The sequence below is a fragment of the Sphingomonas colocasiae genome (assembly GCF_019880585.1).
Taxonomy (GTDB): domain Bacteria; phylum Pseudomonadota; class Alphaproteobacteria; order Sphingomonadales; family Sphingomonadaceae; genus Sphingobium_A; species Sphingobium_A colocasiae.
Window position 1 is genome coordinate 115,343 of sequence record NZ_JAINVV010000013.1, and the last position, 113,852, is coordinate 229,194.

General features: G+C 66.1%; 109 protein-coding genes, 1 tRNA gene, 1 pseudogene and 1 riboswitch (2 of these 112 running past the window's edge). Of the genes and pseudogenes, 49 read left to right on the forward strand and 62 right to left on the reverse strand.

Going from position 1 to position 113,852, the window contains the following annotated elements:
• Positions 1-531 carry the 3' portion of a S9 family peptidase gene (locus tag K7G82_RS25840; RefSeq protein WP_222992855.1) on the forward strand. Its footprint begins 1,290 nt before the window's first position, so only the last 531 of its 1,821 coding nucleotides appear in the window; the start codon falls outside the window, past its left edge; it ends in the stop codon at positions 529-531.
• Here the strand turns inward: K7G82_RS25840 and K7G82_RS25845 are convergent.
• The 5 genes from K7G82_RS25845 to K7G82_RS25865 all read right to left on the reverse strand — a co-directional run bounded on the left by K7G82_RS25845 (position 504) and on the right by K7G82_RS25865 (position 7,439).
• Positions 504-3,200, reverse strand: coding sequence for a LuxR C-terminal-related transcriptional regulator (locus tag K7G82_RS25845; protein WP_222992856.1), 2,697 nt, complete (start codon positions 3,198-3,200; stop codon positions 504-506). The genes K7G82_RS25840 and K7G82_RS25845 overlap by 28 nt on opposite strands.
• Positions 3,190-4,299, reverse strand: coding sequence for an S-methyl thiohydantoin desulfurase family protein (locus K7G82_RS25850; RefSeq protein WP_222992857.1), 1,110 nt, complete (start codon positions 4,297-4,299; stop codon positions 3,190-3,192). The genes K7G82_RS25845 and K7G82_RS25850 overlap by 11 nt, the downstream gene beginning before the upstream one ends.
• Positions 4,292-5,872, reverse strand: coding sequence for a hydantoinase/oxoprolinase N-terminal domain-containing protein (locus K7G82_RS25855; RefSeq protein WP_222992858.1), 1,581 nt, complete (start codon positions 5,870-5,872; stop codon positions 4,292-4,294). The genes K7G82_RS25850 and K7G82_RS25855 overlap by 8 nt, the downstream gene beginning before the upstream one ends.
• 45 nt (positions 5,873-5,917) lie before the next feature.
• The gene (locus tag K7G82_RS25860) at positions 5,918-6,634 is read right to left on the reverse strand and encodes an SDR family oxidoreductase (RefSeq protein WP_222992859.1); all 717 of its coding nucleotides are present in this window, start codon (positions 6,632-6,634) and stop codon (positions 5,918-5,920) included.
• Between the two features lie 82 nt (positions 6,635-6,716).
• A complete protein-coding gene (locus K7G82_RS25865) occupies positions 6,717-7,439 on the reverse strand; it encodes an aspartate/glutamate racemase family protein (protein WP_222992860.1) in 723 nt (240 codons plus the stop codon).
• A gap of 124 nt (positions 7,440-7,563) precedes the next feature.
• On the opposite strand from K7G82_RS25865, the gene K7G82_RS25870 reads away from it, so the two are divergent.
• Positions 7,564-8,484, forward strand: coding sequence for a LysR family transcriptional regulator (locus K7G82_RS25870; protein WP_222992861.1), 921 nt, complete (start codon positions 7,564-7,566; stop codon positions 8,482-8,484).
• Here the strand turns inward: K7G82_RS25870 and K7G82_RS25875 are convergent.
• The 7 genes from K7G82_RS25875 to K7G82_RS25905 form a co-directional block, all read right to left on the reverse strand.
• Complete coding sequence (locus tag K7G82_RS25875; protein WP_222992862.1) at positions 8,403-9,602, reverse strand: fumarylacetoacetate hydrolase family protein; 1,200 nt, start codon at positions 9,600-9,602, stop codon at positions 8,403-8,405. The genes K7G82_RS25870 and K7G82_RS25875 overlap by 82 nt on opposite strands.
• A complete protein-coding gene (locus K7G82_RS25880; protein WP_222992863.1) occupies positions 9,599-10,381 on the reverse strand; it encodes a cyclase family protein in 783 nt (260 codons plus the stop codon). Before K7G82_RS25880 ends, K7G82_RS25875 begins: the two co-directional genes overlap by 4 nt.
• Before the next feature lie 2 nt (positions 10,382-10,383).
• Complete coding sequence (locus K7G82_RS25885; RefSeq protein WP_222992864.1) at positions 10,384-11,475, reverse strand: nuclear transport factor 2 family protein; 1,092 nt, start codon at positions 11,473-11,475, stop codon at positions 10,384-10,386.
• Positions 11,472-12,329, reverse strand: coding sequence for a fumarylacetoacetate hydrolase family protein (locus K7G82_RS25890; RefSeq protein ID WP_222992865.1), 858 nt, complete (start codon positions 12,327-12,329; stop codon positions 11,472-11,474). Before K7G82_RS25890 ends, K7G82_RS25885 begins: the two co-directional genes overlap by 4 nt.
• Positions 12,326-12,859 (reverse strand): VOC family protein, encoded by a 534-nt coding sequence (locus K7G82_RS25895; protein WP_222992866.1) that lies wholly within the window; start codon positions 12,857-12,859, stop codon positions 12,326-12,328. Before K7G82_RS25895 ends, K7G82_RS25890 begins: the two co-directional genes overlap by 4 nt.
• Complete coding sequence (locus K7G82_RS25900) at positions 12,856-14,433, reverse strand: bifunctional 3-(3-hydroxy-phenyl)propionate/3-hydroxycinnamic acid hydroxylase (RefSeq protein ID WP_222992867.1); 1,578 nt, start codon at positions 14,431-14,433, stop codon at positions 12,856-12,858. The genes K7G82_RS25895 and K7G82_RS25900 overlap by 4 nt, the downstream gene beginning before the upstream one ends.
• A 115-nt stretch (positions 14,434-14,548) precedes the next feature.
• Positions 14,549-15,463 carry a LysR family transcriptional regulator gene (locus K7G82_RS25905; protein WP_222992868.1) on the reverse strand — a complete coding sequence of 305 codons (915 nt, stop codon included), beginning with the start codon at positions 15,461-15,463 and terminating at the stop codon, positions 14,549-14,551.
• A gap of 166 nt (positions 15,464-15,629) precedes the next feature.
• Here K7G82_RS25905 and K7G82_RS25910 point away from each other — a divergent pair, with 166 nt between their 5' ends.
• From K7G82_RS25910 to K7G82_RS25920, 3 genes are read left to right on the forward strand one after another with little or no spacing between them, the layout of a single operon-like run.
• Entirely contained in the window at positions 15,630-17,855 is a 2,226-nt protein-coding gene (locus K7G82_RS25910; RefSeq protein WP_222992869.1) for a TonB-dependent receptor, read from the forward strand.
• A 22-nt stretch (positions 17,856-17,877) separates the two neighbouring features.
• Positions 17,878-19,110: an MFS transporter gene (locus K7G82_RS25915; protein WP_222992870.1), complete on the forward strand. Its 1,233-nt coding sequence runs from the start codon at positions 17,878-17,880 to the stop codon at positions 19,108-19,110.
• A complete protein-coding gene (locus K7G82_RS25920; RefSeq protein WP_222992871.1) occupies positions 19,103-19,870 on the forward strand; it encodes an SDR family NAD(P)-dependent oxidoreductase in 768 nt (255 codons plus the stop codon). Before K7G82_RS25915 ends, K7G82_RS25920 begins: the two co-directional genes overlap by 8 nt.
• Here the strand turns inward: K7G82_RS25920 and K7G82_RS25925 are convergent.
• Both K7G82_RS25925 and K7G82_RS25930 read right to left on the reverse strand, forming a co-directional pair.
• Positions 19,858-21,015 (reverse strand): aminotransferase class I/II-fold pyridoxal phosphate-dependent enzyme, encoded by a 1,158-nt coding sequence (locus K7G82_RS25925; RefSeq protein ID WP_222992872.1) that lies wholly within the window; start codon positions 21,013-21,015, stop codon positions 19,858-19,860. The two genes, K7G82_RS25920 and K7G82_RS25925, sit on opposite strands and share 13 nt — an antisense overlap.
• 27 nt (positions 21,016-21,042) lie before the next feature.
• Positions 21,043-21,801, reverse strand: a complete 759-nt coding sequence (locus K7G82_RS25930; protein ID WP_222992873.1) for a competence/damage-inducible protein A — start codon at positions 21,799-21,801, stop codon at positions 21,043-21,045.
• A gap of 106 nt (positions 21,802-21,907) precedes the next feature.
• Here K7G82_RS25930 and map point away from each other — a divergent pair, with 106 nt between their 5' ends.
• Positions 21,908-22,732: a type I methionyl aminopeptidase gene (gene map / locus K7G82_RS25935; RefSeq protein ID WP_222992874.1), complete on the forward strand. Its 825-nt coding sequence runs from the start codon at positions 21,908-21,910 to the stop codon at positions 22,730-22,732.
• Here the strand turns inward: map and K7G82_RS25940 are convergent.
• Entirely contained in the window at positions 22,726-23,433 is a 708-nt protein-coding gene (locus K7G82_RS25940; RefSeq protein WP_343228650.1) for an endonuclease V, read from the reverse strand. The two genes, map and K7G82_RS25940, sit on opposite strands and share 7 nt — an antisense overlap.
• 176 nt (positions 23,434-23,609) lie before the next feature.
• Here K7G82_RS25940 and K7G82_RS25945 point away from each other — a divergent pair, with 176 nt between their 5' ends.
• The 3 genes from K7G82_RS25945 to K7G82_RS25955 all read left to right on the forward strand — a co-directional run bounded on the left by K7G82_RS25945 (position 23,610) and on the right by K7G82_RS25955 (position 27,035).
• A complete protein-coding gene (locus tag K7G82_RS25945; RefSeq protein WP_222992875.1) occupies positions 23,610-23,948 on the forward strand; it encodes a P-II family nitrogen regulator in 339 nt (112 codons plus the stop codon).
• A 73-nt stretch (positions 23,949-24,021) separates the two neighbouring features.
• On the forward strand, positions 24,022-25,434 hold the full coding sequence (gene glnA, locus K7G82_RS25950) for a type I glutamate--ammonia ligase (protein WP_222992876.1): 1,413 nt from the start codon (positions 24,022-24,024) through the stop codon (positions 25,432-25,434).
• A gap of 176 nt (positions 25,435-25,610) precedes the next feature.
• Positions 25,611-27,035, forward strand: a complete 1,425-nt coding sequence (locus K7G82_RS25955; RefSeq protein ID WP_222992877.1) for an aldehyde dehydrogenase family protein — start codon at positions 25,611-25,613, stop codon at positions 27,033-27,035.
• Positions 27,036-27,076: 41 nt separating this feature from the next.
• Here K7G82_RS25955 and K7G82_RS25960 read toward each other — a convergent pair whose 3' ends face one another.
• From K7G82_RS25960 to K7G82_RS26010, 11 genes are all read right to left on the reverse strand, one after another.
• Positions 27,077-30,016, reverse strand: coding sequence for a TonB-dependent receptor (locus tag K7G82_RS25960; protein WP_246623882.1), 2,940 nt, complete (start codon positions 30,014-30,016; stop codon positions 27,077-27,079).
• Between the two features lie 97 nt (positions 30,017-30,113).
• A complete protein-coding gene (locus K7G82_RS25965) occupies positions 30,114-31,046 on the reverse strand; it encodes a FecR family protein (RefSeq protein ID WP_222992878.1) in 933 nt (310 codons plus the stop codon).
• Positions 31,040-31,513 carry an RNA polymerase sigma factor gene (locus K7G82_RS25970; RefSeq protein ID WP_222992879.1) on the reverse strand — a complete coding sequence of 158 codons (474 nt, stop codon included), beginning with the start codon at positions 31,511-31,513 and terminating at the stop codon, positions 31,040-31,042. Before K7G82_RS25970 ends, K7G82_RS25965 begins: the two co-directional genes overlap by 7 nt.
• Positions 31,514-31,700: 187 nt before the next feature.
• Positions 31,701-32,687, reverse strand: a complete 987-nt coding sequence (locus K7G82_RS25975) for an amidohydrolase family protein (RefSeq protein ID WP_246623883.1) — start codon at positions 32,685-32,687, stop codon at positions 31,701-31,703.
• Positions 32,684-34,627 carry a S9 family peptidase gene (locus K7G82_RS25980; RefSeq protein ID WP_222992880.1) on the reverse strand — a complete coding sequence of 648 codons (1,944 nt, stop codon included), beginning with the start codon at positions 34,625-34,627 and terminating at the stop codon, positions 32,684-32,686. Before K7G82_RS25980 ends, K7G82_RS25975 begins: the two co-directional genes overlap by 4 nt.
• 93 nt (positions 34,628-34,720) lie before the next feature.
• Positions 34,721-37,381, reverse strand: coding sequence for a TonB-dependent receptor (locus K7G82_RS25985; protein ID WP_222992881.1), 2,661 nt, complete (start codon positions 37,379-37,381; stop codon positions 34,721-34,723).
• A 181-nt stretch (positions 37,382-37,562) separates the two neighbouring features.
• The gene (locus K7G82_RS25990; protein WP_222992882.1) at positions 37,563-37,907 is read right to left on the reverse strand and encodes a TFIIB-type zinc ribbon-containing protein; all 345 of its coding nucleotides are present in this window, start codon (positions 37,905-37,907) and stop codon (positions 37,563-37,565) included.
• Positions 37,908-38,017: 110 nt separating this feature from the next.
• Positions 38,018-38,932: an alpha/beta hydrolase gene (locus K7G82_RS25995; RefSeq protein WP_246623884.1), complete on the reverse strand. Its 915-nt coding sequence runs from the start codon at positions 38,930-38,932 to the stop codon at positions 38,018-38,020.
• A gap of 21 nt (positions 38,933-38,953) precedes the next feature.
• Complete coding sequence (locus K7G82_RS26000) at positions 38,954-43,087, reverse strand: translocation/assembly module TamB domain-containing protein (RefSeq protein WP_222992883.1); 4,134 nt, start codon at positions 43,085-43,087, stop codon at positions 38,954-38,956.
• A complete protein-coding gene (locus tag K7G82_RS26005) occupies positions 43,084-45,087 on the reverse strand; it encodes an autotransporter assembly complex protein TamA (protein ID WP_222992884.1) in 2,004 nt (667 codons plus the stop codon). Before K7G82_RS26005 ends, K7G82_RS26000 begins: the two co-directional genes overlap by 4 nt.
• A gap of 95 nt (positions 45,088-45,182) precedes the next feature.
• Positions 45,183-45,392 (reverse strand): hypothetical protein, encoded by a 210-nt coding sequence (locus K7G82_RS26010; protein WP_222993051.1) that lies wholly within the window; start codon positions 45,390-45,392, stop codon positions 45,183-45,185.
• A gap of 165 nt (positions 45,393-45,557) precedes the next feature.
• Between K7G82_RS26010 and K7G82_RS26015 the strand changes: the two genes are divergently transcribed.
• Positions 45,558-45,791: a hypothetical protein gene (locus tag K7G82_RS26015; RefSeq protein WP_222993077.1), complete on the forward strand. Its 234-nt coding sequence runs from the start codon at positions 45,558-45,560 to the stop codon at positions 45,789-45,791.
• Between the two features lie 3 nt (positions 45,792-45,794).
• Here the strand turns inward: K7G82_RS26015 and K7G82_RS26020 are convergent, their stop codons facing one another.
• A complete protein-coding gene (locus K7G82_RS26020) occupies positions 45,795-46,472 on the reverse strand; it encodes a S24 family peptidase (protein WP_222992885.1) in 678 nt (225 codons plus the stop codon).
• A 97-nt stretch (positions 46,473-46,569) separates the two neighbouring features.
• Between K7G82_RS26020 and K7G82_RS26025 the strand changes: the two genes are divergently transcribed.
• A complete protein-coding gene (locus K7G82_RS26025) occupies positions 46,570-46,755 on the forward strand; it encodes a hypothetical protein (protein WP_425517310.1) in 186 nt (61 codons plus the stop codon).
• A gap of 106 nt (positions 46,756-46,861) precedes the next feature.
• Here the strand turns inward: K7G82_RS26025 and K7G82_RS26030 are convergent, their stop codons facing one another.
• Positions 46,862-47,698 carry a hypothetical protein gene (locus K7G82_RS26030; protein ID WP_222992887.1) on the reverse strand — a complete coding sequence of 279 codons (837 nt, stop codon included), beginning with the start codon at positions 47,696-47,698 and terminating at the stop codon, positions 46,862-46,864.
• A gap of 11 nt (positions 47,699-47,709) precedes the next feature.
• Positions 47,710-48,912, reverse strand: coding sequence for a TIGR04063 family PEP-CTERM/XrtA system glycosyltransferase (locus K7G82_RS26035; RefSeq protein WP_222992888.1), 1,203 nt, complete (start codon positions 48,910-48,912; stop codon positions 47,710-47,712).
• A gap of 89 nt (positions 48,913-49,001) precedes the next feature.
• On the opposite strand from K7G82_RS26035, the gene K7G82_RS26040 reads away from it, so the two are divergent.
• From K7G82_RS26040 to K7G82_RS26050, 3 genes are read left to right on the forward strand one after another with little or no spacing between them, the layout of a single operon-like run.
• Positions 49,002-49,169 carry a hypothetical protein gene (locus K7G82_RS26040; protein WP_222992889.1) on the forward strand — a complete coding sequence of 56 codons (168 nt, stop codon included), beginning with the start codon at positions 49,002-49,004 and terminating at the stop codon, positions 49,167-49,169.
• The gene (locus tag K7G82_RS26045; protein ID WP_222992890.1) at positions 49,162-50,535 is read left to right on the forward strand and encodes a putative O-glycosylation ligase, exosortase A system-associated; all 1,374 of its coding nucleotides are present in this window, start codon (positions 49,162-49,164) and stop codon (positions 50,533-50,535) included. The genes K7G82_RS26040 and K7G82_RS26045 overlap by 8 nt, the downstream gene beginning before the upstream one ends.
• Positions 50,535-52,283: an asparagine synthetase B family protein gene (locus K7G82_RS26050; protein ID WP_222992891.1), complete on the forward strand. Its 1,749-nt coding sequence runs from the start codon at positions 50,535-50,537 to the stop codon at positions 52,281-52,283. The genes K7G82_RS26045 and K7G82_RS26050 overlap by 1 nt, the downstream gene beginning before the upstream one ends.
• Before the next feature lie 40 nt (positions 52,284-52,323).
• On the opposite strand, the gene K7G82_RS26055 is transcribed toward K7G82_RS26050, so the two are convergent.
• Together K7G82_RS26055 and K7G82_RS26060 are read right to left on the reverse strand one after the other, a co-directional pair.
• Positions 52,324-53,295, reverse strand: coding sequence for a right-handed parallel beta-helix repeat-containing protein (locus K7G82_RS26055; protein WP_343228651.1), 972 nt, complete (start codon positions 53,293-53,295; stop codon positions 52,324-52,326).
• Between the two features lie 512 nt (positions 53,296-53,807).
• Positions 53,808-54,347 (reverse strand): type 1 glutamine amidotransferase domain-containing protein, encoded by a 540-nt coding sequence (locus K7G82_RS26060; RefSeq protein ID WP_222992892.1) that lies wholly within the window; start codon positions 54,345-54,347, stop codon positions 53,808-53,810.
• 115 nt (positions 54,348-54,462) lie between these two features.
• Between K7G82_RS26060 and K7G82_RS26065 the strand changes: the two genes are divergently transcribed.
• Together K7G82_RS26065 and K7G82_RS26070 are read left to right on the forward strand one after the other, a co-directional pair.
• A complete protein-coding gene (locus K7G82_RS26065; protein WP_222992893.1) occupies positions 54,463-55,464 on the forward strand; it encodes a DNA topoisomerase IB in 1,002 nt (333 codons plus the stop codon).
• A 13-nt stretch (positions 55,465-55,477) separates the two neighbouring features.
• Positions 55,478-56,686 carry a mechanosensitive ion channel family protein gene (locus K7G82_RS26070; protein ID WP_222992894.1) on the forward strand — a complete coding sequence of 403 codons (1,209 nt, stop codon included), beginning with the start codon at positions 55,478-55,480 and terminating at the stop codon, positions 56,684-56,686.
• A gap of 35 nt (positions 56,687-56,721) precedes the next feature.
• Here the strand turns inward: K7G82_RS26070 and K7G82_RS26075 are convergent, their stop codons facing one another.
• A complete protein-coding gene (locus K7G82_RS26075) occupies positions 56,722-57,642 on the reverse strand; it encodes a DUF2167 domain-containing protein (protein ID WP_222992895.1) in 921 nt (306 codons plus the stop codon).
• A gap of 259 nt (positions 57,643-57,901) precedes the next feature.
• Between K7G82_RS26075 and K7G82_RS26080 the strand changes: the two genes are divergently transcribed.
• Positions 57,902-58,360 carry a MaoC family dehydratase gene (locus K7G82_RS26080; RefSeq protein WP_343228652.1) on the forward strand — a complete coding sequence of 153 codons (459 nt, stop codon included), beginning with the start codon at positions 57,902-57,904 and terminating at the stop codon, positions 58,358-58,360.
• A 90-nt stretch (positions 58,361-58,450) separates the two neighbouring features.
• A complete protein-coding gene (locus K7G82_RS26085) occupies positions 58,451-59,629 on the forward strand; it encodes an acetyl-CoA C-acyltransferase (protein WP_222992897.1) in 1,179 nt (392 codons plus the stop codon).
• Positions 59,630-59,703: 74 nt separating this feature from the next.
• Here K7G82_RS26085 and soxR read toward each other — a convergent pair whose 3' ends face one another.
• The gene (gene soxR / locus K7G82_RS26090) at positions 59,704-60,183 is read right to left on the reverse strand and encodes a redox-sensitive transcriptional activator SoxR (protein WP_222992898.1); all 480 of its coding nucleotides are present in this window, start codon (positions 60,181-60,183) and stop codon (positions 59,704-59,706) included.
• 105 nt (positions 60,184-60,288) lie between these two features.
• On the opposite strand from soxR, the gene K7G82_RS26095 reads away from it, so the two are divergent.
• Both K7G82_RS26095 and K7G82_RS26100 read left to right on the forward strand, forming a co-directional pair.
• The gene (locus K7G82_RS26095) at positions 60,289-60,669 is read left to right on the forward strand and encodes a VOC family protein (protein WP_222992899.1); all 381 of its coding nucleotides are present in this window, start codon (positions 60,289-60,291) and stop codon (positions 60,667-60,669) included.
• A 57-nt stretch (positions 60,670-60,726) separates the two neighbouring features.
• Positions 60,727-61,197, forward strand: coding sequence for a pyridoxamine 5'-phosphate oxidase family protein (locus K7G82_RS26100; protein ID WP_222992900.1), 471 nt, complete (start codon positions 60,727-60,729; stop codon positions 61,195-61,197).
• A gap of 64 nt (positions 61,198-61,261) precedes the next feature.
• On the opposite strand, the gene K7G82_RS26105 is transcribed toward K7G82_RS26100, so the two are convergent.
• Positions 61,262-62,479: a polyhydroxyalkanoate depolymerase gene (locus K7G82_RS26105; RefSeq protein WP_222992901.1), complete on the reverse strand. Its 1,218-nt coding sequence runs from the start codon at positions 62,477-62,479 to the stop codon at positions 61,262-61,264.
• A gap of 106 nt (positions 62,480-62,585) precedes the next feature.
• Here K7G82_RS26105 and K7G82_RS26110 point away from each other — a divergent pair, with 106 nt between their 5' ends.
• From K7G82_RS26110 to K7G82_RS26130, 5 genes are all read left to right on the forward strand, one after another.
• Positions 62,586-64,412 (forward strand): ABC transporter transmembrane domain-containing protein, encoded by a 1,827-nt coding sequence (locus K7G82_RS26110; RefSeq protein WP_222992902.1) that lies wholly within the window; start codon positions 62,586-62,588, stop codon positions 64,410-64,412.
• Positions 64,413-64,524: 112 nt separating this feature from the next.
• A riboswitch (SAM-I-IV-variant riboswitch) is annotated at positions 64,525-64,632 on the forward strand.
• Positions 64,633-64,673: 41 nt separating this feature from the next.
• On the forward strand, positions 64,674-65,576 hold the full coding sequence (locus K7G82_RS26115; RefSeq protein WP_222992903.1) for a homoserine O-succinyltransferase: 903 nt from the start codon (positions 64,674-64,676) through the stop codon (positions 65,574-65,576).
• A 162-nt stretch (positions 65,577-65,738) separates the two neighbouring features.
• Entirely contained in the window at positions 65,739-67,811 is a 2,073-nt protein-coding gene (locus K7G82_RS26120) for a TonB-dependent receptor domain-containing protein (RefSeq protein WP_222992904.1), read from the forward strand.
• Positions 67,812-67,880: 69 nt separating this feature from the next.
• Entirely contained in the window at positions 67,881-68,648 is a 768-nt protein-coding gene (locus K7G82_RS26125) for a hypothetical protein (protein WP_222992905.1), read from the forward strand.
• Positions 68,649-68,714: 66 nt separating this feature from the next.
• Positions 68,715-69,704, forward strand: coding sequence for a L,D-transpeptidase (locus tag K7G82_RS26130; RefSeq protein WP_222992906.1), 990 nt, complete (start codon positions 68,715-68,717; stop codon positions 69,702-69,704).
• Here the strand turns inward: K7G82_RS26130 and K7G82_RS26135 are convergent, their stop codons facing one another.
• Positions 69,705-70,478, reverse strand: a complete 774-nt coding sequence (locus K7G82_RS26135) for an SDR family oxidoreductase (protein WP_222992907.1) — start codon at positions 70,476-70,478, stop codon at positions 69,705-69,707. It abuts the gene before it with no gap.
• A 144-nt stretch (positions 70,479-70,622) separates the two neighbouring features.
• On the opposite strand from K7G82_RS26135, the gene K7G82_RS26140 reads away from it, so the two are divergent.
• Both K7G82_RS26140 and K7G82_RS26145 read left to right on the forward strand, forming a co-directional pair.
• Positions 70,623-71,489, forward strand: coding sequence for a helix-turn-helix domain-containing protein (locus K7G82_RS26140; RefSeq protein ID WP_222992908.1), 867 nt, complete (start codon positions 70,623-70,625; stop codon positions 71,487-71,489).
• A gap of 62 nt (positions 71,490-71,551) precedes the next feature.
• Positions 71,552-72,322 carry an MOSC domain-containing protein gene (locus tag K7G82_RS26145; protein WP_222992909.1) on the forward strand — a complete coding sequence of 257 codons (771 nt, stop codon included), beginning with the start codon at positions 71,552-71,554 and terminating at the stop codon, positions 72,320-72,322.
• 139 nt (positions 72,323-72,461) lie between these two features.
• On the opposite strand, the gene K7G82_RS26150 is transcribed toward K7G82_RS26145, so the two are convergent.
• The 3 genes from K7G82_RS26150 to fsa all read right to left on the reverse strand — a co-directional run bounded on the left by K7G82_RS26150 (position 72,462) and on the right by fsa (position 74,752).
• Complete coding sequence (locus K7G82_RS26150; RefSeq protein ID WP_222992910.1) at positions 72,462-73,151, reverse strand: phytanoyl-CoA dioxygenase family protein; 690 nt, start codon at positions 73,149-73,151, stop codon at positions 72,462-72,464.
• Positions 73,132-74,025, reverse strand: coding sequence for a tyrosine recombinase XerC (locus tag K7G82_RS26155; protein ID WP_222992911.1), 894 nt, complete (start codon positions 74,023-74,025; stop codon positions 73,132-73,134). Before K7G82_RS26155 ends, K7G82_RS26150 begins: the two co-directional genes overlap by 20 nt.
• 73 nt (positions 74,026-74,098) lie before the next feature.
• Entirely contained in the window at positions 74,099-74,752 is a 654-nt protein-coding gene (fsa, locus tag K7G82_RS26160) for a fructose-6-phosphate aldolase (protein WP_222992912.1), read from the reverse strand.
• Positions 74,753-75,145: 393 nt separating this feature from the next.
• Between fsa and K7G82_RS26165 the strand changes: the two genes are divergently transcribed.
• The 3 genes from K7G82_RS26165 to K7G82_RS26175 are packed head-to-tail and all read left to right on the forward strand — an operon-like array spanning position 75,146 to position 76,252.
• Positions 75,146-75,502, forward strand: coding sequence for a hypothetical protein (locus K7G82_RS26165; protein ID WP_222992913.1), 357 nt, complete (start codon positions 75,146-75,148; stop codon positions 75,500-75,502).
• Positions 75,499-75,684, forward strand: coding sequence for a hypothetical protein (locus K7G82_RS26170; protein ID WP_222992914.1), 186 nt, complete (start codon positions 75,499-75,501; stop codon positions 75,682-75,684). Before K7G82_RS26165 ends, K7G82_RS26170 begins: the two co-directional genes overlap by 4 nt.
• 40 nt (positions 75,685-75,724) lie before the next feature.
• Positions 75,725-76,252 carry a tetratricopeptide repeat protein gene (locus K7G82_RS26175; protein WP_222992915.1) on the forward strand — a complete coding sequence of 176 codons (528 nt, stop codon included), beginning with the start codon at positions 75,725-75,727 and terminating at the stop codon, positions 76,250-76,252.
• 50 nt (positions 76,253-76,302) lie between these two features.
• On the opposite strand, the gene grxD is transcribed toward K7G82_RS26175, so the two are convergent.
• The 16 genes from grxD to K7G82_RS26255 all read right to left on the reverse strand — a co-directional run bounded on the left by grxD (position 76,303) and on the right by K7G82_RS26255 (position 89,115).
• A complete protein-coding gene (gene grxD, locus K7G82_RS26180) occupies positions 76,303-76,635 on the reverse strand; it encodes a Grx4 family monothiol glutaredoxin (protein ID WP_222992916.1) in 333 nt (110 codons plus the stop codon).
• Between the two features lie 11 nt (positions 76,636-76,646).
• Entirely contained in the window at positions 76,647-76,880 is a 234-nt protein-coding gene (locus K7G82_RS26185; RefSeq protein ID WP_222992917.1) for a BolA family protein, read from the reverse strand.
• A gap of 2 nt (positions 76,881-76,882) precedes the next feature.
• Complete coding sequence (locus K7G82_RS26190; protein ID WP_222992918.1) at positions 76,883-77,206, reverse strand: DUF1476 domain-containing protein; 324 nt, start codon at positions 77,204-77,206, stop codon at positions 76,883-76,885.
• Between the two features lie 108 nt (positions 77,207-77,314).
• Complete coding sequence (locus tag K7G82_RS26195) at positions 77,315-78,316, reverse strand: NADPH:quinone oxidoreductase family protein (RefSeq protein ID WP_222993055.1); 1,002 nt, start codon at positions 78,314-78,316, stop codon at positions 77,315-77,317.
• Complete coding sequence (gene leuD / locus K7G82_RS26200) at positions 78,313-78,909, reverse strand: 3-isopropylmalate dehydratase small subunit (protein ID WP_222992919.1); 597 nt, start codon at positions 78,907-78,909, stop codon at positions 78,313-78,315. The genes K7G82_RS26195 and leuD overlap by 4 nt, the downstream gene beginning before the upstream one ends.
• A gap of 198 nt (positions 78,910-79,107) precedes the next feature.
• Positions 79,108-80,538, reverse strand: a complete 1,431-nt coding sequence (gene leuC / locus K7G82_RS26205; RefSeq protein WP_222992920.1) for a 3-isopropylmalate dehydratase large subunit — start codon at positions 80,536-80,538, stop codon at positions 79,108-79,110.
• A gap of 52 nt (positions 80,539-80,590) precedes the next feature.
• Entirely contained in the window at positions 80,591-81,901 is a 1,311-nt protein-coding gene (locus tag K7G82_RS26210) for a serine hydrolase domain-containing protein (RefSeq protein WP_246623885.1), read from the reverse strand.
• A 176-nt stretch (positions 81,902-82,077) separates the two neighbouring features.
• Positions 82,078-82,806 carry a hypothetical protein gene (locus K7G82_RS26215; protein WP_222992921.1) on the reverse strand — a complete coding sequence of 243 codons (729 nt, stop codon included), beginning with the start codon at positions 82,804-82,806 and terminating at the stop codon, positions 82,078-82,080.
• 102 nt (positions 82,807-82,908) lie between these two features.
• Complete coding sequence (locus tag K7G82_RS26220; RefSeq protein WP_222992922.1) at positions 82,909-83,148, reverse strand: DUF6665 family protein; 240 nt, start codon at positions 83,146-83,148, stop codon at positions 82,909-82,911.
• Positions 83,145-83,834, reverse strand: coding sequence for a glutathione S-transferase family protein (locus tag K7G82_RS26225; protein WP_222992923.1), 690 nt, complete (start codon positions 83,832-83,834; stop codon positions 83,145-83,147). Before K7G82_RS26225 ends, K7G82_RS26220 begins: the two co-directional genes overlap by 4 nt.
• Positions 83,835-83,908: 74 nt before the next feature.
• On the reverse strand, positions 83,909-84,904 hold the full coding sequence (locus K7G82_RS26230; RefSeq protein WP_222992924.1) for an NAD-dependent epimerase/dehydratase family protein: 996 nt from the start codon (positions 84,902-84,904) through the stop codon (positions 83,909-83,911).
• A gap of 81 nt (positions 84,905-84,985) precedes the next feature.
• Positions 84,986-85,621: a 3-oxoacid CoA-transferase subunit B gene (locus K7G82_RS26235; protein ID WP_222992925.1), complete on the reverse strand. Its 636-nt coding sequence runs from the start codon at positions 85,619-85,621 to the stop codon at positions 84,986-84,988.
• 2 nt (positions 85,622-85,623) lie between these two features.
• Positions 85,624-86,487 (reverse strand): 5'-nucleotidase, lipoprotein e(P4) family, encoded by an 864-nt coding sequence (locus tag K7G82_RS26240; protein WP_222993059.1) that lies wholly within the window; start codon positions 86,485-86,487, stop codon positions 85,624-85,626.
• Between the two features lie 20 nt (positions 86,488-86,507).
• The gene (locus tag K7G82_RS26245; protein ID WP_222992926.1) at positions 86,508-87,215 is read right to left on the reverse strand and encodes a CoA transferase subunit A; all 708 of its coding nucleotides are present in this window, start codon (positions 87,213-87,215) and stop codon (positions 86,508-86,510) included.
• Between the two features lie 242 nt (positions 87,216-87,457).
• Positions 87,458-88,198, reverse strand: a complete 741-nt coding sequence (locus K7G82_RS26250; RefSeq protein ID WP_222992927.1) for a glutathione S-transferase family protein — start codon at positions 88,196-88,198, stop codon at positions 87,458-87,460.
• A gap of 2 nt (positions 88,199-88,200) precedes the next feature.
• Positions 88,201-89,115 carry an SMP-30/gluconolactonase/LRE family protein gene (locus K7G82_RS26255; protein WP_222992928.1) on the reverse strand — a complete coding sequence of 305 codons (915 nt, stop codon included), beginning with the start codon at positions 89,113-89,115 and terminating at the stop codon, positions 88,201-88,203.
• A gap of 106 nt (positions 89,116-89,221) precedes the next feature.
• On the opposite strand from K7G82_RS26255, the gene K7G82_RS26260 reads away from it, so the two are divergent.
• Positions 89,222-90,895 carry a thiamine pyrophosphate-binding protein gene (locus K7G82_RS26260; RefSeq protein WP_222992929.1) on the forward strand — a complete coding sequence of 558 codons (1,674 nt, stop codon included), beginning with the start codon at positions 89,222-89,224 and terminating at the stop codon, positions 90,893-90,895.
• 136 nt (positions 90,896-91,031) lie between these two features.
• On the opposite strand, the gene K7G82_RS26265 is transcribed toward K7G82_RS26260, so the two are convergent.
• Positions 91,032-91,214: a CsbD family protein gene (locus K7G82_RS26265; protein ID WP_222993061.1), complete on the reverse strand. Its 183-nt coding sequence runs from the start codon at positions 91,212-91,214 to the stop codon at positions 91,032-91,034.
• Between the two features lie 194 nt (positions 91,215-91,408).
• On the opposite strand from K7G82_RS26265, the gene K7G82_RS26270 reads away from it, so the two are divergent.
• Positions 91,409-93,124 (forward strand): GGDEF domain-containing protein, encoded by a 1,716-nt coding sequence (locus K7G82_RS26270; protein ID WP_222992930.1) that lies wholly within the window; start codon positions 91,409-91,411, stop codon positions 93,122-93,124.
• Between the two features lie 90 nt (positions 93,125-93,214).
• Here the strand turns inward: K7G82_RS26270 and thiS are convergent, their stop codons facing one another.
• Complete coding sequence (thiS, locus tag K7G82_RS26275) at positions 93,215-94,216, reverse strand: sulfur carrier protein ThiS (RefSeq protein ID WP_222992931.1); 1,002 nt, start codon at positions 94,214-94,216, stop codon at positions 93,215-93,217.
• 57 nt (positions 94,217-94,273) lie between these two features.
• On the opposite strand from thiS, the gene K7G82_RS26280 reads away from it, so the two are divergent.
• From K7G82_RS26280 to aat, 7 genes are all read left to right on the forward strand, one after another.
• Entirely contained in the window at positions 94,274-95,221 is a 948-nt protein-coding gene (locus K7G82_RS26280; RefSeq protein ID WP_222992932.1) for a DUF481 domain-containing protein, read from the forward strand.
• Positions 95,222-95,235: 14 nt separating this feature from the next.
• Positions 95,236-95,676 carry a type II 3-dehydroquinate dehydratase gene (gene aroQ, locus K7G82_RS26285; protein ID WP_222992933.1) on the forward strand — a complete coding sequence of 147 codons (441 nt, stop codon included), beginning with the start codon at positions 95,236-95,238 and terminating at the stop codon, positions 95,674-95,676.
• Positions 95,677-95,714: 38 nt separating this feature from the next.
• Complete coding sequence (gene accB, locus K7G82_RS26290) at positions 95,715-96,185, forward strand: acetyl-CoA carboxylase biotin carboxyl carrier protein (protein ID WP_222992934.1); 471 nt, start codon at positions 95,715-95,717, stop codon at positions 96,183-96,185.
• A gap of 8 nt (positions 96,186-96,193) precedes the next feature.
• Positions 96,194-97,558 (forward strand): acetyl-CoA carboxylase biotin carboxylase subunit, encoded by a 1,365-nt coding sequence (accC, locus tag K7G82_RS26295; RefSeq protein WP_222992935.1) that lies wholly within the window; start codon positions 96,194-96,196, stop codon positions 97,556-97,558.
• A gap of 94 nt (positions 97,559-97,652) precedes the next feature.
• Positions 97,653-97,997: an arsenate reductase (glutaredoxin) gene (gene arsC / locus K7G82_RS26300; RefSeq protein WP_222992936.1), complete on the forward strand. Its 345-nt coding sequence runs from the start codon at positions 97,653-97,655 to the stop codon at positions 97,995-97,997.
• Positions 97,998-98,067: 70 nt separating this feature from the next.
• Positions 98,068-98,820, forward strand: a complete 753-nt coding sequence (locus K7G82_RS26305) for a ParA family protein (RefSeq protein WP_246623886.1) — start codon at positions 98,068-98,070, stop codon at positions 98,818-98,820.
• 56 nt (positions 98,821-98,876) lie between these two features.
• On the forward strand, positions 98,877-99,590 hold the full coding sequence (gene aat / locus K7G82_RS26310) for a leucyl/phenylalanyl-tRNA--protein transferase (RefSeq protein WP_222992937.1): 714 nt from the start codon (positions 98,877-98,879) through the stop codon (positions 99,588-99,590).
• A 35-nt stretch (positions 99,591-99,625) separates the two neighbouring features.
• Here the strand turns inward: aat and K7G82_RS30250 are convergent.
• The 5 genes and pseudogenes from K7G82_RS30250 to K7G82_RS26335 form a co-directional block, all read right to left on the reverse strand.
• A pseudogene (locus tag K7G82_RS30250) lies at positions 99,626-100,081 on the reverse strand (DUF2155 domain-containing protein); the annotation flags it as partial.
• A complete protein-coding gene (locus K7G82_RS26320) occupies positions 100,063-100,458 on the reverse strand; it encodes an NADH:ubiquinone oxidoreductase subunit NDUFA12 (protein ID WP_222992938.1) in 396 nt (131 codons plus the stop codon). The gene K7G82_RS26320 and the pseudogene K7G82_RS30250, both read right to left, overlap by 19 nt.
• Before the next feature lie 58 nt (positions 100,459-100,516).
• Positions 100,517-101,017 (reverse strand): DUF192 domain-containing protein, encoded by a 501-nt coding sequence (locus K7G82_RS26325; RefSeq protein WP_425517312.1) that lies wholly within the window; start codon positions 101,015-101,017, stop codon positions 100,517-100,519.
• Positions 101,018-101,019: 2 nt separating this feature from the next.
• Complete coding sequence (locus K7G82_RS26330) at positions 101,020-101,508, reverse strand: cold-shock protein (RefSeq protein ID WP_343228657.1); 489 nt, start codon at positions 101,506-101,508, stop codon at positions 101,020-101,022.
• Positions 101,509-101,706: 198 nt separating this feature from the next.
• Entirely contained in the window at positions 101,707-102,195 is a 489-nt protein-coding gene (locus K7G82_RS26335; RefSeq protein ID WP_246623888.1) for a regulatory protein RecX, read from the reverse strand.
• A gap of 228 nt (positions 102,196-102,423) precedes the next feature.
• On the opposite strand from K7G82_RS26335, the gene K7G82_RS26340 reads away from it, so the two are divergent.
• From K7G82_RS26340 to rplL, 9 genes are all read left to right on the forward strand, one after another.
• Complete coding sequence (locus tag K7G82_RS26340) at positions 102,424-104,148, forward strand: fatty acyl-AMP ligase (RefSeq protein ID WP_222992941.1); 1,725 nt, start codon at positions 102,424-102,426, stop codon at positions 104,146-104,148.
• An 86-nt stretch (positions 104,149-104,234) separates the two neighbouring features.
• The gene (locus K7G82_RS26345; protein WP_343228654.1) at positions 104,235-106,586 is read left to right on the forward strand and encodes a putative bifunctional diguanylate cyclase/phosphodiesterase; all 2,352 of its coding nucleotides are present in this window, start codon (positions 104,235-104,237) and stop codon (positions 106,584-106,586) included.
• A gap of 175 nt (positions 106,587-106,761) precedes the next feature.
• Positions 106,762-106,837, forward strand: a tRNA-Trp gene (locus K7G82_RS26350).
• 138 nt (positions 106,838-106,975) lie between these two features.
• Complete coding sequence (secE, locus tag K7G82_RS26355; RefSeq protein ID WP_222992942.1) at positions 106,976-107,173, forward strand: preprotein translocase subunit SecE; 198 nt, start codon at positions 106,976-106,978, stop codon at positions 107,171-107,173.
• 22 nt (positions 107,174-107,195) lie between these two features.
• Complete coding sequence (gene nusG, locus K7G82_RS26360; protein WP_222992943.1) at positions 107,196-107,732, forward strand: transcription termination/antitermination protein NusG; 537 nt, start codon at positions 107,196-107,198, stop codon at positions 107,730-107,732.
• A gap of 121 nt (positions 107,733-107,853) precedes the next feature.
• Positions 107,854-108,285 (forward strand): 50S ribosomal protein L11, encoded by a 432-nt coding sequence (gene rplK / locus K7G82_RS26365; RefSeq protein ID WP_222992944.1) that lies wholly within the window; start codon positions 107,854-107,856, stop codon positions 108,283-108,285.
• A gap of 4 nt (positions 108,286-108,289) precedes the next feature.
• On the forward strand, positions 108,290-108,988 hold the full coding sequence (gene rplA, locus K7G82_RS26370) for a 50S ribosomal protein L1 (protein ID WP_222992945.1): 699 nt from the start codon (positions 108,290-108,292) through the stop codon (positions 108,986-108,988).
• A gap of 445 nt (positions 108,989-109,433) precedes the next feature.
• Positions 109,434-109,949, forward strand: coding sequence for a 50S ribosomal protein L10 (gene rplJ / locus K7G82_RS26375; RefSeq protein WP_222992946.1), 516 nt, complete (start codon positions 109,434-109,436; stop codon positions 109,947-109,949).
• A 53-nt stretch (positions 109,950-110,002) separates the two neighbouring features.
• Positions 110,003-110,377, forward strand: a complete 375-nt coding sequence (gene rplL / locus K7G82_RS26380; RefSeq protein WP_222992947.1) for a 50S ribosomal protein L7/L12 — start codon at positions 110,003-110,005, stop codon at positions 110,375-110,377.
• A 130-nt stretch (positions 110,378-110,507) separates the two neighbouring features.
• Here rplL and K7G82_RS26385 read toward each other — a convergent pair whose 3' ends face one another.
• Positions 110,508-111,773, reverse strand: coding sequence for an LPXTG cell wall anchor domain-containing protein (locus K7G82_RS26385; RefSeq protein WP_222992948.1), 1,266 nt, complete (start codon positions 111,771-111,773; stop codon positions 110,508-110,510).
• A 352-nt stretch (positions 111,774-112,125) separates the two neighbouring features.
• On the opposite strand from K7G82_RS26385, the gene rpoB reads away from it, so the two are divergent.
• On the forward strand, positions 112,126-113,852 hold the start of the coding sequence (gene rpoB, locus K7G82_RS26390) for a DNA-directed RNA polymerase subunit beta (RefSeq protein WP_222992949.1). The gene runs 2,425 nt beyond the window's last position; only the first 1,727 of its 4,152 coding nucleotides appear in the window; its start codon is at positions 112,126-112,128; its stop codon lies beyond the right edge, outside the window.

Sequence of the window (113,852 nt, forward strand, 5' to 3'; positions counted from 1 at the left end):
CTGCGCGGCGGCTGGGGCGAGATCGACTGGCGCGATATGGTGCGCGCGGCGGATCATGCGGTCGCCATGGGCTGGGCCGATCCCGCCCGGCTGATCGTCCGTGGTGGCAGCGCGGGCGGCTTCACCACATTATGCGCATTGGCGCGATCGGACCGGTTCGCGGCGGGCGGCAGCCATTTCGGCATCTCCGATCCGGCGGCGCTGCTTCACGAGACGCACAAGTTCGAAAGCGGTTATCTCGAGACGCTGATCGGGCCATGGCCCGATGCCGAGGCACTTTATCGCGCGCGTGCGCCGATCGAACACGCCGACGCGATCAGCGCGCCGCTGATCCTGTTCCAGGGCCTGGAGGACCGCATCGTCCCGCCCGACCAGACCCGGCGGATGGCCGCCAGCCTGTCCGGACGCGGCATCGCCTGCGAAGCCCATTATTATCCCGGGCAAGGCCATGGCTTCGACGATCTGGACGTGAAGATCGCCGCGCTGGAAGCCGAGCGCGCCTTTTATTGCAGGGTGTTCTCGATCGGCTGAAACAGCGCCTGCGCCTGCACGATCGCCTGTGTGCGGCTGTTGACGCCCAGCTTGCCATAGATGTTCTTGAGATGGAATTTGACCGTATTCTCGGTGAGGTCCAGCGAACGCGCGATCCGCTTGGCGGAAAGCCCGTTCCGGAGCTGCGAGAGCACATCGCCTTCGCGCGGCGTCAGCAGCGGCGCGGCCTCCGGCGCCTCGGCCGGGGTCAGCAGCGACAGCAGATGCGCCGCCATGCCGCTGTCGGCGGCGCGGCCGATATGCGCACCGAGCAGCGCGGCAAGCGCGTCGCCCTCCTCCAGAAAGGCGCGGACATGCCCGCTCTGGCCAGCCAGGCTCATCGCCTCGAACAGATGATGGTCCGCCGCTGCCGCATCGCCCATGCGTTCGCGCGCGATCGCGCCAAGCAGATGGAGGTGGATGCGCGGACGCGACAATTTCATGCGCGCGAAATCGCGCAGCGGTTGCTCGATCAATCCGGCCACCCGATCGGGCTCGCCGCGCGCCAGCGCAAGCCCGGCAAAGGCGACAAGCACGGCTTCGCGCTCTCGCCACAGCATCTCGCCGGCATCGTCCTTCAGATACGCGGCGGGCGAAAGGTCCGTGACCTCCGCGATCTCCGCCGCCTCCTCGGCCCGACCGGCGCGCGCGAGGCAGGCCATGCGCTGCGCCGTCAGAAAGGGATGGAGCCCGGTCAGGCCGCGCGCATCGCAGATCCGTTCCGCCGCCGCCAGCCGATCGAGCGCGGCATCGACACCGCCCTCAGCCATGGCGATCGCGGCGCCGACGCCATGGACGATGGCGTGGACGGCGTGCCAGCCCTCCATCGCCGGCAGGCGGCGCAAGACGCCCTGAAGGCGCTTTTCGGCGAGCCCGAACCGCCCGGCATCGCAGGCGATCTCCGCCCGGCCGATCGCGACCAGCAACGGCTTGTCGCCGTCATCGGGAAAATGGCGGCGCGCCAACGCCTGGGCGCGATCGAACGACACATCGGCGGCCGCGCTGTTGCCCATGGCGAACTGGGCGGCGGCGCGGTGAAGTTCGACGAAGAAACTGCCATGCGGCAGCGCCGCCCGCGCATAATGGACCTGCGCGTCGCTGGCATGGCGGTCGGCGCGCTCGGGATGGCCGCGCTGCTGGCAGGACAGGCTCATCAGCGTCTTCACATTGCCCAGCACCATATCGTCGGCGTCGCCCACCTCCTCCATCCGGCGCGCATAGATCGACAGATATTCGTCGCCCGAAGGTTTGCACTGGTTGAACAACAGGGTGGATTCGACGAGCAGGAGATCGAACTGGACATCGGCGTCGGCGCATCCGGCAAGCCCGTCGTGCGCGGCACGGAACAGCCGTTCGGCCTCGCCCAGTTCGCCGCGCTTGATAAGGACGAGCGCGCGCAGCAGCTTCAGGCGCGGCGCGGTCTGGAGAAGCGCGTCGTCGAGCAATCCGTCGATCGCCTCCAGCCGCGCCTTGCCTTGCCGGATCCAGATCCGCGTCGCGCCGGCGGCGAAGATGTAGCGCGCGACGCGCTCCGCATCGCCGGCAAGGCGGGCGTGGCGCACCGAACGGATCAGATGGCCCGCACGGTCATGCCAGTCCGCCAGCCGCGCATGCGCCTGCCATTGTTCGGCGGGCGGGCGGGCGTCGAAACCGTCACGGAGAAGCTGGCGCAGGATCGGATGCAGTCGCCAGCCACCGGCCACGCCATCCCGGATCAGAAAAGCGTCGAAGCCGTCGAGCCGCATCAGCGCATGCCACAGCGCCGCCCCCGCCGGATGGACGAAAGCGGCGGCTTCTTCACCGATGATGTCGAGCGGTGAGAGCGCGATCAGCAGATCCCGGATCGCGGGCGGCACCGCGTCGAGGATCTGTTCGGAGAGATAATCGCCCGCCATGCCGCGCACCGCATCGAAGCTGGCGATCAGCGCGTCGCGATCGGCGACTTGCCGCCATACGCCGTGCAGCAATTGCACGATCGCCGGCCAGCCCAGGCTGTGCGCCAGGATCGCGGTTGCATCCTGGCGGGAAAGCCCCGTGCCGAAGATCTCGACGATATCGTGCAGGCCGAATTGCAGCTCGGCCGCGCCGATCTCGCCGACCAGCCCCTGAACGCGGAGCGCGGCGATCGGGATATCGGGGCGCAGGCGGCCGCCAAGCGCGAGCAGCAGATTGTCGGGCGCCCAGCGCAGCAGCGGCGCGAGCACGTCGCGCAGTTCGGCCTCGCCCAGCCGATCGGCATCGTCGATGATCAGCACCACCGGTTCGCCGTGGCGCGCGATCGCATTGAGCAACTGCCGCAACCGCTGGCGGGCGCCCGCGCCATCGGCATGATCAGCCTGGACGAAGCCTGGCCCCGCATCCAGCCCGGCGCGGGCGAAGGCGTGCGCGAGATAGGCGACCAGCCTGCCGGGCGAGAGATCCTCATCATCCGCCGACAGCCAGGCCGCGCGCCGCCCCCTGGCCGAACACTGTTCGTGCCACTGGGTCAGCAGCACCGTCTTGCCATAGCCCGCCGCCCCGGTGACGAGGACAACGCGGCAATGCGCCATCGCGTCGAGCCTTTGCAGCAGGTCTCCGCGTTGAAGCGTGCCGGCGCGGACGAGCGGCGGCCGCAGCCGCGTCAGCAGCAGCGCGCCGCCGTCATCCTCCAGGCCCGCTTCAGCATGCATCGGCCGCCTGATCCCCGAAGGCGCGATAATCCTCGGCGATCCCGAAGGCGCGCGGGCCGAACACCGCCAGCCCCTCCGGCCTGCGCATCAAGGGAGCCGCGGCATAGCCGATGACATGGACGCGCTGGCCGTAGCGAAGCTGCTCGGCGGTCAGCGGTTCGGCGCTCTCCTGATCGAGGACGACGATGATGTCGGGCACCGAGATCACGGTCTCGCCATTACGGCGCGCGACCACGAACTCGTTCTGGATGCCGATCGTCATGCGATCACCGGCGCCGCCCTCGCTGTCGATCACGGCGGTGCCCCAGTGCCAGCCGTCGCGCGTTTCATGCGTGATATCGACGATCTTGCCGCTGAACAGCCGCGCCGCTGCCCGGTCCGCCGCGGGATCGTCGAGAAAGGCGATCAGCCTGTCCGTCGGGTCGCCGTCGCCCGATCGCGCGCCACGGATGGTGCGGCCGATGTCGCGCGTCGCGGTCAGCGTGCCCGGAATGGCGGAGGCGCGGATCTCGGCCCCGCTCATCGGATAGACCACGCTGTGGACAAGGCCGCCCAGCGACGAGGCGAAGCCCCGCGCCACGCGTTCCGCCACGCGATCGTCGTCCAGCGTGATATCGGCTTCGTTGCCGCGATCGTCGCGCAGCGCCGCCGGCGTGCTCCGGTGCCCGGCCACGCTGAAGCTGGTCATTTCCAGATGAGGAAAGGCCCGGCCCATGCCGTCGGCATCGATCACCGGCAGGCCCAGCCGCGCGCCCAGCCCCAGTGGCACCATCGAATTGCAGCCGCCGATCTCGACGCAGAAGATCGCATCGATCGCCCGCCCGTAAAGCCGCTCGGCCTGCGCGATCAGCGCGACCAGCGCATTCTCGCTCACAAGCTGCTCGACCAGCACGGTCGGCGCACCGATGCCCGCGACGCCGACGACAAAGGCATCGTCCGCCAGCGCATCGAGCGCGATGACGCGCGGATAGCGGCCCTGCTCGATCTGGTTGCGCACGAACAATTCGCCGACATAGGGATCGCCGCCGCCGCCCGCGCCCAGGAAGACCGCACCGCGCGCCATATCCTGCACATCCTGCGTGGTCCGTACCTCAAGCATGTTCGACCTCCCTGAGTGCGCCGACGGCGCGCGCGCGGACGCGGACGAGCCGGCCCTGCATATGGCCCAATGGCAATTCGACGAGTTCGACCAGTTCGATGCTGTCGTCCTCCGCCCCGGCGGATCGCGCCGCATCGCCGGCGATGCGCGTCGCATCGGCCAGCGCGTCCTCGCGCGCCATCACATCGAGATCGTAGATCCGGTCCGATCGTCCGCTGACCGTGGCGATCGCCGCGCCGATCGCGTTGGCGACCTCGGCGAAGGCCGGGCGGAGCGTGCCCGCGCTCCCCGCGAAATCGCGGGGGAACAGGATCGCCCCGCCGCCGACCAGGATCGTCGGGATCGGATTGCCGTTGACGCGCACCAGATCGATCGCCGCCTCCGCCCGCGCATGGATCGCCTCGATCGCCGCCCGCACATCATCATCGGCGAGATCAGCGACCAGGGCGGCATCGCCGATCGACGCCAGCCCCGCGCGCACGGCCAGGTCGGTCGTGGTCAGGGTCTCGCCGCCGAACACCAGCGCGTCGCTCGCCAGGCGGTGGCCCACCGATTGCGGGCCGATCTCCACCGCGTCGCCGTCGATCGCGACGATGCTGCCGCCGCCCAGCGGGATCGAGAGGATATCGGGCATGCGCATGTTCGTCCGCACGCCGCCGATCGCATTGGGCAGCGCCGTCTCGCGCGGGAAGCCGCGCAGCACATAGCCGATATCGGTGGTGGTGCCGCCGACATCGACGACGACGGCATCGTCGACCCCCGCCAGGAACGCCGCGCCCCGGATGCTGTTGGTGGGCCCGGCCGAACAGGTGAACACCGGATAGTTGGCGGCCGTCTCGGTGGTGATCAGCGTGCCGTCATTCTGGGTCAGATAGATGGGCACCGTGATACCGAGCCGCGCGAACGCATCAACCAGCGCATCGATCACGCGCCGCGACAACAGCGCCATCGACGCGTTCATGATCGCGGCATTCTCGCGATCGATCAAACCCATGCCGCCGACGCGCGCGGAACAGGTGACGTGCAGCCCCGGCGCCCCGCGCCGGAGCACCGCCGCGACCTCGTCCTCCAGATCGGGGCGCAGCGGCGAGAAGGTGGCGGTGAGCGCCGCCGCCGGGATCTCGCGTTCGCGGATCGCCGCCGCGATCGCGAGCACGGCCTGCTCGTCGACCTGGCCATGGGCATTGCCGGCATAGTCCGCGCCGCCCTCCAGCCAGAAGACATGCCGGCCGATCCGGCCAAGCAGATCCTCGGGGAAGCCGACCAGCGGCGGCACCCCGTCTCCGCAGGGCGCGCCGATGCGGATGGCGGCGACCGGGTTCAGGTCCTTGCGCTCGACAAAGGCGTTCACGAACTGGGTGGTTCCGATCATGACCCGGCCGATCTCGTCCGCGCCGCGCTTCGCGCTTTCCAGCAGGCGCGTCACCGACTGGATGACGCCCGATCCGATATCGCGCGTGGTGAAGCTCTTGTTCGACGCGACGACCTCTCGCCCGCGCATCAGCACGGCATCGGTGTTGGTTCCGCCGACATCGATCCCCAGCCGCAGCGTTCCCCGCGCCGGTCCGGTCATGATCATCTTCCCTCCCTTTCTTGTCCGTATTCAGCTCATCTCAGGCTAGCGCAGCGCGAAACCTCCATCCGAGAACAGCGTCGATCCGGTCATGAAGCCATTGCCGAGCAGGAACATCACGGTATCCGCGACCTCATCGACGCTGCCGACGCGGCCGAGCAGCGACAGATCGGCATAGGATGCGAAGGCGGCCTCGCGCAGCGGCGCGGGACGGCCGCGCCAGAGATCGCTGTCGATCGTGCCGGGCGAAACGACGTTCACGCGCACCGGCGCGAGTTCGACCGCGAGCGCGCGGCCGAGCGTCTCGATCGCGCCATTGCACGCGGCATAGGCGGCGGCCGCAGCCGGCGGGCGGGCGCTCGCGGCGCCCGACATCAGCACCACCGACGCATCGGCCGAGAATTTGGGCAAGGCCGCGCGGACCGCGCGATACTGGCCCCAGAATTTCGCCTCGAACGGGCTCCGCGCGGTCTCGTCATCGGCATCGCGGAACGAGGCCACGCGGTAGCTCGCGCCCGGCGTGAAAAGATGGTCGACCCGCTCCACGCCATCGAAGAAACGCGCGATCGATGCGGGATCGGCGGTATCGATCGGGGCGGCATCGGCGGCGGGGCCGAGCCGGGCGCACGCCGCATCAAGCCTGTCCTGCGATCGCCCGCCGATCAGCACGGTGGCGCCCGCCGCGACCGCACGCTCGGCGACGCGGAACCCGATGCCCGAACCGCCGCCGATCACGACCAGATGTCTGCCTGAGAATGTCATACCCGAAGCCTATGCGGCGCGGCCTTCATGACCTAACGCCAATATTTCATTTTTTTGATGACTTTCATTCATCAATATTGCGTCAGTACCCCACGACGCGCTTTTCGCGCGGGCTGCGATAGCTGTGGCGACTATGGGTGAGGCGCGCCTTGACCAGCGCCTCCGCCACGCACGCGGCGGCGGGGATCGGATCGATCACCGGCACGATCAGGCCACGCTCGGCCAGCGCCGCGGCGATGGCATCGGCGCAGCCGAAAAAGCCCGTGCAGCCCAACACGATCACCCCGGCATGATTGTCCTCCACGCAGCGCACGGCATTCTCGGTGAGCCGTTCGATCACCTCGGCCCGCCGCTCGGTCAGTTCGAGCACCGGCATGTCGACGACGCGGATCGCGGCGAGCTTGTCGGCGACGCCATAGACCCTGGCGAGATTGCCCAGCATCGGCCGCACGGCTTCCAGGATGGTAACGATCGCGAAGCGGTGCGCCAGCATCGCGGCCAGATGCATCGATGCCTCGCCCGGCCCCACCACCGGGATCGAGACGCGCTCGCGCGCCGCCTGCAATCCGGGATCGCCCATGCAATCGATCACGATGGCGTCGACGCCATCGGCCTCCGCCTCGACCGCGCGGCGCACCACATCGGGCGCGGCGATCACATGGTCATATTCACCCTCGATCGACGAAGGCCCGCGCTCGAGCGCGACATGGCTGAAGGTCAGGCCCGGACCGCCCAATCCGGCGATATCGTCGAGCGAGCGCAGCCCCTCGACGACCGAAGGGGTGATGATGCGGATATGGGTCATGGTCTCTCCTCGCCTGCCGGGAACACGGCCTTGCCGATCGCCGGAAGCTAGAACCGCGCCCGTCAGTTGACCAAACGCCAATATTTCATTTTATTGATGATCCTTATTCACGAGTGATGCACATATGTATTCGGTGGAACGGTTCAGCGGGGTCCGCGCCTTTGTCGCGGTGGCCGAATGCGGCAGCTTCAACGGCGCTGCCGAACTGCTGGGGCTGACCCCTTCGGCGATCAGCAAGGCGGTCTCGCGGCTGGAGGGAAGCCTGCGCGTCCGCCTGTTCCAGCGGACAACGCGGCGGCTGAAGCTGACCGCCGATGGCGACCTGTTCTACCGCCGATCGGCGCAGGCGCTGGCCGGGCTCGCCGACGCGGAGGCGGAACTGGCGCACGGCAAGGACGTGCCCGCCGGCACGTTGCGCGTGGACCTGCCGATCCTGTTCGGCCGCACCTGGATCACGCCCGTGCTGCTGTCGCTCGGCCGGCGCTATCCCGAGCTGGAGCTCGATATCAGCTTCAATCTGCAGGGCGTCGACCTGTTCGCGGAGGGCATCGATCTCGCGGTCAGGATCGGCGCGCTCCAGGACAGCAGCGGGCTGGCGGCGCGTTCGCTCGGCCAGCAACATCGGGTGCTGTGCGCCACCCCCGCCTATCTCGACATGCATGGCCGCCCGGCGAGCGTCGCCGATCTCGCCAATCATGAATGCATCGCGGAAACGCGGCGTGGCCGCCCGCAACCCTGGCCCTATGTCGACGAGGCGGGCGCCGCGCAGCTTTTCGCGATGAAGGGCCGTTTCCGCATCGGCAGCGCCGAAGTGCTCGCCGACGCGGCGCGCAGCAGCCAGGGCATCGCGATGCTGCCACGCTGGTTCGTCGCGAGCGAATTGCGCTCCGGCCAGCTCGAACCCGTGTTGCCGCAGCTCTTCAACACATCACTGCCGATCAATGTGCTGTGGGCGCGCAACCGCTATCTGAGCCCGAAGATCAGAGTGGTGATCGACGAGCTGTTCCGGCTGTACGGCACCAACCCACCCTGGGAAGCGCTGTAGGGCCGGCCCACCTTGGCGAGCGCAAAGCCAACCCCAATCGTCATGCCAGCGCAGGCTGGCATCTCCCACAGGATCAAGCGCAATCTGGTTGGCAGATGCCAGCCTGCGCTGGCATGACGGGTGAGGGGGTGGATCGGAGACCGGCAGCCCCCCGAGACGATCCGCACTCTCTGATCGATCAGCCCCGCGATACCGGCACCCGCCTCGCCCAGCGCCAGCCGCACCCGTTCGCCATCGCGCAGGAACGGCGTCGCCGCACGGCCCGCGAGCGTGTCGAGCGCGCGGCGTTCGGCGATGCAGGCGGAACCGACGCGGTCGGCATCATAATTCGAGACGGTACCCGATCCGATCACGGTGCCGGCGCACAGATCGCGTGTCGCGGCGGCATGGGCGATGAGATCGCCAAAGCCGAAATGCATCGCGCCGCCCAGCGGTTCGCCGAACAGTGCGTCTCCGCGCCACAGGCGCAGCGGCAGGTGCACGCGCCCGTCGCGCCAGGCATCGCCGAGTTCGTCGGGCGTGACGGCGAAGGCCGAAAGCGTGCTCGGCGGCTTGGCATGGATGAAGCCGAACCCACCCTTCATTTCCCCCGGGCCGAAGGCGCGCAAGCTCCAGTCGTTGATGATCACGATCAGCCGGACATGGCCGAGCGCCGCCTCCGGCGTGATGCCCATCGGCACCGCATCGGTGATCACACCGATCTCGGCCTCGAAATCGACGTCATGGCGTATGTCTGGAAAAACGACGTCTTCGTGCGGCGCCAGATAGCGATGCGAGATGCCCTGATACATCAGCGGCGGTTCATGCTCGCCGCGCTTCTCGAACCCCCAGGCATCGGCGAGGATATGATTGTGCGCCAGGAAGGCGGAAGCGTCGAGGAATTGATAGCCGCGCGGCAGGACCGCATCGAGCGCCGCCATATCGACGGCGATCGCGTCGCCCGCGCCATCGGTGTCGAGCCGCGCCGCCTGGGCGCGCAGGTCCGGCTCGACCGTCGCCCAGTTGTCCAGCGCCGCCTGCAAAGTCGGCGCGGCGACCGCGAATTCGGCATAAGCGAGATCGCGCGAAACGATCAGCAGGCGTCCATCGCCACCGGTTCGAAGCGTCGCGAGTTTCATGATTCATCCTCGAAAATGGCGACGGCGCGCGTCCAGCCGGCGGAAGCCGCGCGGATCTTCACCGGGAAGCAGGAAATGGTGAAGCCATTGGCCGGCAGGGCTTCGAGATTGTGCAGCTTTTCCAGATGGCAATAACCGATGTCGCGCCCGGCCTTGTGCCCTTCCCAGATCAGCCCGGCATCGCCGCTTTCGGCGTAGCGCGCCGCGGTGTGGCTGAACGGCGCGTCCCAGCTCCAGGCGTCCGTGCCGGTCACGCGCACCCCGCGTTCGAGCAGGTACAGGGTCGCTTCGCGGCCCATGCCGGCGCCGGCCGAGAGATAATCGTCCGCGCCATAGCGGCTGCCCGCGCGCGTGTTGACCAGCACGATATCGAGCGGCTGGAGGTCGTGGCCGATCCGCGCCAGCTCCGCCGCCACCTCCGCCGCAGTCACGACATGGCCATCGGGAAAGCCCCGGAAATCGAGCTTCACGCCCGGCCGGAAACACCAGTCGAGCGGCACTTCGTCGATCGTGATCGCCCGTTCGCCGCCATTCATCGTCGAGGCGAAATGATAGGGCGCGTCGAGATGGGTGCCATTGTGCGTGATCAGCTCGATCTTCTCATACGACCAGGCTTCCTGATCGGGCAGATCCTCCGCCGTCAGCCCCGGAAAGAAGTGCGCCAGCTCACCCACCTGATCCTTATGGCTGAAATAGTCGATCTTCGGGCGATAGGGCGCCGGATCGGAGGCGACGTCATTCTCCAGCGGCACCGAAATGTCGACGAAGCGGCGGCCCATGATCAGGCCGCCCGTTCGACATAGGCATAGAGCGGATCATCCGCGCCGCGCTTGCCGAACAGGAAGGGCTTGGCGGGATGGCGCTCCCAGAATTTCGCGGTCTCCGGCTCCATGCGGCTCCAGTCGAAGATCACGTCGCGGTGCGTGATCGCCCAGCGCCCGTCGCGCCGTTCGAACCGGTCGAGATAACGGCCGCCGATCTCGGCATCGGTGCCGTCGGTCATCTGGCACCAGGCGACATGATAGCTTTCGACGAAGGCATGGTCGGCATCGCCGAACTCGCAGAGGATGTTCGTGATCATGTGCATCATGCCCTTGATCGGCGATCCGGGCCGGGGCCGGGTGAACGAGACCACATCGATGAACTCGGTCGCCAGGCCCTCGAACTCGCCATGCCGTTCGGTCGCGCCGGGATGATAGCAGCCATGCGCCAGTTCCGCATCCGAACGATCACCCGCCCGCGCGCGGCGATAAAGCACCTCGGCGATGGCCTGCTTGTCGAGAAGCTGCTGGATGACTGCGTCCATGTCGATCGGTTCCTTGATGCTGATGGAGGGAAGAAGCGCGCCACGGGTCGCGCCGCCCGCCGCGTAGAGCGGATCCTGGGCAGTGCGTGTGCCCATCAGATGCGCGGGCTGGGTTTCGGGATTCCAGAAAGGCGCGGTGCCCGGCATCACCCGCGACCAATCATAGACGATGTCGCGGTGCTGGATCAGCCAGCGCCCGTCCACATGCCTGAAGGTGTCGAGATAACGCCCGCCGATATGGAAGAAGACGGTGGCGTCTCCCTCCACGAACGTCTCGTGCGCGACATGATAGCTTTCGACGAACACGTCGCCGTCGTCGCGGAAATCGAACAGCGCATTGCCGATGATATGGAGCTTGGAGAGACATTCCGGCCCCTTCAGCCGCGCGGCTTCCAGGCTGTCGATGAAACCGTGCATCAGCCCCTGATAGGTGCCGTGATTGTCGGTGCCGTCGACGGGATGGCACGCCTTCATCAGCGCGGGATCGTAACGGTCGGCGCCGCGCGCGCGCGAATTGAGCAGGTCCAGTATCTCCTGCTTGATCTTGTATCGCTCGACCGCACTCACTCGACCCGCTCCTTCTCCACATCGGCCTCGATCGCGCCGATCCCGTCTATCTCGCACCGCACCCGATCGCCGGGTTTCAGGAAGCGCGGCGGCTTCATCGATCCGCCCGTGCCCTTGGGCGTGCCCGTCGCCAGCACGTCGCCCGGCTCCAGCGTGCAGACCGTCGACAGATAGGCGATCTGTTCCCAGCAACTGTTGAGCATCTCGCTCGTCGATCCGTCCTGCACCACCTCGCCATTGACCAGGCAGCGCAGGCGCAGCGCATGCGGATCGCCCAGTTCGTCGGGCGTCACGATCCATGGCCCAAGCGGACCATGGCTGTCGAACGACTTGCCCAGCATGATCGTCGGGCTGCGTCGCTGCCAGTCGCGCACGCTGACATCGTTGCAGATCGTATAGCCCGCGACCATTTCGTGCGCGCGATCGGCGGAAACGCGCCGGCATCGCCGGCCGATGACGATCGCCAGCTCCACTTCCCAATCGAGTTCGCTGCCCTCGGGCGGCAGCAGGATCGGATCGTAAGGGCCGTTGATCGATGTCGGCAGCTTCACGAACCAGCGCTGGTGGACGGGCGGGACGTAATCGGGATTGGCGGCCTTCACCTCGTCGATATGGCTCTGATAATTGGCGGCGATGCCCAGGAACTTGCGCGGGCGCAGCACCGGCGCCAGCAGCCGGACATCGGCCAGCGCCTCGCCCGATCCGGTTTCGGCGGCGCGGGCGGCGCGCGCCATGCCCGCCTCTCCTTCGGCCAGCAGATCCTCCATCGACGATGCGTCGATGGCGAAGACGCGATCGTTCCGCACAACGCCGACACGCCGCACCGATCCGCCGAGATACGTGACCAGCCTCATTGTCCCAGCCGTTCCACCAGCGTTTCGCGGAAATCGCCGGCGGGCATGTAGCTGGGATTGGCCTTCACCGCCTGCTCGGTCGCCGCGAAGATCTCCTCGTCGGACAGCGAGAAATCGATCGGCGTCCCATAGGGCTGGCTGATGTGCCAGGGCGTGTGGACATAGGTCTCGATGATATTGTCCTCGGGATCGCGGAAATAGACGGTCCAGCTATTGCCATGGTCGAGCGTCCAGATCCTGGTGATCCGGGGATCGGCCTGCGCCCGATCGTGCACCGCGCGCAACTGCGCGAAATCGTCGAGCAGAAAGGATATCTGCGCGACGGTCGACGGGCTGTCCGGCGCGCGGCCCGATGCCAGCAGCAACTGGTGATGCTCGTCGGGCGACATCGTCATGAAGCGGATCGGGTTCACATCGGTCCGCTCGTCGGTGACGATGAAGCCGAAGAAGCTGGTGTAAAAATCGGTCATCCGATCGATATCGATCACATAGATGCCGACATGGTTGAGCGAGAAATTGATGCGCGTCATGGCTGGGCGGTCTCCGTGGCGGCCGGCGGCGCCACGGCGGCGTCCGGCTGGATGTGCAATTGATCGAACAGCGCCGCGACCATGGCGTCGAGCGCCGCCTGCCCGCGTCCGATCGCGAAAACATAGCGGTCGGGCCGGACCAGCGCCCAGTCCGCCGCGCGGTCGCCGAGCCAGTTCGCGAGCGCCGGATTGGACGTGGCGCAGATCCGCCCGTCGATCGCGGGCCAGCGCGGATCGCCGATCGCCAGCCCCGCTTCTTGCGCTGTCACCAGCGCGAAGCGTCCGCCCAGCAGCCGATCGAGGTGGCGGCGGCCATCGGACGTATCGACGACGAATTCGGGCAGGCGCATGCCGCCGCTCGCCGCATCGACCAGGCCTGCGCGGATCGGCGGCACGATATCGGCCATCGCGACGGTGCCGCTGCGGCCGCGCTCCGCCGCGCGAAATGCCTCGTCGCGCCGCGCGGCCTCGTCGGGATCGGTCATGCAGACGGCGGCGCCGGCCGCGACCGAAGCGGAAATGATCGCGCGGACATGGGGCTCGCGTTCGGGCTGATAGCCGTCGAGCAGTGCGTCGTCCGCTTGCCCGCGCAGCACCAGCGCCAGCCGCCACATCAGTTGCGCCGCGTCGCGAATGCCGTGGCACATGCCCTGGCCGTAGAATGGCGGGGTCTGGTGCGCGGCATCACCCAGCAGGAACACATTGCCGGCGCGCCAGCGCGCGGCGAGCAGCGCCCGGAAACGATAGACGGCGGCGCGCACGATCTCGACATCGTCGGGATCGATCCAGTCGCCGATCAGGCCGCGCAGCCATCCGTCCGCCAGCACGCGATCGTCGCTCTCCCCGGCCAGCAGCATATATTCCCAGCGGCGATGGCGCCCCGCCCCCGGGATCAGCGTGGCCGGGCGCGCCGGATCGCAGACCATCAGCGAATAGCGGCCGTCGCGCACCTCGGGCGGGATGCCGTGGCTTTCGGGCCAGCGCATCGGCCCGTCGACCAAAGTGTCGATCACCAGCCAGCGTTCCTCGAACCCGATATCGTCGAGCGGGATGCCAAGGCTCTTGCGCACCGTGCTGCTCGCGCCGTCGCACGCCAGGATGAAGCGGGCATGCGCGATCGCTTCGTCGCCATCGGATCCGCGCATCCGGATGGCGCCATCCTCGATCGCCAGAACATCATGCCCGGTGCGGACATCGACATGCGCGAAGCGCTGGAGCCCCGCGCGCAGCAGCGCTTCCAGTTGCGGCTGGTAGAAGAGATTGCTCGAATGCCACGCGAGCGGATCGGCCGGAAGCGGCGCGCGAAAACTGCGGATCGGCTGAAGATCTGCCCCGAGATAGATCGAGCCGCCAAGCGGCTTCGTCACTTCGGCAATGCGTTCCGCCAGCCCCACCGACGCGAAGATCCGCATGATCTCCGCGTCGAAGACGATCGCGCGCGGCTGCCGATAGGGCATGTCGCCGCGTTCGAGCACCAGCGTGCGCAATCCCGCCGTTCCCGCGAGATTGGCGGCAGCCGCCCCCACCGGCCCCATGCCGATGATCGCGATATCGTACGCGTCGGAACCCGTCATGCCCGTCGACCAACCCCTGCCGCGTCGCCCCGATCGGCGATGCTGTTCGGCGGAGGGCTATCGGCGCTCGACTTGAGTGACAAAGACCGTTGAAGCCGATTTCGATAACCAGGGATTATCGCTTTGCCGAAACAGCCCCCGGAAGCGCCGCGCAGGCGTCGCGGATCAGCTGCATCACCGCGCGGGCGCCGGGCAGCAGCGAACTGTGCTGGCGATAGGCGAGCCCCACCTGTTCGGGCGGAAAGGCGAAATCGACCTCCAGCGCGGTCAGGTTCGTCGGGCGCGTGCTGAGCAGCGTGGACGGCACCACCGTGATGAGATCGCTGTCCTGCACCACCGAATCGAACAGGATCACGGTACTGACGTCGATCGCGCTTTGCGGCGGCGGCACCCCGGCATCGAGGAATGCGCGATTGATGATCTCGCGATGCGACGGCGGATAATCGGGAATGAGCCAGGGAAAGGCGGCGAGATCGGCGAGCGACAGGTCCTTGCGGCCGACGAGCGGATGGCCGGGCCGCGTCGCCACGCGCGGCCCGGTCTGAACCAGGGGTTCGAAGGCCAGGCCGAGCGGATCGCTGTTCGCCGGAAGCAGCAGCAGCGCGGTATCCAGCTCGCCATCGAGCAATGCCGCGGTCAGTTCGGCGGAGAAGGCGATCTTCAGCTTCAGCCGGAGGCCGGGCAGTGTCGCCATCACGGTGCGGGCGACATCGGCCATCACGCTGCTCATCGTCGGGATCACGCCGATCACGATCGTACCGCGCGTCAACCCGCGCATCGCGTCGATCTCCGCCACGGCGCGCCGCACCTCGCTGTCGATCAGCTTGGCATAGCGGAACAGCGTCTCGCCGAAGCGCGTGGGCTCCACGCCGCGCGGTCGCCGGTCGAGCAAGGGCACGCCCAGTTGCGCCTCCAGGCTGTGGATCGCCTTGCTGAGCGCGGGCTGCGAGACATGCACCGCTTCGGCGGCAGCATGCATGGTCTTGTTCTCGACGCACGCCATGAAATAGCGCAACAATCTCAGGTCCATCCTATCCTCCCGCCGCTCGTTTCAGCCATGCGAATAATGAGAGGAAGTGGCGGCTTCGGCAACCGGCGATAACCTCAGATTATTGCTCCGCGCACAAGTTTCACTTTTGTCCACCCCCGCCCCTGTCCAAAAGCACGATCAAATAAAGCGACGCATGGAGGGGAAGATGGCACTTCAAGTCACGACGACGCGCAGCCGGATGATCGGCGCCGCGTCGGCACTGGCGATCGGATTCGCAGCCGCGCCGGCGCTGGCGCAGGACCGGCCCGCCGACGAAAGCGCACCGCGCGAGGCCGAGATCGTCGTGACCGCGCAGAAGCGCTCCGAACGCCTTCAGGACGTTCCGATCTCGATCACCGTCGTCAATCCCGAGCTGCTCGAAAGCACCAACGCCCGCAATTTCGCCGAGCTTCAGGGCGTGGTGCCCGGCGTCTTCTTCCACGGCAATTCGGGCGGCGGCCGCACCTATATCACGTTGCGCGGCGCCACCGGCCTGGCGCTCAACACCGGTGACGAGCCGGTCGCCGTCTATGTCGACGACATCTATATCGCGCGCGGCGTTACCGTCGGCATGTCCGACCTGCTCGATCTTGGCGGCATCGAGATCGTGCGCGGGCCGCAGGGCACCTTGCAGGGCCGCAACGCGACCGCCGGCGCCATCCTGATCCGCAGCGCCGATCCGACCGACGCGTTCAGCGGCCATATCAACGCCAGCATCGCCGACCCGCTCGAATTCCGCGCGCAGGCGGCGGTATCGGGATCGCTTGGCGGCGGCCTCGCCGCGCGTGTCGCGGCCGGCTATGTCAACGATCGCGGCTGGGCCTATAATCCCGTCACCGACAAGCATATCGGCGGCGCCGAAAGCTTCCAGTCGCGCCTGGTCCTCACCTATGAATCGGGCGATTTCGACGCGCGCATCGTCGGCGACTATAGCTGGACCAACAACCAGCCCGCGATCTTCCGCTACGCCAACACCAATTTCAGCACCTCGCCCACGGGCGCGCTGGTGCCGGCAGGCACCGCGACGCCCAACGCCCCCCTGCTCCCCGCCGATCGCAAGGCGATCTTCAAGGACGACATCATCGCGCTCGACCCCGGCACCGACACGACGGTGCGCACCGGCGGTTTCGCGGCGAAGCTGCAATATTCGTTCGGCGGCGTCGATCTCGTCTCCGTCACCGGCTGGCGGCGCGCGCTGGTCGAGGGCACCAACGATTCCGACGGGCTCGCCACCGCACGCATGGGCTATAACCACAATGACGCCCGCAGCCGCCAGTTTAGCCAGGAGCTCCGCCTGCAATCGTCGGGCAACCGGCGCTTCTCGTGGATCCTGGGCGCCTATTTCTTCGATGAGCATCAATTCTACGACGACGACATCTATAATCTGCGCTTCTCGCTGCCGACCAACACCGTCACCAAATATCGCGGCGATCTCGACACCACATCCTATGCCGCCTTCGCCGACGCGACCTTCCGCGTGACCGAGCAGTTCCACATCATCGGCGGCATCCGCTACACGCATGACAAGAAGACGCTCGATGCGATCATCCAGCCGACCAACCTTGATACCAAGGTGACGACCACCACCATCTATGCTCCGCCGAGCGAGACCTGGACCGACACATCCTATCGCGCGAAACTCGTCTACCAGCCCTCGCGCGACCTGATGTTCTTCGCGGGCTATGGCCGGGGCTTCCGCGCCGGCGGCTATAACCCCTTCGCGGTGCAGCCCTCCTATGAACCGGAGGTCAACAAGAGCTGGGAAGTCGGCGCCAAGGGCAGCCTGCTCGGCCGGGCGCTCAATTTCTCGTTCGCGGCCTTCCTGTCCGACTATTCGAACCTTCAGCTGCGCGCGGGCGTGCCGACCGGCGGCGCGATCATCACCAATGCGGCGGAAGCGCGGATCAAGGGCATCGAGCTGGAACTGGTCGCCCGCCCCGGCCCGATGACGCGCCTGACCGGCAACCTTGCCTATACCGATGCGAAATTCACGAGCTTCCCCACCGCGCGCGACACGCTCGACCGCCCCGTCGACGCGACGGGCAACAAGTTGCCGCGCACGCCCGAATGGCAAGTCTTCGTCCAGGCGGAACAGGATTTCGAACTGGGTGGAGAGCTGATGCTGACGGCGGAAGCCAATTATCGCTGGCGCGACCGCATCTATTTCTTCTTCACCGATCAGACCGCGCAGCCCTGGCAGGATCCCGCCAATGGCGAGATCGGGGCGCGACTGACGCTGAAGCCGAACGACGAGCGCTGGTCATTCTCGATCTTCGGGACCAATCTGGCCAACGCCCGGATCATCAACACGGCGGCGGTCACCTTCAGCTATCCGCAGGTCGGGCTGAACAAGCCGCGCGTGATCGGCGCATCGGCCGCGTTCAAATTCTGACGCGCGCGAAAGGGAGAAGCACATGGCGGTGTCGCAGGAATTCCGGCAGCATTGGCGCACGCTGGCGGGATGCACCATCGCCGCTTCGATCGGCACGATCGGCCTGCACGCCTATACCAGCGGCGCGTTCGTCCATGCGCTGACCACCGATGCCGGCTTCACGCGCGACCAGATGTCGCTGGCGACGCTGATCCTCTCGGCCAGCGTCGCGATCTGCGCGCCCTTCGCGGGCGTGCTGATGGATCGCTATGGCGCGCTGCGCATCGTCTCGATCGCGGTGATCGGCGAGGCCCTGGCCTTTGCGCTGCTCGGGCTGATCCCGGCCGATTTCAGCTTTTATGCCGCCGGCATCCTGCTGCTCGCGATCCTGGGCGTCGGCACGACCCCGCCGGGTTTCGCCCGCATGGTGACGACCCGGTTCGACCGGTCGCGCGGCCTGGCGCTGGGGCTGATGATCAGCGGCCTCGGCATCATGGCGATCACCGGGCCGATCTGGGCGACCTGGGTGATCGATCAGCTTGGCTGGCGCGGCGGCTATCTGGTGATGGCCGGGCTGGTGCTCCTGCTCGGCGGGGCCGGCGTGCTGTTGATCCGCAGCGAAGGAAGCGCGCATGGGGAAAGCGCGGCGCCGTCGCTCAAGACCGGCGATTTCTCCGCGCTCCGCCGTCCGCTCTTCTGGATGATGCTGCTCGGCTTCCTCGCCCCCGCCTTTTTCAGCGGCGGCTATCTCCTCCACATGATCAGCCTGTTGCGCGAACGCGGCTTCTCGCCCGAGGGGGCGGCGCAGATCCAGTCGCTGATCGGCGTCGCCGTGCTGGCCGGCCGCATGGGATCGGGCTGGGCGCTCGATCATTTCCCGCCGCAATGGGTGGCGGCGATCGCCTTCATCATCTCCGGCCTCAGCTGCGCCCTGCTGCTCCAGTCCGATCCGGTCCTGGTCGGCATCGCCGCGCTCGGCATCGGGCTCACCATCGGCGCCGAACTCGACATCATGGCCTATTTCATCTCGCGCTATTTCGGCCTGGAAAGCTTCGGCCGGCTCTATGCGCTCGCTTATGCCTGCCTGATCACCTCGGCGGGCGCCAGCCCGGTGCTGATCAGCAAGGTCGCGGGGCTTGGCGGCGGCTATTCGGTCGCGCTGATCGTCTCGACGATCGGCACGGTCGCGGGCGCGGTGATCCTGATGACGCTGCCCAATCCCTCACGCATCACGCGCGACGCGGCAGCGCCGGACGGCGTGGCCGCGCGTGCCTGAGCCCCGGGGATTGCTGGCGGGGCAAGTCGCGCTCGTCACCGGCGCGGCATCCGGCATCGGCGCCGCCACCGCCGCGCTGTTCGCGGCGGAAGGCGCGGTCGTCCGGCGCGCCGATCTGCCGGGCGCCGGGGAAATCGCGCTCGACGTCACCGATGCGGCGGCATGGGACGCCGCTTTCGACAGGATCGGCCGGGAGGATGGCGGGCTCGACATCCTCGTCAACGCGGCCGGCATCGCATCGGCGGGGGCCGGCGACGCGGCAGCGATCGAGACGGTGTCTCTGGACAACTGGCGCCGCGTCTTCGCCGTCAATGTCGAGGGCACCTTGCTCGGCTGCCAGGCCATGCTGCGCCATATGGCGCACGCGCGGCCGGGTGCGATCGTGAACATCGCGTCGAGCGCGGCGGCGGCACCGAGCCCGGCGCTGGGCGCCTATGGCGCATCCAAGGCGGCGGTGGCGCAACTGACGAAAAGCGTCGCGGCGGCGGCGGCCCTTTCCGGCCTCCCGCTGCGCTGCAATTGCGTGATGCCCGGCATGGCGGAAACGCCGATGACCGCCGGCATGCCCCCCGCCTATCGCCAGGCCTGGATCGAACAGATTCCAGAAGGCCGCTTCGCCGAACCCGCCGAGATCGCACAAACGATCCTGTTCCTGGCGAGCGGCATGTCATCCTATGTCAACGGCGCGGCGCTGCCCGTCGACGGGGGATTGCTCAGTCGCCCGATCGTGGGGCTCCGGCGCGACGATCAGGCCGGCTGAGCCTCCGCCACCCGCGCGCCCTGCTCCGCGAACCAGGGGATCATGCGCGCGATCGCATCCTCGACGCGATCGGTCGAGACCGCGAAGCTGAACCGCATGAAGCGATGCCCCTCGACCGGATCGAAATCGACGCCGGGCGCGGTCGCGACCCCGGTATCCTCCAGCAGCTTCGTGCAGAAGGCCAGGCTGTCATCGGTCAGATGGCCGATATCGGCATAGATGTAGAACGCGCCGTCGGGCGGCGCGATGCTGGTGAGGCCGAGCGTGGGCAAAGCCGCGAGCATCAGGTCGCGATTGCGGCGATAGGTCTCGATATGCCCTTCCAGCTCGTCACGGCAATCGAAGGCGGCAAGCCCGGCATGCTGGCTGAGCGACGGCGGCGTCAGGAACAGGTTGCTCATCCGCGCGCGCGCCGCCGCGATCAGCGCGGGCGGCACCACCAGCCAGCCGAGCCGCCAGCCCGCCATGCTGAAATATTTGGAGAAGCTGTTGACGATCAGCGCCTCGGGCTCGTCCTGCAGCATCGAGCGCGCCTGCCCCACATAGCTGAGCCCGTGATAGATCTCGTCGGAGATGATGCGGATGCCGCGCGCGCGGCACACCTCGACGATCGCGCGCATCTCGTCCTCGGCGATGATCGTGCCGGTGGGATTGGCCGGGCTCGCGACGATCACGCCATCGGGCGCGGGTTCGATCGCGGCGATGGCGGCGGCGGAAAGCTGGAAACGCTCCTCCGCGCCGCAGGCGATCTCCAGCGGCACCATGTGCATCGCCTTCAGCGTGTTGCGATAGGCGACATAGCCGGGCCGGGCGAGCGCGACCCGCGCGCCGGGCGCGAAGGCGCAGCTCAGCGCCAGCACGAAGGCGGGCGACGCGCCGCAGGTCAGGATCAGCTGCGCGGGATCGATGGTGACGCCATAGGTTTCGAGATAATGGCGCGCGATCCGCTCCTTGAGCGCCGGATTCTCCCAATAGCCCATGCCGTCCGTATCGAGCACATGATGCGCGACCGCGATCGCCTTGGCCGGAGCGCCGGTGGAGGGCTGGCCGAATTCCATGTGGATCACCGAACGCCCCTCCGCGATCATGCGGTGCGCGAGCGTGCTGATCGTCATGGCGTGGAACGGATCGATCTGGGCGGTCATGAAGGTCAGTCCTGTTATGCGGTCGTCTCAGATGCCGCCGTCGACGGGATCGCGCCCCAGTGCGGCGAGGGCGGCGGACAGTGCGTCGGCACAGGCGGCCAGCGCCGCCTCGTCGGTCGAGCGGATCACGAAATTGGCGCCGGTGCGCCCTTCGCGGAAAAAGGGATAGCTGCCGATCTGGCAGCCGGGATGCGCGCGCTCGGTGGCGCCCAGCATGTCCGCGATCTCGCTTTCGGCGACCCAGCAGCCGACGACATGCGACAAGAGCGGACGGCCACCTTCGATCGTACCCGTCAGCGCGTCGAGCATGCCGGCCGTGATGGCGGGCACGCCGGCCATGATGAAGATATTGCCGACACGGATGCCCGGCGCGCCGGAGGTGCGATTCTCGATCAGATCGGCTCCGTCGGGCACGCGCGCCATGCGCAGCCGCGCATCGGTCAGCCCGCCGCGCGTGGCGTAATAAGCTTCGAGCGCCGCGCGCGCGCGCGGATGGATGACCACGCCGACGCCGAGCGCGGCAGCGATCGCATCGACGGTGATGTCGTCATGCGTCGGCCCGATCCCGCCGGTGGTGAACAGATAATCGTTGCGCGCGCGCAGCTGATTCACCGCCTCGACGATCGCCTCCTCGCGATCGGCGACGACACGCACTTCGGCGAGCCGGATGCCCTGGAGATTGAGCCAAAGCCCGATCTGCGCGACATTCTTGTCCTGCGTGCGGCCGGACAGGATCTCGTCCCCGATCACGCACAGTCCCGCGGTCCAGATCCGTTCGTCGCTCATCGCCCCTGCCCTTAGCCGCGCCGCGCCGCCGCGCAAAGGGGGTCGAAGGCGGCAGGCGCGATTCCGCTTCGTTGTTTTCGAAAACCCGCCGCGCTATATCCAAGGCATGACCGAATATGTGATGGCCGAGGATCTCGGCACGCTCTCGCGCAATGGCGCGATCAAGCTGCATGGCCCGGCGGGCTTCGAAGGCATGCGCAAGGCCGGGCGGCTGGCCGCGGACATCCTCGATGCGCTGGTGCCGCATGTCGTGCCCGGCGTCACCACCGGCGAGATCGACGATATCGTGCGCGAACACACGCTGCGCGGCGGCGGCATTCCCGCGACGCTCAATTATCGCGGCTATACGCATAGCTGCTGCACATCGATCAACCATGTGATCTGCCACGGCATTCCGGGGGACCGGGTGCTGCGCGACGGCGACATCGTCAATATCGACGTGACCCCGATCGTCGACGGCTGGCACGGCGACACCAGCCGCATGTTCCTGGTCGGCGATGTGCCGATCAAGGCGAAACGGCTGGTCGACGTGACCTATGAATGCCTGATGCTGGGCATCGAGCAGGCGAAGCCGGGCAACCGGATGGGCGACATCGCGCATGTCATCCAGAGCCATGCCGAGAAATATCGCTATGGCGTGGTCCGCGATTTCTGCGGACACGGCGTGGGCCAGTTGTTCCACGACGCGCCCGAGGTGGTCCATGCCGGCCGCCCCGGCACCGGCCCGGAACTGCGCCCCGGCATGTTCTTCACGATCGAGCCGATGATCAATATCGGCAAGCCTTCGGTGAAGATGCTCGACGACGGCTGGACGGCGGTGACGCGCGACAAGACGCTGTCGGCGCAGTTCGAACATTCGATCGGCATCACCGAAACCGGCTGCGAGATCTTCACCGAAAGCCCGAAGGGGCTGCACCGCCCGCCTTATTGATCCATGCTGGCGCGCCGCGCCGCATTGGCCGCATCATGCGCCATGCGGATCGGCAGCGGCAGGCGACGGCCGTCGCCAAGGCGCGTCACCCAGTCGATCGCGCTCGGAAGCGAGACGCGGTGCCCGGTGCTGACATAGATGGGCAGCGCCCTTGCCCGCGTGCGCAGCGCCATGCCCACCATTTCGCCGCGATCGACGAGCGGCGCCAGGCTGCCCGGCGCCTCGCCCAGTTCGCCCTCCACCTTGCCGCACAGGATCGTCTTGGCGCAGCCGATCGTCGGTACGTCCAGCAGCACGCCCAGATGCGTCGCGATGCCGCAACGGCGCGGGTGCGAGATGCCGTGCCCGTCGACCAGGACCAGATCGGGTTTCCGATCCAGCCGCTCCCACGCCGCGATCAGCGCGGGGCATTCGCGAAACCCGAGATAGCCGGGCACATAAGGGATATCGGGCACCAGCGTGGCGCAGGCCGGCGCGATCGGGTTGCCGGGCGGCCAGGCCATGGGCGCCACCGCCGCATGGATCGGACCGCGGCTGTCCCGCCACTTCATCGAGGTATCGGCGCCGGCGACCAAACACACCGGGCCGATCCGGTCCGTGCGTTCGGCGGCCGCCGCGATCTCGCGCTGCGCGACGGTCGCGGCGGAGATCCCGTCAGGGCTGATCCAATGGGCATGCATGTCGCAAAGATCGACGCGCACGATGCGATCCGCAAGTCCTGCCCAAATTTTGGGCAATATTGCGATCATGCTGCATATTGCAGCAGCGATTGTGCGGTGCGACATAGGCTATGCGGCCAAGGCGAGCGAATCGCCGATTGGCATGGTTATTGAAAGACGCGCGTTGCGTTCAGCATTGGGGAGGTCGGGGAGCGCCGATGAAGAAGATCGAAGCGATCATCAAGCCGTTCAAGCTCGATGAGGTGAAGGAAGCGCTTCACGAAGTCGGCGTGTCGGGCATCACCGTCACCGAGGCGAAGGGATTCGGACGCCAGAAAGGCCACACCGAGCTTTATCGCGGGGCGGAATATGTCGTCGATTTCCTTCCCAAGGTGAAGCTGGAGGTCGTCGTCGAGGATTCGCTGGCCGATCGCGTGGTGGAAGCCATCGCATCCGCCGCCCAGACCGGCCGGATCGGCGACGGCAAGATCTTCGTGATCCCCGTCGAGACCGCGCTGCGCATCCGCACCGGCGAACGGGACGGCGACGCAATCTGATCAATGCCGAACGTCAAATGGGCTACCGGCGCCGTGCCGGCCCCACATGTTTTTCAGGAAGGTGATTAAGGACATGGCCAACGACGCCGCGACGATTTTGAAGATGGTGAAGGACCAGGAGATCGAGTGGATCGATCTGCGCTTCACGGACCCCAAGGGCAAGTGGCAGCACCTGACCATGGTCGCCGGCGCGATCGGCGAGGACGAGCTGACCGACGGCCTGATGTTCGACGGATCGTCGATCGAAGGCTGGAAGGCGATCAACGAGTCGGACATGATCCTGAAGCCCGATCTCGACGCCGTCTATGTCGATCCCTTCTCGGCCACGCCGATGCTCATCCTGTTCTGCGACGTCGTCGAGCCGGGCACGGGCGAGCTCTATACGCGCGATCCGCGCTCGACCGCCAAGCGCGCCGAAGCCTATGTGAAGTCGATCGGGATCGGCGACACCGTCTATGTCGGCCCCGAAGCCGAATTCTTCATGTTCGACGACGTCCGTTTCGAGAATGGCTACAACACCAGCTATTACAAGATCGACGATATCGAGCTGCCGACCAACAGCGGCACCAAGTACGAGGCCGGCAACCTGGCCCATCGGCCGCGCGCCAAGGGCGGCTATTTCCCCGTCGCGCCGGTTGACTCGGCGGTGGATATCCGCGGCGAGATGGTTTCGACCATGCTCGAAATGGGCCTGCCCTGCGACAAGCATCACCATGAGGTGGCGGCCGCGCAGCACGAGCTGGGCCTGACCTTCGGCACGCTGGTCACGACCGCGGACCGCATGCAGATCTACAAGTACGTCGTCCACATGGTCGCCAACGCCTATGGCAAGACCGCGACGTTCATGCCCAAGCCGATCAAGGAAGACAACGGATCGGGCATGCACACCCACATCTCGATCTGGGAAAAGGGCAAGCCCCTGTTCGCGGGCGACGGCTATGCCGGCCTCAGCGACATGTGCCTGTACTTCATCGGCGGCGTCATCAAGCACGCCAAGGCGCTCAACGCCTTCACCAACCCGACCACCAACAGCTACAAGCGGCTGGTGCCGGGTTATGAGGCGCCGGTGCTGCTCGCTTATTCGAGCCGCAACCGCTCCGCTTCCTGCCGTATCCCCTACGGCACCGGCAGCAAGGCGAAGCGCGTCGAATTCCGCTTCCCCGATGCGCTGGCCAATCCGTATCTCTGCTATGCGGCGCTGCTGATGGCCGGCCTGGACGGCATCCAGAACAAGATCCACCCGGGCGATCCGATGGACAAGAATCTGTACGACCTGCCGCCCGAGGAACTGGCCGAAGTGCCCACCGTCTGCGCGTCGCTGCGCGAGGCGCTGGAGTCGCTGAGCGCGGACATGGACTTCCTGCTGAAGGGCGACGTGTTCACCAAGGACCAGATCGAGGCCTATATCGAGCTCAAGTACGAGGACGTCGCCCGCTGGGAGATGACCCCGAGCCCGGTCGAATACGACATGTACTATAGCGGCTGACGCTTTCCCGAGCGATTTCAAGCAGGCTGGCACAGCCTACGGCTGGGAAATCGCACCCTCAAAGGTGCGTCAATCCGAAGAGACCCCGGAAGCCCCGCGCTTCCGGGGTTTTCTTTTGCCCGCCGAACCTCCATCTCATGCGGCAACCCCGGAATCGCGTGACGAAAGGACGAGGCATGCAGAGCTATCTCAACCAGTATATCGACGGGAAATGGGTCGCGAGCGAGGGCGGCACGCGCCATCTGGTGATCGACCCGGCCACCGAGGAACCCTGCACCGAAATCACGCTGGGCAGCCGCGCCGATGTCGACAAGGCGGTGGCAGCCGCGCGCCGCGCCTTTGACGGTTTTTCACGGACCAGCGTCGACGAGCGCGTCGCGCTGCTCGAACGCATCCTGGCCGAATACAAGGCGCGCGCCGCCGACATCGCCCGCGCGATCGCGACCGAAATGGGCTGTCCGATCTCGATGGCGCAGACCGCGCAGGTCGGATCGGGCATCGGCCATTTCATGGCGGCGATCGCCGCGCTCAAGGCGTTCGAATTCGAGGAAGTCATCGGCGGCAACAAGGTGGTGCACGAGCCGATCGGCGTGGTCGCGCTGATCACGCCGTGGAACTGGCCGATGAACCAGATCGCCGCCAAGGTCGCCCCCGCGCTGGCGGCCGGCAACACGATGATCCTGAAGCCGTCGGAGGAAGCCCCGTCCTGCGCCGCGATCTTCGCCGAGGTGATGGACGCGGCGGGCGTTCCCGCCGGCGTGTTCAACCTGATCCAGGGCGACGGCCCCACCGTCGGCACCGCGCTTTCCGAACATCCCGGCATCGACATGGTGAGCTTCACCGGATCGACGCGCGCGGGCATCCTGGTCGCCAAGGCGGCGGCCGATACCGTCAAGCGCGTGCATCAGGAACTGGGCGGAAAATCCCCCAACATCATCCTGGAAGGCGCGCCGCTCGACAAGGCGGTGCCCGCCGGCCTGATGAGCGTGATGCTCAATTCCGGACAGAGCTGCATCGCCCCGGCCCGCATGCTCGTCCACAAGTCGCAGCATGACGAGGCGGTGGAAGTGGCGAAAGCCGCGCTCGCCCGCACCGCGACCGGCGATCCGCAGGCGGAAGGCCGCCATATCGGCCCCGTCGTCAACAAGTCGCAATTCGACAAAATCCAGGGCCTGATCCAGCAGGGACTGTCGGAGGGGGCGACGTTGGTGACCGGCGGCCCCGGCCGCCCCGACGGCGTCGAGCGCGGCTATTTCGTGCGCCCCACGCTGTTCGCCAATGTCAGCAACGACATGACGATCGCGCGCGAGGAGATTTTTGGCCCCGTCGTCACCATCATTCCCTATGAGGATGATGAGGACGCGATCCGCATCGCCAACGACACCAATTACGGCCTGTCCGCCGTCGTCTCCGGCGATCCGGCCAAGGCGCGCGCGTTCGTCCCCCGCCTGCGCGCCGGCATGGTCTATGTGAATGCGGGCAATCCCGACCCCAATGTCGCGTTCGGCGGCTACAAGCAGTCGGGCAATGGCCGCGAATACGGCAAGTTCGGCCTGGCCGAGTTCATGGAGATCAAGTCGGTGATCGGCGATCTCGGCTGAAACCATCGCGACTGGCGGCATCTCCGGATGCCGCCGGCGCTTCAGAAACCCAGCCTCGCGCCCAGCGAGAAATATCGTCCGACGACATCGTAGAATGGCGAATAGAGCGAGCCGTTCGGCGCCTGCTTGTCGAATATATTGCTGATATTGGCGTAGATTTCCATTTTCGCACCCGCCCCGGCCGCGATATGCGCGCGCATCAGCAGATCGACATAATTATAGGCCGGGATACGATTGTTGAGCAGCTTCACCGTCGAATTGTAGTTGCCCGCCGAGATATGGCGCAGGCGGAGCTGCCCCCCGAAATCGTCGCTGTCATAAGCGATGCTGGCATTCACCCGCCAACGGGGCACGCCGAAGCTGAACGAATTTCCCTGGGAGCCGACATATTCGATCGCGCTGACGCCGTCGTCGGTGGTCAGGCTGTCCACCCAACTCGCCAACAGCCGAAAGCTGACCTCGCCCGGCAGGCTGGAAATCCTGTCGAGCTTCAGCCTTTGCAGCAATTCGGCGTCGATCCCCCGCGTCCGATACTGGGAAAGGTTCAGATAGGACGAGGTGGTGTAGAGGATGTTGCCGGCGGCATCGCGCTCGACATGCGCGCAGAGCGCCTGGTTGCCGTTGAAGCAGCGGACGACCAGATCCTGCGCGGGCACCGTCGTGATCACATCGTCGATACGGATCCGGTAATAGTCGAGCGAGAGATGGAGACCCGGGATCGCGGGCGGCGCATAGACGAAACCGGCGGTCAAGGTGCTCGCGGTTTCGGGCTGGAGGCCGGGATTGCCGCCGCTATAGCTCAGCACATAGACGTTGACGCCCTTCAGCGGGTCTATGATCGTGTTGTAGCCGGTCTGGAGCTGCGTATAGAGTTCGGCGAGATTGGCCGACCGGATATCGCGCGAGCGCGTGAAGCGCGCGCGGAATCCGGGGAAGAACTCATTGGTCGCGCCAAGCTTCCACGACCAGATCGATCCGGTGGTGTCATAGTCCGACAGGCGCACCGCCGCGTTGAGTTCGAATTTCCTGAGCAGCGGCAGATCGCGCGCCACGGGCACCAGGATCTCGCCGAAGGCTTCCTTGACCGTGAAGCCGCCCACGATCGGCGCGAAGTTGAAGGTGCGGAACGCCTTGGCCAGATCGAGCGCGCCCACCGTTTGCCGGATCGATTCCCGCCGCGCCTCGATCCCCGCCGCGATCGAAACCGGGCCGGCCCAGAGGCTGAACGGTTCGCCGCGCAGGCTGAAGCCGCCGACGTCGAGCCTGGTGGTCGCCCGCTGACGCGGGGTGCCCGTGACATAAGCGAGCGCCTCAGGTGAAGGCGAGCCTTCGCCGAACAGGTTGATCGGCACGCAGGCGCTGGACGGATCGGTGAGCTTGACCCGGCAGACCGGTTGCCCCGTCACCGGATCTCGCACCGCATCGACGGCCTGGTTGAAATTGGTCGCGAGGACGAAACCCGGCGTGTCGATGTCGTTGTGATATTCGCCACGGCTGTAATAGCCGCTCCAGCGCCAATGGCCGCCGATCTTCCCGTCCAGCGCGATGGTCGCCTGTGTCGTCGAACGCGCGAAATCGATGCGTGGAAACGGGAAGTCCGAATTGAAACGCCCCATGCGGAAGCTGGTTTCACCCGCCGCGAGCAGTTGCGCCGCGATGGTGGGGGACAGAAACGCATTGTCGGCGGAGACGGTGATGTTGCCGCGATTGTGATCGCCGAACCAGATATAGTCGTTCCACATCCGCGAGTGGCGCAGCTCCGCGGTGATCTTGAGCGCATCGCTCACCGCGAAACTCATGCGGCCGAGCGCGCTGTAGCGGCGCTGCGGGGTGACGAGCGGACTGATATCGTCGTTCGACGGTCCTTCGCCGCCGATCATGTCGTTGCCGATCACGGTGCCGTAGCGAAAGTCGCGCAACGAGCCGTCCGGATCGAAGGCCTTGCCGGTGAACACGCCACTCAGGATCAGCCCGCCATGCGCGGCGTTGGCGAAGCCCACGTCCGGCGTGAGCATGAAATTGCCGTTCCCCGCCGCCACCGTCGACCAGCGCCCGACCGTCGGGCGCGATACCTTCGGGATGACGCCTCGATTGTCGAGATATTCCGCCCCGATCGTCAGATGACCACGCCCATCGGCGAAGCCCGTGCCGAACGCGCCCTCGAAACGATGTTCGGCGGCGTCGCCGCGCGACGATATGCCCGCCTGTCCGCCGAGCCTGAGTCCGTCCAGATCCTCGTCGAGCACGATGTTGACGACCCCCGCCACGGCACCCGAACCCCAGGCCGCGGATGCGCCGCCAGTGACGATATCGACCGACTTGATCAAGACCGTCGGCACGGTGTTGAGATCATTCTCGCTGGAGAAACGCCGCCCGTCGAGCAGCACCAATGTGCGGTTGATCCCCAGGCCGCGCAGATCGACCGGCGCCGCGCCAGCGCTCGTATTCGTGCCTGATGTCTGGGGTGAGATGGTCCCCCGGAACTGCGGCAGATCGTTGAGCGCGGCAGCGACGTTCGGCCGGGCGCCGATATCGAGGCTCGACCGGGTCACATGCAGCGTCGGCGTGGGTGCCTCGAAACCCGGCGTGTCGATGCGCGAGCCGGTGACGATGATCGGTGCCGCCTCGTAAAGCTCCGCCGACGCCGGCGTATCGACCGGCGTCTCGTCATCGTCCGGTGCCCGCGCATCGGCGCGCTGCGAGATGACATAGGAACCGCCGGCGGTGAGGCTGAACGCCAGCCCCGTGCCCTTGAGCAGCCGGCGCAGCGCCTCCGCGACACTGTAGCTGCCCTTGAGCGGCGGCGCGATATGGCCTTTCGCCGCCCTGGGGCTGAAGATGATGTTCGAATGCGTGACGGTGCCCACCGTCTCGAGCGACTGCGGCAGCGACTGGCGCGGCAGCGAGAACGGGAATTTCGGGGCGGCCTCGGCAGTGACGGCGGAGGCCGCGAAACAGGCGACGGCGGACGGCCAGATCAACCTGCCTCCCCTGCTCACCCATTCACCTCCCGTCCCATGGCTCCGCCCGACCTGCGCGGCGGCGCACGGCAACAGCCGTCGCTACCCCGAGACAGGTTCAGAGCGTCAAAAGCAAGAGCTCCCCGTCACGTTGCACGCGCAAACCGTGAAGCTGCGCGACGGCGGCCGCGAATTCCGCCGCTTCGTCGGTCGCGAAGACACCCGAGACCGGGAGCCCCGCCAGCCGCGCATCGTTCACCACCACGCGCTGCTGACCATAGCGGTTCACCTCCGCCACCGCTTCCGACAACGGCGTATCGCGGAACAGGATCTCGCCACGGCGCCAGGCGGTGACCGCATCGAGCGCGGGCCGGTCCAGCACCGGCGTCGCCTGCGCCACGGCCGACACACGCTCGCCCGGAGACAGGACCGCGAGCAATTGCGGATGCGTGCCCGTGCGCGTGACCTCCACCTTGCCGCGCAGCAAGGTCACCCGCACGCGATCGCCATCGCGCCGGACGACGAAGCTGGTGCCGAGCGCCCGGATCCGCTCGTCGCCCGCCGCGACGACGAAGGGGCGCTTCGCATCATGCGCGACATCGAACAGCACCTCGCCACGTTCGAGAGAAACCTGCCGCGTCTCGCGATCGAACCGCACCGTCACCTGGCTGTCGGTATTGAGCGCGATGCGGCTGCCATCATCCAATGTCGCGCTGCGCTGCTCGCCGGTGCGCGTATCGAAGACCGGCGCCTGATTGAGATAGACCGTCATCGCGCCGGTCACCACGACGGCGAACAGCGACGCGGCGATCGCCAGCGGCATGAAGCGACTTGGCGTCCGCGCCCGCGCATCGGCGACCGCGACCACGCCGGGCAGCAATTCCCACAATTCGGTCGCGCGTTCGAACGCCTCCTGATGCGCGGGATCGCCGCGCAGCCAGTCCTGAAGCGGTGCTTCCGCCCTGGCGCCGTCGGGCCCATGCAGCCTGGCAAGCCATGCCGATGCCTCCGCGTTCAACCGGGCGCGCTCCTCCTTCGAGCGGATCACCATTTTTCCATCCAGTTCATCATCTCCAGCGTCGCACGCGCGACCTGCTTCTCGACGGCGGGGACCGACATCCCTTCTTCCGCCGCGATCGTCGCATAGCTCGCGCCATCCAGCCGTCTGCGCAAGAGGATACGGCGCGTGCGTTCGGGCAGGCGCTCCAGCCCGGCGGCGGCATGCTTCAGCCGCGCCTGCGATTGCAGCACCTGTTCCGGATCGGGCGAAGCATCCGCGATGCTGAAGACATTGCCGGCCGCGAAGGGCGCGCGCCGTTCGCGACGCCCTTCATCGATCGACAGATTCACCGCAACCTTGACCAGCATCGCCTCCTGCGATCGCACCGAATGCTTTTGTTCGTAGCGCTCGACCTTCAGAAACGCTTCCTGCACCAGATCGTCGGCATCCTGCTCCGCGACGCCGCGACGTCGCAAAGTAGCCCGGACATGTCGCAGCATTTCGCTCAGTTGGCTCATCGCGCTCCCTACTCATCCCCCTAGACGATGCGCGCGCCGGAATCCGACAAAAACTTGTCGGGCCGATGCCGGGATTGCCAAACAGCCCCTCAATCCCGGTCCGGCCCGCGCGGCGCTTGAGCGTTGCAGGATGCGGATGCGTCGACATTCCCGCACCCGATATGGGGCGAGCGGAGGTGAAGGCCGTTCAGCGCGCGGTGTTGCGGGCGATCGTCCGCCATTCCCGATCGGTGAGCGGCAGGGTGCGGAGCGCGGCATAATAAGCGGAAAGATCGCGCGCGAACGGCCAATCCGAAGCGGGCACGAAATGGCGGATGCCGATCCGCCGCATCAACGCGACGAATGCGGCCCTGTCCCCTTCCGCGACGGTGCCGGCCCTGATCGCGGCGAGATCGAAATAAAGCCGGTCGCACAGCGATCGATCGCGTTCGCACGCATCGGCGAAAACGCCGAGCGCGGCCATCGTCGATGCGTCGATGCCGCCCCAGCCCGCCGCATGAGCGATCTGGACGGTCGTGCCGCGCGCGGCGGGCAGCACGTCCTTCAGGAAGATGCGCGCTTCCTCCGCGCCATAGCCCGTCGCCTGGTTGCGCATATGCACCATGATGCGCAGCCGCGCCGAGGCCGCCGCGCGGAATATTCCGGCGAGCATCGCCACCTGTTCGGGCTTGTGAAAATCGAGGCGCGAATTGGCGAGGTGGAGCTTGATGCCCGCGACATGGCGGTCGCCCTTCCAGCGCTCGATCTCGGGCAAGGCGGTTCCGGTCACCGGATTGACGCCGATATAGGCCTCCAGCCGCGCCGGATGCGCACGGGCGAGGCCGACCGTGAAGTCATTGGCGGCGCGCAGGATTTCCGCATGGTCGGGCACGGGCGTCGCCATCAGCGGGCTTTCCGCGAGATAGCCGGTCGACATCACGCGCGCCCGCCTGATGCCCGCCGCGTCCATCGCCGCCAGCAGATCGTCCACCGTCAGCGGATTGGCGAATTCGGGATCGCATTTGCTCGTCCGCCCGGGGCTGGTGCAATAGGCGGGCAGGAACGCCAGGATCGCGGGCGAATGGACATGGACATGATGATCCACCGCCACCGCGGGCGACGGCCCGCGCGCCTGCAGCGGGGCCGCCGAGAGGATGGCGGCCGCCGCGACCAGAAGCGCGCGGGCGATGCTCATTTCGCGGCGTCGCCCAGCAGGGTCTGTTTCCAGAACTGGACCGAGGTCCAGAAATAATAGTCCGAATTTTCCTTCTTGTGGAAACCATGACCTTCATTCTGCGCGAGCAGATGCCAGGCGGTGCCGCCCTTGCCCCGGATCGCCGCGATGATCTGCTCCGCTTCGGACGCGGGCACGCGCGGATCGTTGCCGCCGGTCGCGACCAGCAGCGGGATGTTGATCCTGTCGACGCTGGTGAGCGGCGAGATCGCGATCAGCTTCGCCCGCTGCTTCGGATCGCGTTCGTCGCCATATTCGGCGCGACGCAGGTCGCGGCGATAGGATTGCGTGCTTTCCAGGAAGGTCACGAAGTTCGAGATGCCGACATAGCAGCTCGCGCTTCTGATCCGCGCGCCATAATGGACGGCGGAAGCATAGCACATATAGCCGCCATAGGACATGCCGGAGATGGCGAAGCGGCCGGCGTCGAGCCTGCCGTCCCTGCCCAGCGCGTCGAGGATCGCGCCGATATCCTTCACCGAATTCTCGCGCAGGTCCGGGCCGTTGTCGAGATTGACGAAGCGCTTGCCGAAGCCGGAGGAACCGCGAACATTGGGGAAGAACAAGGCGATGCCGAGTTCACCCACCAGATAATTGTCGGCCCCGCGATAATCGGGCCGCACCTGCCCTTCGGGGCCGCCATGGATATCCATGATCATCGGCCGCTTGCCGGGGAAACGCGCCGGATCGGGCCGATAGAGGAAGCCCGACACCATCTCCCCATCGAAGCTCTTCACTTCGATCAGTTCGGGTTCGATGTTGCGCGCGGCATCGAGGCCACCGGTCTCGCTTTCGGTCCAGCGCGTGACGGCCAGTGTCTTGGGATCGACCGAGAAGGCATCGCCGGCGACGCGCGCCGAAGACATGCTGAGCCCGATCGCCCCCCAGGGGGCGATCTCGATCGCCGAGCCGATGGCATAGGGGATGACGCCGGCGGGCAGGCCCGTCACCGCGCGCGTGCTGCCCGTCGCCACATCCATCACGCGCAGGCGGCTGACGCCGGCTTCGTTGATCGCATAGGCGATGAAGCTGCCATCGGGCGCGATCGCATAATCGCTGACATCCCATTTCGGTTCTTTCGAAACCGGCGTGAAGCGCCCCTTGCGATCGAGCTTGCCGAGCTGGATGAAGTCCGACGCGACGCTGGAGGCGCCCCAGATCGTACCGTCGGGTCCGTAGCGTGGATCGACATAGGATGAAGGCACCTTGTCGCCCGCGATCACGGTCAGCTTGCCGGTGGCGAGATCCAGCTCATGGACGATGGCGTTGCTGATCGACTTGCGGTTGAGGACGAGCGCGGTCTTCCCGTCCGCCGAGAAATCCGTGATGCTCCAGCCGCCGCCTTCAACCTGCGCGACCAGCCGATCGGTCTTCGGATCGCGCGGATCCATGACGTAGAGATCGGTGTCGGCGCCATTGCGCCGCGTCGAGATATAGCCGATCCGGCCTCCGTCCCGGCTCCATGCGCCGAACCAGTTGCGGCTCTTGCCGTCGGTCAGCAGCACCGGGCGGCCGTTTTCGAGGCGGTAGAGCTGATAGAATTCGCCGCCGCCGACATCCTTCTGGATCACCAGCGTGCCGCTATCGCCCGGCGCGCGGAACCCGGCCAGCACGGGCTCCTGCTCGAAGCTCACCTGGCGCCGCATCGCCTGGGGTGCCGCCACGACATGCAACTGATCGGTGCCGCCGAAGCGCGTCTTGACCAGCATCGAGCGATCGACCGGATCCCAGCCCTGGAACACCGCCTTGCGGGCTTCGAGATAGGGCCGCGTGTCGTTCGCCAGCACGTCGGTGACCGGCGGCGGACCGTCGATCACGATCGCGGCGGGCTTCGGCACATCCGCCAGCGCGGCGGTGGCGGCGGTCGACAGGGCGATGGCGAGGATGCGACGCGCAATCATGGATCGTCTCCCGAAACGATACGATAGCAAAAAATGGGTGCCGCCGGCGCGGTAATGGAACCGGCCGGCGGCGGGGGCGTCAGCGCGCCGACGTCAGAAGCGGACGCGAGCGCCCACGGTGATGTAACGCCCGACCACGTCGTAATAGGGCGAGTAAAGTGCGCTGACCGGCGGATCCTTGTCGAACAGGTTGGTCGCGTTGGCATAAAGCTCAAGCTGAGGCCCACTCGACACCGGGATGCGCGCATTCAACTGAAGATCGAAATAGGTATAGGCCGGGATGTGGTTGTTCACGAGGTTGACGGTGCTGTTGTAATTGCCCGCCGACAGATAGCGGGCACGCAGCAGCGCGCCGAACGTCTCGTCCTGATAGGCGACGCTGGCATTGACGCGCCATTCGGGAACGCCCAGGCCGAACGAATAACCCTGCGACTTCACATAATCGATCTTGCTGACGCCGTCGTTGGTGCTGAGGCGGCTGACCCAGGTGCCGAGCAGGCGGAAGGTCAGATTGCCCGTGCTGAGCGGCTGGACATAGCTCAGTTCCGCATCCACGCCGTCGGTCTGATATTCGGCCAGGTTGATAAAGGTCGCGACGGTGCGGACGATCGTGCCCGAGGCGTCACGCTCGACCTTGGTGCACAGGTCCAGATTGCCGTTGAAGCAACGCGTCACCAAATCCTGCGCCGCGATCGTCGTGATCACGTCCTTGATGCGGATATCGTAATAGTCGAGCGTCAGGTTGAGGCGTGACAAAGGCGACAGGACGAAACCGGCGGTGAAGGTGTCGGCGGTTTCGGGCCGCAGGTTGGGATTGCCGCCGCCATTGTTCAGCACATAGACGCTGGTGTTGGTCTTCGGATCGGTCAGCGTGTTGTAGCCCGTCGTCGACTGGGTGTACAATTCGGCCAGGTTCGCCGAACGGATATCGCGCGAGCGCGTGACGCGCCCCTTCACCCCGGGGAAGAACTCGTTGGTCAGGCCGAGCTTCCACGACCAGATCGAACCGGTGGTGTTATAGTCCGAGATGCGCGCCGCGCCGTTGAACTCGAGCTTGTTGAGCACCGGCAGGTCGCGCGCCAGCGGCAGCAGCACCTCGGCGAACGCCTCCTTGACGGTGAAGCTGCCCTTCAACGGCGAGAAGCTGAAGGTCTGGAACGCCTTGGCGAGATCGAGATCGCCGACACGGGCGTTGATCGATTCCTTGCGCCACTCCCCGCCGACCGCGATCGAGACCGGGCCCGCCCAAAGGTCGAACGGCTCGCCGCGCAGGCTGAAGCCCGCCGTATCCAGCTTGGTGCGCGAGCGTGACCGGGGGGTACCCGTGACGTAGTCGATCGCTTCCTGCGACGGGGCGCCCAGGCCGAACAGGTCGATGGGAACGCAATTGGTGTTGGGATTGGTCAGCGCGATCCGGCAGATCGGCTTGTTGGTGATCGGGCTGAGGACCGAATCCACCGCCTGCGCATAGGGCGTGGTCAGCAGGAAGCCGGGCGTGTCGATGTTGTTGTCGAACTGGCCATGGCTGTAATAGGCGCCATAGCGCCAGCGGCCGTCGCTCGACTTGCCGTCGATCGCGAGCGTCGCCTGCGTGTTCTTCCGTTCGAAATCGATCGTCGAATAGGACAGGTCCGAATTGAACCGGCCCATGGTGAAGCTGGTCTGCCCGGCCGCCGCCATCGCATCGCGGATTTCCTGCCGCAGGAACGCGTTGTCGGACTTGATCGTCAGGTTGCCGCGATTGTGGTCGCCGAACCAGATATAGTTGTTCCACATGCGCGAATGGCGGAACTCGGCGGTGACCGTCAGGTTGTCGGTCAGGTCGAAGCTCGCCTGCGCGGCCATGCTGTAACGGCGCTGCGGCGTCACGAGCGGGCTGAGATCGTCGTTCGACGGGCCTTCGCCGCCGATCATGTTGGTGCCGCTGACCACGCCATAATTGATTGGGCGCAGCGAACCATCGGGGTTGAAGCCCTTGCCCGCGAGCACGCCCGACAGGATGATCCCGCCATAGGCCGCGTTGGAGAAACCGACATCGGGCGACAGGATGAAAGTACCGCCACCGTTGGAGATCGTCGCCCAGCGGCCGACATTGGGGCGGCTGACCTTGGGGATGACGCCTTCGTTGTTCAGATATTCGCCGCCGATCACGAAATGGCCGCGCCCATCGGCGAACGACGTGCCGAACGCGCCCTCGAAGCGATGCTCGGCGGAGTCGCCATAGCTGGAGATACCGGCCTGCGCGCCCAGCTTCACGCCGGTGAATTTGCCGTCGAGCGTGACGTTGACGACGCCGGCGACGGCGCCCGAGCCCCAGGCGGCGGAGGCGCCGCCCGTGACGATGTCGACGCTCTTGATCAGGACGGTCGGGATGGCGTTGAGATCATTGTCGCTCGACAGGCGACGGCCGTTCACGAGCACGAGCGTGCGACTGATGCCCAGACCGCGCAGATCGACCGGCGCCTGGCCGGCGCTGGTGTTGGTGCCCGTGGTCTGCGGCGAGGTGGTCGCGCGGAACTGTGGCAGATCGTTGAGCGCCGCGGCGACGTTGGTCCGCGCCGCGACGCTGAGATCGGATGCGGTCACCTGCAGGGTCGGCGTCGGCGCGTCGAAGGCGCGGTCGATACGCGAACCGGTCACGACGATGGCTTCGGCCTCGTCCTCCACCGGCGCCATGTCGGTCGTCTGCGCCGAAACGCCGGCCGATGCGAGGATCGCCACGCACGCACCGATCACGCTGCCAAATCGAATCATTCGTACCCCCTGTGCTGGGCCGGCGGTCCGTTGCCGCAGGCTGTCACTGGGAAGACGACGGTCCTTCACAAAACCGACATATTTTGTGAGATTTTATTCGAAGCCGCGTTGCCTGACCAAGGGCAACGCGGCTCATATCATTGATATCGATGAATATTATAGAGGAATTGATCCGGCATCTTCAGTCGAAGATTTCCTCGAGCCAGGATTTGCGCTTCTTGTAATGGCGCTGGTCGTGGCTGCCGCCATGATAACGATCGTCGGAATAACGATCCTGCCCCCAGGGCTGACGCTGCTGGGGCGGCTGAGGCGGCTGGGGCTGTTGATATTGCGGCTGCGGCGCCCGCGCGGGTGGCGCAACATCCGCGGTGCTGCGCTCGATGATCTTGTCCAGCTCCCCACGATCGAGCCAGATGCCCCGGCATTGCGGGCAATAATCGATCTCGATTCCCTGCCGGTCGCTCATCGCGAGCCCGACCTTGCAGACGGGGCAGAGCATCGCCGATACGGCTTCAGGGGTACGCATCTCAAAAAATCTCCACTTTGCAATTCGTTACGTTGGTGAAACGCATTGGATGTACTTTTGTGCCGTCCGCGCTCCGCGATTCACAGCAATATGGGTGCAATTCGCCCCGATCAAAGCCCCAATTCTTGGCGGATCAACGGCAGGGTCCGCCCCCATGCCGCCGTGCCGGGCGCGATCAGCTCGACATGCCCTTCGTCCGCGACGGTCACGTTCCGGACGGCCACGCCCCTTGCGCGCAATGCCGCTTCATAAGCCGCCGCATAGGCCGGCGGCGCGATGCGATCGAGCGTGGTGTTCACCTGAATCTGGCGAGCGCCACCCGCCGCCATTTCGATCGGCGAGGTATCGGCATAGATATCCGGGCGCGCCGCACTGGCCACGCCCGCCATCGCCTTTGGCGCATCGGTGCCGCAACCATGGCCAGCGGCGTTCGACGAGAAACGCAGATCGGGCAACCCGCCCTGGCTGATCGCGGCATGGATGGGCAATGGCGCCGCCCCGCGCAAGGCGGATCCGGCAGGAAGCGCGGACCGGGCCGCGAGCCAGAGCGCAAGATGCCCACCCGCCGAATGGCCGACCGCGACGATCCGGTCGGTCTTGAATCCATGGCGGGCGCCATCGCGCCCCAGCATGTCGGCGGCGGCGGCCACGTCCATGAAGGTGCCCGGATAACCGCCGCCCGCGCGATCGACGCCGCGATAGTCGATATTCCACACCGCGATTCCCTGCCCGCGCAGATCGTCTGCGATCCAGTTCATGATGGTGCGGTCCGCCACCTCGCTCTGCCAGCAGCCGCCATGGACCATCAGCACCACGGGATGCGGCCCCTTGCCCGCCGGCAACCACAGATCCACCACTTGCAGGGGATCATCGCCATAATGCAGCGTCCGGTCCGGCGCGGGCCTCGGCCGCTCCAGCAGATCGGGCCAGCGCATGATCGGCCGGGGTTCGGCGGTCATCGCCGGGCTATCCGCCGACATGATCGGGATCAGCAAACAGGCGGCCAGCGCGGCATATGGCTTCATTCAAGGATCGCCCCCAGGTCATCAATAATCCTTCGACACGCGCACGTTCACGCTCTGGCGGCCGATCGTCGAGATGCTCGACAGCAGCGACAGCCAGCGCGTGATCTGGAATTCGACGCGCGTCGCCGAATAGCCCTGCCCATCGGTGATCAGTTCCACATAGGTGCGCCGCGTGATGTATTTGCCCGCCGCGATCGATGTGCCCTGTCCCGTCGTCGTGTCCGCCGGCAGGATGCGCAGCCGATCGAGCCCGGCCGCCTGGCGCACGGCATTGATCGGATTGAGCCCGCCGCCGCCGCCCTGCAGCGCCGCGACCGCCGCGGCGAGCTGAAGCGCCTCGGGCGCGGACAGGTTGGTGATCGACGTGCCGAAAAGAAGCCGCGAGAGCAGTTCATCCTCGGGCATCGCGGGAATGCTGGTGAAAGCGATCTCGGGCTTCAGTCCGGTGCCCGTCACGCGGATCGTAGCGTTCAGGCCCTGGATGCTCGCCTGCGCCTCGATATCGATCGTCGGATCGGGCGGGCTGTTGCCGTTGAACCGGATCGAGCCGCGCTCCAGATCGAAATTGCGACCGGCGAAATCGTAACTGCCGCGCAGCAGCTCGGCCGTGCCCAGGATCGCGGGCGCCTCCACCGTTCCGCCGATATCGAGCGCCGCCCGCCATTCGCTGTCCAGGCCCAGCCCGGATACCGTCAGGCGATTGCGGGCATTGGCCTTGATCGCCAGCCGCCAGGGCACGGCCGCCGCCGGCCGCTCGATCACTTCGCCGCGCCGGTTGAGCTCCTTCACATTGAGGCGCGGAATGGTGGAGGCGGCGGTGGCGCGGCCCAGCACATAGCGGCTGCGCACCAGATCGACCTGTCCGCCGATCACGCCGCCGCGCCCATCGGTGCGGATCGTGATCGGGCCGGTGACGGTGGCGCCGATATCGTCGCGATTGATCAGCACCGCATTCTTGGCGTCCATCGCCAGATCGATCCCGAAGCCCTGCGCCGCCGCCAGGTTGAAGCTCCCCCGTCCGGTCACGCTGCCTTCATTGCCCGCACTGGCGCTGAATTCGTCGAGCAGCAATCGGCTATCATCGAACCGGCCGCTCGCCTTCACATTGGTGAGCACCGTGCCGGTCACCGCACTCTCAAGCCGCGCGCCCTGGGTGCGGACCGAGCCGCGGATCACCGGATCGGAGAGCTTGCCGGTGACGTCCGCCCCGATCGCGACCGGGCCGGACAGGTCGAAGATCTCCACCCCGGTCAACCGCCAGAGCGTATCGGCCGGCCCATTATAGCGAATCTGCCCGAACAGCGGCGCGGCCGACAGGCGATCCATGATCCCGCCTTCGGCGCCGAGCGGCGCCAGCCGGGCCTGGGCGCGTCCGATCGTCTGCCCGCCGCTCGCGGCGATGGCGCGCGCCGCCGCGCCGCGTTCGTTGACGACTGCCGCGATACCGACATCGATCGGCTTGGATGAGAGGACGAGGCCGGCGCGCGCCAGCCCGCGAATGCGCAGGTCCATGCGCCCGACCGGCAGGCTCGCGCGCGCGTCCTGGCTGAAATTCAGCGTGCCGCTGGCCATGCCGCTCAGGCCGAGATCGGGCCAGGCCATGTCGAGGATCGACAGGGGCATGCGCTGAAGCGTCGCGTTCACTTCATTGGGGCCTTCGCCGAACAGGCCGGCGACCGTCGCCGAACCGCCCGCGAATTCGAGCCCGGTGCGCGCCAGCCGCCATCCCGCGCCGTCACGGGTCAGCACCGCCGGCCCGGTCAGCTTGACGGGACGGCGGTCGATCGTTCCCTCGCCGATCAGCGAGATGCGATCGGGCGATATGTCGGCCACGGTCTGAAGATCGAAGGCGCGGCCGCGCGCGCCGGCGAAGGATGCGCGCACCTGTCCCGCGCCATCCTTGAGCTTTGCGTTTCCGGCCAGACGCGCCAGCACGATATTGCCGCGCCTGAGCCCACGCGCATTGAGCGTCGCGTCGATCGTGGTGCCGTCCGAATCGAGCAGCACCACCGCGTCGAGCTGTCCGCGGCGGATCGAGAGCTCGGGCGGCCCGGCGAAGCGCGCGCCATTGGCCCTGAGCGCGATGGCGATCCGCTGGATCTCATTCACCGGATCGAAGATCAGCGAACCGTCCAGGCCGCCGCCGGACACGTCGAGCTTCCCGTCGAACCCGCCCGGCAGGCTGCGCAGCGCGCCCGTCGCGGTGGTCCCGGATACCTTGAGTTCGGCAACCGCGATCGTCGCGGGCTGGCCGGTCGGCAGCAGGATCGCGCCATGGCTGGTGAACGGCCCCAGCGTCGATCCGCCAGCCGCCTGATAGGCGAAGCCCTGCGCATCGGGATCGAGCTGCAACCGCACGTCGCTGAGGCCAAGCGCATCCATCGGCCGCGCCAGCAGCAGATCGATCTTCGGCCGGTCGATCGCGCCATCCAGCGTCAGGCGGAACGCGCCATATTGCGATTGCGTGCCCGTGCCCTCGATATGGAAACTGCCGTCCTTGCGCCGATACCCATTGCCCGCCAGCCGGATGCCCGGCGCGGTGAGCCGCAGATTGCGCAGATGGAGGATGCCGTCGGGGGTGCGTTCCAGCGCGGTATCGACCATCGGCAAGCCGCCGGCGAGGCCACGCAGAAACGCGTTGTCGAAGCGCCGGACCCAGGCCTGCGCGCGCCCGACGACACGCGTGCCCTTGCCCCCCGGCCCCGGGACGACGCTCAGCTTCGTCTTGACGTCGACGATGCCGAGCCCCGGAATCAGATAGCGGGAAAGCTGGCCCGAAACCGTCACCTCGTAACGGCCGCTCACCAGATCGACGAACACGGAGACGGTGCTGGTCAGCTTGTCCGACCGCAACTTCAGCCCATCGCCGGTCAGCGCCTTGGCGGTCACCTTCAACAGCCCGTCGACGCGCAGATTCGCCAGCATGCCGCCGGCGACATCGCCCACGCCCGTCACCCGCCGCGCGGTGAGCGCGAGCGGCACGATCATCGGCTGCTTGCCCAACCGGCCGCTCCCCGCCGCGCGCACCGCTTCGAAGCCGGTCTGGTCGAACGCGACGCGCGGCGCCGTCAGCAGATATTCGAAGCGCGCGGTATCGAACCCGCCGTCGAGCATCGCGCGAAGCTGGACATTCTGCCCGCTCATGTTCGGGAACAGCGCGGCGGGCTGCAGCAGATTGGCGGTGATGCGGACATTGTCGAAGGCGGATCGCGCCAGATCGAGCGCGCCGTCCGCATGGATCGACAATGCCTGCGAGCCCAGCGACAGGCTGCCGTCGAGCCTGCGCTCGATCAGCGTCGCCCGCCCGTCGACCGAGATGCGCGGCTGGGTGAGCCGCATCACCTTGCCCTGGCTGATCAGCGAGGGCGCGACGAAGCCGCGCAGACCGTAAAGCCCCTTGTCGGCCGACAGGTCCAGATCGATCGCGCGCTTGCCGGAAAGATCGGCGCGCGCCTCGCCCTTCCACGCGGTCCAGGTGCCGTTGCCGGTCACATCCGCCGCGATCGCGCGCTTCATGCCCAATATCGCGCCGAAGACGCCATTGTCCGGCGAGCGCAGCCTGGCTTCGATATCGAAGCGATCGCGATCGGGCTCGGCATCGATCATCAGCACCAGCCGATCGCCGCCGCCTTCCACCATCGAATCGAGCGCCACTTTCGCGCGGCCCGAACGGATGTCCGCCGCGCCGGCCAGCCGGCCTATCCGCCGCTGCCCCGATATGGCGGGTTCGAAGCGCAGCCGGTCGATCCGGAGCGAGCCGATCGAGATGTCGAAGCCGGGAAGGATCGGGCCCTTCTTCTCGGACGGATTGAATTTCGGCGCCTTGTGCAATGTCGCGAGCGGCGCATGAAGCGATCGGATGTCGAGCCGGTTGGCGATCCAGCCCAGCGGCCGCCAGTCCAGCCGCACATCGGGGGAATCGAGCAACAGGCCCTGCGCGTCATAAACGCGCAGGTCGCGCAGCCGCGCGGTGCCGAAGATCGAGCCATCGATGCGGCCGATACGGATGCGCAACCCCGACTTGGGCGCCATCCGCTCGATCCGGTCGATCAGGAAACGATGCCCGGGGCCGGTATCGATCGCCCAGATGGCGGCGACGGCGAGCAGCAGCAGCGCGACGATGCCGCCGACCAGCCATTTCGCGACCCGCCTCAAAACGCCTGGCCCAGCGAAACATAGACGGCGATGCGCGGATCGCCCTTCTGCCGGTTGAGCGGCGTGCCGACATCGACGCGGATCGGCCCGAAATTGGTGTAGTAGCGCCCGCCAATGCCCGCGCCGAGCCGTAGATTGTTGAATTTGGGGATGCCGCCGGTCGAGATATTGCCGGCATCGATAAAGGGCACGACCCCGAAATCGCCGAAGCGCACGCGCGCCTCCAGCGAGAATTCGGCCAGGCTCTTGCCGCCGATCGGATCGTTGTTCAGGTCGCGCGGCCCGATCGACTGGTAACCGTAGCCGCGCACCGATCCGCCACCACCCGCATAGAAGCGCCGCGAGGGCGCGATGCGATCGCGCGACGCGCCATGGATCGTGCCCAGCCGCGTGCGCCCGGCCAGGACGACACGGTCGCTGACGGGGAAATAGCCGCTCGCATCGATCTGCGTCTTCAGATAGGCGAAGGTGCCCGACTGGAAGGACCCTTCGGGCGAGATGCGGCCGCTCAGGCGGAAACCCCTGGTCGGATTGAGCAGATCGTCCGACCCGTCATAAGCCAGGGTCGCCGGCAGCGCGCCGATGAAGAAGGTGCGATCCACCGGCACCACGCCATTGCCGATAATCCCCTTTTCGCGCGAGGCGAGCAGTTCGGCGCCGACCGACCAGGTCCATTTCTTCTGGAAGATGATGTTGGTCTGTCGTTCCAGGCTGCCCGAAAGCGAGAAGGTCTTCGCCTCATAGGCATCGCGATCGACATGGCTGATCGCGACCTGGGCGTTGAGCACGCGATCGCGCGCGCGGAAATTGCTGCGACGAAGCGTGGCGCTCAGCAATTGCTCCTGCGTTCCCGCGACCCCGCGAAATGTGACGGCGCCCTCCGGCTTGAAGAAATTGCGGTGCGTCCAGCTCACTTCCGCGCGCGCGCCCTCACCCGTGCCATAGCCCAGTTCGCCCGCGATCGTCCGCGGCGGCGCCGGTTCCAGCATCACCGCGACATCGACGGTGTCCGGCGTCTGCCCGGGCACCGTCTCCACCTTGGCCTGCGACACCAGGCCGGTCTGGATCAGCGCGCGGCGAAGATCGTCGGTGAGAGCGGCGTCATAGGGATCGCCGGGATCGAAACGCGCGATCGTCTGGATGTGGCGGGCGCTGAAGACGCGATCGTCGACGACGGTGACGCGGCCGAAGCGCCGCGCCGTGCCGGGGTCGACATCGACGACCAGGGTCGCGGTCCGGTCGTCATGATCGACGACCACCTCCGGCTCGCCGACCTTGGCGAAGGGAAATCCTTCCCGCCCGATCTTCAGTTTCAGCGCGTCCTCGCCCGCCAGAACCTTGTCGGCATCCACCGCGTCCTCGGGCTTGACGCCGAACGCCTTGCGTAGCGCATCCGCCTTGTCCCCGGTGCGATCGAGCCCACGCAGCTCGACCTCGGTGAACCGATAGACGGGGCCAGGCTCGGCATCCAGCACCACGACGATGCGGCCGTCGGGCTGGGTTTCGACGCGCGTCTCGACCTGGGCGTCATAATGGCCCGCGGCGCGCAGCAGCGTCGCGAGCAATTCCTCATCCTCGCGCGCGCGGCGATCGATCTGCGCGACATTCGCCGCCTTGCCTTCATTCTGCTCCAGCGTCGAAAGCGCGTCGAAACGTTCGCGCAACTGCGGCGCCGTCACGCCTTCCAGCCCTTCGAGCCTGACCGAATAGCGGCGATCGCCTTCCACTTCCGTCTGCGTCGCGGGCCCGGGGGTCGCCGGATCGGGCGACAGATCGGCATCCTTGCTCAGATCCGGCCAGTCGACGCCGAGATCGGGGAAATCGGCGAGCGGGGCTTCGGGATCCAGGGGAACCTCCGCCGAGGATGGCGGCATGGCTGGCGGCGGTACAGGCACCGTCGCCGGCTGCGCCACGTCCTGCGCGAAAACCGGCGCGCCCGCGCCCACACAGAGCAAGGCCAGGGTGGCCAAGGCACGGGGCAGCGGAAGACCGGAACGCATCGCCCTTCCCTAGCCCTTCTGCATCGGGCTCGCCAGCGCGATCAGCGCGGGATTTCAATGGTTCGGCGCGGATTCCGTCCGCCCAGCCGGTCCGGCTAGTGACGGGATCCTTCTGTCGTTTGCCGCGACAGAGAAACGATCAGCCGCTCGATCTGCCGCCAGCGGCAAAAATGCCGGACATTGCCGATATCGCGGCTGCGATTGGCGAGCGCGGCCGCTTCGAAACCCGCGTTCGTGCCGTAAATAGCCATCAACCGCGCGGCGTCTTCCCACGACGCGCGATCCACGAAAGGCGTGGACGCCATAACGATGTTCCCCCCAAAGTCTCCCTGGTCGGGACACCTCATCACGATCCGTGCCAAATGAGTCACCACGCAAACAGGCCTGACGCAATGGTCATCAAAGCCTTACCATGTGCCATCACGGGATCGACGTGCCATTACGGGACTCGATCGTTCCGGCTTGGGAACGTGACGACGGCGCCGGAAGCGCTGGCGTATCGCCGCGCGACGTGGCATGCGGCGCGCATGCAAGGCTCCAAACGCCCTCCGCGCGCCGGCGGCGCAGCGATCGCGCTGCTCGCACTGGGCGGCGTCATTGTCGGCAATCATTATGGGCAGGCATCGATCGGTCTGATCGCCGGCCTGGCCACCGGCGGCGCGATCGCGCTGGCGACCTGGCTGCTCGACCGAAGCAGAGGCTGATCGTCAGGCGATCCGGCGCGCCGCCCACACCACGCGACCGATGATCCCCACATCGTCGGGCGCGCAATCCGGCCAGCTCGGATAGGCAGGATTGTCGCTGCGTACCGCCAGCCTGGGCCCGGCCGGATTGATCGCCAGCCGCTTGACGAGCAGCGCATCATCCATGCGCAGCACATAGATGCCGTCGCGCAGCCGCGCAGCCGCATCGCCTCGATCGACCAGGATCTCGTCGCCATTCGACAATGTCGGCGACATGGAATCGCCGGCGACCTGGATGATCGACAGATCGGCGAGCCCGCCGCCGACCAGACTGCGCAGCCATTCCGCCTCGAAGGCGACATGCTGGCGCGGCCGTTCGTCGCCGGCAAAGGCACCCGGCCCCGCCGACGCGCCGATTTCCAGCCGCGGCACCGAAACCAGCCCCTGACGCGGCACCCGCCCCTTCCCCACTGGAACCGGCGCTGCATCGACGGGCCTTCCGCCAAGGCGCTCCTCGGGCACGCCGAAATAACGCGCCAGCATGCGGCGATCGTCCTCGCCCAGGCGCCTGGGCGAACCGCGCCGGATGAATTGCTGGATATAGGCGGCATTGCGCCCGATCATCTTGGAGAGCGACGCCATGTCGTCGCCTCTTTCGCGGATCAGCGCATCGAGGATGTCGCGGGGGTCATTCATCTCCATTTCGGACATTTATCAATAGGAAGTTTCCTTTGCAATGTAGGAAATTTCCTATCAACTAGGAAAATTCCTATCGCATCGAGTCGGAGATGGAATGCATATGCTGAGACGGATCGAACGACATTTGCGGCGCTTCAACGTGGCGCCGACACGCTTCGGCCGTGATGCGGCGGGGGATCCCCGACTGGTGATCGATCTGCGCAACGGACGCGAGCCCGGCCCGCGCATGGTGGCACGGATCACCCATTTCCTCGATCGGCGCGAAGCCGAGTCAAAGATGGACTGACATCATGATGAAGCCTGGACGCTCGACGGCGCAGATGCATCAGGGCACCCGCGCGCCGGCATGAGACGCCCCCCCGACAAAAGCCGGCAAAAGGGCGTCGCTTCGCTCAGCGGGAACGGGCGGACATTCGCTGAAGAGTACCAAGGGCATCGCGCAGCGCGACATCGATATCGGGCTGCGGGTCGGCGAAACCGGGTTCGGGCTGTCCCGCCTCGCGCCCGGCAAGCCTGCGTTCGAAGCCGGTTTCGAGACGGCGAACCAGTGAAGGGATACTGCCCTCGATCGCATCGCGCGCCGGAGACACCGGAATCGGCATAGCACCGTCGGCCTCGGGAACCGGATCCGGCGCCGGCACGGCTTGCTCCACATGATCCAGGGCCGGCGCTTCGGTGTCGGATTCGGGCGCAACCTCTATCGCCGCCTCGGCCATTTCGGGCTCCAGCACCAGCGGCGCTTCCGCCTCCGGTGCCGAGTCCGAAGTCAGATCGGGCAAGGCTGCTGCCTGTGCGGTTTCGGCGGTGATGCTGTGGAACGGCGCGCCAAGATCGCGCGCCGCCATGATCGGGCCGCGGCGCGGTTCCTCGATCAGCGCAGGCTCGGGCAGGTCATCGGGCTGCGCCGCATCGAAAATCGCTTCGGCCGCATCGCGCCTGGGACGACGCTTGCCGATGCGGACGGGCGGCAGGCCTTCGAGCGCGCGCAGCAGCGTGAAGCAGGAAACCGCCATCACCAGCCCCGCGATCGCGGCGAGCAGGCCCCGCGCCGTCTGGCCAAGTGGTGGAGCGGCGGCGGGCAGCACCGAAGCGAGGCCGGTCTGCTCGACAAGCGATTCGAGCAGCGCCACCGGCAGCATCATGACGATCAGCCCGACCGCGATGCCGCAGGACACCCCCATCCAGAGCGGCAAGGGGAGGATCGGACGCTTGGCAGAGGCTTTCGCCATCATGTCATCCTTCAGAGCGAACGGCCGACGAGCCGTTGGTAAACAGGGAGATAACGCGAAATGTTTGACGACCAGTTACGATCCCTCTCGACAAAGGCGCGCGCCACATCGCGCCGCCCCTCCCAATCGGCGCGATCGGCGAACAGGCCGGCCAGCGCGTCGGCCAGCGCCCGCGGATCGTCGGGCGGGAACAGCGTGCCGGTCACGCCATCCTCGATCAACTCGCGATGCCCACCCACGTTCGAGGCGACGACCAGCCGGCGCTGCGCCATCGCCTCCAGCGGCTTGAGCGGCGTCACCAGTTCGGTAAGGCGCATCGCCTTGCGCGGATAGGCCAGGACATCGACAAGCCCATAATAACGTTCGACTTCCTGATGGGGCACGCGCCCGACGAAGCGGATGCGATCGGCGACCGGCGACGCTTCGGCCTGCGCGCGCAAACTCTCCTCCATCGGGCCGCCGCCGACCATCAGCAGATGCGCGCGCGGCCGCGCCGCAACCAGCATCGGCATGGCCGCGATCAGATCGTCCAGACCTTCATAATCATAAAAGCTGCCGATAAAGCCCACCACCTCGGCATCGCCCAGATCCAGCGTCCGCGCCAGCGCGATGTCGGGCGGCGGCGGATCGCCGAACAGCGCCAGATCGACGCCGTTGGGCGAAACGGTGATCTTGCCGGCATCGACGCCACGCGCGACCAGATCCCGGCGCAGCCCCTCGCAGATCACGGCGACCGCATCGGCCCGCTTGACCGCGCGTGTTTCCAGCGCGCGGGTGACGCGGTAGCGCGCCGATCCCTCGCGGCCGGTGCCGTTGCCCACCGCCGCATCCTCCCAAAAGGCGCGAATCTCGTAGACCAGCGGAAGACGGTGCCGGTCGGCGACGCGCTGCGCCGCGATGGCGTTCAGCACCGGCGAATGCGCATGAAGGATATCGGGTTTCCACGCGCGCACCACGGCATCGATGCTTTCCGCGAACAGGCGGATCTCACGCCATTCGCGCAACGGGCTCCGCCCCCGGGGGCGCGAGACGGTACGGAAGAAATCCAGCCCGTCGACGGTTTCATGCTCCGGCCCCGCCGCGCTGTGGCGCGGCCCGGTCACCCCGGCGACCGTCCAGCCCCTCTCGATCTGCGCTTTCAATATGGCGCGGGTGCGGAAGGTGTACCCGCTGTGCATCGGCAGGCTATGGTCGAGAATGTGCAGGATGCGCACGCGTCTGATGGTCCCCGGATCGTCTTCGCCTGCTCCTTTGCACGGCAAGGTTTAACGCGACGTCAACCGCATTCTGCTAGGCGGGCCACGTGATCGACAATTTCTCCCTCGCGCTGACCCACGGCCTGCTGCTGCTCATGGCATGGCGGCTGCTGTTCCGCGCCGATCTCGACAGCGAGCCGCCGCCGCCGCCCGACGAAGTGCCCATCCCGAAATTCGGCGAGAAACAGTCATCGGGGAAACGCTTCGGTGCGTGATCTCGTCTTTCTGGGTTTCCTCGCGGCATTCATCGCGCTGGGCTTTCGGCGGCCGTTCCTGTTCGTGCTCGTCTATGCCTATATCGATATCGTCTCGCCGCAGCGGCTGACCTATTATCTGCTCAATTCGATCCCGATCTCGATGATCGCGGCGGCGCTCGCGATCCTGGGCTGGCTGGTCGCGGACAACAAGGCGAATGCGCGCTTCGCGCCGCGCCAGGGCCTGATCATCGTGCTGCTGATCTATTGCGGGATCACGATGACCTGGTCGAACTTCCCGATCGACGCGGCCCAGAAATGGGACTGGGTGTGGAAAGGCCTCGCCTTCTCCGCCTTCCTGCCGCTGACGCTGCACACGCGATTGCGGATCGAGGCGCTGATCCTCACCATGATCCTGTGCGCGGGGTCGATCATCATCGTCGGCGGCCTCAAGACGGTCACGTCCGGCGGCGGCTATGGCGTGCTCAACCTGATGGTGAGCAACAATTCGGGACTCTACGAATCGAGCATCATCTCGACCGTGGCGATCGCGATCATCCCGCTGATCTTCTTCATGATGAAACATGGCACGATCTTCCCGCCCGAATGGCGCGTCACCCTGTTCGGGCTCGCGCTCTGCTTCGCCTGCCTGCTGATGCCGATCGGCACGGAAGCGCGCACCGGGCTGGTCTGCATCGGCGTGCTGGCGGTGCTGCTGCTGCGCTTCAGCAAAAGGCGGATGGTGTGGATCGGGCTCGCAGGACTCGCGGGGCTGATCGCGCTGCCGCTGCTGCCGAGCAGTTTCACGCAGCGCATGGACACCATCAAGGAATACAAGGCCGACGAGAGCGCGGGCACGCGCCTCGCCGTCTGGGCCTGGACCTGGGAATACGCCAAGGATCATCCGATGGGCGGCGGTTTCCATTCCTATCGCGAGAACCGGATCTCGTTCCAGACCGTGAAGAAGACGGAATCGGGCGGGAACACCACGATCGAAGCGAAGCAGGAAACCGATGAGGGCCGCGCCTTCCACAGCGCCTATTTCGAGATGCTGGGCGAACAGGGCTATCCCGGGCTCGCACTCTGGCTGCTCATCCAGGGGATCGGCCTGTTCCGGATGGAAGTGATCAATCGCCGCTATCGGAACAAGACCGCCGAGCATCAGCGCTGGATCGCACCGCTCGCGATCGCGCTGCAGAACACCCAGATCATCTATCTGGTCGGATCGCTGTTCGTCGGCATCGCGTTCCAGCCCTTCATCTGGATGCTGATCGCCATCCAGATCGGGTTCGACACCTATGTGTCGCGCCGCGCGCGCGAGGCGGCGTTCGTGCCGGTCGCGAAGCGCGCGCGCGCCACCGCCCTTCCCCAAGTTTCGGAGAGCTGATGGCCGGCATCTTCCTTGTCCGCGCGGATGGCAGCCCATTCGCCGAAGCCGCGCTGGCCGAGGCGCGCGCGCAGTTCGCGCTGCACGGTTTCGCGGGCGGCGGCGAAGCGGCGTTGCCGGGCTGGCACCTCCTGCACCGCCCCTATGTTCATGGCGGCCCCGAAACCGTCCTCGCGCGCGGCGACGATCTGGCCGCCGTGGCGGGCACATTCGTCTTCGACGGGCTGATGGGCCGGGCCGCGCTGGAAGCGCTGCTCGATCACGCGACGCCACCCGCGCTAGACTGGTCGCGGATCGGCGGCCAGTTCGCGCTGCTGTTGCGCAAGAACGGGCGAACCTTCCTGTTCTCCGACTATTTCGCGGCGTTCCAGCTGTTCCACGACGGCGAACACCGGGTCTTCTCCACCTCGTTCCTCGCCGCCGCCAAGGCGCTGCCGCGCCTCTCCTTCGATCCCCAGGGCGTTTACGAATTCGCGTTCAACGTCGTCCCGATCGGCGACGACACGATCCTTGCCGATCTCAAGACGCTGTCACCGCGCCGGATGGTCGAGCTGACGCCCGACGGCGTCATGCTGCACACGATCGACAAGCCCTTGCCCGGCGCCGCATCGCGCACGAGCGTGGCGGAACGGCTGCCGCGCCATGTCGAGCGGCTCCAGTCGATCGTCGGCGCGCATGTCCGCGCATTCGGCGACAGGGTGAATTGCCCGCTTTCGGGCGGACTCGATTCGCGGCTGCTGCTCGCCTCGCTGCGCGCGGCAGGTTCGAAACCCTATATCTACGTCTATGGTGATCCCGGTGACGCCGATGTCGATATCGCGCTGGCGATCGGCGAGGCGGAGGGGTTCGCGGTCGATTATGTCGACAAGGGCCGCCCGGCACCCGATCCCGACGCGTTTCCCGCGCTCGTCGAGGCCAATTTCCACGATCTCGACGCACTGCCCACCTATGGCAATATCTTCGACGAGGGCGGCTATGGCGATGCCCGCCAGGCGCGTCATGCCGGCGGCCGGCTGGCGGCGTCGGGCGGCTGTGGCGAGATTTTCCGCGATTTCTTCTTCCTCGCCGATCGCCCGACCAGCCCGATCGCGGTGGCCCGCACCTTCTTCGCCCGCTTCGCGCCCGGCGACGCGACGGCGGCTTTCGATCCCGACGCCTTCCTGGCGCGGATCGGCGACAAGATCGCCGAGGCGATCGACGCGCCGTCACGCGACCGCAAGGTGCCGCGCGCGCTGATCGAGCAGGTCTATCCGCGTGTCCGCTGCCGCGCGCTGTTCGGCCGGGAGATCGGCGTGGAAGCACGGCTCGGCGCCTATCTGATGCCGTTTCTCGACCATCAGCTCGTGGCGGAGGCGATGACGCTGCCGATGCGGCTGAAACATGCCGGCCGCTTCGAGGCGATGCTGCTCAATGCGATCGATCCCGCGCTCGCGCGGCACATGAGCGCCTATGGCCATGATTTCGCCGGGCCGCCCAATCGCCGGCATCTTTTCGAGGAATGGTCTTCGCGCATCCGGCCGAGCTGGCTGCGCGCGCGGACCTATGCGATCCGCCGCAAGCTCGGCCCGATGGGCGACGAGCATGGCGGGCTGCTGGAGCCCGACTATATGCGCCGCGTGATCGACCTCGATTTCCCGGCGATGCGGCGCTTCTTCAATATCGACGCGATCACCGACAGCGGCATGTGGCGCCGGATCGCGTGCCTGGAATATCTGGCCGCGCATCTCGGATCGCGGATGGCGGGATGACGCCGCCCATGCCCCCTCCGATCGGAGGGGGCAGGCCGGCTCAGCGCGACGCCTGCGCCGCCACCTGTTCGCCCAGCGTATTGCCGCGCACCATGACCGTGTCGTTGGTCCAGTTGCCGACCAGGGTGGTGCGGTTCTTGAAGCCCGGCGCCACCGTCGCGGTATTGCCTTCGACGACAAGGCCGGTCGACGAACGTTCGCGCCCTTCCGGCGCCACCGTGATGATCGTCGAGTAATTGTCCTTGTTCGGCCCCACCACGAAGGTGTTGCCGGCTATGCGACCGGTCGCGCCGTTGGACAGGTCGATCGAATAGTTGGTGTGCTGGCCCAGGCTGTCGTCGAAGCTGCTGTCCAGGATCTTGACGCGCGGCGCGCGGCTCTTGACGTAATGCCCGCCGGTGCCGCGATCGAAGCGCGAATTCTCGATGCTCAGCGATCCGTAATCGCCGATATAGACGCCGTGCGCGCCATTGCCCGTCGGATCCTTGCCGAGACCCGAAAAGGTGGAATGGACGATGCGGATCGCACTCGACGGATCGGAGGCGGAGAGAATTCCGCACTGGCTGTCGAGGAACATGGCGTTCACGACGTCGAGATTGCCCTTCTCGATACGAATGCCGGCGCCGTTGCCGTCGGGCACGTTGTTATGCCGGAAGACGATGCCTTCGACGCGCGACCGCGCGCCGCGCAGCACCAAGGTCGCCTTGCCTTCGCAGATCGCGCTTTCGAAGATCGCCTTGCCGGGCTCGGTAGAGACGAACGACACGCTGCCGCCTTCCTGAACGGCGCAATCGCGATAGCGGCCCGGCGCGATGCGGATCGTGCCCGTGCCGTCGCCGATCGCGGAAACCGCATCCTGAAGCGTCGCGAAGGACTGGCCGGTTTCGGCGACGGTGAAGGGCGCATCGCCCGATTGCGACGCGGCGGGCGCGGCAAGGGCGAACGAGAGGACGAGCAGCGCGGGCAGGCGCATCGAGGGTCTCCACAGATCGGCATGGCGCGGAATCGCCACAATCGCGCCCCTCATAGAACGGATGAGTCACCAATTGGTTAGGATAGGCAGTTCGTTAACCTAAACAAATTTCTGTTCCCGCCCGCCCCGTCATTCCGGCGAAAGCCGGAATCTGGCGCCTGACGGCACGCGGGATTGCCCTACGTCGACTACGTCTCCGGCTTTCGCGCATTGCTGTCGGGAATTTTTGGGGAGCGAACGATTGAGCGGAAAAGGTCCGATGCGCTCGGCATCAGGATAGCGCACCAGCCCCCCAAACGTTCGGGCTGAGCCTGTCGAAGCCCTGCCTTTTCCTGGGTTCGAGATAGAAGGACAGGGCTTCGACAGGCTCAGCCCGAACGGATCTGGTGGGCACAGCGATTTGAACCCGGCCTGGTGTGGAGCCACACCAAGACATGTCTCGACATTGAGCCTCTCCGCCATTTCCCCGCAACCCCGGTCCTCCGCATGCCCCTCGCCGGATAATCCCGGACAGCAATGGCGAAAGCCGGAATGAGGGTATCGACCTTGTCCTAGCGCGCCTCGATCGCCTCGATCAGCGCTTCGGTGAAGGCCGGGATGTCATCGGGCTTGCGGCTGGTGATCAGGAAGCCGTCGGTCGCGACGTCCTCGTCAACCACCTTGCCGCCGGCATTGCTGAGGTCGGTCCGGATCGACGGCCAGCCCGTCACCGTCCGCTCGCGGATCACGTCCGCCTCCACCAGCAGCCATGGGCCGTGGCAGATCGCCGCCACCGGCTTTTCGGCATGAGCGAAGTCGCGGATCACTTCGATCGCCTTGCGTTCCATGCGCAGCCGGTCCGGATTGGCGACGCCACCGGGCAGCAGCAGCGCGTCATAGGCATTGGGATCGACCTGATCGAGCGCCATGTCGGGCGTTATGCGGTCGCCGGCCTTGTCGTGCTTCACGCCCCGGATCGGCGCGGAACCCGGTGAAGCGAGATGCACGGTCGCGCCCGCTTCGATCAAGGTCTGGCGTGGATCGAACAATTCCGAATTTTCGAATCCGTCGGTCGCGAGGATCAGGATTCGCGCGTCGGAAATGCTGGGCATGGATATCTTCCCGTTGTGGATGGATCGGGGCCATGAACCCGTGGCGACGCGACTCCGTTCCGGAACGATCGGGCGGACCGTGGGTTGAAAAAGGCGAAACCATCCCGGAGCGCGCGTGCCCAAGCTTTGTTATGTCGACGATGCCCTGCCCGGCATCACCCGCAGGAAGATCGGCCGGGCCTGGGGCTATTTCGACCCGGAGGGCAAGCGGATCACCGATCGCGACGAGATCGATCGCCTGAACGCGGTGGCGCTGCCGCCGGCTTATGCCGATGCCTGGTTCTGCCCGTCGCCGCACGGCCATATCCAGGCGACCGCCTATGACGACAAGGGCCGCAAACAATATCGCTACCACCCCGATTTCCGCGCCCGCCGCGAACATGAGAAATATGATCGCTGCGCCGATTTCGGCCGCGTGCTGCCACTGATCCGCGCGCGCGTCGAAAGCGATCTGCGCCGAACCGCGATCAGCAGGGAACGCGCGGTCGCCGCGGTCGTCCGCCTGCTCGACCTTGGCCATCTGCGCGTCGGCAACGAAGCCTATGCGAGATCGAACAGGAGCTTCGGCGCGACCACGCTGCGCAACCGCCATGCCAGCGTGAAGGGCGCGACGCTGCGGCTGAGCTATCGCGCGAAATCGGGCAAGGACGTGACGATGCGCATCACCGACGGTTCGTTGGCGCGCTTCGTGCGCCGATGCCAGGATCTGCCGGGGCAGCATCTGTTCCAGTATCTCGATGCCGACGGCGCCGCACACGCCGTCACCTCCACCGACGTCAACGACTATCTGCGCGACGCGTCGGGCGAGGATTTCACCGCGAAGAATTTCCGCACCTGGGGCGCCAGCGTGCTCGCCTTCGCAACGCTTCACGCCAGCGGCGGCCGCTTGCCGTTGAAGGCGCTGCTCGAACCCGTCTGCGCCGCGCTGGGCAATACGCCCGCGATCGCGCGCAAATCCTATGTCCACCCCGCGCTCACCGAACTGGCCGCCAGCAAGGATGGCAATCCCCTGCCCTTGCATCTGCCGCGCGCCACCCGGTATCTGAGCCGCGCCGAACGCGGGCTGATCGATTATCTCGACAGCCTGTCGGCAGCCCCGGCCAAGCGCGCCGCCTGAAGAGGAGACCCCGATGGCCGCCACCAACAAGAGCGCGCCCGCGACTCTGCCCGATGTCGATGTCGAGAAATCGATCGCCCAATTATGGCGGGACAGCTTGGGCTGGCTCGACAATCACAGCCTGCAGATCCTGATCGCGGCGGCGATCGCAACCGGTGTCTTCTTCCTGCTGGTCGGCTTGCGCCGGCTGGGCATGAAATTGTGCGACAAGGAGGATCATACCGGCTGGTTGAGCGTGATCGGCCGGGCGATCTCGCGGACCGGCACATTCTTCATGATCATGGTCTCCGCCCGGCTGGTCTCCGGCTATGCGCAGACGCCCGACATGGTCGCGCGGACGATCACTTTCCTCTTCACCGTCTCCGCCGTGTTCCAGGCGGCGATCTGGGCGCGCGAGATCGTGCTGGGTGTGATCGAGCATCGCGCGGGCACCGACGCGCACCGCGCGGAAGCCCTGGGCAGCGCGATGGGCATCATCCGCCTGCTGGTGACAGTGGTCTTGTTCGCAGTCGCGATCATCGTCGTGCTCGACAATCTGGGCGTCAACGTCACCGGCCTCGTCGCCGGCCTCGGTATCGGCGGCATCGCCATCGGCCTGGCCGCGCAGGGCATCTTCTCAGACCTGTTCGCCGCGCTTTCGATCCTGTTCGACAAGCCCTTCCGGCGCGGCGACGCGATCAAATGGGACACCACCTCCGGCACCGTCGAGCAGATCGGCCTCAAGACGACGCGCGTGCGCGCGATCTCGGGCGAGGAGGTCGTGATCTCCAACGCCAATCTGCTCAACAAGGAACTGCACAACATGGCGCGGCTGCACCGCCGCCGCCATGTGCTGACGATCGGTGTCACCTACCAGACGCCGCCCGCGGTGTGCGCGGAGATCCCGGCGATGATCAGGGCGATCGTCGAGGCGCATCCCAAATGCCAGATGATCCGCTGCGGCATGACCGGCTTCGGCGCGTCGAGCCTCGACTATGAGGCGCAGTTCGACGTGCTGTCCGAAAATTATGACGAGGTGTTCGAGGCGCGCAGCAAGGTGTGCATCGACATATTGCAGCGCTTCAACGCCGAAGGCATCGAATTCGCCTATCCGACGCAGACCAGCTTCACCGCCGCGCCGGACGGCACGCTGGTCATGCCCTATCCCAGCGAGACCAAGCTGGTCACGCCCGATCCGGAACCGGCGACGGCGCGCAAGCCGCGTCAGGCAAAGGATGGCTGAACCGCGGACGCCCGGGCAAGACCCGGGCGCCGTGATCAGATCTCCGCTTCGTCGCCGTTCCGGCGCCTGCGAAACCAGCTCACAAGGCCGCCGATGGCCGCGACGATCAGGACGATGAACTTCTTGCCGAACGCGAGCAACAGGCCGAGCAGGCCCAGCTTCTTCGCCGCCGCCACGCCGACGCCCGCCGCGACCAGGCCGGCCAGCCCATATTCGGCCTTCTCGTCGACGGATTCGTCGAAATCGGCGTAGCGCGCGCCGCTTTCAAAGGTCGCGGCCTTGCCGAACGAAGCCGCGGCGGTGCGGACCTGCGCGAGTTGCAGCATGCCCGCAACCATGTTGAGGCTGAGCACGCCGCGCCGCCCGAGCAGGCGGACATCGTAGTTGAGCATATTGTCGGTCTCACCGTCGAACTTGATCTCGCGCGCCCAGATCAGCGCATGCTGCGCGCCGTCATAGGAGGGCGGCTGCGCCCAGCCGACAAGATGCTGCCCGCCGAAGCCCGCCTTGCGCCGCTCCTCGTTCAATGCTTCCTCATTCTCGCGCGATTGCGTCAGTACGGCATCGTAATCGGCGGTCTGGGCATCGCTGTCGGAAACATAACCGGTCTTCTCGAAGGTGACGACCGCGCCCCACGGGGCATCGACGAAGGTCTTGCCGGCGGGAAACACCATGCCGAGCACATCGGTCACCGACGATGGCGGATTCCCCCAGCCTTCGGTCAGCACCCGCTTGGCCTCGTCCGCCGGCAGGAAATAATAGTCCTTGCCCAGCGCCAGCGCGGCCTGCGCCTGCGGGATGCGGATCTGCCCGTCCACGGGATGCAGCGATTCCAGCAACGCCTTGAACCGCGCGCCCGCCGCGTTCGCGGCCGCGCCCTCGGTTGGCGCCGGCGGTGCGGCGAACAATGCCGGTGCGGCCGCGACCAGCCCGAACGCGACGAAAGACTTCAGCATGACGTGGCGCATGACATCCCCCAGATCCTCTGCACCACGGGACCATGGCAGAAACGACGCCTCCCGCAAGACACAAGCATATCCGAAACCGATCGAATGCCATGCCCGACTCGTCCGCCCCCGCGCCGCAGGCAGCGGACGTTGCGGAATCCGACGCTTTTGACTCATCGGCATGGCCCACCCTATTTTCCCGGCCGCACGAACGCGCCGCACGGATTTCGGCGCGCTTCGGCGATCGGGAGCGGATGAAAGGAAACGCGTGAACACCGTCACACCGCAGCAGCTGCAAGCCAGGATCGGCGAGGAAATCGGGATATCCGAATGGGTCGAGGTGACCCAGGCGATGATCGACACATTCGCCGATGCGACCGGCGATCATCAGTTCATCCATGTCGATCCCGAAAAGGCGAAGCTGACGCCCTTCGGCGGCACGATCGCCCATGGTTTCCTGACGCTCTCGCTGATGCCGTTGCTGATGGCGAAGGCGGACAGCCCCAAGATCGCCGACGTCAAGATGGGCGTGAACTATGGCGGCAACAAGACGCGGTTCCTGGCGCCTGTCCGTTCCGGCAAGCGCGTGCGCGGCCGTTTCAAGCTGCTGGAACTCGACGAGAAGCGCCCGGGCCAGTGGCAGCAGGTGATCGAGTTCACCGTCGAGATCGAGGGCGAGGACAAGCCTGCGCTCATCGCCGAATGGATCAGCCAGTTTTTCGTGTGACCTGTCGCGGGACGGCAATCGCCGCCCCATATCATGTTTCGTGCAACCCCGCCCCCTTCCGCTTGGCGAAGGGGGATCAAGGAGAGTCCCATGCGTGACGCCGTCATCGTTTCCACCGCCCGCACCCCCATCGGCCGCGCCTATCGCGGCGCCTTCAACAACACCGCCGCGCCCACGCTCGGTGCACACGCGATCCGCGCCGCCGTGGAGCGCGCCGGGATCGAGGGCGGCGAAGTCGACGATGTCTGCTTCGGCGCCGCACTCCAGCAGGGCAGCCAGGCGGGCAATATCGCGCGTACCGCCTTGCTGCGCGCCGGCCTGCCCGTCACCGTTTCCGGCATGTCGATGGACCGGCAATGCTCGTCGGGCCTGATGGCGATCGCGACTGCGGCCAAACAGATCATCACCGACAGGATGGACGTCTGCATCGGCGGCGGCCTCGAATCGATCTCGCTTGTCCAGACCAAGGAAATGCGCGTCGCGCCCGATCGCGAATTGCTGGCGCTGCACAAGGACATCTACATGCCGATGCTCGGCACCGCCGAGACGGTCGCCGCGCGCTACGGCATCAGCCGCGAGGCGCAGGATGAATATTCGCTCCAGTCGCAGCAGCGCACCGCCGCCGCGCAGGCCGCGGGCAAGTTCGACGACGAGATCGTCGCCACCACCGCGACGATGGCCGTCACCAACAAGGAGACGGGCGAAGTCACGCACAAGGAGGTGACGCTCGCCAAGGACGAGGGCAACCGGCCTGAAACCACGCTGGAAGGCCTGGCTGCGCTTCAGCCCGTGATGGGCCCCGGCATGAACATCACCGCCGGCAATGCCAGCCAGCTTTCCGACGGGTCGGCGGCCAGCGTGCTGATGGAAGCCAAGCTCGCCGAGAAGAAGGGGCTCAATCCGCTCGGCCGCTATGTCGGCATGGCCGTCGCCGGCACCGAACCCGACGAGATGGGCATCGGCCCGGTCTTCGCGATCCCCAAGCTGCTCGAACGCTTCGATCTGAAGATGGACGATATCGGCCTGTGGGAGCTCAACGAAGCGTTCGCGGTGCAGGTGCTCTATTGCCGCGACAAGCTGGGCATTCCCAATGAACTGCTCAACGTCAACGGCGGCGCGATCTCGATCGGCCATCCCTATGGCATGTCGGGCGCGCGCATGGTCGGTCACGCGCTGATCGAAGGCAAGCGCCGGGGCGCCAAGCATGTCGTGGTGACGATGTGCATCGGCGGCGGCATGGGCGCGGCCGGCCTGTTCGAGGTGTTCTAAAACAGGTTCGGATCGGCGGCGTCCTTGCACGAGAAGCGACAGCAGGGACGCCGCCGATCCATGTCCGGACCAGCCTATCCGCCCGACCGGCAAACGGGTTCGCCCGGCGCCTCGTCCCCCAGCACGTAGCGGGGCCCCGCTCCGCGTGCCGCCGCGCGATCCTCCGGATTGTAAAGCGCGCAACTGGCGAGCGACAGGCAGCCGCAGCCGATGCAATCGTCCAGCCGGTCGCGCGTGCGGGCGAGTTGCGCGATGCGGGCATCGAGCAACACCCGCATCGCCTTGCTGATCCGCTTCCAGTCCGCCGCATTGGGCGTGCGCCCGTCGGGCAGCTTCGCGAGTTCGATCCCGATCGCTTCGATGCTCAGGCCGAGTTGCTGCGCGATCAGGATGAAGGAGAGCCGGCGGATATCCGATCGCAGGAAACGCCGCTGACCGCCGGCATTGCGATAGGGATGGAGCAATCCCTTCGCTTCGTAAAAGCGGATCGCCGAAACGGCGACGCCGGTGCGCGCCGCCAGATCGCCGATCGAAATCACATCGCTCGCGCGCATGGCGTTTCCCTGCACAAAAAGCTTGACCTGAACTTAGGTTTAGGTTGCATCGAGATGGCGTCAACCCCGATCGGCCGAGGACTCGGCCGGATACAGGAGCGAAAAATGGCGCAAGCGACGATCGAGCATGTGAATTTGACGGTCAGCGATCCCGAACGTTCGGCCCGCATGACCGAAGAGCTGTTCGGCTGGAAGGAGCGCTGGCGCGGGCCGGCGCGCGATGGCGGTTTCACCATTCATGTCGGCAGCCCGTCCGCCTATCTGGCGTTCTACACCGGCCCCGACGGCATGCATGCAAACGCCCGCTATCCCAAAGGCGAACCGCTCAACCATGTCGGCGTGGAGGTGGACGATCTCGACGCGGTCGAGGCGCGGGTGATCGCGCTTGGCTTCGTTCCCTTCTCGCATGGCGACTACGAACCCGGCCGGCGCTTCTACTTCCTCGATCATGACGGGATCGAGTTCGAGATCGTCAGCTATCGCTGAACAAGGGAACATCCCAAGACGCCCGGCGGTTGATCATCCTGGAAAAGGAGATCGACGATGAGCAGCGACAGCGATATCCGCAAGCGTTTCTGGAAGGAATTCGAGGCCAGCCCCTATCTGATGGTCGGGCTGGAAGACGGCCACCGGCACAGCGTGCCGATGACGGCCCAGCTCGACAAACATGCGGACAGCGCCTTCTGGTTCTATACCGCCACGGACAATCGCCTGGCGCCCGGCGGCCCCGCGATGGCACAGTTCGCCGCCAAGGGGCACGACCTGTTCGCCTGCATTCGCGGCACGCTGGTGGCGGAAACCGATCCGGCGGTGATCGATCGCTATTGGTCGAAACAGGTAGAGGCCTGGTATCCCGGCGGCCGCGAGGATCCATCGCTGCTGATGTTGCGCTTCGATCTCGACGATGCGGAAATCTGGCTCGCCGACCTGTCGGTGAAGGGCTTGTTCAAGCTGCTCACCGGCGGCGATATCCGCGAGGAGGAACGCGGCAAGCATGCCGAACTGACGCTATAGGCACGGCCCGGCCGAAGACCTGATCCCAAGAAGATGGGGAAGGCCCCTGCCTTCCCCTCTCAATTCAATCGAACTTGGCGATCCAGGCTTCCAGCACCGGCGCGATGGTGTTGCGCCACTTGCTGCCGTTGAAGATGCCGTAATGGCCGACACCGGGCGCCATGAAATATTTCTTCTTCGACGCAGGCAGCTTGTTGGCGATGGTCAACGCCGCCTTGGTCTGACCCAGGCCCGAAATATCGTCGCGCTCGCCCTCGATCGCCAGGATCGCCGTATCGGTGATCGTGCCGGCGTCGACCAGCTTGCCGCGATGCCTGAACGCGCCATTGGGCAGCGCGTGCGTCTGGAACACGACATCGATGGTCTGAAGATAGAATTCCGCCGTCATGTCGCAGACCGAGCGATATTCGTCATAGAAGCGCTTGGTGGCGTCCGCGCTTTCCTCGTCGCCCTGGACGAGATGCTTGAACATCTCCCAATGGCTCATCAGGTGATCGCCCAGGTTCATCGTCATGAAGCCGGCGAGCTGCAGGAAGCCGGGGTAGACCTGCCGGTCGGCGCCCGGATAATGCATCGGCACGGTTGCGATCACATTCTGTTCGAACCAGGCGTGCGGCCGCTGCGTCGCCAGCGTATTCACCGCCGTCGGCGCCTCGCGCGTGTCGATCGGGCCGCCCATCATCGTCAGCGTCCTGGGCGTGCAGGGATGCTTGTCAGCATTCATCAGCGCGACCGCGGCAAAGCTCGGCACCGAAGGCTGGCAGACCGCGAGCACATGCGCGCCCGGCCCGATATGTTCGAGGAAAGCGATCAGATAATCGATATAATCGTCCAGGTCGAACGTGCCCTCGGACAGCGGCACCATCTTCGCGTCGCGCCAGTCGGTGATGTAGACATCGCAGCTCGGCAGCATCCGCTGCACCGTGCCGCGCAGCAGCGTCGCATAATGGCCGGACATCGGCGCGACGATCAGCAGCCTGGGGCCGCCCTCCACGCCTTCACGCACGAAGCGCTTGAGCTGGCCGAACGGCTTTTGCAGCACGATCTGTTCGGTCACTTCCACCTTGCGCCCGTCGATCTCGGTCTCGATCAGGCCGAAAGCGGGCTTGCCGCGCGGCGCGGAGGCGTGCGCGAACACGTCGAGCGCGGAGGCCAGGATCGGGCCGCCGCCGAAATAAGAGAAGGGGTTGGCAGGGTTCTGAAGGAATTCAGCGCTCATATGCGCCATCGCGCTGGCCCCGGCCAGCAACGAGCGCTGCATCTCATAGGCGTTATAGAGCATTCATCCACTTTCACATTGTCTCCCGCTTTACCTAGGCGCATTTGCTGCAATGCAAAAGCGCAAAGCTTCGATTGAGCGGGCCCGTTCAGGCTGCTAGGGCCGCGCCATGAGCGAAGCGGGCAGCGAACGGGCAGTCGACACAGCAAGGGCCGACGCGACCGACAGCGCGGCACCGGCCCGTTCGGGCCGCAACCTCAGCGATCTCGGCATGGTCTGGCGGATGGCGGTGCGCTATCCCGGCCATATCGCGGCGGCCGCCGTCGCGATGCTCGTCGCGGCCGGCGCCACCCTCGCCATTCCCAGCAGCTTCCGGCTGATCATCGACCGCGGCTTCGTGCAGGGCGGCGGCGGCGATATCGGGCGCTGGTTCCAGTATCTGCTGCTGATCGTCGTGGTGATGGCGATCGCCACCGCATTCCGCTTCTATTTCGTCTCCTGGCTCGGCGAACGCGTCGTCGCGGACCTGCGACTGGCGGTGCAGCGCAATCTGCTGCGCCTGTCGCCCAGCTTCTTCGAGGAAAACCGCCCGTCCGAAATCGCGTCGCGGCTGACGGCGGACACCACGATCATCGAGCAGCTTGTGGGCACAACCATTTCGGTCGCGATGCGCAACCTCGTCATGGGTGTAGGCGGCATCGCCTATCTGTTCAGCCTCTCGCCCAAGCTCACCGGCATGTTGCTGGTCGGCATTCCGGTCGTGATCATGCCGATCGTGATCCTCGGCCGCCGCGTACGGACGATTTCGCGCAGCAGCCAGGATCGCGTCGCCGATGTCGGCGCGATGGTCAGCGAAGTGCTCGGCGCGATGAAGATCGTCCAGGCATTCGGCCAGCAGAACCGCGAGGCGGGCCGTTTCGGCGCGGCGGTGGAAGCCGTATTCGGCACCGCGCGGCGGCGGATCATGCTGCGCGCGGTGATGACCGCGACGGTGATCGGCCTGATCTTCGGCGCCATCGCGCTCGTCATGTGGCAGGGTGCGCTCGACGTCGCGGCCGGCCGGATGAGCGGCGGCACCATCGCCGCCTTCGTGCTGACCGGCGGCCTCGTCGCCGGCGCCTTTGGCGCGCTCACCGAAATCTATGGCGACCTGCTGCGCGGCGCGGGCGCGGCCGGGCGGCTCGCGGAGCTGCTGGCACAGAAGCCGGTGATCGCCGCCCCCGCGACGCCAAGCCCGCTTCCGGTTCCGGCGCGCGGCGAGATCCGCTTCGACCATGTCGAGTTCCGTTATCCCACCCGCCGCGAAACCAGCGCGCTCGCGGATTTCTCGCTGACCGTGAAGCCCGGCGAGACGGTGGCGGTGGTCGGCCCGTCGGGCGCGGGCAAGTCCACGCTGTTCCAGCTCATCCAGCGCTTCTACGATCCCGATGCCGGCCGCGTGCTGCTCGATGGCGTGGCGCTGCCCGATGCCGACCCCGCCGACATTCGGGAGCGCATCGCGATGGTGCCGCAGGAAACCGTGATCTTCGCGGCCTCCGCGCGCGACAATCTGCGCTACGGCAATTGGGACGCGTCCGACGAGGCGCTCTGGGCCGCGGCGGAAGCCGCGAACGCCGCCGAATTCCTGCGAAAGCTGCCCGACGGGCTCGACACCTTCATGGGCGAAGGCGGCGCCCGGCTGTCCGGCGGACAGCGCCAGCGCGTCGCGATCGCGCGCGCGATCCTGCGCGACGCCCCCGTGCTGCTGCTCGACGAAGCGACCTCCGCGCTCGACGCCCAGTCCGAACGGCTGGTGCAGCAGGCGCTGGAACGGCTGATGACCGACCGTACGACCATCGTGATCGCGCATCGCCTCGCCACCGTCCGCAGCGCCGATCGCATCATCGTGATGGAGGACGGGCGGATCGTCGAACAGGGCGATCATGACAGCCTGACCGCGCAAGGCGGCCTGTATGCCCGCCTCGCCCGTCTCCAGTTCGACGGGGCGCTGGCCTGAAGCCGACTGAAATACCCATGTCATCCCCGCCTTCGCGGGAATGACATGCGAGGTCCTCGGACTTTTCAGCCCGCTCTCCCGTTGCCAATCCCGACATCCCGCCCTAAATAGGCGCCAACATCAAGAGTTGGGGCGACGCCCAACGCCAACCTGCCTATCCGGGCAAGGTGGCGCTCCCGCAAGGGAGGATGTGGCCGAGCCGGCAACGAAGCGGATCAAGCCACGAGCGTCTGTCCTCTCAGTTGAAGGACATGCGTGACGATGCCGATCAAGATTCCCGACGATTTGCCCGCTTTCCGCACGCTGGAGTCGGAAGGCGTGATGGTGATGCGGGAAGCCGACGCGATCCGCCAGGATATCCGTCCGCTCCGGATCGGGCTGCTCAACCTGATGCCCAACAAGATCAGCACCGAAACGCAGATCGCACGGCTGATCGGCGCGACGCCGCTGCAGGTGGAACTGACGCTCGTGCGGCTGACCGAGCATGTCGCGCGCAATACGCCGGCCGATCACATGGCGTCCTTCTATCGCCCCTGGGCGGACGTGAACGACGAGCGTTTCGACGGGTTCGTGATCACCGGCGCACCGGTCGAGCGGCTGCCCTTCGAGGAGGTGACCTATTGGGACGAGATGCGCCGCATCCTCGACTGGACGCAGACGCACGTCCATAGCTGCTTCAACATCTGCTGGGCGGCGCAGGCGGCGGTCCATCATTTCCACGGCCTGCCCAAATATGAGCTGCCGGCAAAGGCTTCGGGCATCTTCCGGCACCGGAATCTCCAGCCGGCATCCCCCTATCTGCGCGGCTTCTCCGACGATTTCTCGATTCCGGTCTCGCGCTGGACCGAGGTCCGCCGCGCCGACATTCCGGGCGACAGCGGCATGGCCGTGCTCGCCGAAAGCGAGGAAACCGGGCTGTGCCTGCTCGACGACCCCCGGCGCCGCTCGCTCCACATGTTCAACCATGTCGAATATGACACGACGAGCCTGGCCGACGAATATCATCGCGATAGCAGCGTCACGCCCGGCGTGCCGGTTCCCGTGAATTATTTCCCATCGGACGATCCGACGCGGACGCCCGAGAATCGCTGGCGCAGCCATGCCCATCTGCTGTTCGGCAACTGGATCAACCAGATCTACCAGACCACGCCGTTCGAGCTCTGACTTTTTTCCGCCGTCATTCCGCGCGTTGCGGATGACGGCGGACAAAACCGCACGAGACAAGGTTCGATCACTCGCCCTTCGCGCACGACCAAATGAGGTTGTGTTATATTATAACATCCCTTAGCAGGCCTCACTGTCTGAAAACAGAAACGGGGCAAAATCGTGCATCTCCATATCCTCCGCCTTTCCGCCGCCTCCACGCTCGCGTTCGCACCGGGCCTCGCGATGGCGGCCGATGGCGGCGACAACGGCGACATCGTCATCACCGCATCGGCGCTCGGCCAGACCGCCGATCAGACCGCGACGCCGGTGCTGTCTCTGACGGGGGATGACCTGATCCATCGCCGCCAGGCCACGCTGGGCGAGACGCTGGCGGGGCAGCCGGGCATCAATTTCGAGAATTTCGGCGGCGGCGCCAGCCGGCCGGTGATCCGGGGCCAGACCTCGCCGCGCGTGCAGGCGCTGTCCGACAGCGCCAACATCCAGGACGCCTCCGCCATATCGCCCGATCATACGGTCGTCACCGAACCGCTGCTGCTGCGCGGGATCGAGGTGCTGCGCGGCCCCGCAACCTTGCTCTACGGCAGCGGCGCGATCGGCGGCGCGATCAACCTGCTCGACGAGAAGGTGCCGACCGCGCTGCCCGCCAATGGATTGTCGGGCGCGGTCGAAGGACGGCTGGGCACCGGCGACAAGGAACGGTCACTGGTGGGCGGCATCACCGCGGGCGTCGGCCCCTTCGCCTTCCGGGTGGAGGGCGTCCATCGCAACAGCGACGATTATCGCGTGCCCGGCGGATTCGGATCGCGCCGCGTCGCCGGATCGTACAACGACACTTCCACCTTCAGCGCGGGTGGCGCATGGATCGGGCCGCGCGGCTATCTCGGCGTCGCCTATACGCGCCAGCGCAGCGAATATGGCCTGCCCGGCCACAGCCATGACTATGAGGACTGCCATCCCCATGGCACCAGCCTGCATTGCGGCGGTCACAGCCATGACGAGCATGATCATGACCATGATCACGACCATGATCATGAAGACGAGATCCCCTTCGTGAAATTGAGGAGCGAGCGCTTCGATATCCGCAGCGATTACGAAGACCCGTTGCCCGGGATCGAGAAGGTTCGCTTCCGCCTGTCCTTCACCGATTACGAGCATGACGAGATCGAACATGACGAGGTGGCGACCACCTTCCGCAACAAGGCGCACGACCTGCGCTTCGAACTGACGCACAAGCCGATCGGCGGCCTGCGCGGCGTGATCGGCGTGCAGCGATCCGAAAGCGATTTCAGCGCGCTGGGCGAGGAAGCCTTCCTGATCGATACCGATACGCGCAGCACCGCCTTGTTCCTGATGGAAACGCTGCAACTCGGCCCGGTTCGCCTGGAAGCGGCGGCACGCAAGGAATGGCAGCGCGTCGAACCCGCCGACGCGCGGTATCCGACGACGAAGCACGCGCCCTTCTCGCTCTCCGCCGCGGCGATCTGGGATGTGGCGGACGGTTATTCGGTGGCCTTGTCGCTCGCCCGGTCGCAGCGCGCGCCGAGCGTGCAGGAACTCTATGCCAATGGCGTCCACCTGGCGACGAACACGTATGAGATCGGCATCGTGACGGGCAATGCGCGCTTCGCATCGAAAGTGTCGCTCGACGAGGAAACCGCGAAATCGGTCAACCTCACGCTGCGCAAGACGACGGGTGCGACGACCTTCACGATCGGCGCCTATCATCAGGATTTCGACAATTACATCTACGCCCAGACGCTCGACAGTTTCGAGGATTTCCGCCTGATCCGCTATGTCGGCGCGGACGCGACATTCACAGGCGTGGATGGCGAGATCCGGCACCAGATCACGCCCGGCATCGCCGCCGCCGTCTTCGGCGATTATGTGCGTGCGAAGCTGAAGAACGGCGGCGGCGACCTGCCGCGCATCCCGGCCGGGCGACTGGGTGGCCGTCTGGATGGACAATGGGGGCCGATCACCGCCAACGCCGAATATTACCGTGTCTTCTCTCAGGATCGGATCGCGTCGTTCGAAACCCGCACGCCGGGCTATGACATGCTCAACGCGACGCTTGCCTATCGGCTGGACCTGGGATCGGACAACAGCGCGGAACTGTTCGTGCGCGGCACCAACCTGACCAATGCCCTCGCCTATAACCACACATCGTTCATCAAGGATGCGTCGCCGCTGCGCGGGCGCAATGTCGTGTTCGGGCTCAGGGCGGCATTCTAGGGCAATGTTTTACCGCGATTTTCGAGTCGTTCGATGATTCCATCGAACGACAAATCGCTCCGGCCCCGAATGCCGGCAACCACAGCGAACGGCCCGTTCCGCTTCATCGAGGATCTCCAGGGCGAAACGCCCTGGGGATCCTTTCTCGACGCGGGCACGGGCACGCATTCGATCCGCTGGGTGGCGTCGCTCGCCACCGAGCGCTGGACCGCAGTGACGGGCGCGGAGGGGCATGCGATCCAGGTGCGCGATGCCGTGGATGCGCGTCGCCGACCGCAGGACCGGATCATCCTCGGCAACTGGGCCGATGATGCACTGCTGGCGGGCGAGTGCTACGACACCGTGCTCGCCGATTATCTGCTCGGCGCGATCGAGGGGTTCGCCCCCTATTTCCAGCACCGCCTCTTCGCGCGGCTGCGACCGCTCACACGCCGCCGGCTCTACATCGTCGGCGTCGAACCCTATGTGAGCGTTCGCCCCGATGACGAAGGCGGCCGCGCGATCTGGGAGATCGGCCGCTTCCGCGACACCTGCCTGATGCTGGCCGGCGAGCGCCCCTATCGCGAATATCCCGCGCAATGGGTGGTCGATCATCTCGAGGCGTCGGGTTTCCGCGCCGTCACCGCGCGCCGCTTCCCCATCCGCTACCGCGAGCGTTTCGTGAACAGCCAGATCGACATGTGCGCACCCCGCCTGGCGGGGCTGGAGGATCGGCGCCTCGCCGATGCACTGACGGCGCATGGCGAGAACTTGCGCGCGGTGGCGTGCGACCTCATCGCGCGCGAAGACGGCATCGCCTGCGGCCATGACTATGTGATCATGGGCGAACCGCGCTAATCGAACCCGGATTGCCCGGCACCATGGTTTCAGTCCACAGATGCGTGATCACATTGAGGGACTCCAATGCGACGCGGATCGATCATCATGGCGGCGGCGATGCTGGCGTGGCCGGCGGCGGCACAGGCGCAGGGCGAAAAGGTCAGCTCGGCGCCGGAGCTCGCGCGCAGGATCGATCAGTTGAAGCCCGGCCAATGGGTCTGGGCACCCCAGGTCGCGCCGAGCGGCCCGGTTCTGGTCTATGTCGATCTCTCGCGGCAGATCGCATTGGTCTATCGCAACGGAATCCGCATCGGCGCATCGACGATATCGTCGGGCAAGGACGGGCACGAGACGCCGACGGGCGTGTTCACGATCCTGCAGAAGGACGCGAAGCACAGATCGAGCACCTACAACAACGCGCCCATGCCCTTTCAGCAGCGGCTGACCTGGGACGGCGTCGCGCTGCATGCCGGCGGCCTGCCGGGCTATCCCGAAAGCCATGGCTGCGTGCACCTGCCCTATGAATTCGCACGCGAACTCTTCGGCATCACCTCTCTCGGCATCACCGTCGTCGTCGAAGGCAATGCCGCCGATCATGTCCGGACCAGCACCAACAGCCTGCTGGCCGCCTTCGACGCGAAAGGCGCGCCGGCGGAACATCGTCCGCTCGACGGCGAGGAATATCGCTGGTCGCCCGCGCTGGCGCCGGAAGGGCCGCTCACCATCATCGTGTCGAAGCTCGACCAGCGCGTGGTCGTGCTGCGCAACGGCACCGAGATCGGCCGCAGCATCGCCCGGATCGCGGATGACGATCCGGGATCGCATGTGATCACCCTGGTCGAGAAGGACGGCAAGCCGCACTGGATGTATGTCGGCCTGCCGGGCCATGTCGGGGACGAAGGCGTCGAGGTCGATGAAGCGGTGATCAACCGCGTTCACCTGCCCCGGCAATTCTACGCGCTGGTGCGACGCGAGCTTCGACCGGGCACGACGATCCTTGTCACCGATTCCCGCGTCGGCGCCAACCCACTGGACAGGCTCACCATCATGGATGCCGTGGCTCCCATCCCCTGATCACTTGGTCGTGTAGCCGCCGTTCACCAGGATGGTCTGGCCGGTCATCCACCAGCCGTCCGACACCAGCATCCGGATCCACGGCACGATATCCGCGATATCGGTAAGGCCGGTCTTCGAGAAAGCGGACAAGGCGGCGGCGGACTTGTGATAGGCGACGGCGTCTTCGCCCTCGGCCGGATAGAAGAAGGGCGTATCCATCGGCCCCGGCCCGATCGCGGTCACCGAAATGCCCCGCTCGCCGAACTCCTTCGATGCCGCGCGCGTGAAATGCTCGACCGGCGCCTTGGTGCCCGCATAAGCGGCATAATAGGGCGTGAAAGCGCCGAGCAGCGAGGTCACCAGCGTGCAGACCTTGCCGTTGTCGTTCACATGGCGGCCGGCCTCGCGCAGGAAGAAGAAAGCGGTCTTGGCGTTGACGGCCGCCATCTCGTCATATTCGGCCTCGCCGATCTCGGTCAGCGGCTTCTTGAGCACCTTGCCGACGGTGTTGATCGCGATATCGGGGCGGCCGACAGCGGCGATGGCGTCGGCGAACAGCTTCTCGACGGCGGCCGCCGATGTCAGATCGGCCTGGAAGGCTGCGGCTGCGGCGCCCGCGGCCCTGATCGCCGCCACCGTTTCCTCCGCAGCGGCGGCCGAGGCCGCGCTGTTGTAATGGATGGCGACGGCGCGGGCGCCATGCTCCGCCAGGTCACGCGCGATCAGGCCACCGAGATTCTTGCCTCCGCCGGCGACAAGAACCGTTTTTCCGCCAATGCCATGATCGACCATCGCTCAACCCTCCATCGTTCCGCCGGCCATTCCCGATGACGCGGCACAGCGAAAAACTAGGGCGGATCCATCGCGTTCGCTTCCGTATTCCGGCGAATCTTCGTAATCTGGCGAAGCTCCACCATCGATATGAGGAGGATGTGCTTGCGCGAAACGCCCCTGCAGGTCTGGGACGGCCGCCGCCCCCGCCTGCCGCGCGCGGTGGTCAGGCGCCGTGAAGCCAGGATCGGCCGCATCGGTATCGTCGCGGCGACCGAAAATCTCCGCGCCGCGACCGATTGGTGCTTCGAAGAGGAGCACCACACCATCGTCGCCCATCTCGATGGCCGGCTCGACCGCATGGACTGCACCTTCTCCATCGGTCCCTCGGGCCGGGCCATCCCGTCGCGCGGCGACCTATGGATAATCCCGGCCGGATGCCGTTATGCCGCGCTGGCGCAGGGCGAACATGCCCGGTTCGTCGAGCTGACCATTCCGGCGACCATGCTTGGCGATACTCCAATCAAGGCACGCGTGCGCCACCGGGACGATTTCCTGTTCGGCGCGGCGGCGAGACTCTCCGACCTGATCGAGCGGCCCGATGACGATCTCGCCCGGATGGCGGCCCATGCCATCGCCGACGCTGTGCACCTGCACCTGCGCGAACATCATGCCAGCCGCAATGCCCGTGCCGGCAAGCGCCGGCTTTCGCCGGCCGATCTCACCATCCTTGCCGGGGCGATCGGCGACCAGTTGGATACGCATCATTCGCTGTCGTCGCTCGCGGCGCTTGTCGATATGGACGTTCGACGCTTCACAGCCGCCTTCACGGACGGGTTCGGACTGACGCCCTGGCAATATATCCTGAGGGCGCGGCTCGAACAGGCAACCCATCTGTTGCATGAAACCGACGATCGCGTGACGGATATCGCGCTGGCCGTCGGCTTTGCCACACCCAGCCATTTCGCAACGACCTTCGCCCGCCATTTCGGCGTCCCCCCATCGCGCTACCGTGCCGTGCAACGCCGATAGAGCGGAGACATAAGGTGGCCGGTCAGCGGCATATGACGGCGTTCGAATATCAGGGAGACTTCATGGCCAGGATCGCAGGCATTTATCGCTACCCCGTGAAGGGACTGGGCAGCGAGAAGCTCGACAGCACAAAGGTCGCAGCCGGGCGCGGCATCGCGCGAGACCGCGCCTATGCGATCGCGCTGGCCGGCACCGCGTTCGATCCGCGGGCACCCGAACATCTGAGCAAGGTGAAATTCGCGACACTGATGACCCATCCCGGGCTCGCTGCGCTCACCGCCGATTTCAGCGACGGCGCCGAACGCCTGACGCTGCAATGCGACGGTGCGGCCGTGCTCGATATTTCGCTTCGGCAGAGCGAGGACGTTGCGCGGTTCGATCATTTCATCACCGAATTCGTCGATGACCGTGCCAAGGGACCGCTCCGGCTGGTCACCGCCGACAGCCATATGTTCTCCGATATCCGCGAGGACTGCCTGTCGATCGTCAATCTCGCCAGCGTCGACGCGCTGTCCGCTGCATTCGGCAAACCGATCGATCCGCTCCGCTTTCGCGCGAATATCTATGTGTCCGGCTTGCCTGCATGGCATGAACGATCCTGGAAGGCTGGCGACGAGATCGCCATTGGCGGCGGACGGTTCGGCGTCATGAGCGCCATCTCCCGCTGCGCGGCAGTGAATGTGGATCTGGCGACGGCCCGGATCGATGGAGATCTGCCGGCCTTGTTGCGTCGGCAGTTCGGGCAGAACGCAATGGGCGTCTATATCGATGCGATCGGCACCACGCGGATCGCGACGGGCGACGGCGTCGATGCACGGAACGCAAGCAAGTGACGAAGGACTTTCGCCAATTTCCATAGCGGGCAGCGCAAGATCCGGATCACGAAACCCGCTCCAGATGCTTGTGATCGCATCGTTTTTGCGGAGAATCGGTTTCCCACTTTTCCGGATGCTGCTCTAACGACGTCCGGCCTCAGACCCCCAACCATTCCAGCCCGCCATCGAGTTCGTCCGTCGAATAGTCGATCTGGAGCACCCGCCGCCGACCGTGCGCGCGCACCGCGTCCGATGCGTGCAGGATCGGCGTCGAATAGGCCCAGATGTCGCCGCGACCCGCGAGGCAGGCCAGCGTCCCGCACGATGCCACGACCGCGTCGATATCCGTTTCCGCGATCCGGCCCAGCCTGTGCGATCCCGGCGCGATCAGCAGCGGCGCATTGTCCGACGATACCGGATCGATATGCACCCGCAGCGTCACCATGCGTTCGAGCAAGGCGAAGGGCGGCGCGACATGCCGCAGCCCGGCCTTGATCGTCCAGGGGCCGTAGCCCGGAACGTCGACCCGATCGCGCACGACGATGGTGCGATCCTGATGCCAGGCGAGCGACCAGTTGGCATCCCGGTGCTTGTCGAACAGGATCGCGCGCACCGGCCGGGCGGCGGCGCCAAGCGTCGATGCCGCGACGGCGCCGATTTCGGTGGAGGGCGCCAGCAATTCGGCCAGCCCGTCCCGCCCGTGCAGACGGATCCCGGCTCGGTCCACGGGCAAAGCTGCGCCAAGGCGTTCCAGCCCGCCCAGGACATCGTCGCCCACCGCGCAGGCGTGCAAGGCCGCGCCATCGACATCCAGCGTCGGCAGCCGGTCAGGCGCGTGGATGCGCATTGCGATAGACGTCCATCAAATGCGCGGCGTCGACGGCGGTGTAGATCTGGGTCGAACTCAGGCTGGCATGGCCGAGCAGTTCCTGAAGCGCGCGCAGATCCGCGCCGCGCCCCAGCAGATGCGTCGCGAAGCTGTGGCGCAACGCATGCGGCGTCGTGCGCTCCGACAGGCCGAGCCGGCCGCGCGCGCCCTGCACCGCGCGGCGGACGAGCGCCGGCGAGAGCGGCCCGCCGCGCCGCCCGCGAAACAGCGGCTGATCCTTCGACGCCATGTGCGGAGACAGCGCCAGATATTCATCGATGGCGGTCCGCACCTGGGGCAGCAACGGCACGATCCTTGTCTTGCCGCGCTTGCCAGTAACGCTCAATGTCTCCCCCAGCGGCAGCACCGCACCGGTGAGCGCCATCGCCTCGCCGATGCGCAGACCCGCGCCATAGAGCAGCATCAGCACCGCCCAGTCACGCGCGCCGATCCAGGGCTCGCGCGCCTGCCCCGCCACATCCTCCGCGAGCGCCACCGCCTCGTCGGGCGAAACCGGCCTTGGAATGCCTTTCTTGACGCGCGGCCCCTTCAGGCGCGGCGGCGCCCCGCCCTCTCCGGCGACAAAGGCCAGAAAGCCGCGCACCGCCGACAATTCGCGCGCGGCGGAGGCATTGCCGATCCCGTCGCCGCGCCGCAGCGCGAGAAAGGCCCGCAGATCGGCGGCCTCGACCGATGCGAGCATCGCCGCATCGACCGCGCCGCCGCGATGATCCTGAAGAAAGGCGATCAGCCGCTCGGCCGTCGCCACATAGGCGCGCACCGTATGCGCCGAACGCCGGCGCCCATGCGCCAGGTGATCGCGCCAGCGCGGGATGAGTGCATGGCTTTCCACATGCACTCCATGCCCGGACTATCCGCGGCCGTCACGCCGAACTTGTCGATCGCGTCCGCGTGGCGGCGGCTCGTCAGCCGATCTTCTGGCCGGTCTTCGCCCAGTCGGCCAGGAAACCCTCGATGCCCTTGTCGGTCAGCGGATGATTGAAGAGCTGGCGGATGACGGCGGGAGGCGCGGTCATCACGTCCGCGCCGATCTTCGCGGCTTCCAGCACATGGATGGGGTTGCGCACGCTGGCGACGAGGATCTCCGTCTCGAAATCGTAGTTGTCGTAGATCAGCCGGATATCGGCGATCAGTTCCATGCCGGGATAGCCGACATCGTCGTGGCGGCCGACAAAGGGCGAGATGAAGGTCGCGCCCGCCTTCGCCGCCAGCAGCGCCTGATTGGCCGAGAAGCAAAGCGTGACATTGACCATGGTGCCGTCGCCGGTCAGCGCCTTGCAGGTCTTCAGCCCGTCGATGGTCAGCGGCACCTTCACCGCGACATTGTCGGCGATCTTGCGGAGGATTTCCGCTTCCTTCATCATCGTCTCATGGTCGAGCGCGACCACTTCGGCCGAAACCGGGCCGGGGACGATCTCGCAAATCTCCTTGACGACTTCCAGGAAATCGCGGCCCGCCTTGTGGATCAGCGAGGGGTTGGTGGTGACCCCGTCGAGCAGGCCGGTCGCGGCCAGATCTGCGATCTCCTTGGTATCGGCGGTATCGACGAAGAATTTCATGAACGGGGGCTCCCAAACACAGGCTGATTCGATGCCTCCCTATAGGCGTCCGCGCGCGCGCCGCCAAAACTCCTGGTGATCGCTTGACGGCACCGGCATAGTGTATTACACAAATAATACAGATGCCACCAGTCATCAGATAAAAATGTGAAACGGTGAGTATCCGAATGCCCATCTACTGAAACAATCGGAGCGGCGCTATTAAGGGAGCGCCCCCAAGACCTTGATCACTTCGGGCTGGCCAGCCCGAAGTGATCAAGGTCTCAACCAAAAAGAGGGCCTGATTCACGTTCTCGGTGGAAGCGCAAAACGCTTCCACCTCCAACGATCAGGCCCATAGGCCCGGCCGGTTCCCCCCTTCCGGCCGGGCCGATCCCAAACAGGACCCGGACAATGGCCTTTCTCGATTTCGCTCAGCCACGCCTTTCCCCGGCGGTCGCCGGCGTCGTATCGCAGGCCGCGTTCCAGGGCCATGAATGGGCGGTGATCGCCCTGGCGCGCAGCGACGGCGCGGCAAGCCTGTCCGCGCCCGGGCGCTTCCGCCGGCTGATCGAATCCTTTTTCAAGATCCGCCGCCCGAACCGGCTCGCCGATCCGCGACTGGAAGCGCTGCGCCGCATGGCGGTTCTGTTGCGCATCGGTGGCGGCAAAGCCAGCGACGACGAACGCGCGGGCTTCCTTTCGGCGGGCTATACCCGCAGTCAATTGTCGGCGCTCGCCGCCTATGTCACGAAAGCGATCCGGCCATGAGCACGATCAGATCGCATGGCGGCATCCTGATCGCCGCCGCCGCAACCGCGCTGTTCGCCTTCCTGATCAGCGATGCCCTCGGTGATCCGCTGATCGGTGCCCTGATGGGCGTGCTCGCCTTCACCATCGCGATGCCGCTGGTGGCGATCGCCGAGACGCCGCGCCGCCTGCGCCACGATTGACAGGGCATCGGCGGAGGTCTTCTATCGCGCCGGAGCTTCGATGACCCGGCCTATCCCGATCCTGATTCTCGCCATGCTGGCCGTCCAGCCACCCGCCGCCGCGCAGACCGGCGCGCCGAAGGGTGGTGCAAAGCCCGGCGCGCTTTCGATCGATACCCCCGTCCAGTCGCTGCTGCCCCGCGCCGAAGCGGGCGATCCCGCGGCGATGTTCTATCTCGGCGCCAAATATTCCGATGGGCGCGGCGTTCCCAAGGACGAGGCGGAAGGGTTGCGCTGGTATCGCAAAGTGGCTGAACGCGGCAATTCCGGCGCGATGCTCAATGTCGGCAACAGCTATTATAATGGTCGCGGCATCGCCGAGGACCGGGTGGAAGCCGCGCGCTGGTTCCGGCTCGCGGCGGAACGCGGCCATGCCGGAGCGATGTACAATCTGGCGATCTGCTATGCCGGCGGCCAAGGTGTCGAGAAAGACGAGACCGAGGCCGTCAAATGGTTCCGCGCCTCCGCCGCCAAGGGCAATCCCCGCGCCATGGCAGCGCTCAACAGCCGGGGGCTGGGGCTTCAATAGGGCGCACTACCGTCATTCCCGCGTACGCGGGAATGACGGGTGAGGATGACTCAGCCTGCGGCCGCCTGGCCCTTGTCCGCGAACAGCGCATGGAGTTCGCCGGCTTCGTACATCTCCATCATGATGTCCGATCCACCGACGAATTCGCCGTTCACATAAAGCTGCGGGATCGTCGGCCAGTCCGAATAATCCTTGATGCCCTGGCGGATGCCCTGATCCTGCAGCACATCGACGGTTTCATAATCGACGCCGATATGGTCGAGGATCGCGATCGCGCGGCTGGAAAAGCCGCATTGCGGGAAAAGCGGCGTGCCCTTCATGAACAGCAGCACCGGATTGGCTTTCACCAGTTCGTCGATGCGGGCGCGGGTGTCGTCGGTCATGTCCTTACTCCTCAATCGGGCGCCACGGTGGTGAGTTGCAGCGCGTGCAGCACGCCCCCCATCCGGCCGCCCAGCGCGGCATAGACGGCCTGGTGCTGCTTCACCCGGGGCAGGCCCCGGAAACTCGCGCTCACCACGCGCGCCGCATAATGATCGCCGTCGCCCGCGAGATCCGTGATCTCGACGCTGGCGTCGGGGATCGCGGCCACGATCATCGCCTCGATATCTTCAGCCGCCATCGGCATGATTACTGCGATTCCATCAGCTGGCGGCGCGCTTCGACCGTCTTTTCCTCAAGCGCCACGCGCACGCCGGCCTCGTCGATCTCGAGCCCCGCCGAAGTCAGGTCGCCCAGCAGCTTGCGGATCACGTCCTCGTCGCCGGCTTCCTCGAAATCCGCCTGGACGACGGCCTTGGCATAGGCGTCGGTTTCCTCGGGCGTCAGGCCCATCTTTTCGGCCGCCCACTGACCCACCAGGCGATTGCGGCGGGCGGTGATGCGGAACATCATTTCCTCGTCGCGGGCGAACTTGGTCTCGAAGGCGCGTTCGCGATCGTCGAAAGTGGTCATGGGCGATCCTTATCTGGCGTGTAGGCTGTCGCACCGGACATAGGGGCGACGGGCCGCAACCGCAACGGGCGGGGCGGATTGAAATGCGATAGGCCTGATGCCGAAGCGTCAGTCCCCGATGGTGACGACCACCTTGCCGATCACGTCGCGCGCGGCCATGCGCGCGATCGCTTCTCCGCCCTTTTCCAGCGGATAGGTCGCGGTGACGCGCGGCGAGATCTGGCCGCTGTCCCACAGCCGCAACAGCCGCGCGACATGCGCCTGGTTCGCGCGCGGATCGCGCGCGGCGAAGGCGCCCCAGAAGACGCCGCAGACGTCGCAGCTCTTGAGCAGGGTCAGGTTGAGCGGCAGCTTCGGAATGCCGGCGGGGAAGCCGACGACCAGATAGCGGCCTTCCCATGCGATCGATCGCAATGCCGGTTCGCAATAATCGCCGCCGACCGCGTCATAGATCACATTGGCGCCATTGGGGCCGACCTTGGCCTTGAAGGCATCGGCCAGCGCCTTTGAGGCATCGCGATCGAAAGGCCCACGGCCATAGACCAGCGCATCGTCCGCCCCGGCGCGCTTCGCCGCCGCCGCCTTTTCCTCGCTCGACACCGCGGCGACGACATGCGCGCCGAATGCCTTGCCCAGTTCGACCGCCGCCAGACCGACGCCGCCAGCCGCGCCCAGCACCAGCAGGGTTTCGCCTTCCTTCAGTCGGCCGCGATCGCTCAGCGCATGGATGGTGGTCGCATAGGTCAGCAACAGCGCCGAACCGTCAACGAAGCTGCGTCCCTCGGGCAGGCGATAGGCGCTGACCGCCGGAATCGCGATCTTCTCCGCCATGCCGCCCGATCCGCAGACCGCCATGACGCGATCTCCGGGCGCCCAGCCGGTCACACCCTCGCCGACCGCCTCTACCACGCCGGCGATCTCGCCGCCAGGCGAGAAAGGGCGCGGCGGCTTGAACTGATATTTGTCCTCGATGATCAGCACATCGGGGAAATTGACGGCACAGGCGCGCACCGAAACCAGCAACTGGCCGGGGCCCGCGACCGGATCGGGACGATCCTGGACCACCAGCGTCTCGGGGCCGCCAACGGCTGTGGAGAGCAGCGCCTTCATGCCGCGACCGCCCCGGCCACCCATGGGCGGTCCGCCGCGACATTCTGTTCATAGGCGGAGATCTTCGCGTCCATCGCCAATGTCAGCCCCACTTCATCCAGGCCATTGCCCAGGCAATGTTTGCGGAACGGGTCGATCTCGAAGACGAAACGGTCCTGGAACGGCGTCGTCACCGTCTGGTTGTCCAGATCGATATGGATCGGATCGGTCTTGGCGACCTCGATCAGCCGGTCGATCGCCTCTTGCGGCAGCACGACCGCGAGCATGCCGTTCTTGAACGCGTTGCTCGAGAAAATGTCGGAAAAGCTCGGTGCGATCACCGCGGTGATCCCGCGATCGAGCATCGCCCAGGCGGCATGTTCGCGACTGGAGCCGCAGCCGAAATTGTCGCCCGCGATCAGGATCGGTGCGCCGGCATATTCGGGATCGTCGAACACATTGCCCGGCTCGCGGCGCAGGGCTTCGAACGCGCCCGCGCCCAGCCCCGCCCGGCTGATCGTCTTCAGCCATGCGGCCGCGATGATCATGTCGGTATCGACATTCTTCAGGCCCAACGGATAGGCCCGCCCTTCGATCGTGGAGACAGGCTTCATGCTCAGTTCGGCGTCCCTGGAACGGCCGGCGCCTTCTCGATCGGCTTGCGCGGCTCGGTTTTCGCCATGGCCGCATAGGCCGCGATGCCGCTCAGCAATGCGCCGCCGAACAACAAGATCATCACACGCTTCATCATCCGTCCCCTGTTCGACGGGTTCCGGCATGCCGCCCTTGCCCGTTCAGATGCCATATCGGCATCATCCCATCAACTCGCGCACATCGCTCAGCCGGCCCGTCACCGCCGCCGCCGCCGCCATCGCGGGCGAAACCAGGTGCGTCCTGGCGCCCGGACCCTGCCGCCCCATGAAGTTGCGGTTGGAGGTGGAGGCGCAGCGCTCGCCCGCCGGCACCTTGTCCGGATTCATGCCCAGGCATGCCGAACAACCCGGCTCGCGCCATTCGAAGCCCGCTTCGGTGAAGACGCGATCGAGCCCTTCGGCCTCGGCCTGGCGCTTCACCAGTCCCGATCCGGGCACGACCAGCGCCTGCTTGATGCCCGACGCGATATGCCGGCCGCGCAGGATCGCGGCGGCGGCGCGCAGATCCTCGATCCGGCTGTTGGTGCAGCTTCCGATGAAGATGTTCTCGACCGCGACGTCCTGCAGGCGCTGGCCGGCGGACAGCCCCATATAGTCGAGCGACTTCTGCGCCGCTTCGCGCTTCGACGCGTCGGCGAAGCTCTCGGGATCGGGAACGATGCCGGTCACCGGCACGACATCCTCGGGGCTGGTGCCCCAGGTGACGTTGGGCGCGATCTCCGCCGCGTCGAGAATGACGACACGGTCGTAGCGCGCGCCCTGATCGGTCGGCAGCGTCTTCCACCAGGCGACGGCCGCGTCCCAGTCCGCGCCGGTCGGCGCCATCGGCCGCCCCTTCAGATAGGCGAAGGTCCTCTCGTCGGGCGCGATCAGGCCGGATCTCGCGCCATGTTCGATCGCCATGTTGGAGACGCTCAACCGACCCTCGATCGACATGTCGCGGATCACCGACCCGGTATATTCGACGACATAGCCCGTACCGCCCGCCGCGCCGACGCGGCCGACGATCGCCAGGATCACGTCCTTGGGGCTGACGCCGAAGCCCAGCGTGCCGTCGACGCGGATCTCCATGCTCTTCGATTGCTTGAGCAGCAGCGTCTGCGTCGCCAGCACATGCTCGACCTCGCTGGTGCCGATGCCGAAGGCGAGCGCGCCCAGCGCGCCGTGCGCGGCGGTGTGGCTGTCGCCGCACACCAGGGTGCAGCCCGGCAGGGTGAAGCCCTGTTCGGGGCCGACGACATGGACGATGCCCTGCCGCTCCGCGACCGCGTCGATATAGGGTACGCCGAACTCGGCGGTGTTGCGCTCGAGCGCGGCGAGCTGCCCGGCCGATTCCGCATCGGCGATGGGCAGGCGGTGGCCCGCCGCGTCGACGCGCGCGGTGGTCGGCAGATTGTGATCGGGCACCGCAAGCGTCAGATCGGGGCGGCGCACCGGACGGCCGGCTGCGCGCAGCCCCTCAAAGGCCTGCGGGCTGGTCACTTCATGAACCAGATGGCGATCGATATAGATCAGGCAGGTGCCGTCGTCGCGGCGTTCCACGACATGGGCGTCCCAGATCTTCTCGTACAGGGTGCGGGCTTGGGTCATGCGTCCGGCCATAGCGCGCTTTGCCGCATGGGCAAGTGGCCAGTGCGCCGGATCACCGGCCTCCGCCGGTCCGCCCGGGCGAGGTCGAGACCGATGCCGCCGCGACCGTGACCGCCGGACCCGCCGGTTTTTCGTCCAGCTTCATCCAGTCGTGACGCGGCAAGCCGTACAACATGTCCAGCAGTTCGAGCTGGAGCCCGACCGGCTTGCTGCTGTGCGAATTCCAGAGCATCGCGATGCCCGTCCGCTCGACCGGATCGAACAGGATCAGCGAGCGATAGCCGTCCACCGCGCCGCGATGGCCGACCTGACGGTGCCCGGCATAGGAGAAATCGCGCCAGCCAAGGCCATAGGCATGGGCGTTGAGCGCGCGATCCGCCTCGCCGCGCGGTCCGTGCGGCGGCGTCGCGACCAGGGGCGCGTGAACCTCGTCGAGCAGGGCTGACGGCAGCACGGCGGTCGCGCCGCCCATCTGCGCGCGCATCCACTTGGCGAGATCGAAGATCGAGGAATTGACGCCGCCCGCCGCCGGCACGCGATAATAGGCGTCCTTGGTCTGGAGCATCTGGCCACGGCTGCGATGCGGCCGCGCCCAGCTCGGCGCGCTTTCAAGCCCGGCCCGGCCGACGCTGGCATTGGTCATGCCCAGCGGCAGGAACAGCTTGTCGCGCACGACATCGCCATAAGGCCGCCCGGTGACGCGCTGAACGACCTCGCTCGCGGCGTCGAAGGCGACATTCTGATAGGTATAGCATTGGCCGGGCGAGCAGAATGCCGGCAACTGGGCCAGCGATGCGCGGATCAGCTTTGGATCCTGCCCTTCCTCCAGCTTCTCGTCATAGGCGTTGCGGACGACGCCGGTGCGTTGCGACAGCAGATCGCGCACGGTCACGCGGTCCTCGGCGCCACCGGGCAGGCGCAAGGTGGTCTGGAATTGCGACACGGGCGTGTCGAGCGACAACCGCCCCTCGCGCGCCAGTTCGGCGACAAGCGTGCCGGCGACCCCCTTGGACAGCGACGCCCAGCGGAAAACAGTGGTCGGCGTCACCGGATCGGCGGTGCCGATCTGCGTGACGCCATAGCCTTTGACGAAGCTGATCTGGCCGTTCTCGACGATCGCGATCGCCACCCCGACCATATCCTTGCTGCCGGCCAGCCGCGTGAGGCGCTGGTCGATATAACGATAGTCGATGCGCTGCGGCCCTGAGGTGATCGCAGCCGCCGGCGAAAGCGCGGCGGTGTAGGAGAATGACGGTGGCTGCGCATCCGCGCCATCCGCCGCGCGGGTCGGCCCGCCATTGACGAAGCTGTAGATCGCGCCACACGCGACGGCGCCCAGAATGAGCGGCAATCCGTATCTCAAGCGGCGACCCCCGGGGACCTTCCTATCAATCAAGCGACACCCTGGCCCTTTGCGGCTCTATCAGACGGCTCGAATCCTAAGCTTTTATCCACAGACTTGCCAAGCGGAGCGAAGACGATCCGCCCCGCCCATGCCGCGCTTCACCGCGCAATCGACTCGGCTCATCGCTTTGACGGCTAGATCGCGACGGCGGACGCCCAGCGGACGAAGTCCATCCACGGCTGCGTCGTCCAGATCATTGGCCGGACGATCATCACCGCAGCAACGATCAGGCTGCCCCACAAAGTCGCCGGATGGATGCGCCCGCGCGTCTTCCAGTCCCAGACGAACAGTGGCAGCAGGAACAGCATCGGCAGGAACGTGCCGATCATCGGCGACGGGAACGGCATCCGCCCCATCGAGGGCTGAAGCATGTCGATCATGGCGATCAGCATCAGCCTTTTATGCATCTGCGGATCGCGGCGATTGATCAGCGCCGCGATGATCAGCCCGCCGAACACCGGCACGTCCATGAGCGGCATCGCCGCCCAAGAGAGCGGATCGATTCCCGGCGGCGATGTCGGGCGACCGACGCCCGCCAGTCCCACCCAGATGCCCAGCGGGATCATCAGCGCGACCAGCACCATGCCGAACATGCCGAGCCGGCGATGGAGATCGACGCGCCCCGCCGCCACCAGCGTGGTCTGCGCCATGAACAGCATCACCCAGGCCGAGAAGACCAGCCCATGCACATGGACGAGCAGCGTCATCGGCGGGAACGGGAAATAGGGCGGCGCGATGCCGCGCAGATAATAGCTCGGCATGAAGCCGATAAAGGTCGAGGCCAGTATGATCCCGGCCATGATCGTGAAGAAGCGCCGTTCCGCGGTCATCCCACCGCGCGGCCTGCCTGCCATCGTCGCCATGTCGCCCTCCCCCCGGATTGCGGCATGAATGCTATAATATGGGCTTTCCCGGCGCAATCCCGAGCCGCGCGACCACCTCGGGTGGAACCTCGAGATCCGCGATCACCGCATCGCGTTGGCGAAGCCGCGAAGCTCGCGCTGGACCATGAAGTTCCACACCTTGCCGGCCGCGGTGTCGAGCCGTGCCTCGCGCAGATCGGCATCGCCATCGGCTAGCGCCTTCAGCGCATCCTGCGCCGCGCGCCCGGCGCGGCCCAGCGCCTCGACCTTTTCGTTGAGCAGTTCGGCTTCGAGCGCCCCCAGCGCCGCATCGCCGAGCGATTTGCGGCCGGGCACGATCATGCGCCGGCCCGGTGATCGGCGACGATGGCGCCGCAGGCGGCCAGTTCGGCCTCATGGCCCTCCTCGCGCCACGCTTCGGCCAAGGCCTGCGCTTCCCATTCCCGCATCGCCGGCAGCGCGATGATGCGATCGGCCCAGGCACGGCCCGCCGCGCCGACATCGAGATCATAGGTCCGCACGCGATAGGCCACGGGCGCGTAAAATGCATCGACCAGGGTGAAGGCGTCGCCGGCGAGCCAGGGGCCGCCAAAACGCTCCAGCCCCTCCGCCCAGAGTTCGCCGATCCGCGCGACATTGCGCGCGAGCGCGTCGCTCATCGGCTTGGGAACGACACGGACGCCGACATTCATCGTGCAATCGTTGCGCAGCGCGCCGAAGCCGCCATGCATCTCCGCCGTCGCGCAAATCGCCCAGGCGCGCGCGGCCTCGTCGGCGGGCCAGACGCCATCGTGCCGCTCGGCAAGGTAGAGCGCGATGCCGAACGAATCCCAGATCGTGCGGTCGCCATCGATCAGCACGGGCACCTGCCCGGTCGGCGAAAAACGCCTGAATTCCTCGTAATTGTCGGGCCTGGTGAAAGGTTCGATCCGATCGTCGAACGCGATGCCGAACATGCGCATCAGCAACCAGGGCCTGAGCGACCAGCTCGAATAATTGCGATTGGCGGTGATCAGCGTGTAGCGCATGCCAATTCCTTCAAGAGCATCGTGCGGAAAAGTGGGAACCGGTTTTCCGCATAAAACGATGCGGCCACAAACACCTAGAGCAGACCGCGCGACATCGGTGTCGCGCGGTTTGCTCCAGGCGAAAGATAGGCGGGATCGTGAGCGAAGGGCAGCGGCGCACCATCCGCCAGCGCGGCCAGGATCGCAGCGAAATCGGTCCGGCAGCGGAAGCCAAGCAGCCGCTCCGCCTTTTCCGCAGCATAGACGCGATCGATATGCGCCGGAAAAGTCCAGCCCCGCGCGGCATAAAGCGCTTCCGCTTCAGGGAAATAGCGCGCGACGACCGACGGCGCATCCGCGATCAGCGCGGCGCAATCGCTGCGAAGAAAAGGCGTCGGCGCCGCCACGATGAAGGTCTCGAAGCCCAGCGTCGGCGCACGATCGAGCGCGGCGACATGCGCGTCCGCCGCATCCTCGACGGTCAGGCGCCGGTTGAGGAACTCGTTCGCCTTGGTGTTGGGGCCGTTCTCGGCGATCTCATGCGCCATGTCGTCGTCTTCCGGGAAGAAGCGGCCGGTGCGCAGCACAACGATGTTGAGCCCATGCTCCAGATGATGGAGGCGGCAGAGATGCTCGGCCGAAAGCTTGGTGACGCCGTAGATGTTGCGCGGCAGCAGCGGCGCCATCTCCTCGGTCAGCCACGCCGCTTCACGGGCGCCGCCGCCCTTGCCCGCGCGGATCGACGCGGAGATCATCAGCGATGTGGTGGAGGTGAAGACGAAACGGTCATTGCCCGCCGCCACCGCCGCTTCGAGCAGGTTGAGCGTGCCGGTGACGTTGACGTCGACGAACGCCTGGGCCGGATAGAGGACGATATCGGGCTTGTGCAGCGCGCCGCCATGGATCACCGCTTCGATGCCATGATCGGCGAAAGCGCGATCGACCGTCGCACGATCGGCGACCGAACCGACGATATCGGTGTCCGCGCCGGGCGCGACGTCCAGGCCCGTCACGCGGTGCCCCGCCGCACGCAGCCGGGGTGCGAGGAAGCGGCCGAGCCAGCCCGACGATCCGGTCAGGAGAATGCGCATGGCGCTCTCCTAACCGTGTCTTCGTTCGGGCGGAACCCGGCCTGCCCTTTTACTGCCTGCCCACTTTACTGCCCGCCCACTTTACTGGACGTAGTTGGCGGTAGTCTTCGCGGCCACTTCCTCAGGCGTCACGCCGGGCGCCAGTTCGACCAGCCTGAACGGGCTGTCGTGATCGGGGCGCTGGAACACCGCCAGATCGGTGATGATCATGTCGACGACATTCTTGCCGGTCAGCGGCAGCGTGCATTCCGGGATGAACTTGGGATCGCCGGCCTTGGAGTTGTGCTCCATCACCACGATGATCTTCTTGACGCCGGCCACGAGATCCATCGCGCCGCCCATGCCCTTGATCATCTTGCCGGGGATCATCCAGTTGGCGATGTCGCCGGTCTGTGAAATCTCCATCGCGCCGAGCACGGTCAGGTCGATATGCCCGCCACGGATCATTGCGAAGCTGTCCGACGACGAGAAATAGACCGACGAGGGCAATTCGCTGATCGTCTGCTTGCCGGCGTTGATCAGGTCGGGATCAACCTCGTCCTCATAGGGGAACGGGCCGATGCCGAGCATGCCGTTCTCCGACTGCAGCGTCACTTCGACGCCCTCGGGAATATGGTTGGCGACCAGCGTCGGGATGCCGATGCCGAGATTGACGTAAAAGCCGTCCTTCAGCTCCTTGGCGGCACGCGCGGCCATTTCGTCACGGGTCCAGGCCATTCTCACTTCTCCTTTTCGGCGGGCTCGGCCCACCTCTTGTCCGCAGGGAATATGTCTTCGAAGCCGCCTTTCAGGCCGCTTCCGTAAACGGGATTGGGCAAGGCGAACCAGCCGGCACCCCAGAGTTGCGCGATCCGGCCCCGGATCGCCGCCATGCGCCGATCGGGCACCGATCTGATCGTGTTGAACAGATCGGAAAAATCGCCGAGCTGGTCGCCGCCCAGCGCAAGGACGCAATAGCGTGCTGAAATCGTCCGGCGGCGGCCATCCTTGCGCGATCCCATGGCATCGTCGCCCGACAGGAACAGCGTTTCGCCATGAACGGCGTCGCCCAGTCCGGCCGCCCTGATCGCCGCCACCGTGCCCGCCGCGTTGACGGCGGCGCGATTGGTGTTGAAGACCACCGCAACGCCCTGCGCGCGGAGGGCGTTGACCGCGAACACCGCGCCGGGCACCGGCGAAACCGCGCCCGCCCCGGTCTTCTCCCAGCGATCCCACATCGCGCTGTCGAAAGGCCCACCACCACGCCGTGCATCCCATTCCTCGAAACCGAGATTGAGCACGAGCGTCTCGTCGACGTCGAACACCACGGCGAAGGGCTTGTCATTGCACGGCACGAAAACCGGCGCATCGAGCGTCGCGCCATCGGCCAGCACGACGCTGTCCTTCGGCCGGGCCTTCGCCTGCGCGGAGACGTGGTCGAGCAAGGCGCGGAACGCCTGGATCGAAAGCGCGCCCGCCTCGCCCGAGCCGTACAGATATTGGAAGCCCGGCGCGGGCGTCGACGGCAAGGCCGCGACCGGCGCCGAGGGCGTCGACGGGCCGGCGGTCGCGCAGCCGCCAAGCGCGGCTACGCAGGCCAGCATCGCCGCGGCCGGCGCCCAGTTCACGCCGCTTCGCGCTCGCGAACCGTGCGGAACTCGATCTTCTTGTCGTACGGCGCGCCGATGATGAGACGCTTCACATAGATGCCGGGCAGGTGGATGCTGTCCGGATCGAGACTGCCGACGGGCACCACTTCCTCGACTTCGGCGACACAGATCTTGCCCGCCGTCGCCATCGGCTGGTTGAAGTTGCGCGCGGTCTTGCGGAAGATCAGGTTGCCGGCCTCGTCGGCCTTCCAGCCCTTGATGATCGACAGGTCGGCGCGGATGCCGCGTTCGAGAACATAGTCCTCGCCGTCGAAGGTCTTCACTTCCTTGCCCTCGGCGACGAGCGTGCCCACGCCGGTCTTGGTATAGAAGCCGGGGATGCCCGCGCCACCGGCGCGGCAGCGCTCGGCCAGCGTGCCCTGCGGGCAGAATTCGACTTCGAGTTCGCCCGACAGATATTGCCGTTCGAATTCCTTGTTCTCGCCGACATAGGAGGCGATCATCTTCTTGACCTGACGGCTGCGCAGCAGCTTGCCGAGGCCTTCATTGTCGATGCCCGCATTGTTCGAGGCGATGGTGAGATCCTTGACGCCCGATGCCTGGATGGCGTCGATCAGACGCTCCGGAATACCGCAAAGGCCGAAGCCGCCGGCGCACAGGGTCATTCCATCGAACAACAGGCCATCGAGCGCCGCTGCGGCGTCGGGATAAAGCTTATTCATGTGCGCCTCTCCAGAGAATTTTTCCCTGACGCCCGCCATAGGCGGGCCGCCGGTGACCGGTCAATTGGACGGCTGTGCAACCACGATTGCAGAAAATGCAATCGTAAAAGGCCGATTCAGGGCCGCACCGGTCCACTCCCCCACCCGGCCTCCCAGAAGATACTGCCGTTGGGAGGCCGGGTGGCGGAGTGGACCGGTGCGGCCTTGGAAATATGCTCTTCCGCACATTTCCAAACAGACTCTCAGATCGGCATGATCCCCGGCCTTGGCCGCTCGCCGCCATGGGTTTCCGCCGCAATCGACACGCCCAGTTCCGCCAGCGCGGCGCGCTGCTCCAACGGCCGGGTCCGCAGAAGCACGTCTTCGCAAGGACGCAACGCCTGAAAAGCCGGCAGGGCCGCCGTCCTGCCGACAAGCGCAGCGAGCAGCGGCCAGCGCGCGCCATCGAAGGTCCAGCCCGCGAGTTCGGCGTTACGGAAAAAGGCGGCCAGGCTGATCTCGGCGATGCCCGGCCGATCCCCGAACAACCAGCCCGCCGGCGGCATCAACGGCTCGAGATAATCGAACGCCGCCGGTAAATCCGCCTCGATCGTCCGCGCGACCAGCGCCTCGTCAGTCGGCTCGCGAAAGACGAAGGGTTTGACGCGCTTCTGGAAGAACAATCGCCAGATCATCAGGTCGCCCAGCCGGCTGTCCGCGAACTCCTCGATCCAGCGCGCCCGCGCCCGATCGGCGGGATCGGCGGGCTTGAGCGGATGACCGGGATAGGCGTCGTCGAGATATTCGCAGATCACCGTCGAATCGCAGAGCGTGAGATCGCCATCGATCATCACGGGGATGCGCCGCAACGGGCTGATCTCACTGAAACGGTCATTGCCGAAAAAGGGGACGATCGGGTCGATCTCATAATCGACGCCCTTCAGCGCCAGCGCCACCAGCACCTTGCGGACATAGGGGGATACGTGATTGCCGATGATGAGCATGGTCAGTCCTGGAAATTGAGCTTCAGACCGGGACGCGGCCAATCGATCGCCGCGAGCCGCCCGGTCGCCGACAGGCAGATATAGGCGGTGCGCATGTCGGATCCGCCCCAGCAGATATTGGTGGTGAAGGGATCGTCGGTCGCCACGAAATCGACCGACTCCCCCGCCGGCGAGACGATGGTGATGCCGCTCGCGCCGATCGTCGCGACGCAGATATTGCCGCCCGCCTCAACGCCTAGGCTGTCGAAATAGGTGTAGCCGGCGGGCGAATGGAGAAAATGCCCGCCGCCGCCCGAAAGCCCCGGCACCTTCGCTATCCGGCCGGGCGCCGTCACCGCGAACGCCCAGAGCTTGCAGGTATAGGTTTCGGCGACATAGAGCGTCGCCCCATCGGGCGAGAGGCCGATGCCGTTGGGGTTTTCCAGCGGGAAGATCACCTCCTCCAGATGGCTCCCGTCGGCCTTCGCGTAGAAAACGCCGGTGACGTCGCGGGCACGCGCGCCGTTCTTGCCATGATCGGTGAACCAGAAGCCGCCATCCGCGTCGAAGACGATATCATTGGGCCCGCGCAGCGCGCAGCCGAAATCGCCGTCGCGATACAGCGTCTCGACCGCGCCCGTTTCCAGGTCGATCCGTTCGATCCGCCCGCCTTCATAATCGGGTGGCGTGCCATGGGGCATCAGCAGGCCATCGGCCTCGACCCAGCCGAAACCGCCATTGTTGCAGCAATAAAGCTTGCCGTCCGGCCCCATCGCCAGTCCGTTGGGTCCGCCGCCCGGTTCCGCGACGACGCGCCTGCCGCCGTCCGGCATGATCCGGGTGATGCGCCCGGCCGCGATCTCGACCAGCACGACGCTGCCGTCGGGCAACGCCACCGGCCCTTCGGGAAAACGCAATCCGTCGGCGACGATCCGCATGATTCCTCCCTCGTTCCGGCGTCATTCTGGACCGCGTCCGCGCCACCGGTCCAGACTCAATTGATCGGGGCTGGACCAAAGGCCGGACCGGGTTAAACATGCTGGCATGACGACACTCAGAACCGGCGGCCGCATCCTGGTCGATCAGCTCGTGGCCCAGGGCTGCGATCGTATCTTCACCGTTCCCGGAGAAAGCTTCCTGGCCGTCCTCGACGCCTTGCACGACACGCCGGAAATCGAGACGATCGTCTGCCGTCAGGAAGGCGGCGTCACCTTCATGGCGGAAGCGGACGGCGCGCTCTGCAAACGGCCGGGCATCGCCTTCGTCACGCGCGGGCCGGGCGCCACCAATGCCTCGATCGGCGTCCATGTCGCGATGCAGGATTCGACGCCGATGATCATGTTCATCGGCGACGTCTCGCGCGGCGACCGCGACCGCGAGGCATTCCAGGAAGTCGATTTCACCGCGATGTTCTCGCCGCTCGCCAAATGGGCGACGCGGATCGACGACGCGCGGCGCATCCCCGAATATGTCGCGCGCGCCTATGCGGTGGCGATGTCGGGCCGCCCCGGCCCCGTCGTGATCGCGCTGCCGGAAGATATGCTGACCGATGCGGTGGAAGCGATCGACCGCCCGCGCATCGTGCCCCCCGCCCAGCCCGCCGATCCCGAAGCGATGATGGCGCTGGTCGATCTGCTGAAGGATAGCTGCTCGCCCGTCGCGATCGTCGGCGGCGCCGGCTGGGATGAGGGCGCATCGCATTATTTCCGGCAATGGGCGGAACGGATCGGCCTGCCCGTCGCCTGCGCCTTCAGGCGGCAGGATGCGATCCCCAACGACAGCGGCGTGTGGGCGGGCAATCTCGGCTATGGCCCCAACCCCAAATTGCTCCAGCGGATCCGCGAGGCGGACCTGCTGATCGTGGTCGGCCCGCGCCTGGGCGAGGCGACCACCGACGGCTATACGCTGATCACGCCGGACCATCCGGGCCAGACGCTCGTCCATGTCCATCCCGATCCCAATGAACTCAACAGCGTCTACAAGACCTGCCTGCCGATCTGCGCGGACATGCGCGAATTCGCCGAGCTGGCAGCGCAATGGGAAGATGATCTGCTCGATTTCGATGCCGGCAAGCAGGCACATGCCGAATGGCTCGAATGGTCGACGATTCAGCCCAACGGCGCCGCGCTCGACCTTGGCCAGTGCGTCAAGACGATGCGCGAGACGCTGCCGGGCGATTCGATCATCTGCAACGGCGCGGGCAATTTTTCGGGCTGGTGGCATCGTTATTGGCATTATGCGGGGCCGGTCTGCCAGCTCGCGCCCACGGCCGGGGCGATGGGCTATGGCCTGCCCGCCGGCGTCGCGGCGGCGTTGCGCCATCGTGATCGCCAGGTGATCGTGCTGGCCGGCGACGGCGATTTCCTGATGAACGGCCAGGAATTGTCGACGGCGGTCCGCTATGGCTGCGACATGCTGGTGCTGGTGATCGACAATGGCGCCTATGGCACCATCCGCATGCACCAGGAACGCGAATATCCCGATCGCGTCTCCGCCACGCAGTTGGTCAATCCCGATTTCGCGGCCTTCGCCCGCGCGTTCGGCGCATGGGCGGACACCGTCGAGACCACCGAGCAATTCGCGCCCGCGCTGGAAAAGGCGCGCGCGCTGAAGGGCGTACGGCTGCTCCATCTGAAAACCGACGTCCAGCATATCGGCGCGGGCGGCAACACGCTCGAAAAGGTCCAGGCCGCCGGCCGCAAGTCACGCGGCCAATAGGCGAAAGGCTCCGCCCCATGATGGAGCGGAGCCTCCCGCGACCCTTTTCGGGTTTTTGACAGGATTGATTGTTATTCAGGGCATTCCGAGCCGGACGGTCGTTCGCGGGCCAGCATCACCTGAATATCATTCGATCCTATATGTCGTCGCCAAGGGCGCCCTTCACCTTGCCGATGAATTGCTGGCCCTTGCCCTTGCCTTCCTGACGCGCGCCTTCCTCGACCAGGCGCTCGTCGCCTTTTTCGCGGCCGATCGCCTGCTTCACCTTGCCGGCGGCTTCATTGGCATTGCCTTTGATCTTGTCGACCAGTTCACCCATGTCGAGCTCCTTCGGTTCGGGCGGCTGCGAGATGCAGCCTCGATACTCCGAGCCGTCAACCACGAGGGCCATGCGGATGTTCCCGAGATTGCGACGAAGCGTCGCATCGATCGGCAGAGTCGCGCCCGATTAACCGCCACGAAGGGTTTTCACGCTAATCGAGTGCGATGGAGGGCTGTGGGGGGCCATTGCCGATGCGGATATCCGGGATCCTGCTGCGCGCGATGATTGCGCTGGCGAGCCTGTTGCTCGCCCCGCAAATCGCGCATGCGGCAGACCGGGACGCGATCGCGAACCGCCCGGTGTGCGTGCTGCCCGGCGCCACCTCCGCCGATCGGATCTTCGCCACATCGAACCATCCCCGCTGCGGCCCTTATGGCACGGTGCGCGTCGCCTCCGCGCACTGGCGCATCGTTTCGGGCCTGTCGCTCGCGGCGACGCCCGACGACCCATGGACGCTGCGCTGGCAGAATTTCTTCGCCGACCGGGTGACCATCATCGCCCGCTACGCCGATGGCGAGACCGTTTCGGCGGCAGTGGCCGATGGCGATGTCGGCCGATATATCACCATCAACGCGATGGTCGGCCTTCCCCTGCCCGCCCGCGCGGCGCCGATCACGGACATCGCGATCCGCGTCGATGGCGGCCGGATCAACCGTGATCAATCCGATTATTTTTCGCTGGCGCGGCAGAGCGAGATCGCGCGCGACGGCAAAGTCGACCTGCTGATGTGGGGCCTCTTCGCGGGCGTCGCGCTGGCGATGCTCGCCTATAACCTGATGCTCTGGACGGTGCTTCGCTTCCGTTTCCTGCTGCTCTACTGCGTCTCGGTGGCCGCGATCCTCGCCTATGGCGTCACCTGGTCGGGGGGTGTTTTCCTCATCGATCCCGCATTGACGGGCAGTGATGCCGTCAGGATCAATTTCTTCCTGCTGGCGTGCCTGGGCGGTTCGGTGCTGTGGTTCGCCACAAGCTTTTTCGAAGAATGGGCGCTGCCTGCGATCGCGCGCCGCGCCGCCGGTGCGGTCGCCGTGACGCTGATCGGCGCTGGCGCCCTGTTCGCGCTTGGCCCGGCCAGCCATATCGCGCTGCTCGACCGGCTCTATTACGGCGTTTTCGCGATCGCGATACCGACAATGCCCTGTCTCTGCCTGCTTGCCTGGCGTCGCCGCAGTGCCGTCGCCTGGGTGTTCGCGGCGGCCTGGGCGGTTCCGTTCGGCGCAGCGCTGCTCAGGCTGCTCAACGGCTATGACCTGATTCCGACCAGCATCTCGCTGGGCAACAGCACTTTCTATTCGATGTGCTTCGAATCGCTGATCAGCACATTGGGCATCGCCTATCGCATCCGCCAGATCCAGCGCGAGCGCGACGCAGCCAATGCCGAACGCAGCGACCTGAAGCGGCTGGCCGACACCGATCCGCTGACCGGTCTGCTCAACCGGCGCGCCTTTCTGGATGGCGCGATCGAGGCGAGCGACAGCAAGCCCCACCGGCTGATCCTGCTCGACATCGATCATTTCAAGAGCGTCAACGACCGCCACGGCCATCTCACCGGCGATATCGTGCTCAAGGATTTCGCGCTGCTGCTGGCGGCGCTCGCCCCCGCCGGCGCACGCGTCGGCCGGCTGGGCGGCGAGGAATTCGCGGTGCTGATGGCTGCCACCGGCCGCCCGTCCGATTTCGCCGCCGATTTCCTGACGGCACTGCGCACGCTCGACTGCGCGGGCGGACTGCGCATCACCGCGTCGATCGGCGTGGCCGAAGCGAAGCTGGTCGCCGCCGAGGACTGGACGACGCTCTACAAGGCGGCCGATGCCGCGCTGTACGACGCCAAGACAACGGGCCGGAACCGCGCACGCATCCACGGCCGTGCGCCGGACGCACGGCGCGTCTCAACAGCGGCCGCCTAGCAATATCGCGATGCGGCGCGCTTGAGCGTTCGAAGGCCAGCGACACCTCTGCATCCCGAGCTCGGCAGACGGGCCACGCGGCTCCGCGCTTCAGATCAGTCCGGCAAGCGGGCTCGACGGATCGGCATAGCGCCGAACCGCCATGCGCCCGGCGCGATAGGAGAGCCGGCCCGCCTCGACCGCCGCCTTCATCGCACCCGCCATCATCACCGGATCCTTGGCTTCGGCGATCGCGGTATTCATCAGCACGCCATCGCAACCCAGCTCCATCGCGATCGCGGCGTCGGACGCGCTGCCGACGCCGGCATCGACCAGCACCGGCACCTTGGCCCCTTCCACGATCAGCCGGATCGTCACGCGGTTCTGGATACCCAGGCCCGATCCGATCGGCGCGCCCAGCGGCATGACCGCGACCGCGCCCGCATCCTCCAGCCGCTTCGCGGCGATCGGATCGTCGACGCAATAGACCATCGGCTTGAAGCCCTCATTGGCCAGCACCTCGGTCGCGCGCAGCGTCTCGACCATGTCCGGATAGAGCGTCCGCGCCTCGCCCAGCACCTCCAGCTTCACCAGATCCCAGCCACCCGCCTCGCGCGCCAGGCGGAGCGTGCGGATCGCATCCTCGCCGGTGAAGCAGCCGGCGGTGTTGGGCAGATAGGTGATCTTCTTCGGATCGATATAGTCGGTCAGCATCGGCGCACTGGGATCGGCGACATTGACGCGGCGCACCGCGACGGTGACGATCTCCGCGCCCGATGCCGCGACCGCCGCCGCGTTCTGTTCGAAATCCTTGTATTTTCCGGTGCCGACGATCAGGCGCGACCGGAAGGTCTTGCCCGCGACCGTCCAGCTGTCGTCGGTCGATGCGGCATGATCGCCGCCGCCGACGAAATGGACGATCTCGAGTTCGTCGCCATCCTCGACCGGCACGGTGCCGAGCGTCGAGCGCGGCACCACTTCCAGATTGCGCTCCACCGCGACTTTTTCGGGATTGAGGCCGAGTTCGGCGGCGAGGCCGGCCAGCGTCAACCCACCCGCGACGCGGCGATGCTCGCCATTGACGCGGATAGAAATGGTGCCGTCTATGCTCATGGAAGTGTCGCCTGGATTTGCGCGTCGGGAAGGTCGCGCATATAGGAAGCCGTACCGATGCCTGACAAGCACAAGCCATATATATCTGCCGCGCTGCTCTGCGGCCTGATCCTGGCGACGCCCGCCCAGGCCGGATTGCCCGATGGCGTCCGCGCCATGATCGAGGCGGCACGCGACGACGGCAATGCCGAAACCCTGGCCGCCGTCATCCGGCTCGCGCGCCAGACCAATCCGCAGGACACCGCCGAGATCGAGTTGATCGCCTGGTCCGATTCCCGCCTGCTCAGGCCCGCGCCGCAAGCGGCGACGCTCGGCCTGGCGGCATCGCAGCTTCCTTCGCTCGCCATGGCGGCAGCGCCGCCCGAGGCGATCTGGGACGGCGAAGGCGAGCTTGGCGGTTTCCTGACGACCGGCAATTCCGATTCGTTCGGGATCACCGCCGGCATCAAGCTGACGCGCGACATGGGGCGCCTGAAGCACAGCCTGACCGGCCGCGCCGATTATCAGGAAGCGAACCACAAGGTCACCCGCGAATTCTATCAGCTCGGGTACAAGGGCGACCTGAAGCTGAGCGAGCGCGCCTATGCTTTCGGCCTCGCCCAGTTCGAAAGCGATCATCTTGCCGGCTTCGACCAGCGCTGGTCGGTCGGCTCGGGCGTGGGCATCCAGCTCGCCAAGAGCGAAACCTTCAACCTGCGCATCGAGGGCGGCCCGGCATTCCGCCATACCGGCTTCACCGACGGCACCGACGAAGCCAATTTTTCGGGGCGCGGCGCGATCGGAATCGACTGGCGCCTGCGCGAAGGGCTGCGCGCCAAGCAGGATGCGTCGATCTATACCGAAAGCGGCGCGACCAGCATTCAGTCCACCACCGCGCTCGACGCCAAGCTGATGTCGAAGCTGTCCGCGCGCTTCTCCTATTCGCTGCGTTATGAAAGCCAGCCGCTGCCCGGTTCGGTCGGCACCGACACCGTCACGCGCGCCAGCGTCGTCTACGACTTCTGACCCGAAAGGCGCTCATGGCCGAAACGTCCACCGTCTATGTCCTCAACGGACCCAATCTCAACCTGCTCGGCCTGCGCGAGCCCGAAATCTATGGATCCGACACGCTCGACGACATCGCGGCGGCGCTCGAGGACCAGGCGCGCGGGCTTGGTCTGGAGATCGAGCTGCGCCAGTCCAATCACGAAGGCCATCTGATCGACTGGCTGCACGAAGCGAATGCCGAAGGTGCCAAGGGCGTGATCCTGAACGCCGCCGCCTTCACCCACACGTCGGTGGCGCTCCACGACGCGATCAAGGCGATCACCGTACCGGTGATCGAAGTGCATTTGTCGAATCCGCACAAACGCGAGGAATTCCGCCACAAAAGCTTCATCGCCTCGGCCGCCAGGGGAACAATCGCCGGATTTGGCGCGCTTTCCTACACCCTGGCGCTGGACGCCATCGCGCGCTTCTGACAAGGAGCGGCGCTTATGTTGGATAAAAAGAGGGTCGCATGACCGATAGCACCAACGGGGGCTCGATGCAGGTTGACGCGGGGCTGGTTCGCCAGCTCGCCGAATTGCTCGATGAAACGAAGCTCACCGAGATTGAAGTCCAGGACGGCGATCGCCGGATCCGCGTCGCGCGCACCGTGACCGTCAGCGCTGCCCCGGTGGCGGCTGTCGCAGCCGGCGTGCCGAGCGCGGCGCCGGCCGCCGCGGCGGATGCGGCACCGGCCGCCGCCGACCATGCCAATGCGATCAAGTCGCCGATGGTGGGCACCGCCTATCTGTCGCCCGAACCGGGCGCGGCCCAGTTCGTCGCGGTCGGCGCGACGGTGAAGGCGGGCGATACGCTGCTCATCGTCGAAGCGATGAAGGTGATGAACCCGATCACCGCGCCGGCCGCCGGCACGGTGAAGGCGATCCTGGTGGGCAATGGCCAGCCGGTCGAGTTCGACCAGCCCCTGATCGTCGTCGAGTAGGCCATCCCATGGCCATTCAGAAACTCCTGATCGCCAATCGCGGCGAGATCGCACTGCGCATCCATCGCGCGGCGCATGAAATGGGGATCAAGACGGTCGCTGTGCATTCGACGGCGGATGCCGACGCGATGCATGTCCGTCTGGCGGACGAGGCGGTCTGCATCGGCCCGCCGCCCGCCGGCGAAAGCTATCTGAATATCCCGAACATCATTTCGGCGGCGGAGATCACGCACGCCGACGCGATCCATCCCGGCTATGGCTTTCTGTCGGAAAATGCGCGTTTCGCGGAGATCGTCGAACTCCACAACATGATCTTCGTCGGCCCGAAGCCCGAACATATCCGGGTGATGGGCGACAAGGTGGAGGCCAAGCGCACCGCCGGCGCGCTGGGGCTGCCGCTGGTGCCGGGTTCGCCCGGTCCGCTCGAAAGCGTGGCCGAAGCCAAGGCGATCGCCGCCGAGATCGGCTATCCCGTGCTCATCAAGGCCGCATCGGGTGGCGGCGGGCGCGGCATGAAGGTGGTGCCCGACGAATCGCAGCTCGAAACGCTGATGGCACAGGCCGGCAGCGAGGCGAAGGCGGCATTCGGCGATGCGACCGTCTATATGGAGAAATATCTCGGCAACCCGCGCCATATCGAGTTCCAGATCTTCGGCGACGGCAACGGTAATGCGATCCATCTGGGCGAGCGCGATTGCTCGCTGCAGCGCCGCCACCAGAAAGTGCTGGAGGAAGCCCCCTCCCCCGTCATCAGCACCGAAGTGCGCGAACATATGGGCAGGCTCGTCGCCAAGGCGATGGCGGACATGGGCTATCGCGGCGCCGGCACGATCGAGTTCCTCTACGAGGACGGCGAATTCTACTTCATCGAGATGAACACCCGCCTGCAGGTGGAGCATCCGGTGACCGAGGCGATCACCGGCCTGGATCTCGTCCGCGAGCAGATCCGCATCGCCGAGGGTCATCCGCTGACACTGCGCCAGGAAGACGTGATCTTCCGCGGCCATGCGATCGAATGCCGCATCAATGCGGAGGATCCCAGGACCTTCGCGCCTTCGCCCGGGCTGGTGAAGAACTATCATGCCCCTGGTGGCATGAACGTGCGCGTCGATAGCGGCCTGTATGCCGGCTATCGGGTACCACCCTATTATGACAGCATGATCGCCAAGCTGATCGTTTACGGCACCACGCGTGCCGGCGCGATCCGCCGCCTGCGCCGCGCGCTGGAGGAATTCGTCGTCGACGGGATGAAGACGACGATTCCGCTTCACCAGGCGCTGATCGAAGATCCCGAGTTCCAGTCGGGCGATTATACGATCAAATGGCTGGAGGAATGGCTGGCGAACCAGGATGGAACCACTGGCGCCCCTTGATCGTCATTCCGGCGAAAGCCGGGGTCTGCCGGTCAGATCGCGCCATATCCTGTGAAAGATGCCGGCCCTTGCCGGCATGACGAGAGAGAAGCTGATGAAAGCGACCATCTGGCATAATCCGCGTTGCAGCACGTCGCGCAAGACGCTGGAGATTCTCCAGAACACCGCCGGCGTCGAGATCGAGGTGATCGAGTATCTGAAGACCCCACCGAGCCGCGAGACGCTCGCCGCGCTCTACAAGCGGGCCGGCATCACGCCGCATCAGGGGCTGCGCGGCAAGGAGCCGCTGGCGCGCGATCTCGATCTTGCGCATGTCAGCGAAGCGGCGGTGCTCGACGCGATGGTTTCCGATCCGATCCTGATCGAACGCCCGATCGTCGAGACCGAAAAAGGCGTCCGCGTCTGCCGCCCGATCGAAACGGTCAACGAAATCCTCTGAACACCACGCGCGGCATTGCCAACCGCAACGAAGCTGTCACATTTCTTCCGTCTAGAGCGATGGAGGACCAATGGGAACAGAGCGGGAAATGGCGACGATCGCGGTGTACAGCCTGAAGGGTGGCGTCGGTAAGACCACGCTTGCGGTCAATCTCGCCTGGTCTTCCGCGATCCAGTCCTCTCGGCGCACCCTGCTCTGGGATCTCGATCCGCAAGGGGGCGCCAGCTATCTGATCGGCGACGGCAAGGCGATGAAGGATCGCGCCCAGGCCGTCTTCGCCAAGGATGTCGAACCCGAAAAGCTGATCCGCCCCTCCACCATCGAGCGGCTGGACCTGCTGGCGGCCGATACGTCGCTGCGCGGGCTCGACCGGCTTTTCTTCACGCTCGACAAGAAGAAGCGACTGGCCAAGCTGCTCGAATCGCTGGCGAAACACTATGATCGCGTCATCCTGGATTGCCCGCCTGGCCTCACCGAAACCAGTGAGCAGGTGATGCGCGCGGCTGATATCATCCTGTCCCCCGTCATCCCCTCGCCGCTCTCGGAACGCGCGCTCGACGAGATCCTGTCCTTCCTCGATCGACAGAGCGGGCGGCACGCGCCGATCCTGCCCGTCTTCTCGATGGTCGATCGCCGCCGCGCGCTGCATCGCGCCGCGATGGAAGGACATGCCGACTGGCCGGTGATTCCGATGGCCAGCGCGGTCGAGCAGATGGCGATCCATCGCTCGGCCATCGGCGCCTTCGCCCCCTCTTCGCCCGCGGCCCAGGCCTTCGCGACATTGTGGAAAGGCATAGAGCGCCGGCTGACCAGGACGAATTGATCGCGCGCCCGAAGCTCGCCGTTGATTGCAGCGAAAGGCGACGCCATATTTCCATCGTGCAACCGCTCGATACCACCATGCTGCTGCGCGCCTATGGGTGCGGCGTGTTTCCCATGGCGGACGATCGCGCCGCCGATCGGGTCTTCTGGGTGGAGCCCAAGAAGCGCGGCGTGCTGCCGCTCGATGGCTTCCACCTGTCGCGCTCGCTGGCCAAGACGCTGAAATCCGATCGTTTCCAGGTGACCGTCAACACCGCCTTCGATCAAGTGATCGCCGCCTGCGCGGAGGAGACGGCGGATCGCCCCGGCACCTGGATCAACGCGCAGATCGAACGCGCCTGCCACGAACTCCACATGCGCGGCCATGCCCATTCGGTCGAGACCTGGCATGACGGCGTTCTGGTCGGCGGGCTTTACGGCATCACGCTGGGCCGCGCCTTTTTCGGGGAGAGCATGTTCAGCCGCATGCGCGACGCGTCCAAGGTCGCGCTCGCCCATCTCGTCGCGCGCCTGCGGGTCGGCGGCTACACCTTGCTCGATTGCCAGTTCATCACCGACCACCTCGCATCATTGGGGGCGATCGAAATCCCGCGCGAGGATTATGTGGCGTTGCTCGACGGTGCGCTTTCCGCCGGCTCCTCGGCGGCTCCACCACCCGATTTCCGCGCGCTCGACCGGCCGGCCGCGCCCGATTCCCCGGCCGAAACGGTTTCGGTTTCCGTGCCGATATCGGGGAAGCGCATCGTGCAGGCCTTGGCCCAGACATCGTAGACCGGATGCTCGACCATGTTGAGCGACGGCGATTCCTTGTAGAGCCAGCCTGAAAAGGCACGACGCCATTTATCGTCGGCGCCGCGCACGTCGAGCTGGACGAAGGCGCCCGTCAATTGCTCGGGCTCCCAGGGCGCGGTCTGTTCGCAGGCGCGCAGCCGCACGATCACATCACCAACCCGCAATGCCTGACCGGGCTTCATGCGCAGATCGCGCGACAGGCCATTGCGCTTGTTGAGCAGGCCGATCACCGCCTCGCGCTCGGCCATGGGCGTCGTTCCACGCGAAGGCGGCGGGGCCGCCGGCGCGGTGTTCGCCCGCGCTGGTGCTGCGGGCGCATCGGCCGAACTTGCGGCATTCGACGCTTCGCTGCCGGTGGCGGCGGGCTCCGCCTGATTCTGCAATGCCATCGCCGCGCCCCAGCCGGCCAGGATCAACCCGGCGACGCCCAGACCGGCGACGAGCCGACGATTCATGCGTCGGGCGCCCATGCCTCATAATCCCCGGTGGCCTGCGCGCGACGGCCGCCGGCCTCGAGCGCGCCGGCCGGGCGATAGGCGCTTCCGGTTCCGGTCAGATTCGGAGTCGCCTCGCGCTGCCAGGGCCGCGGGCTCGGCAGCGCTTCGGATGGGACGGCATCGAGCGTGCCGTGCAGCCAGCCATGCCATTCGGGCGGCACGCGGCTCGCATCGTTCGCGCCCTTGTAGATCACCCAGCGGCGTTTACGGCCATTTTCAGCCTTTTTCGCCTCGTAATAGATATTGCCCAGCGCATCCTCGCCGACGCGCTCGCCGCCGAAGATGGTGCCCATCGCGGTGCCGAAGGTCGCGCCTTCCCACCAGGTGAAGATGTTCTTGAAGATGCCCATTGCGCGTTCCCGTTACCCGATGGCGCGGCCGGAGAAAACCGTTTTGCGTCGCGCGCGACTATTTCGCCGCCGGCCCGTCCGGCCAGCTCACCTGATCGCCCTCCGCAATGCCGAGCGCGGCGGCGCGCCCGCCGGCGATTTCGAGCACGGCGATCACCGGTTCGCCCGATTCGACCTGATCGAGCGATTCCGGCACCGTCTCTTCCGCGATCCGCGCGATACTGCCATCCTGGCGGATGAAAATCATGTCGAGCGACATCACCGTGTTCTTCATCCAGAAAGAGCGCGGCTCGGGCTGCGCGGACGGAAACAGCATCCCGCCATCGGCCGGCAGCGAGGTGCGATACATCAGCCCGCGCTGCTGCTCCACTTCGGTGCGCGCCATTTCGACGCGAAACTTGTGAACGCCCGTTGCCGCGTGAATCGAGAGCGGAACGCGCTCCACCGCGGTCTCGCTCCCCGATCCCGTCGGCTCTTCCGTTCCCGCGCCGCCTTTTCCCTGGCAGCCGTACAGGGCAACTGCGGCCGCGAGGGCCACCATCAGCATTAGCGGCCGCATGACTATTCGATCGGCTCGACCAGAACGGCCAGCAGCCCCTTGTTGCCGCTGACGCAACGCGCACGGAGCGGCTGGCCCGGTTCGACTTCCGCCAGGCCGGCGCGGCGCAGCGTTTCCATATGGACGAAGATATCGGTCTCTCCGTCCGCGCGCAGCAGGAAGCCATAACCCTTCACGCGGTTGAACCATTTGACCTGAACCGGCTCGAACGGCCCCGCCTGATCGATCATGTCGGCCGGATCGACGCGGTCACGCCGCTCCGGCGTCATGCGTTCGGGATCGGGAACGATCGCCGTATCCAGATCGAAGGACAGGATCTCGCGCGCCTGCAGGCCGCGATTGCGGCGCACCGCCAGGCAGCTCACCCGCGTGCCTTCGGGCAGGCTGCGCCGCCCGTGATCCCGCAATACCGAAAAGTGGATCAGCACGTCGCCCGCGCCGTCATCCGACACCATGAAGCCGAAGCCCCGCGTCGAATCGAACCATTTCATCGTGCCGTCATGTTTTTCCAGCACTTCGGTTGCGACAATGCTCCCCCCGATCTCCTCGATCGGCGGGTCCGCGCCTTGCGCGTTACTGTGCATAGCTCCGGACTCTTGCACGCGAGCCCATCTCCCCCAAGAATGAGTCTCCAACCCATGGCGTAACACAATTCCGTTCGTTTCCGAAACCGGGGAAGCACAATTGTTTCAATTCGGGGCTTCGGGGACTTCGCCAGGCTCTGAATCGACGAGAATCCTTGCGATTTCAAACGTGTGCCCGGCCCTCATCAATGCGGCCAGCGCCTTGTCGCGCGCAGGGCCGGGCTCCGGCGAATCGGCGGCGAAGGGGCCGATCCGCCGCCGCCGTGCGAAGGCGAGCGCCGCATCCCACGCCGCCGCGCCGGCCGCTTCGCCAGCGGCCTGCCCGTCCGCCTCGTCGATGCCCGCCATTCTCAGCGCATCCGCGATGCGGCGCGGCCCATAGCCCCTGCGCGCCAGCCCGGCGGCGCGGGTCTCGGCAAAGGCGCGATCGTCGACATAGCCGAGCGCCGCCATCCGCTCGACGATCGCCTCGACCGGCGGGGCATCATCGCCCTGCCAGCCCCGCTCACGGAGCTTGCGCGTCAGATAGGATCGCAGTTTCCCGCGGGTCGTGGCGTATCGCGCGACATGATTGAGCCCGAGCTGTCGCAGCATTTCAGCATCAAGCGGCTTTGGGGCTCTGCGCTTCTCTTTGGTCACCGCCATGTTTATGCCACAGTCGAGCCGGATTTTGAACGCGTCCACTGCGCTAAGAAAGCAGGTTCATGGTGGGGAAATCCTGTGCGGACGGCGCGAGCAATGCGCGCGATGCCGGGAAGAATGAGAGCAAGGAAGATGCTGGAGCTCGCAGAACCCAAGATTTCCGCTGTTAAGGTCGCAGGAATGAATATGCTTGAGCCGACGCCGATCGAGGACAATCTCGCGCGCCGCTATTCCGATTTCGAAACTCTGGGCGAAGCGCTCGACTATGCCGCCCAGGGCGTACGCGGACTCAATTTCCACGACGCCCGCGGTGCGCTGGTGCGTCCCTATCGCTTTTCCGAACTGCGACGCGATGCGCTCGACTGCGCCTATCGCCTGATCGCGCACGGCGTGAAACCGGAAGATCGCATCGCCCTGGTCGCCGAAACCGGCGCCGAATTCGCGGCGCTGTTCTTCGGCACCATCTATGCCGGCGCATGGCCGGTGCCGCTGCCGCTGCCGACATCGTTCGGCGGCCGCGACTCCTATGTCGACCAGCTCAGCGTCCAGCTCCGCAGCGCCGATGCGAAGATGCTGCTCTATCCCGCGGAACTGGCGGGCATGGCCGGCGACGCCGCCACCGCATGCGAGGTCGAGGGCGTGGACTGGGAGAGCTTCGGCGCCGCCGCGGCCGAACCCGTCACGCTCCCGCAGGCGAGCGAGGGCGATATCGCCTATCTCCAATATTCCAGCGGATCGACGCGCTTCCCGCATGGCGTCGCGATCACGCATCGCGCCCTGCTCGACAATCTGGCCGCGCATTCGCACGGCATGGAACTGCAGGACAGCGATCGCTGCATCTCGTGGCTGCCCTGGTATCACGACATGGGGCTGGTGGGCTGCTTCCTGTCGCCCATCGCCAACCAGGTTTCGACCGATTATCTGAAGACCGAGGATTTCGCGCGCCGCCCGCTCGCCTGGCTCGACCTGATCAGCCGCAATCCCGGCACGTCGATGAGCTATTCGCCGACCTTCGGCTATGACATCTGCGCGCGCCGCATCTCCAGCCAGACCAATACAGACCGGTTCGATCTGTCGCGCTGGCGGATCGCCGGCAATGGCGCCGACATGATCCGCCCGGACGTGATGCAGAGCTTCGTCGACGCATTCGCGAGCGCCGGCTTCAAGGCATCCGCCTTCGTGCCGAGCTATGGCCTCGCCGAAGCGACGCTCGCGGTCTCGATCATGCCGCCGGGCGAAGGCATCGTCGTCGAGCTGGTCGAGGAGACCGAGCTTTCGGGCGCCATGGGCAACAGCGATCGCCCGCAGCGCTACCGCGCCGTCGTCAATTGCGGGAAGCCGTGCCGCGACATGGAGGTGCAGATCCGCGAGGAAGACGGCACACCGCTTCCCGATCGCGCGATCGGGAAGGTGTGGTGCCGTGGATCGTCGGTGATGGTCGGCTATTTCCGCGATCAGGAAGCCACCGATGCCTGCCTGAAGGACGGTTGGCTCGATACAGGCGACATGGGCTATATGTCGAACGGCTATGTCTATATCGTCGGCCGGGCGAAGGACATGATCATCATCAACGGCAAGAACCACTGGCCGCAGGACATCGAATGGGCCGTGGAGCAGCTTCCCGGGTTCAAGTCCGGCGACATCGCCGCCTTCGCGATCACCACGCCGGGCGGCGAGGAAACCCCGGCGGTGCTCGTCCAGTGCCGCACCTCCGACAATGCCGAGCGCGCGCGCCTGCGCGACGAGATCCGCGACAAGGTCCGCTCGATCACGGGCATGAACTGCGTCGTCGAACTCGTGCCGCCCCGCACCTTGCCCCGCACCAGCTCGGGCAAGCTCAGCCGCGCAAAGGCGCGCAACCTCTATCTTTCCGGCGAGATCCAGCCGCTCGACATCGCTGCCTGAGCGCCGACCGCGCAAAAAGGGGACGGCAGGCGTTTTTTTGGCATTTCTCAACCGATCGCTAACCAGTTGCCGGTTAACCGTTCCAGGTGGACCAGAATACGCAGATCGATGAGACGGCGCCGCGCATCGGCTGGGCGGCAGCGCTAGGCCTGACCGAGGACAAGGGCCTGGACTGGGGCGCGATTCGCGCCGCCCAGCTCAACGCGCTCTACAAATGTGCGCTGGTCCGCTTCCTTGCCGTGCTCGGCGGCGCGACGCTGATCTGCGTGGCGCATGCCACGGTGGTCCAACCGTTGATCCTCTACGGCTGGGGCTTCGCCATCGTCGCGCTCGGCCTGCACATCGCCTCGCGCAAATGGCGCGTGCGCGACTGGGAAATGCGAAGCGCGACCCGCACCGAACTGCATCGCGAAACGATCGCCCTGTTCGCGTCCGGCGTGCTTTGGGCCGTGCCGCCGCTGTTTTTCGTGAAGGGCGGGATCAACGAGATTCTCGTCATATGGTCGGTGCTCAGCAGCCTGGCCGCGGCTGCGGCGCTGGTGCTGACGGTGGCGCCGCTGGGAACGATGCTGTTCATCGCCGTGCTCGGCGCCGCGCTCAGCGCGATGGCGTTCAATCTGGGCCTGACGATGCTCGCCAGCGCGAACATCGTGTTCACGATGATGCTGGCCGGAATGGCGTTTCTGAGCGGCAAGCGCTTCATCGATTCGATGGTGTCGGACCAGGCGCTCACCGAAAAGAAGGAAGTCGTCAGCCTGTTGCTGCGCGAGTTCGAGGATACCGGCGCGGACTGGCTGTGGCAGACCGATGCCGCGCGCTGCCTCACCCATGTCTCTCCACGCTTCGCATCGGCATTGGGCGTCGAGCTTGCCGAGCTGGAGGGCAAGCAGCTGCTGCGCATCTTGGCCGGCGAAAGCTGGGAAGCGGGCAATTTCGCCTCGGGCCTGCGCGAACTGGCGGAGAAGCTGAAGCGGCGCGAAAGCTTCGCCGACCTCATCCTGCCCGTGAAGATCGCGGGCGCCACGCGCTGGTGGGAATTGTCCGCCTCGCCGCGTTTCGACGATCGCGGCGCGTTCCTGGGGTTCCGGGGCGTCGGCTCGGACGTCACCGCGCAGCGCGATTCGGCCGACAAGATCAACCGCCTGGCGCGCTACGACACGCTGACCGGCCTGCCCAACCGCATGATGATCAACGAGACGCTGGCGCGCGCGATGCAGCATGCCGAACAATGGCGCAGCCAGTGCGGTTTCATGATGATCGATCTGGATCGCTTCAAGGCGGTCAACGATACGCTCGGCCATCCGATCGGCGACCGGTTGCTGAGCCGCGTCGCCGAACGGCTGCGGCAATTGATGACCGAGAACGAACTGTGCGGCCGCCTGGGCGGCGACGAGTTCGCGGTGGTGTTGCTCGACGTACGCGACCAGAGCCGGGTCGACGCGCTTGCCCATGCCGTCATCGAGGCGCTGACACGGCCCTATGAAGTGGACCAGCACACGCTCTATATCGGCGCGAGCGTCGGCAGCGCGATCGGCCCGCGCGACGGGCGCACCGCGGAAATGCTGATCCGCAGCGCCGATCTCGCGCTCTACCGGTCCAAGGATGCCGGCGGCGGCAAGCATAATTGCTACGAACCGCAGCTCCATGCCAATGCCGAGGAACGCCGCACGCTCGAGATCGCGCTGCGCAGCGCGCTCGAAAAGGGCGAATTCCACCTCGTCTATCAGCCCGTCGTTTCCGCCGATGATTCGGCGATCGAGGGATTCGAGACGCTGCTGCGCTGGACGCATCCCGAAATGGGCGTGATCCCGCCCTACAAGTTCATCACCGTGGCCGAGGATGCGCGCCTGATCGCCCCCATCGGCGAATGGGTGTTGCGCACCGCGTGCGAGGAAGCGGTCAATTGGCCGTCCACCGTGCGCGTCGCGGTCAACGTCTCGGCCGAACAGCTCAGCGATCCCAATTTCGTGACCGCCGTGATCTCCGCCCTGTCGCACAGCGGCCTGCCGCCGCACCGGCTGGAGCTGGAAGTAACCGAAAGCGTGTTCCTGCGCGAAGGGACCGGGGCGATCGCGATTCTCGATCAGATACTCGGCCTGGGCGTCCGGCTGGCGCTCGACGATTTCGGCACCGGCTATTCCTCGCTCGGCTATCTCCGCAAGACGCAGTTCTCGACGATCAAGATCGATCGCAGCTTCGTCCAGGGCGCCGCCAAGAAGAGCGCGGAGAGCCTGGCGATCATCCGCGCGGTCGTCGCCATGGCGGACAGCCTGGGCATGACCACCACCGCCGAGGGCGCCGAAACCGAGGAAGAGTTCGAGATGATCCGCGAACTCGGCTGCACCAAGGTGCAGGGCTATCTGTTCGGCAAGCCGATGGTGGCGGAGGAAGCCCGCAAGCTGATGGTGCGCGCCCAGCAGCGCCGCGCCGCCGCCTGATCTACATATGCGCGATCTCGAAGATGCTGACGCACGCTCGATCGTTTCGCTCAAGCGCCGCGCGGGCTGATGCCAAGTCTCGATGAGGTGCGCTCATGGAGACTTGGCAAGACAGGTGCTTCCAGCCCTTGCGTCCGCCCCTGTCCCTCGCTATGTCGCCCGTCTTCCCGGTCCTAGGGGTATAGCTCAGCTGGTAGAGCATCGGTCTCCAAAACCGAGGGTCGTGGGTTCGAGTCCCTCTGCCCCTGCCACGCTTGCCACGGTTGGCGGCGCGGTATAATGACCCGGGATGCGACAGAGAGGTCACGGGGCGCTCCGGTCGAAAGACACGGAAGTCGTCTGGTGACCATTTGTCGTTGGTATTGATGAATTTTTCGAAGGCTCGAACAGTGGCGAAGGTCAATCCCGGCGAATTCATCCGGCAGGTGCGGGCAGAGACGGCGAAGGTCGTCTGGCCGACCGGCAAGGAAACCGTGATGACCGCGGTCATGGTGCTCATCATGACGACGATCCTCGCGCTCTTCTTCTTCGGGATCGATTCGGCGTTCAGCGCCATCGTCCGCGCATTGCTCGGCCTGATCGGCTGAGCCGGAGCTAATAGGGAAACGCATGTCGCGCTGGTACATCATCCACGCCTATTCGGGCTTCGAGAACAAGGTCCGTGACTCGATCATGGCCGAAGCGACGCGCATGGGGCTCGAAGCGCTCGTCGAATCCGTCGAGGTGCCGACCGAGACCGTGACCGAGGTTCGCCGCGGCAAGAAGATCCAGTCCGAACGCAAGTTCTTCCCCGGCTATGTGCTGGCGAAGCTGTCGATGAACGACGATGTCTATCACCTGGTGAAGAACACGCCGAAGGTGACGGGCTTCCTCGGCTCGTCGGGCAAGCCGCAGCCGATCAGCGAGGCGGAAGCCGCGCGCATCCTCAACACCAAGGAGGAAGCCGCCGCGGCGCCCAAGCACCAGATCAAGGTGGATTACGAGATCGGCGACAGCGTCAAGGTGCTCGATGGCCCCTTCGCCAGCTTCAACGGCATCGTCGAGGAACTGGATTTCGAGAAGAACCGCGTCAAGGTTTCGGTCTCGATCTTCGGCCGCGCCACCCCCGTCGAGCTCGATTTCGAGCAGGTCGAGCGCGCCAAGTAAGAATTTGGGGGCATGCCCCCGAATGCCTGCGGGAGGGTCGCTTCGGCGTCCCGTCAAACCGCTAAGCTTGAAACTGGGCAAGGCCGTCGCGCCGGGCCCGACTACAGAGTGAGAATGGACAATGGCTAAGAAGATAACGGGCTATATCAAGCTCCAGGTGCCCGCGGGCGCCGCCAATCCCTCCCCGCCGATCGGCCCTGCCCTGGGTCAGCGCGGCGTGAACATCATGGAATTCTGCAAGGCGTTCAACGCGGCGACCGGCGATCTCGAAAAGAGCATGCCGATCCCGACGATCATCACCGTCTATGCGGATCGCAGCTTCAGCTTCGAAACCAAGACGCCGCCGGCGACCTACCTGATCAAGAAGGCCGCCGGTCTCAAGTCGGGTTCGAAGGAGCCCGGCAAGGTTTCCGCCGGAAAGATCGCGCGCTCAAAGCTGGCCGAGATCGCCGAAGTGAAGATGAAGGACCTGAACGCCAACGACATCGAGGCCGCGACCAAGATCATCGAAGGCTCCGCCCGCGCGATGGGTCTCGAAGTGGTGGAGGGCTGAACCAATGGCATTTCAGAGCAAGAAGGCGAAGACGCTCGCCCAGACCATCGACCGTGACAAGCTGCACGGCGTCGACGAAGCGATCGCGCTGGTGAAGGCGAACGCGACGGCCAAGTTCGACGAGACCATCGAACTCGCGCTGAACCTGGGCGTCGACCCCCGCCACGCCGACCAGATGGTCCGCGGCGTCGTCACCCTGCCCAAGGGCACCGGCAAGACCGTTCGCGTCGGCGTGTTCGCCCGTGGCGACAAGGCCGAGGAAGCCAAGGCCGCCGGCGCCGACGTCGTCGGCGCGGAAGACCTGCTCGAGATCGTCCAGGGCGGCAAGATCGAGTTCGATCGCTGCATCGCGACCCCGGACATGATGGGCCTGGTCGGCCGCCTCGGCAAGGTGCTGGGCCCCAAGGGCCTGATGCCCAACCCGAAGCTCGGCACCGTGACCCCCAATGTCGGCGAAGCCGTCAAGGCCGCCAAGGGCGGTCAGGTCGAGTATCGCGTCGAAAAGGCCGGTATCATCCATTCGGGCATCGGCAAGGCGAGCTTCCCCGCCGAGGATCTGCGCGCGAACTTCGACGCGCTGGTCGACGCGGTGATCAAGTCCAAGCCGTCGGGCGCGAAGGGCAAGTATGTCCGCAAGATCGCGCTGAGCTCCTCGATGGGCCCCGGCGTCAAGGTCGACACGGCCGAAGTCGCCGCGGCGTAAGCCGGCGATCCCGACAGAAACAGGGAGGCCGGGGCGCGAGCTCCGGCCTTTTTGTTGGTGGGGATGACCTCTCGTCACGCCACCCCATCAACATGGCGCCTGATCCCCGCGCCGTTTGAACTGAGCCCATCGAAGCCCTGCAGCAGCCCGACTTCGCGGGATCGGACCGCTTCTCCTTGACCCCGCCCCTGAATCTGCTATGCGCCGCGCCTTGATCATTGGGCTCGCCCGATGATCATGCCGTCCGAGACAGTTGGTGAAGGCGATCCGGCCTTCTTAATATCCAGCCTAGACGGGGAACAGTTTTCCGCCCGCGTCGCGCCTTGTGCGCCCGCCGGGCTTCTGCCGACAGGCAGGTGACCATTCCCCTCGGACTTGTATCGCCCGCGGCTTGCCGCGGGTTTAGCCGCTTGCCGGATTTCCGGCAGGCATAGTGGAGAATGGCATGGATCGTGCTCAAAAAGCCGAGCTGGTCGCAACGCTGAACCGCACCTTCACCGAGACCAGCGTGGTGGTTGTCACCCGCAATCTCGGCCTCACCGTGGCGCAGTCCACGGCGCTCAGGACGAAGATGCGCGACGCTGGCGCCAGCTACAAGGTCGCGAAGAACAAGCTTGCCAAGCTCGCAATCGAGGGCACCGCCTACGCCCCCATCAGCGATCTGCTGACGGGCCCGACGGCGCTCGGCACCTCCGCCGATCCGGTGGCACCTGCAAAGGTGATCGTGGAGTTCGCGAAGACCAACGACAAGTTGGAAATCGTGGGCGGCGCGATGGGCGAGACGCTTCTCGATGCAGAGGGAATCAAGGCGCTCGCCGCGCTGCCCTCGCTTGACGAACTGCGCGCCAAGATCGTGGGCCTCGTCGTTGCACCCGCAACCAAGCTCGCGACCATCACTCAGGCACCGGCGGCTCAGATCGCCCGCGTCCTTTCCGCGCATGCGGAAAAGGAAGCCGCCTGATCACCTGACTGAAACCCGAATGGCGGGCCGATGCCCGCATATGGAGACTACACATGGCAGACCTGAACAAGCTCGTTGACGATCTTTCGGCCCTCACCGTTCTCGAGGCGGCCGAGCTCTCGAAGCTCCTCGAAGAAAAGTGGGGCGTTTCGGCCGCTGCTGCGGTTGCGGCTGCGCCGGCTCAGGGTGGCCCCGCCGCTCCGGCCGCTGAAGAGAAGACCGAGTTCGACGTCGTCCTCGTCAGCGACGGTGGCAAGAAGATCAACGTCATCAAGGAAGTCCGCGCGATCACCAACCTGGGCCTGACCGAAGCCAAGGCGCTGGTCGAGTCGGCTCCGAAGGCGATCAAGGAAGGCATCAGCAAGGACGAGGCCGAGAAGCTGAAGAAGCAGCTCGAAGAGGCCGGCGCGACCGTCGAACTGAAGTAAGTTCGCACGTACGCCTCCAGCGCGACTGGCGCCTGATCCACGCGATCGGGCTTCAGGCTGGAACGGACACGGAAAGGGCGGCTCCGCATGGAGCCGCCCTTTCTCGTTATCCGGAACCGCCGGGCGATCGTCAGGCGTGCTGCGGCTCCGCATGGAGGCGCGCATCGATATCCTCGTGCATGCCCGTCGGCCGGTCGGTCGAGAAGCCCTCGATCACCTCGCCGCGCGCCAAGCCGATCTCGAAGGACGCCGATGTGCGCCCTTCCCCGCCGCCCGGCAGGGTGTAACGGGCATCGGCGACCAGCACCGGCAACACGCTGCCATCCACGCCATGATCGGTCGGCAGAGCGATCGCCGCCTCGATCCGAGTGCCGTCACCCGGCGCAAGCGTGACCTCGGACAGCTTCGCCCCGGCGGGCGGATCGATCAGGAGTTGCTCCATCTCCGATTCCTGCGCCGAGCCGGCGGCGAACATCCATGTCGAAATGCGCACGTCGCGGGCAGGCACATCGCCCGCATTGCTGACGGTCAGCTCGAATTCGACCACCGCGTCGTCGCGATTGGTGCCGGCGCGCATCGGGCGCATCATCAGTTCCAGCCAGGGCCGCCCCGCCGGCGCATCCGATGCCGCGACCATCGCGTCGATATCCGCGCTGTCGGGTTCGCCGACGGACACCTTGTCGATCTCGCCGATCGGATCGGCCGAATGCGTTTCGGCGACGACCAGATCCGGCCGGGGGGCTGCGGGAACATGGAGCGCCGCCGCCGGCACGACCGGCGCGGCCGCGGTCATCGCGTCGGGCACGGGCTCGACGAACGGCGCGGGCACAGGCTCCTCATACTCCCCGTCGAAATACCCCTCCACCCCCTCATATTCGGCTTCGCGGCGACGGCGCCAGGCGAGCAACCCGGCGATCGCGCCGATCACCGCAAGCCCGAGAACCAGCCAGAGCCACGGCGTATTGCCGGTTTCGGCCGGTGCCGGAGCGACAGGATCGGCGGCTACGGGGCCGGTCGCGACCGGATCGATCGGCTGCGGCGCGATCTCGGCAGCCGGCGCCACCGGCGCCGGAACAGGCGTGAGCGCGGGCGTGGCGGCAGCCGGCACGGCGACCGTGGCCGCCGCCACGGGCGCAGCGGGCTTCACATCCCGCACGCGCGGCCGTGGCGCGGGTCGCTCGGCCGTGCGACGCTGTGGCGCTGCCGCCGGTTGCTCGACCTCGGCGACGGGCGCCGGACTGGGCACGACCGAGACCACGGGCGGCGGGGCGACCTGTGGCGTGGGCGCCGCCGTGGTGACCACCGGTGGGGGTACGGTCTGCGCGGGCACCGGCAAGGGCTGGATATCCTGCGCGAACGACGGGGTTGCGGGGAGCGCGACGGCCGCCAACAGCATGGCAATCGCGGGGCGATGGGGGTTCGAATGCTGCTTCATGACAGGCCGACAACGATTTTCGTGGAGGTCCGGGCTCCGCTCGTCGCAGAAACTGCGATGGATCGTTCCATCCCGACGCCCGGCCGAGGATGGATGGCGGTTTGACATCGCCGCACCCGCCCCCTATATCGCGCCTCTTCACCACAGCCTTTCGGGAAATGATGCGCCGTCGCGCAGCGCATCGGACGAATGGATCGGCTGGGGTTCCAGGACGCCGAAGCTGCTGTTTTTCCGGACGGAAAGACTGCGGCTTTTGGCGTTTTTGCGCCGAAGAATTCTGACTGACGCAACCGACCGATAGGGCAAAACCGACATGGCGACCAAGGCAGCTCCCCTCCCGAGCACCGCGAAGAAGCGCATCCGCAAGGTTTTCGGCAACATCCACGAAGTGGTGCAGATGCCGAACCTGATCGAGGTTCAGCGCGAATCCTACGAGCAGTTCCTGCGCTCCGATCCCAAGATCGGCTATGTCTCCGGTCTCGAGAAGACGCTGCGCTCGGTTTTCCCGATCCGCGATTTCGCCGGCACCGCCGAACTCGATTTCGTCAATTACGAGCTGGAAGATCCCAAGTTCGACGTCGAGGAATGCCGCCAGCGCGGTATCACCTATGCGGCGCCGATGCGCGTCACGCTGCGCCTGATCGTGTTCGAGGTGGACGCCGACACGGAAACCCGCTCGGTGCTCGATATCAAGGAGCAGGACGTCTACATGGGCGACATGCCGCTCATGACCGAGAACGGCACCTTCTTCATCAACGGCACCGAGCGCGTCATCGTCAGCCAGATGCACCGTTCGCCGGGCGTGCTGTTCGACCATGACCGCGGCAAGACCCACGCCTCGGGCAAGTACCTCTTCGCCGCGCGCGTCATCCCCTATCGCGGCTCGTGGCTCGATTTCGAATTCGACGCCAAGGACATCGTCAACGTCCGTATCGACCGCAAGCGCAAGCTGCCGGTCACCGCCCTGCTCTATGCGCTCGGCCTGAATTCCGAGGACATCCTCGGCTATTTCTACAACAAGGTGACGTTCGTACGCGGCGAAGGCGGCTGGGTGATCCCCTTCACGCCCGAACAGTGGCGCGGCCAGAAGCCGGCGTTCGACGTCGTCGATTCCAAGACCGGCGAAGTCATCTTCCCCGCCGGCCAGAAGATCAGCCCACGTGCCGCCAACAAGGCGCAGAAGGACGGGCTTGAGCAGCTCCTGATCCCGACCGAGGAGATCTTCGGCCGCTATTCGGCGTTCGACCTGATCAACGAGGCGACCGGCGAGATCTATATCGAAGCCGGCGACGAAGTGTCGCCGGACAATCTCGAAAAGCTCGACAAGGCGGGCGTCGATCGCATCGAACTGCTCGACATCGATCACGTCAACACCGGCCCCTGGATCCGCAACACGCTGAAGGCCGACAAGGCCGAGGATCGCGACCACGCGCTCAGCGACATCTATCGCGTCATGCGCCCCGGCGAACCGCCGACGCGCGAGACCGCCGAAGCGCTGTTCGCCGGCCTGTTCTTCGATCCCGAGCGCTACGACCTGTCGGCCGTCGGCCGCGTCAAGCTCAACATGCGCCTCGACCTCGACGCCGAGGATACGGTGACGACGCTGCGCACCGAGGATATCCTGGCCGTCGTCAAGACGCTGGTCGATCTGAAGGACGGCAAGGGCGAGATCGACGATATCGACAATCTCGGCAACCGTCGCGTCCGTTCGGTCGGCGAACTGCTCGAGAACCAGTATCGCATCGGCCTGCTCCGCATGGAGCGCGCGGTGAAGGAGCGCATGAGCTCGGTCGACGTCTCGACCGTCATGCCCAACGACCTGATCAACGCGAAGCCCGCGGTCGCCGCGGTGCGCGAATTCTTCGGTTCGTCGCAGCTCTCGCAGTTCATGGACCAGACCAACCCGCTGTCCGAAGTGACGCACAAGCGCCGCGTTTCGGCGCTCGGGCCGGGCGGCCTTACCCGCGAGCGCGCGGGCTTCGAGGTGCGCGACGTCCATCCGACGCATTATGGCCGCATCTGCCCGATCGAAACGCCGGA

Excerpts from the sequence above, each read along its gene's own strand:
- K7G82_RS25845 (WP_222992856.1), bottom strand. The coding sequence starts at position 3,200 with ATGCATGCTGAAGCGGGCCTGGAGGATGACGGCGGCGCGCTGCTGCTG.
- K7G82_RS25850 (WP_222992857.1), bottom strand. The coding sequence starts at position 4,299 with ATGCTTGAGGTACGGACCACGCAGGATGTGCAGGATATGGCGCGCGGT.
- K7G82_RS25855 (WP_222992858.1), bottom strand. The coding sequence starts at position 5,872 with ATGACCGGACCGGCGCGGGGAACGCTGCGGCTGGGGATCGATGTCGGC.
- K7G82_RS25860 (WP_222992859.1), bottom strand. The coding sequence starts at position 6,634 with ATGACATTCTCAGGCAGACATCTGGTCGTGATCGGCGGCGGTTCGGGC.
- K7G82_RS25865 (WP_222992860.1), bottom strand. The coding sequence starts at position 7,439 with ATGACCCATATCCGCATCATCACCCCTTCGGTCGTCGAGGGGCTGCGC.
- K7G82_RS25870 (WP_222992861.1), top strand. The coding sequence starts at position 7,564 with ATGTATTCGGTGGAACGGTTCAGCGGGGTCCGCGCCTTTGTCGCGGTG.
- K7G82_RS25875 (WP_222992862.1), bottom strand. The coding sequence starts at position 9,602 with ATGAAACTCGCGACGCTTCGAACCGGTGGCGATGGACGCCTGCTGATC.
- K7G82_RS25880 (WP_222992863.1), bottom strand. The coding sequence starts at position 10,381 with ATGGGCCGCCGCTTCGTCGACATTTCGGTGCCGCTGGAGAATGACGTC.
- K7G82_RS25890 (WP_222992865.1), bottom strand. The coding sequence starts at position 12,329 with ATGAGGCTGGTCACGTATCTCGGCGGATCGGTGCGGCGTGTCGGCGTT.
- K7G82_RS25895 (WP_222992866.1), bottom strand. The coding sequence starts at position 12,859 with ATGACGCGCATCAATTTCTCGCTCAACCATGTCGGCATCTATGTGATC.
- K7G82_RS25900 (WP_222992867.1), bottom strand. The coding sequence starts at position 14,433 with ATGACGGGTTCCGACGCGTACGATATCGCGATCATCGGCATGGGGCCG.
- K7G82_RS25905 (WP_222992868.1), bottom strand. The coding sequence starts at position 15,463 with ATGGACCTGAGATTGTTGCGCTATTTCATGGCGTGCGTCGAGAACAAG.
- K7G82_RS25910 (WP_222992869.1), top strand. The coding sequence starts at position 15,630 with ATGGCACTTCAAGTCACGACGACGCGCAGCCGGATGATCGGCGCCGCG.
- K7G82_RS25915 (WP_222992870.1), top strand. The coding sequence starts at position 17,878 with ATGGCGGTGTCGCAGGAATTCCGGCAGCATTGGCGCACGCTGGCGGGA.
- K7G82_RS25925 (WP_222992872.1), bottom strand. The coding sequence starts at position 21,015 with ATGACCGCCCAGATCGATCCGTTCCACGCCATGACGATCAGCACGCTC.
- K7G82_RS25930 (WP_222992873.1), bottom strand. The coding sequence starts at position 21,801 with ATGAGCGACGAACGGATCTGGACCGCGGGACTGTGCGTGATCGGGGAC.
- map (WP_222992874.1), top strand. The coding sequence starts at position 21,908 with ATGACCGAATATGTGATGGCCGAGGATCTCGGCACGCTCTCGCGCAAT.
- K7G82_RS25945 (WP_222992875.1), top strand. The coding sequence starts at position 23,610 with ATGAAGAAGATCGAAGCGATCATCAAGCCGTTCAAGCTCGATGAGGTG.
- glnA (WP_222992876.1), top strand. The coding sequence starts at position 24,022 with ATGGCCAACGACGCCGCGACGATTTTGAAGATGGTGAAGGACCAGGAG.
- K7G82_RS25955 (WP_222992877.1), top strand. The coding sequence starts at position 25,611 with ATGCAGAGCTATCTCAACCAGTATATCGACGGGAAATGGGTCGCGAGC.
- K7G82_RS25965 (WP_222992878.1), bottom strand. The coding sequence starts at position 31,046 with ATGGTGATCCGCTCGAAGGAGGAGCGCGCCCGGTTGAACGCGGAGGCA.
- K7G82_RS25970 (WP_222992879.1), bottom strand. The coding sequence starts at position 31,513 with ATGAGCCAACTGAGCGAAATGCTGCGACATGTCCGGGCTACTTTGCGA.
- K7G82_RS25975 (WP_246623883.1), bottom strand. The coding sequence starts at position 32,687 with ATGAGCATCGCCCGCGCGCTTCTGGTCGCGGCGGCCGCCATCCTCTCG.
- K7G82_RS25980 (WP_222992880.1), bottom strand. The coding sequence starts at position 34,627 with ATGATTGCGCGTCGCATCCTCGCCATCGCCCTGTCGACCGCCGCCACC.
- K7G82_RS25985 (WP_222992881.1), bottom strand. The coding sequence starts at position 37,381 with ATGATTCGATTTGGCAGCGTGATCGGTGCGTGCGTGGCGATCCTCGCA.
- K7G82_RS25990 (WP_222992882.1), bottom strand. The coding sequence starts at position 37,907 with ATGCGTACCCCTGAAGCCGTATCGGCGATGCTCTGCCCCGTCTGCAAG.
- K7G82_RS25995 (WP_246623884.1), bottom strand. The coding sequence starts at position 38,932 with ATGAAGCCATATGCCGCGCTGGCCGCCTGTTTGCTGATCCCGATCATG.
- K7G82_RS26005 (WP_222992884.1), bottom strand. The coding sequence starts at position 45,087 with ATGCGTTCCGGTCTTCCGCTGCCCCGTGCCTTGGCCACCCTGGCCTTG.
- K7G82_RS26010 (WP_222993051.1), bottom strand. The coding sequence starts at position 45,392 with ATGGCGTCCACGCCTTTCGTGGATCGCGCGTCGTGGGAAGACGCCGCG.
- K7G82_RS26020 (WP_222992885.1), bottom strand. The coding sequence starts at position 46,472 with ATGGAGATGAATGACCCCCGCGACATCCTCGATGCGCTGATCCGCGAA.
- K7G82_RS26025 (WP_425517310.1), top strand. The coding sequence starts at position 46,570 with ATGCTGAGACGGATCGAACGACATTTGCGGCGCTTCAACGTGGCGCCG.
- K7G82_RS26030 (WP_222992887.1), bottom strand. The coding sequence starts at position 47,698 with ATGGCGAAAGCCTCTGCCAAGCGTCCGATCCTCCCCTTGCCGCTCTGG.
- K7G82_RS26050 (WP_222992891.1), top strand. The coding sequence starts at position 50,535 with ATGGCCGGCATCTTCCTTGTCCGCGCGGATGGCAGCCCATTCGCCGAA.
- K7G82_RS26060 (WP_222992892.1), bottom strand. The coding sequence starts at position 54,347 with ATGCCCAGCATTTCCGACGCGCGAATCCTGATCCTCGCGACCGACGGA.
- K7G82_RS26070 (WP_222992894.1), top strand. The coding sequence starts at position 55,478 with ATGGCCGCCACCAACAAGAGCGCGCCCGCGACTCTGCCCGATGTCGAT.
- K7G82_RS26075 (WP_222992895.1), bottom strand. The coding sequence starts at position 57,642 with ATGCTGAAGTCTTTCGTCGCGTTCGGGCTGGTCGCGGCCGCACCGGCA.
- K7G82_RS26085 (WP_222992897.1), top strand. The coding sequence starts at position 58,451 with ATGCGTGACGCCGTCATCGTTTCCACCGCCCGCACCCCCATCGGCCGC.
- soxR (WP_222992898.1), bottom strand. The coding sequence starts at position 60,183 with ATGCGCGCGAGCGATGTGATTTCGATCGGCGATCTGGCGGCGCGCACC.
- K7G82_RS26095 (WP_222992899.1), top strand. The coding sequence starts at position 60,289 with ATGGCGCAAGCGACGATCGAGCATGTGAATTTGACGGTCAGCGATCCC.
- K7G82_RS26100 (WP_222992900.1), top strand. The coding sequence starts at position 60,727 with ATGAGCAGCGACAGCGATATCCGCAAGCGTTTCTGGAAGGAATTCGAG.
- K7G82_RS26105 (WP_222992901.1), bottom strand. The coding sequence starts at position 62,479 with ATGCTCTATAACGCCTATGAGATGCAGCGCTCGTTGCTGGCCGGGGCC.
- K7G82_RS26110 (WP_222992902.1), top strand. The coding sequence starts at position 62,586 with ATGAGCGAAGCGGGCAGCGAACGGGCAGTCGACACAGCAAGGGCCGAC.
- K7G82_RS26115 (WP_222992903.1), top strand. The coding sequence starts at position 64,674 with ATGCCGATCAAGATTCCCGACGATTTGCCCGCTTTCCGCACGCTGGAG.
- K7G82_RS26125 (WP_222992905.1), top strand. The coding sequence starts at position 67,881 with ATGCCGGCAACCACAGCGAACGGCCCGTTCCGCTTCATCGAGGATCTC.
- K7G82_RS26130 (WP_222992906.1), top strand. The coding sequence starts at position 68,715 with ATGCGACGCGGATCGATCATCATGGCGGCGGCGATGCTGGCGTGGCCG.
- K7G82_RS26135 (WP_222992907.1), bottom strand. The coding sequence starts at position 70,478 with ATGGTCGATCATGGCATTGGCGGAAAAACGGTTCTTGTCGCCGGCGGA.
- K7G82_RS26145 (WP_222992909.1), top strand. The coding sequence starts at position 71,552 with ATGGCCAGGATCGCAGGCATTTATCGCTACCCCGTGAAGGGACTGGGC.
- K7G82_RS26150 (WP_222992910.1), bottom strand. The coding sequence starts at position 73,151 with ATGCGCATCCACGCGCCTGACCGGCTGCCGACGCTGGATGTCGATGGC.
- fsa (WP_222992912.1), bottom strand. The coding sequence starts at position 74,752 with ATGAAATTCTTCGTCGATACCGCCGATACCAAGGAGATCGCAGATCTG.
- K7G82_RS26165 (WP_222992913.1), top strand. The coding sequence starts at position 75,146 with ATGGCCTTTCTCGATTTCGCTCAGCCACGCCTTTCCCCGGCGGTCGCC.
- K7G82_RS26170 (WP_222992914.1), top strand. The coding sequence starts at position 75,499 with ATGAGCACGATCAGATCGCATGGCGGCATCCTGATCGCCGCCGCCGCA.
- K7G82_RS26175 (WP_222992915.1), top strand. The coding sequence starts at position 75,725 with ATGACCCGGCCTATCCCGATCCTGATTCTCGCCATGCTGGCCGTCCAG.
- grxD (WP_222992916.1), bottom strand. The coding sequence starts at position 76,635 with ATGACCGACGACACCCGCGCCCGCATCGACGAACTGGTGAAAGCCAAT.
- K7G82_RS26185 (WP_222992917.1), bottom strand. The coding sequence starts at position 76,880 with ATGCCGATGGCGGCTGAAGATATCGAGGCGATGATCGTGGCCGCGATC.
- K7G82_RS26190 (WP_222992918.1), bottom strand. The coding sequence starts at position 77,206 with ATGACCACTTTCGACGATCGCGAACGCGCCTTCGAGACCAAGTTCGCC.
- K7G82_RS26195 (WP_222993055.1), bottom strand. The coding sequence starts at position 78,316 with ATGAAGGCGCTGCTCTCCACAGCCGTTGGCGGCCCCGAGACGCTGGTG.
- leuD (WP_222992919.1), bottom strand. The coding sequence starts at position 78,909 with ATGAAGCCTGTCTCCACGATCGAAGGGCGGGCCTATCCGTTGGGCCTG.
- leuC (WP_222992920.1), bottom strand. The coding sequence starts at position 80,538 with ATGACCCAAGCCCGCACCCTGTACGAGAAGATCTGGGACGCCCATGTC.
- K7G82_RS26215 (WP_222992921.1), bottom strand. The coding sequence starts at position 82,806 with ATGGCGACGATGGCAGGCAGGCCGCGCGGTGGGATGACCGCGGAACGG.
- K7G82_RS26220 (WP_222992922.1), bottom strand. The coding sequence starts at position 83,148 with ATGATCGTGCCCGGCCGCAAATCGCTCGGCGATGCGGCGCTGGGGGCG.
- K7G82_RS26225 (WP_222992923.1), bottom strand. The coding sequence starts at position 83,834 with ATGCGCTACACGCTGATCACCGCCAATCGCAATTATTCGAGCTGGTCG.
- K7G82_RS26230 (WP_222992924.1), bottom strand. The coding sequence starts at position 84,904 with ATGCGCATTCTCCTGACCGGATCGTCGGGCTGGCTCGGCCGCTTCCTC.
- K7G82_RS26235 (WP_222992925.1), bottom strand. The coding sequence starts at position 85,621 with ATGGCCTGGACCCGTGACGAAATGGCCGCGCGTGCCGCCAAGGAGCTG.
- K7G82_RS26240 (WP_222993059.1), bottom strand. The coding sequence starts at position 86,487 with ATGCTGGCCTGCGTAGCCGCGCTTGGCGGCTGCGCGACCGCCGGCCCG.
- K7G82_RS26245 (WP_222992926.1), bottom strand. The coding sequence starts at position 87,215 with ATGAATAAGCTTTATCCCGACGCCGCAGCGGCGCTCGATGGCCTGTTG.
- K7G82_RS26250 (WP_222992927.1), bottom strand. The coding sequence starts at position 88,198 with ATGCTCATCATCGGCAATCACGTATCCCCCTATGTCCGCAAGGTGCTG.
- K7G82_RS26255 (WP_222992928.1), bottom strand. The coding sequence starts at position 89,115 with ATGCGGATCGTCGCCGACGGATTGCGTTTTCCCGAAGGGCCGGTGGCG.
- K7G82_RS26260 (WP_222992929.1), top strand. The coding sequence starts at position 89,222 with ATGACGACACTCAGAACCGGCGGCCGCATCCTGGTCGATCAGCTCGTG.
- K7G82_RS26265 (WP_222993061.1), bottom strand. The coding sequence starts at position 91,214 with ATGGGTGAACTGGTCGACAAGATCAAAGGCAATGCCAATGAAGCCGCC.
- K7G82_RS26270 (WP_222992930.1), top strand. The coding sequence starts at position 91,409 with ATGCGGATATCCGGGATCCTGCTGCGCGCGATGATTGCGCTGGCGAGC.
- thiS (WP_222992931.1), bottom strand. The coding sequence starts at position 94,216 with ATGAGCATAGACGGCACCATTTCTATCCGCGTCAATGGCGAGCATCGC.
- K7G82_RS26280 (WP_222992932.1), top strand. The coding sequence starts at position 94,274 with ATGCCTGACAAGCACAAGCCATATATATCTGCCGCGCTGCTCTGCGGC.
- aroQ (WP_222992933.1), top strand. The coding sequence starts at position 95,236 with ATGGCCGAAACGTCCACCGTCTATGTCCTCAACGGACCCAATCTCAAC.
- accB (WP_222992934.1), top strand. The coding sequence starts at position 95,715 with ATGACCGATAGCACCAACGGGGGCTCGATGCAGGTTGACGCGGGGCTG.
- accC (WP_222992935.1), top strand. The coding sequence starts at position 96,194 with ATGGCCATTCAGAAACTCCTGATCGCCAATCGCGGCGAGATCGCACTG.
- arsC (WP_222992936.1), top strand. The coding sequence starts at position 97,653 with ATGAAAGCGACCATCTGGCATAATCCGCGTTGCAGCACGTCGCGCAAG.
- K7G82_RS26305 (WP_246623886.1), top strand. The coding sequence starts at position 98,068 with ATGGGAACAGAGCGGGAAATGGCGACGATCGCGGTGTACAGCCTGAAG.
- K7G82_RS26320 (WP_222992938.1), bottom strand. The coding sequence starts at position 100,458 with ATGGGCATCTTCAAGAACATCTTCACCTGGTGGGAAGGCGCGACCTTC.
- K7G82_RS26325 (WP_425517312.1), bottom strand. The coding sequence starts at position 101,017 with ATGCGGCCGCTAATGCTGATGGTGGCCCTCGCGGCCGCAGTTGCCCTG.
- K7G82_RS26330 (WP_343228657.1), bottom strand. The coding sequence starts at position 101,508 with ATGAAATGGTTCGATTCGACGCGGGGCTTCGGCTTCATGGTGTCGGAT.
- K7G82_RS26335 (WP_246623888.1), bottom strand. The coding sequence starts at position 102,195 with ATGCTGCGACAGCTCGGGCTCAATCATGTCGCGCGATACGCCACGACC.
- K7G82_RS26340 (WP_222992941.1), top strand. The coding sequence starts at position 102,424 with ATGAATATGCTTGAGCCGACGCCGATCGAGGACAATCTCGCGCGCCGC.
- nusG (WP_222992943.1), top strand. The coding sequence starts at position 107,196 with ATGTCGCGCTGGTACATCATCCACGCCTATTCGGGCTTCGAGAACAAG.
- rplK (WP_222992944.1), top strand. The coding sequence starts at position 107,854 with ATGGCTAAGAAGATAACGGGCTATATCAAGCTCCAGGTGCCCGCGGGC.
- rplA (WP_222992945.1), top strand. The coding sequence starts at position 108,290 with ATGGCATTTCAGAGCAAGAAGGCGAAGACGCTCGCCCAGACCATCGAC.
- rplJ (WP_222992946.1), top strand. The coding sequence starts at position 109,434 with ATGGATCGTGCTCAAAAAGCCGAGCTGGTCGCAACGCTGAACCGCACC.
- rplL (WP_222992947.1), top strand. The coding sequence starts at position 110,003 with ATGGCAGACCTGAACAAGCTCGTTGACGATCTTTCGGCCCTCACCGTT.
- K7G82_RS26385 (WP_222992948.1), bottom strand. The coding sequence starts at position 111,773 with ATGCTGTTGGCGGCCGTCGCGCTCCCCGCAACCCCGTCGTTCGCGCAG.